Here is a 115,343-nt window from a genome sequence, read left to right as displayed (position 1 = left end):
TTCGTTGTGCACCACACTCGCCACTGGCGGCGAGCCGCAGCAGGGGCACAAGGCGCGCGCCTCGGCCAGCGGTTGCGCTGGCGGGCGTGGCAATCCAGCCGCGAGCCGTGCCCAGGCCACCTGCAACGCGGCGGCCACCAGCGGCATCAGGCCACGCGTGGCTTCGCTGCCGGGACGTTGCTCCAGCACATCGTCGGCGATCGCCTGCAGTGCCTCGGCATCCGCTTCACGCAGCGCTTGCAGCAACGGCCTCTGCCGCTCACCGACGTGTAATTCCAGGGCAGCGACGATCGCTAACAGGTCGCCCTGCCAGTCCAGATCGCGGCGCAACGCACGAAAGCCCAGGGGCGGCATGCGATGCGCGAATGCCTGGTCGAACGCATCCGGCGCGGGGTGCCAGGCCGGCTCGCGGCCGCTGAGTACCTGGTGCTGCGCTTGTGCCACACGGCCCATGAAGTCGAGAAACTCGTCCAGCGCCGGCACCATCACCATCAGCTCGCGCAGCCGCAGCGCGCGGCGGCTGAACAGCTGGTCGTCCGGCAGCACGACCTCGGGCGGTTCCATGATCGTGGTGGGTGCATAGCCGAATTCATGGGCTGCCGCTCCGCGTTTTCCTTTCATGCTCGATTCCCTTGCTGTTCAGTCATGTTCGATTTCTGCTGGCCGCGGCATCGCCGGGCTCTCGGTGGGGCAAGGCCGACTCGTCGCCGCGTTTCTCGCCGGCCATGACCTCGTCGTACCAGAGCTTGTGGTGATGCCGCGCCCAGGCCGGGCTGACCCGGCCTTGGGTCATCGCGCGGATCGAGCCTTTGACCCAGATGGCCGAGTAGACGTGGATGATCAGCGTGAGGATGGCCACGAAGGCCGTCAGCGCATGGATCAACGCCGCCCAGCGCAGCGCCCAGATCGGCATTTCGCTGGCTATCCAGGGCCGCCAGAGCACCACGCCGGTTACCAGCAGCACTGGCACCGTGGCCAGGAACACCCAGTACACCAGCTTCTGCCCAGCGTTGTTCTGGCCAACCGGCGGCAGGCGCTCGTCACGGTTGGACAGTACGTCGCCGATCTGCCGCGCCCACTGCACGTCGTAGCGGCGGAACAGGTTGGCGCGAAAGAAGCGCACCGCCTGGATCAGGAAGAACAGCGTCATGAACACGCCGATGTACGGGTGCACGATGCGCGTCGGCTCCGGCCCGCCGAACAGCGCGGTAAGGCCGAAGAACGCCGGATAGAACAACGCCAGCCCGCTCAGGGTGAGCAGCACAAAGCAGATCGCGACGATCCAGTGATTGGCCCGCGCCCAGGGGCCATAGCGCAGGATGCCCTTGCGTACGTTGGAATGACTCATGGCCGCCGCTCCTCGTCGCGCAGGTCCAGCTCACGCTCGGCGTTCGCCTTCACTGGATCGGGATCGTCCTCTGGTTCCTCCTTCGGTCCCCTGGTCATGTAGTGGAAGAACCCGGCCAGCACCGACACGCCCAGTACCGCGGACATGATCGGCTTGGTCACGCCTTTCCACAGCTCCACCGTCGGGCTGATATGCGGGTCCTTCGGCAGGCCGCTGTAGATCTCCGGCTTGTCGGCATGCTGCAGCACGTAGACCACGTGGGTGCCGCCGACGCCGGCCGGATCGTAGATGCCGGCATTCTCGTAGCCGCGCTCGTTGAGCTTGCCGACCCGATGCGCACCGTAGTCGAGCATCTGCTCCTTGGTGCCGAACTGGATAGCACCAGTCGGACAGCTCTTCACGCACGCCGGCTCCAGGCCGTGATAGACGCGGTCGGAGCAGAGCGTGCACTTGTAGGCCTTGTTGTCCTTCTTCGAGATACGCGGAATGTTGAACGGGCAACCGGCCACGCAGTAGCCGCAGCCAATGCAGTGCTCGGAGTTGAAGTCGACGATGCCGTTGGCGTACTGCACGATGGCGCCGGGCGACGGGCAAGCCTTCAGGCAGCCCGGCTCGGCGCAGTGCATGCAGTTGTCCTTGCGGATCAGCCACTCAAGGTCGCCCTCCTCGTTCTCGTACTCGGAAAAGCGCATGACCTCGAACGATGACGGCGTCAGGTCCTGCGGGGCGTTGTAGGTGCCGTCGCATTCCCCGACTTCGTCGCGCAGGTCGTTCCACTCCATGCACGCCACCTGGCAGGCCTTGCAGCCGATGCACACCGATACGTCGATCAGCTTGGTCACCTTCTCCACGCCGCCGGAGCGGATCTGCGGCGAAGGCTCGGTAGTCGCCGAACGCGCGATGATGTTCTGCAGGTTGATCTGGTCACCTCGCATCAGGCGTCTCCTATAGCTTCTCGACGTTCACCAGGAACGACTTGAATTCCGGGGTCTGGGTGTTGCCGTCGCCCACGAACGGCGTCAGCGTGTTGGTCAGGTGCGCCTTCCTGGCCACACCGGTGAAGCCCCAGTGAATCGGGATACCGACCTGATGCACAGTGCGCCCGTCCACCTGCAGCGGTCGCAGGCGCTTGGTCACCACCGCCACCGCATCGATATGCCCGCGCTTGGAGCGCACCCGCACCTTTTCGCCTGCCGCGATGCCCAGCTCCCCGGCCAGCACCTCACCGATCTCGACGAACTTTTCCGGCTGGACGATGGCGTTGAGCAACACGTGGGTCGTCCAGTAGTGGAAGTGTTCGGTGAGTCGGTAGGTGGTCGCCGCGTAGGGGAATTCCTCAAAGGTGCCGAAGGTGTCGCGATCCTCGGGGAAAATCCGCGCGACCGGGTTGTGGTAGGCCAGCGGATTGTTCGGGTGCAGCGGGTTGTTGGGGATCGGCGATTCCAGCGGCTCGTAGTGCTCGGGAAACGGCCCCTCGCCCAGCCATTCGCTGGCGAAGAAATGCCCGGTGCCGCTCTCGGTGAGGATGAACGGCTTGACGTCGTCCTCCGGTGGCGCGGCGATCGGATAATCCGGTACGTCGGCACCAACCCAGCGTTCGCCGTCCCACCACACCAGCGCGCGATTCGGGTCCCACGGCGTGCCATCGGGGCGTGCCGAGGCGCGGTTGTAGAGAATCCGCCGGTTCAGTGGCCAGGCCCAGGCCCAGCCGAGCGTTACGCCGATGTCGTAGGGGTCGGAATTGTCCCGTCGATCCATCATGTTGCCCTGCTCGGTCCAGGAGCCGGAGTAGATCCAGCAGCCGCAGGACGTCGAGCCATCGGCGCGCAGCTCGCCGAAGTCGTTGAGCAGTTCGCCCTTGCGCCGGATGATCCGGCCCTGGTCCTCGATTTCCGCCAGGGCGCGGCCGTTGTATTCCTGCGCCAGTTCCGCCGCGGCGGGATGGGCCGGGTCGCTGTAGTTCCAGGTAAGGTTGAGGATCGGCTCGGGGAAGGCGCCGCCCTCCTCTCGATAGAGCTTCTGCAGGCGATGGAACACGCCGGCGAGGATCGCCGTATCGGTTTTCGCCTCGCCGGGCGGCGGCGCGGCCTGGTGGTGCCACTGCAGCCAGCGCGAGCTGTTGGTAATCGAGCCATCGTCCTCGGCGAAGGTGGTGGTCGGCAGGCGGAACACCGCGGTCTGGATCTGGCTCGGGTCGACGTCGTTGAACTCGCCGTGGTTCTTCCAGAACTCGCCGGTCTCAGTGGCCAGCGGGTCCATGATCACCAGCCATTTGAGCTTTGACAGACCGTCAAGCACCTTGGCCTTGTTCGGGAATGCCGCGAGGATGTTGAAGCCCTGGCAGAAGGCGCCGGTCATCTTGCCCTTGGTCATGTCGTTGACCGCATAGAGCACGTCGTACAGCGGCTCCGACAGCTTGGGCAGCCAGTCGTAGCACCAGTTGTTCTCGGCGCTGGCGGCATCGCCGTAGAAGGCCTTCATCATGCTGACGAAGAAGCGCTCGTAGTGCTTCCAATACGACACCTGGTTGGGCAACAGCGGCTGGCGGATCTTCTGCTTGATGTAGGCGTCGTAGTTCTGCGCGCCGGCTGCAGGCAGCGTCATGTAGCCGGTCAGCAGGTTGGACAGCAGGCCGATGTCGGTCAGCCCCTGGATGTTGGAGTGCCCACGCAGCGCGTTGACTCCGCCGCCGGGCATGCCCATGTTGCCCAGCAGCAGCTGCACCATGGCGCCGGTGCGGATCATCTGCGCGCCGATGGAATGCTGCGTCCAGCCCAGGGCATAGAGGATGGTCATGGTCTTGTCGGGCGCCGCGCTCTGCGCCAGCAGCTCCCAGAGCTGCAAGACCTTGGCCTGCGGCATGCCGCAGACGCGCTCGACCATCTCCACCGTGTAGCGGCTGTAATGCTTGCGCATCATCTGGAACACGCAGCGTGGATGCTGCAGCGTTTCATCGCGACGGACGAAACCCTGCTCGTCCAGGTCGAAGTTCCAGGTGGCCTTGTCGTACTGGTGACGCTCCTCGTCGTAGCCGGTGAACAGCCCGTCGTTGAACTCGAAGCCTTCACGCACCAGGTGCGCCGCGTCGGTGTAATGCAGCACGTATTCGTGGGCGTAGCGGTCGTTCTCGATCAGGAAGCTGATCAGCCCACCGAGGAAGACGATATCGGTGCCGGTACGGATCCAGGCGTGATAGTCCGCCACCGCGGTGGTGCGGTTGTAGCGCGGGTCGATGGAGATCAGGATCGCATCGCTGCGCTCCTTGGCCTGCATGACCCAGCGGAAGCCCACCGGATGCGCTTCGGCCGAATTTCCGCCCATGGACAGGATGATGTTGGCATTGCGAATGTCGACCCAGCTGTTCGTCATGGCACCGCGACCAAATGAAGGGGCAAGACCTGCCACCGTCGGTCCGTGTCAGACGCGCGCCTGGTTGTCGAGTTTGAGGATGCCCAGCGCCCGGGTGATCTTCTGCGTGAGATAGGCCGTTTCGTTGGTGCACGCCGAAGCCGCCACCATCGACGTGGTCATCCAGCGGTTAACCAGCTGGCCCTCGTCATCATGGGTCTCGAAGTTGCGGTCACGATCATCCTTCATCAGGCGTGCGATGCGATCGAGGGCTTCGTCCCAGCTGATGCGCTTCCACTCATCGGTGCCCGGTTCGCGCACCTGCGGATAGCGCACCCGCGAATCGCTCTTGATGAAGTCGAGCACGCCGGCGCCGCGCGGGCAGAGCGAACCGCGACTGACCGGGTGATCCGGGTCACCCTCGACATGGAAGATGTGGTCATGGCTGTTGATCGCGCCGTCGCCACGCGCATAGAGCAACATGCCGCAGCCCACCGAACAGTAGGTGCAGATATTGCGGGTGACCTTGGCGCCGGTGAGCTTGAAATGCCGCACCGAGGCCAGCGCCTCCTCCGGGGCGAACCCCATCATCGCCATGCTGGAAGCACCCAATCCGGCCGCGCCGAACTTTAGGAACTGCCGCCGGGATACTCGTACCGTCATCGGTATCTCCTGTCATCAATGCTCGGCCAACTAGAAGGTCGACTTTGCCCGAGCGAGCGGGTTCCGATGGCATGACGGGCGGCTCTACCGCCGGGGATTTCGGCCTGGCATCAAGCTGTTTCACGACGGTGAAAGGCGGCGACGCTGACGGTGAAATGGCCGGTCCTCCCGCGGCCATTGGCGATCAGACCCCAGAGCGCAGGTCTAGCAACTGGATGCCAATCTCCTCGCCCTGATATGGGATCGAGCCTGGTTGCGATGGCGTGCCGCGGAAAGCCCGCCCATGAGCTCCCTCAGCCTTCTTTGCGCAACTTCTCGAGCAACGTGCTCGTCAGCCGCTGGCGGGTGCTGCCGTACTCGGCCCACGGATCGGCGCCGCGCTCGCTCAGGTACGCCCTGGCATTGCCCAGCCGCCACTGATCCGCTCCTTCCAGCTGACGCATCTCATCCAGGCTCACCGGCAGCGAAACGCCGAGCCCCGGCCGTGCGCGCACAGAGAACGCCGCCACCGTGCTGGCGCCACGCTGGTTGCGCAGGTAATCGACGAAGATGCGTCCGACCCGATTCTGTGCGCCCATCTTGCAGGCGATGCGCTCCGGGTGCTGACGGCCGAGCCTTTGAGTGACGCCCTGGGCGAAGCTGCGCACGCAATCCCAGTCGTGCCGTCGCTCGATAGGCACGACCACATGCATACCGCGGCCGCCGCTGGTCTTCAGAAATGCTCGCAGCCCGAGCTCGTCGAGCAGCGCCAACGTCAGTTCGGTGGCGTCGATCATTCGCGACCAGGGCAATGCGGGGTCGGGATCGAGATCGAAGATCACCCGGTCCGGCCGTTCGACACGATCGCTGCGGGCATTCCAGGTGTGGAACTCCACGCTGCCCATCTGTACCGCTTCGAGCACCGCCGTGATGTTGTCGGCCTGGATCAGCCGCGCATGCTCCGGGTCCAGATCCTTCGGCAGCGCGCGCATATGCGGCATCTTCAGCCGGCCGCAATGGCGCTGGAAGAAGCTCTCACCGCCGATGCCCTCCGGGGCGCGAACAATGGACAGCGGCCGCCCGGCAAGCTGTGGCACCAGCCAGTCGGCGACCGACAGGTAATATTCGGCGAGGGCGAACTTGGTGGTGCCGGTCGCCGCGTCGATCACCCGCTGCGGGTTGCTGATGCCGATGCCGCCAATCAGCGGCCGTTCGGTGCTTTTGCGCTTTGCTGGCATGGCGCCCTCGGTCAGCTGGCCTTCTTGCTGGATTTGCTATCGGTGGCCGGCGCCTTGCGCGCCCGCGTCGACGAGGATGCAGTCGATTTGGCTGCTTTGGCCTTGCTCGTGGTTTTCGGTTTGGCCGGCGCCTTTTTCGGCGCATCGTCCGCCTCGTCGTCTTCGCTGGCAGCGCGGGCCTTGCCAGGCTTGGCGGCAAGGCTCCGCTTGAGCAGCTCGGTAAGGTCGATGACATCGGCCGAACGCCGATCCACCGCCTCCTCCGGTCCGCCGACGGCTTCCAGCTTGCCTTCGCGGGCCTTTTTCTCCACCAGGTCCATGATCTGGTCCTGGAAGGTGTCCTTGTACTGCTCCGGCTTCCACTTCTCGGTCATGTCCTCGACCAGCCGCTTGGCCATGTCCAGCTCACGCTCGGCCAGATCCGGATCGAGCGCTTCATCCTTCAGTTCCAGGTACTCGACGCCGCGCACCTCGTCGGCCCAGCGCAGGGTGTTCATCACCAAGGCTTTGCCCAGCGGCATCACCACCGCCAGGTGCTGCTTGTTACGTAGCACGACGTTGGCGATGCCGACCTTGCCGGTCTGGATCAGCGTCTCGCGCAACAGCGCGTAGACCTTTTCCCCGCGGCGGTCCGGGGTCAGGTAGTACGGCGTGTCGATGTAGAGAAAGGAGATGTCCTTGGCATCGACAAAGGCAACGATGTCCACGGTCTGGGTCGCCTTGGGGTGCGCGCCTTTGATCTCGTCATCGCTGATCACCACGTAATGGCCCTTCTCGTACTCGACGCCCTTGACGATGTTCTCGCTGTCGATGTCCTCGCCGGTGGTCTTGTTGATGCGCTTGTAGCCGACCCGGTCCATGCTGCGTTTATCCAGCCAGTCGAAATCGATGCCCTGGCGGGTGGTGGCCGGCACCAGCGCCACCGGGATGTGTACCAGTCCGAAACTGACTGCGCCTTTCCAGATCGTGCGTGGCATGGTCGTTCTCCAAGCGTGGATGTGGCCGGGCCATTCGCTGGCCCGGCAATGGGTCAGCCGTTGACCACGGTGCCGCCGTTGACGTGGATGACCTGTCCACTGACGTAGGCTGCATCGCTGCTCGCCAGGTAGACGTAGGCGGGCGCCACTTCATCGGGCTGTCCGGGGCGCTTCATCGGCGTGTTGGAGCCGAATTCGGCGACCTCGTCGGCATCGAAGGTCGAGGGAATCAAGGGCGTCCAGATCGGCCCCGGCGCGACGCCGTTGACGCGAATGCCACGCTCGGCGAGGTTCATCGACAGCGAACGGGTGAAAGCGGTGATCGCGCCCTTGGTTGCCGAATAGTCCAGCAACTGCGGGCTGCCCTTGTAGGCCGTGACCGAGGTGGTATTGATGATCGAAGCGCCCTTGCCGAGGTGCGGCAGCGCCGCCTTGGTCATCTGGAACATGCCGAAGATGTTGGTGCGGAAGGTCTTCTCCCACTGCTCTTCGCTGATGTCCTCGAGCTTTTCCTGCGGGTGCTGCTCGGCGGCGTTGTTGATCAGGATGTCGAGCTTGCCGAACGCGGCGAGGGTTTCGTCGATGACCTTGCGGCAGACCTCGCGATCGGCCACGTCACCGGCGAAGGTCAGGCAGCGACGGCCGTACTGTTCGACCACAGTACGAGTTTCCTCAGCGTCCTGATGCTGGTCGAGGTAGAGGATCGCCACGTCGGCGCCCTCACGGGCGTAGAGCACGGCCACCGAGCGGCCGATGCCGCTGTCACCATCGGTGATGATCGCCACCTTGCCTTCGAGCTTGCCCGCCGCCTTGTAGTCTTCGCCGCGGTATTCCGGGCGCGGGTTCATCAGCCCTTCCTTGCCGGGCTCGGGCTGCTCCTGCGGCGGGAGGGTCTGATTGTCTTCAGCCATGGAAAATCCTCCGTCTAGGTTGTGAGCCTGTCTTCGGAGGACTGGAACGGCGCGATAAAAGTTTCTGCGGGGCGATGAGAGGGCCCTGTACAGGGCCCTTCAAGGCTCAGCCCAAGGTCAGCACGACACGACCGCGGGGGATGCCACTTTCAACATACCGATGGGCTTCGACGGCCTGTTCGAACGGAAACTGCCGATCGACCTGCGGGCGCAGCAGGCGGTCGGCGGTAAGCTGATTGATATGCTGCAGCGCGCGCTCGACAGCCTCGCGATTCTGCTCGATGCCCAGCTCCGGTTGCCCGGTGAAGTCGCACAGGCAGTGCAGGAAGAACTTGAAGTTCTTCTTGAACGCCGCGCAGACCGGCAGCGCGGTCTCGTTGCCACCGTTCATGCCGTAGAGAATCAGCTTGCCCAGCGGCGCCATGACATCGCCCAGCAGCTTCATCTGCGAGCCGCCGCAGGCATCCAGCACCACCTCGACGCCACGGCCTTCGGTCAGCTTCTGCAGGCGGCCGACCAGGTCTTCTTCCTCGGTGACGATCACCGTCTCGGCACCCAGTTCGCGCAGGTAGTCACGGTCCTCGCTGGTGTCACAGGTGGCGATCACCCGTCCGCCCAGCGCCTTGGCCAGCTGCACGGCCGCCGGGCCGGTGCAATGCGCGGCCTGATTGATCAGCACGTACTGGCCCGGCTCCAGCTGGGCCAGTTCGACCAGGGCGAAATAGCTCACCAGCATCGGCGTGTAGTGGATCGCCGCCTCGCTGGCGCTGAGCATGTCCGGGTAGTGCACCAGTGCCTGCTGCGGTAGCAGCGCGTGCTCGGCGTAGAGCGGATACTGATTGAGATCGTGGGCCGGGAAGCCGGCAACCTGATCGCCGACGCTGAAACCCTGGACGCCCTCACCCACCGCCAGCACCTCGCCTGCCACTTCGCTGCCGAGCCCGGCAGGCAGACGCGCGTGTCGTGGCGCAAGATCCTGGCGCCAGAGCACGTCATTCCAGCTGACGCCGATGGCACGAACGCCGATCAGCACCTCGCCGGGGCCGGCAACCGGCACCGCGCGCTCCTCGTGGCGCAACACGTCGGCCGGACCGAACTGATGAAAACGGATGATGCGGGACATTTCGACCCCTCACTTACTACTGTGCAAACGGACTCTATCGTCAGTATCGTCACAACTCCAGCGAACGGCGTGGATTCCCATTGATAGTCCCCATGCGCCGTAATGATGGAACTGCGTATGTATCCCTGCCAGGCATTGCAGCTTTGTGCATTTCGAAAGCGGGATCGGGCATGCCGCTGGCTACCGAAGCTGTCTAGAATGCATACCACCCTCCAGAGCCGGATGCCTCCTGGCCCGGCTGCAGGCTCGACGTGAACCAGGTATGAATCGCAACGACCTTCGCCGTGTTGACCTCAATCTGCTGATCGTTTTCGAAACGCTGATGCACGAGCGCAGCGTGACCCGCGCCGCAGAAAAGCTGTTTCTAGGCCAGCCGGCGATCAGCGCAGCGCTGGCACGCCTGCGCACCCTGTTCGACGACCCGCTGTTCGTGCGTACCGGCCGCAGCATGGAGCCTACGGCTCGCGCATTGGAGATCGCGAAGCTGCTATCGCCGGCACTGGATTCGATCTCTACTGCCGTCAGTCGTGCCTCGACCTTCGATCCGGCCACCAGCAGCCAGGTGTTTCGCATCGGCCTGACCGATGAAGTCGAGTTCGCCCTGCTGCCACCGCTGCTGCGCCGCCTGCGCGCCGAAGCGCCGGACGTGGTGCTGGTGGTACGCCGAGCCAACTACCTGCTGATGCCCGGCCTGCTGGCATCCGGCGAGATTTCCGTGGGCGTCTGTTACACCGAGGAACTGCCGGCCAACTCCAAACGCAAGGTGCTGCGCCGTCCCAAGCCGATGCTGTTGCGCGCCGACAGCATTCCCGGCCGGCTGAGCATGGAGGACTACTGCAGCCGCCCGCATGCGATGGTCTCCTTTGCCGGCGATCTCAACGGCTATATCGACGAGGAACTGGCGCTGCACGGCTGCAAGCGCAAGGTGGTCCTGGCGGTGCCGCAGTTCAATGGCCTGGCCAGCCTGCTCGCCGGAACCGACATCATCGCCACCGTTCCGGATTACGCCGCCGCCGCGCTGGCCGCCAACGGCGGCGTGCGCGCCGAACCGCTGCCGTTCCAGACCAGCCAGGACTTCGAGCTATCCATGGCCTGGCGCGGCGCCCAGGACAACGACCCCGCCGAACGCTGGCTGCGCTCGCGTATCCAGATGTTCGTTGGTGATCCGGACAGCCTTTAAAACCGCTTCATTTGCTTTTCACTTCTGTGTTTCGGTGTCCTGAACCGCTGGCGAGGCACTAGCCGGTGTTCCGCCAAAGCGGCGCCTGCCGCACAGCGCACCTCGCCCGGCGCTGATTCCGAATCGTTAACCATCACCGCCAATGATATTCACCTTCGCCTTGTTCGATTTCTGCTGAACGACTTGACCACGCAGACTCCTGCCATCAACAAATCCGACTTGCGGAGTCAAGCATGGAACGTTCGTTCAACGCCTTGCGTTTTCCCCTTATCGCCCTGACGGTGCTGATCACCGCCGCTTGTGGCAAGGCACCGGAGGCCACCCAGTCGGGCATGCCGCCGCCCGCCGTCAGCGTCGCGGAAGTCATCGAGCAGCAGGTGACCGAGTGGGACGAACTCACCGGCCGCCTGGAAGCGCCGGAATCGGTGGAGATCCGCCCGCGCGTGTCCGGCTTCATCGACAAGGTGGCCTTCGAGGAAGGTGCGCTGGTGAAGAAAGGCGACCTGTTGTTCCAGATCGATCCGCGGCCGTTCCAGGCCGAGGTCAAGCGCCTGCAGGCCCAGCTGCAACAGGCCCGTGCCATCCAGCAGCGCACTGTTGCCGAGGCCGAACGCGGCGAGCGCCTGCGGCAGAAGAATGCGATTTCCGCCGAGCTGGCCGATGCCCGCGTCAGTGCCGCCAGCGAAGCCCGTTCGGCGACGGCGGCGATTCAGGCACAACTGGATCACGCGCAACTGGATCTGTCCTTCACCCGCGTGACGGCGCCCATCGACGGTCGCGTCGGCCGCGCGCTGATCACTTCCGGCAATCTGGTCAACGCTGGCGAGGCGCTGCTGACCACGCTGGTCTCCACCGACAAGGTCTATGCCTATTTCGAGGCCGACGAGCGTACCTACCTCAAGTACCGCGAGCTGGCGCGCAATGGCGACCGTGGTGAGGCGACTCCGGTCTACCTCGGCCTGTCCAGCGAGGACGGCCACCCGCATCTGGGCCATATGGACTTCGTCGACAACCAGGTCGACCCGCGCACCGGCACCATCCGCGGCCGCGCTGTGTTCGACAACCGCAACGGCAGCTTCACCCCCGGCCTGTATGCACGGCTGAAGCTGGTCGGCAGCGCCACCTACGACGCCGTGCTGATCAAGGACGTCGCCGTTGGTACCGACCTCGGCAAGAAATTCGTCCTGGTGCTGGCCGAAGACGGCACCGTCGCCTACCGGCCGGTCGAGCTCGGCCCCAAGCTCGAAGGGCTGCGCATCGTCCGCAGCGGTCTGGCCAAAGGCGAGAGCATCGTGGTCAATGGCCTGCAGCGAGTGCGCCCGGGCAGCCCGGTGCAGCCGGAGTCGGTGCCCATGGCCGACGCCGAAACGCTGGCCACCCTGCGTCAACAGAACCGTGCGATCAGCGAGGCGATGAAGCCACAGGTCGTCGAACGCACCCTGGCGCAGCGCCCAAGCAGCTGAACACGGCCTCTCAACTGACCTGAACTCCGGCGCGCCTGCCGCGCCAATCCGATCGATCCGCCAGGGCGCCAACGCGCGCCCTACCCCGGAGTGCGCCATGAATTTCTCGCAATTCTTCATCAAGCGGCCAATCTTCGCCGCCGTGCTGTCGCTGGTGATCCTCATCGGCGGGGCCATCTCGCTGTTTCAGCTGCCGATCAGTGAGTACCCCGAAGTCGTTCCGCCCACCGTGGTGGTGCGGGCCAACTTCCCCGGCGCCAACCCCAAGGTGATCGGCGAAACCGTCGCCTCCCCGCTGGAACAGGCCATCACCGGCGTCGAGGGCATGCTCTACATGTCCTCCCAGGCGACCGCCGACGGCAAGCTGACCCTGACCATCACCTTCGGCCTGGGCACTGATCTCGACAACGCCCAGGTGCAGGTGCAGAACCGCGTCACGCGCACCATGCCGACCTTGCCCACCGAGGTGCAGCGCCTCGGCGTGACCGTGGACAAGGCCTCGCCGGACCTGACCATGGTGGTGCACCTGACTTCGCCGGATCAGCGCTACGACATGCTCTACCTGTCCAACTACGCCGCACTCAACGTCAAGGACGAGCTGGCCCGGCTGGATGGCATTGGCGATGTGCAGCTGTTCGGCATGGGCGATTACTCCCTGCGCGTCTGGCTCGACCCGGAGAAGGTCGCCTCGCGCAACCTCACCGCGTCTGACGTGGTCAACGCGATCCGCGAGCAGAACCGCCAGGTCGCCGCGGGCTCGTTGGGCGCACCGCCAGCACCGGGTGCCACCGATTTTCAGCTGTCGATCAACACCCAAGGCCGCCTGGTCACCGAGGAAGAATTTGAGAACATCATCATCCGCGCCGGTGAAGATGGCTCGATCACCCGCCTGCGGGATATCGCCCGTGTCGAGCTGGGCTCCAGCCAGTACGCGCTGCGTTCGCTGCTGAACAACCAGCCCGCGGTGGCCATTCCGGTATTCCAGCGCCCGGGTTCGAACGCCATCGAAATCTCCGATTCGGTACGCGCACGCATGGCCGAGCTGAAACGCGACTTCCCGGAAGGCGTGGACTACGAGATCGTCTACGACCCGACCATCTTCGTGCGCGGCTCCATCGAAGCGGTGGTGCATACCCTGCTTGAGGCCATCGTGCTGGTGGTGCTGGTGGTGATCCTGTTCCTGCAGACCTGGCGCGCCTCGATCATTCCACTGGCCGCCGTGCCGGTGTCGCTGATCGGCACCTTCGCGGTCATGCACCTGCTCGGTTTCTCGCTCAACGCGCTGTCGCTGTTCGGCCTGGTGCTGGCCATCGGCATCGTGGTGGACGACGCCATCGTCGTGGTGGAAAACGTCGAGCGCAACATCGGCCTCGGCAAGTCGCCGGAGGAAGCGACCCGTCAGGCCATGAAGGAAGTGACCGGGCCGATCATCGCCACGGCGCTGGTGCTCTGCGCGGTATTTATCCCGACTGCATTCATTTCCGGCCTCACCGGGCAGTTCTACCAGCAGTTCGCGCTGACCATCGCCATCTCCACGGTGATCTCGGCGTTCAACTCGCTGACCCTGTCGCCGGCACTGGCCGCTGCGCTCCTCAGGTCGCACGACGCGCCAAAGGACGGCTTCTCGCGGCTGCTCGATCGGATTTTTGGCGGCTGGCTGTTCGCCCCGTTCAACCGCATGTTCGACCGCGCCAGCCACGGCTACGTCGGTCTGGTGCGGCGCATCCTGCGCGGTAGCGGCATTGCACTGGTGGTCTATGTCGGACTGGTCGGCCTCGGCTACATGGGCTTCGCCAGCACGCCGACCGGTTTCGTGCCGCCGCAGGACAAGCAGTATCTGGTCGCCTTCGCCCAGCTGCCGGACGCCGCCACACTGGACCGCACCGAGGACGTGATCAAGCGCATGTCGGAAATTGCCGGCAAGCACCCGGGCGTGGAAAACACCGTGGCCTTCCCGGGCCTGTCGATCAACGGCTTCACCAACAGCCCGAACAGCGGCATCGTCTTCACTCCGCTCAAGCCGTTCGATGAGCGCAAGGACCCATCGCTCTCGGCCAACGCCATCGCGGCGGACCTGAACGGCCAGTTCGCGCAGATTCAGGATGCCTTTATCGCCATCTTCCCACCGCCACCGGTACAGGGGTTGGGCACCATCGGCGGTTTCCGTGTGCAGGTGCAGGACCGCGGCAACCTCGGCTACGAGGAGCTGTACACCCAGGTGCAGAACGTCATTGCCAAGAGCGCGGACTATCCGGAGCTGGCCGGCCTGTTCACCAGCTATCAGGTGAACGTGCCGCAGGTGGATGCCGACATCGACCGGGAAAAAGCCAAGACCCACGGTGTGCCGATCGACGAGATCTTCGACACCATGCAGGTCTACCTCGGCTCGCTGTATGCCAACGACTTCAATCGCTTCGGCCGTACCTATCAGGTCAACGTCCAGGCCGACCAGAAGTTTCGCCTGGCACCAGAGCAGATCGGTCAGCTGAAGGTGCGCAACAACCGCGGCGAGATGGTCCCGCTGTCGACCTTCGTCAACGTCACCGACAGCGCTGGCCCAGATCGGGTCATGCACTACAACGGCTTCCTCACCGCCGAGATCAACGGCGCGGCCGCGCCGGGCTACAGCTCCGGTCAGGCCGAGGCGGCCATGGAGCGACTGCTCAAGGCTGAACTGCCGAATGGCATGAGCTACGAATGGACCGAGCTGACCTATCAGCAGATCCTCGCTGGCAATACCGCAATCTTCGTCTTCCCGCTTTGCGTGCTGCTGGCCTTCCTAGTGCTGGCGGCGCAGTACGAGAGCTGGAGCCTGCCGCTGGCGGTGATCCTGATCGTGCCGATGACGCTGCTCTCGGCGATCACCGGGGTGATCCTCGCCGGTAGCGACAACAACGTGTTCACCCAGATCGGCCTGATCGTGCTGGTGGGCCTGGCATGCAAGAACGCGATCCTCATCGTCGAGTTCGCCAAGGACAAGCAGGAGGAAGGCATGGACCGGCTGGCCGCCATCCTCGAAGCCTGCCGCCTGCGTCTGCGGCCGATCCTGATGACCAGCTTCGCCTTCATCATGGGCGTGGTGCCGCTGGTGCTCTCCAGCGGGGCCGGTGCCGAGATGCGTCATGCCATGGGTGTCGCGGTGTTCAGCGGCATGCTCGGGGTGACCTTCTTCGGGCTCCTGCTGACCCCGGTGTTCTATCTGGTGATTCGCGCCTTCGTCGAGAAACGCGAAGCCCGCAAGGCGGTTTACAAGGAGGTTCAGGCATGAAGTTCTTCGCCCTTTCACTGCTCTCTCTGGCACTGAGCGCCTGCGCGGTCGGCCCGGATTACCGGGCACCGCAACCTGAACCGGCGCGCATCAGCCAAGCAGCGAGTGGCGATTACGACCGCTCGCGCTTCGAGGCAGCCTGGTGGCAACAGTTCGAAGACCCGACGCTGGATGCCCTGGTCGGCGAAGCGCTAGGCGAGAACCGCGAACTGCGCATCGCCTATGCCCGCCTGCGTGCCGCCCGGGCGATCCGCGATGACGTCAGCAATGATCGTCTGCCCACCGTCACTGCCGGTGCCAGCGCCGATATCGGCAAGGCCCAGCAGCCGGGCGTGACCGAGCAGCGCGTGAATGCCGAACGCTATGACCTGGGCCTGGACATGGCCTGGGAGCTGGACCTATTCGGCCGAATCCAGCGCCGTCTGGAATCCAGCGAGGCGCAGGCCGATGCCGTCGAAGCCGAGCTCTATCAGCTGCAGGTCAGCCTGATTGCCGAACTGGTGGATGCCTACGGCCAGTTGCGCGGTGCCCAGTTGCGCGAGCGCATCGCGCGCGACAACCTGGCGACTCAGCGCGACTCCCACGAGCTGACCGAGCAGCTTCGCGAAGCGGGTGTTGGCAGCGAGCTGGACGTGCTGCGCGCCGACGCGAGGCTGGCGGCGACCGAAGCCAGTCTGCCGCAGCTCAGGGCGCAACAGGCACGTGCGCGCAATCGCATCGCCACCCTGCTCGGCCAGCGCGCCGATCAGCTCAGCGTCGACCTCTCGCCCCGCGAGCTGCCGGCAATCGCCAAGGCGCTACCGATTGGCGATCCCGGCGAGCTGTTGCGTCGGCGGCCGGACATTCGTGCGGCCGAACGCCAGCTGGCGGCGGCTACTGCGGATGTCGGCGTCGCCACTGCTGATCTGTTTCCGAGGGTCAGCCTTTCCGGCTTCCTCGGCTTCATCGCCGGGCGCGGTTCGCAGATCGGTTCCAGCGCCGCTCAGGCCTGGGGGGTGGCACCGAGTATCAGCTGGGCGGCGTTCGATCTAGGCAGCGTGCGGGCGCGCCTGCGTGGTGCCGAAGCCGATGCCGACGCGGCGCTGGCCAGCTATGAGCACCAGGTCCTGCTGGCACTGGAAGAGTCGGAGAACGCCTTCAGTGATTACGCCAATGCCCAGCAGCGCCTGCTTTCTCTGCTGCGCCAGTCCACCGCCAGCCGTGCCGCTGCCCGGCAAGCGGAAATACGCTATCGCGAAGGTACGGCCGATTTTCTGGTGTTGCTGGATGCCGAACGCGAACGCCTGACGGCCGAGGATGCCCAGGCGCAGGCCGAAGTGGAGCTCTATCGCGGGGTGGTCGCGCTGTACAAGGCGCTTGGCGGCGGCTGGGAAGTGACCGATAAGTCACTGCGGACCAGCAACGCGTCGATGGCGCCAGCGGAGGGACACCAGGCAAAACTGTGACACGCTGCCACTCCCGTCGGGTTGGTTCGGGAAAGCGCTTTCAGTCGTCATCTATCTTTGGCATAAGGGGCGGCTGAAAGCCTAGACGTGTCCTAGCGGTCGGTCCGCATGGATGCACTGCCAACCAACCAGAATAAAGAGTCTTTCATGAAGCCGATCATTACTCTTGCCGGGGTCTTGCTGGCGCTCGCCAGCGCCTGTGCCCAGGCGGAGCCCATCGTCATCAAGTTCTCCCACGTAGTGGCCGACGACACCCCCAAAGGCAAGGGTGCATTGATGTTCAAGCGCCTCGCCGAAGAGCGCTTGGCCGGTCAGGTACGCGTCGAGGTCTATCCCAACTCGACGTTGTTTGGCGATGCCACCGAGCTCGAAGCGCTGCGCAACGACGAGGTCCAGTTGCTCGCGCCATCACTGGCCAAGTTCGAGCAGTACACCAAGCAGCTGCAGGTATTCGACCTGCCCTTCCTGTTCGACGACATCGAGGCAGTCAATCGCTTTCAGAAGCGCGCCAAGGGCAAACAACTGCTGCGTTCCATGGAAGACAAGAACATCACCGGTCTGGCCTATTGGCACAACGGCATGAAGCAGCTGTCGGCAACGCGCATGCTGCGCCAGCCGAGCGATGCTTCGGGCCTGAGTTTCCGAATCCAGCCGTCCGCCGTTCTGGAAGCGCAGTTCGGCACTGTTGGCGCATCTACCCAGAAGATTCCCTTCGCCGATGTCTACGACGCCCTACGCGCCGGTACCGTACAAGGCGCTGAAAATCCCTGGTCGAACATCTACAGCAAGAAAATGCACACCGTGCAGCCCTATATCATCGAGACCGATCACGGCGTGCTCGACTATATGGTGGTGAGCAACACGCGCTTCTGGATGGGCATGCCGCACAAGATCCGCTTCGAACTCGAAGCGATCCTCGATGAGGTCAGCTTCATGGTGAACCGTGAGGCCGACGAGCTGAACCGGGCCGACCGCGAGCGGATTCGCCAGGCCGGCACGTCGGAAATCGTCGCCCTGACCCCGGAAGAGCGTGAGCGCTGGCGTGAAGCGATGCGTCCGGTGTGGCAGCAGTTCGAGCCGGTGATCGGCGCGGACATCATCAAGGCTGCCGAAACGGTCAACCGCAAGCAGCGCAACTGACCGGACCTGCAATGCAAAAAGCCCTGCCTGTTGGCGGGGCTTTTTTATGCCCGTGCACTCAGCGTTCGGTGGTCGAAAGTACCGGCGCCTGCTCCAGTTGTTGAGCATCCCAGCCACCACCCAGCGCCGCGATCAGCAGCACACTGGCGGTCAGCCGGTCGCCAAGCAACGTCAGGTTGGTGCGCTGGTTGTTCAGCGCGGTGGTCTGCACCGTTGCAACGCTGAGGAAGTCCACCGTACCGGCGCGATACTGGTTCTCGATCAGCCGCAGGGATTCCTGTGCAGCCTCCAGCGCCTCACGCTGAACCACTGCCTCCTCTTCCAGCACGCGCAGCTGCACCAGGTAGTCCTCCACCTCGCGGAAGCTGTTCAGCACCGTCTGCCGGTAACTGGCCACGGTCTGATCGTAACTGGCCTCGGCCCGCTCCAGTTCGGCACGCCGTCCACCGAAGTCGAGCAGCGTCAGTGCCAGTTGCGGCCCCAGTGACCAGAACCGATTGGGCACGCTGAACAGGTCGCTGAAGCTGCTGTTGCGATAGCCGCCGCTGGCCGACAATGTCAGGTCCGGATACCAGGCGGCCTCCGCCACGCCGATGTTGGCATTGGCCGCCATCACCTGACGCTCGGCCGAGGCGATATCCGGACGACGCTCGAGCAACTGCGACGGCACGGCGAGCGGTATCGCCGGCAACGGCGGGATATCTTCGCGCACGGCGATGCCCAGTTCCGACGGCGCCACGCCCACCAGCACCGCGATTGCATGCTCCATCTGCGCCCGTTGCCACTTGAGGTCGATGGCCTGCGCCTGGGTGCTCTTGAGCTGCGTCTGCGCTTGGCTGACATCGGACCGGGGCACGATGCCGGCGCGATACTGGTTCTCGGTCAGGCGCAGCGAGCGCGCATAGGCTTCGACCGTCTGGTCGAGCAGCCGCTGGTGTTCGTCGATCACCCGCAGTTGCAGATAGGTCTGCACCAGTTCCGCCTGCAGACTGAGCCGAGCAGCAGCGAGGTCAGCGGCGCTGGCCTGCATATTGGCGCGATTGGCTTCCAGGTTGCGGCGCAAGCGGCCCCAGATATCGGCCTCCCAGGATGCGCTCAGGCCCGCTTCGTAGCTTTCACCCACCCCACCATTGAAAGTACTACCGGTGCTGCTGGTGCTACCGCTGCCTTGGGCCGAACGACTGACGCCAGCGCTGCCGGACAGGATCGGAAACAGCTGCGAGCGCGCGCCGCGAACCAGCGCTCGTGCCTGGCGGAACTGCGCCTCGGCAGCGGCAATGTTCTGGTTGGAGACATTCAGCCGGCTCACCAGTGCATCCAGCTCGGCATCGCCGTACAGCCGCCACCACTCGCCACGCTGCAGCGCATCGGCCGGCGTGGCGGGTTTCCAGCCTTCGGCCTGCTTGAATTCGCTGGCCAACGGCAGGTCCGGCCGTTGGTAGTCGGGCCCCAGCGTGCAGGCTCCCAATGACAGGGCGAGCACGGCAACCGCGAGGGGGCGCAGGGCATGCTTCAGCGATGAGGGGTTCAGCGACGGCGAATTCATAGCGAGTTTTCCAGGGCGGCATCGGTGCGAACACCGCGCCAGCTGTTGAAACGATGGCGCAGACGATCCAGGTACAGATAGACCACCGGCGTGGTGTAGAGCGTGAGGATCTGGCTCAGCAGCAGCCCACCAATGATGGTCAGACCCAGCGGCTGGCGCATTTCGGCCCCTTCCGCACCGCCGAGCAGCAGCGGCAGCGCACCGAGGATGGCCGCCATGGTGGTCATCAGGATCGGCCGGAAACGCAGCAGGCAAGCACGATGGATCGAGTCGGCGGGCGACAGCTTGTCCTGACGCTCGAACTGCAACGCCAGATCGATCATCAGGATGGCGTTCTTCTTCACCACGCCGATCAGCAGGAACAACCCGAGCAACGAGATCAGGCTGAACTGGTCGCCGGTGAGGATGATCGCCAGCAAGGCGCCCACACCCGCCGAGGGCAAGGTGGAAAGGATGGTCAGCGGGTGGATGTAGCTCTCGTAGAGAATGCCCAGCACGATATAGACCAGCAGCAAGGCGCCGAGAATCATCAGCGGCTGGCCTTCCTGGGTGGTCTGGAAGGCGCTGCCGGTGCCGCCGAGACGGCCCTGCACTTCACTAGGCATGCCGATGGCCGCCACCGCCCGCTCGATGGCCAGGGTCGCCTGGTCGAGACTAACGCCGGGGGCCAGGTCGAAGTCGATGTTCTCGGCGGCGAATTGGCCATCGTGGCTGACGCGATCTTCCTCCAGGCTGCGCTCGTAGCGGGCAAATGCGGCCAGCGGCACGCGGCGGCCGTCACTGGTCACCACGTGAATCTGCTCCAACACCTCCGGGTACTGCGCGTAGCTCGGATCGATCTCCATCACCACCTGGTACTGATTGAGCGATTCGTAAATGGTCGAGATCTGCCGCTGGCTGAAAGCATTGTTGAGCAGCGTGGTCACGGTGCTCATGTCGATGCCCAGACGCTTTGCCGCATCACGGTCGATCTTCAGGCTGATCTGCTGCGCACCCTCGCCGTCGTTGGCGTCGATGCTGGTGAGCTCCGGCAGGTCGGATAGCGCCCGGGTCACCTGTGGCACCCAGGTGCGCAGGTCGTTGAGGTCGCTCGCCAACAGCGTATAGGCATAGGCCGAGCTGCTCTGCCGGCCACCGCCGAATTGCAGGTCCTGGTCGGCCATGAGGAACATCCGTCCACCGGGCACCTTGGGCTGATTCTTGCGGATGCGCTCGATCACCTTTTGCGCCGAAATACCGCGCTCATTCAACGGTTTCAGCCGCACGATCATGAACGCGTTGTTGATGCCGCCCTGCCCGCCGATGAAGCCGGCCACGCTTTCCACCGCCGGGTCGGCGAGGACTGCCTTGCGGAAGATCTCCATCTTCGGTTGCATGACTTGGAACGACATGCCGTCGTCGCCGCGAATAAAGCCGGTGATCTGCCCAGTGTCCTGCTGCGGCAGAAATGTCTTGGGCACCTGCACGTAGAGCACCACGTTCAGCGCAATGGTCGCCAGCAGGCTGAGCAAGGTGATGCGCCGATGGCGTAGCGCCCAGCTCAGCGAACGATCGTAGTAGCGCAGCAGCCACTGATGAGCATCGTGGCTCCAGCGCTGCAGGCGCCCTTCCTTCTCCGGCTCATGCGGCTTGAGCCAGCGCGCGCAAAGCATTGGCGTCAGGGTCAGCGAGACCAGCAGCGACACCAGGATTGCCGCCGCCAGGGTGATGGAGAACTCGCGGAACAGCCGTTCGACGATGCCGCCCATATAGAGGATGGAGACGAACACCACCACCAGCGACAGGTTCATCGACAGCAGCGTGAAACCGACCTCGCGGGTGCCGACGTAGGCCGCCTTCAGCGGTGGCATGCCATCGTCGATATGCCGGGCGATGTTCTCCAGCACCACGATGGCGTCGTCCACCACCAGGCCGGCGGCGAGGATCAGTGCCATCAGCGACAGCACGTTGAGCGAGAAGCCGAACATGTACATCACGGCAAAGGTGCCGACCAGCGACACCGGCACCGCCAGTGCCGGGATCAGTGCGGTGCGCAGGCGGCCGAGGAACAGGAACACGAGCACGATGACCAGGCCTACCGCGATCAGCAGGGTGCGCTCGGCCTCGTGCAGCGTGGCGCGGATCACCGGTGAGCGGTCCATGGCGATGTTCAGGTCGACGCTGCCCGGCATGATCGCCTGCAGCGCCGGCAGCTCGCGGCGGATGCCCTCGATGGTCTCGATGATGTTGGCGCCGGCCTGGCGGTTGACGATCAGCAGCACGGCCTGTTCGTTATTGAAGAAGCCACTGTTGTAGCGGTCCTCCACCGAATCGCGCACTCGCGCCACGTCACCCAGGCGCAGTGCGGCGCCATCCTGATAGCGGATGATCAGTGGTGTGTAGTCGGCGGCCTGGTGCAGCTGGTCATTGGCGCGCACCTGCCAGTGCTGGTCGGCATCCTCGACCATGCCCTTGGGCCGGCGCACGTTGCCGTTGGCGATGGTCTGGCGCACTTCATCCAGCGACACACCGTACTGCTCCAGCTGCTGCGGCTGCAATTCGACACGCACCGCCGGCAGCGAGCTGCCGCCGACCTGGATCTCGCCAACGCCGGAGACCTGCGACAGCTTCTGCGCCAGGATGGTGGAGCCGATGTCGTACAGCTCGGCCTTGTCCAGTACCTCGGAAGTCAGCGAAAGCACCATGATCGGTGCCTGCGACGGATTGATCTTGCGGTAGGTGGGCAGGCTGCGCATGCCGCTGGGCAACAGGTTGCGCGAGGCATTGATGGCCGCCTGCACGTCGCGGGCAGCGCCATTGATGTCGCGATCCAGATCGAACTGGATGATGATCCGGGTCGAGCCCTGGCTGCTGCGGCTGGTCATCTGGCTGACCCCGGCGATACTGCCCAGCGAGCGTTCCAGCGGTGTCGCCACGCTGGAGGCCATGATTTCCGGGCTGGCGCCGGGCAGGCTGGCCTGCACGGTGATCACCGGGAAGTCCATGTTCGGCAGTGGCGATACCGGCAGCAGGCCGAAGCTGACCCCGCCGAGCAGCAGGATCGCCAGGCTGAGCAACATGGTCGCTACGGGGCGGGCAATAAAGGGCGCAGAAAGGTTCATGCCCGCCCCCGCACGATCGCAGGCCGGCTCACGCTTCGGCCTCCAGCAGCGGCTCGCGACGACGCCCGAAGCGCTGGCCGAGGCGGTCGAAGAACAGGTAGATCACCGGTGTGGTGAACAGCGTCAGCAGCTGGCTGAGCAGCAGACCGCCGACCAGCACCAGGCCCAGCGGCTGACGCAGTTCGGCGCCGGAGCCGGATGCCAGCATCAGCGGAATCGCACCGAACAGCGCCGCCAGCGTGGTCATCAGGATCGGTCGGAAACGCAGCAGCGCCGCCCGGTAGATCGCATCCTGCGGGCTCATGCCCTGGTGCCGTTCGGCCTCCAGGGCGAAGTCGATCATCATGATCGCGTTCTTCTTGACGATGCCGATCAGCAGGATGATGCCGATGATCGCGATCAGTCCAAGGTCGTTGCCAGTCAGCAGCAAGGCCAGCAGCGCCCCGACCGCTGCCGAAGGCAGCGTGGAAAGGATTGTGATCGGATGGATGTAGCTCTCGTAGAGCACACCAAGCACGATGTACATAGTCACCACTGCCGCCAGGATCAGAAGTAGCGTGCTCGACAGCGAGGCGCGGAAGGCCTCTGCGGCCCCTTGGAAGCGCGTCTGGATGCCAGCCGGCAGGCCGATTTCCTGCTCGACCGCCTCGATCACCCCGACCGCCTTGCCCAGCGACACGCCGGAGGCCAGGTTGAACGACAGCGTTACCGCGGGGAACTGGCCGATATGGTTGATCAGCAGCGGCGCGTTGCGCTGCTCAAAGGTTGCCAGGCTCGAAAGGCGCACCGGTGTGCCTCCTTCGCTCTGCACGAACAGCTGCTCCAGCGCCTGCGGGCCGAGGCGATTGCCCGCCTCCGCCTCCAGCACCACGCGATACTGGCTGGCCTGGGTGAAGATGGTGGATATCTGCCGTTGGCCGAAGGCGTCGTACAGCGCATCGGTGATGTCCGCCACCTGAATGCCCAATCGCGCCGCCGCGTCGCGATCGATATCCAGGTAGATCTGCAGGCCACTGCTCTGCAGGTCGCTGGCCACATCGGTCAGTTCCGGCCGCTCACGCAGGGCCTCGACCAGCCGCGGCGTCCACTCCTGCAGCAGCTCGCTGTCCGGCGTTTCCAGGCTGAACTGGAACTGCGTGCGGCTAACGCGATCCTCGATGGATAGATCCTGTACCGGCTGCAGATACAGCTCGATGCCCGGCACCTTGGCCAGCTCCGGTCGCAGCCGATCGATGATCTGGCTGGCGGTCAGGTCGCGCTCGCCGTGGGGCTTGAGGTTGATCAGCAGACGGCCGCTGTTGAGCGTGACGTTGTCGCCGTCCACCCCTATATAGGAGGACAGGCTGTCCACCGCCGGATCGGCCAGGATCACCCGGGCCAGCGCCTGCTGACGCTCGCTCATGGCGCGGAAGGAAATCGACTGCGGCGCTTCGCTGATGCCCTGAATGACACCGGTGTCCTGCACCGGGAAGAAGCCCTTGGGCACAGCGAGATAGAGCACAACGGTCAGGCCGAGCGTGGCCACCGCCACCAGCAGGGTCAGCGTCTGGTGGCGCAGCACCCAGGTCAGCCAGCGCGAGTAGCCGCCGATCAACCGCTCGACCCAGTCGGGTTTCGCCTCCGCGAGGCTGTGCGGCTTGAGCAATTTGGCGCACATCATCGGCGTCAGCGTCAGCGAGACCACCAGCGAGATCAGAATCGCCACGGCGAGGGTAATGGCGAATTCGCGGAACAGCCGGCCGACGACGTCCTGCATGAATAGCAGCGGAATCAGCACGGCGATCAGCGAGAAGGTCAGCGAGATCAGCGTAAAACCAATCTGCCGTGCGCCCTTGAGCGCCGCATTGAGCGGTGTCTCGCCCTCCTCCAGATGCCGCGCGATGTTCTCCAGCATGACGATGGCGTCGTCCACCACGAAGCCGGTGGCGATGGTCAGCGCCATTAATGTCAGGTTGTTCAGGGAGAAGCCGCAGACGTACATCACCGCAAAGGTGCCGACCAGCGACAGCGGCACGGCAATCGATGGAATCACCGTGGCCGAGAGCTTCTTGAGGAAGACGAAGGTCACCATCACCACCAGGAAGGTGGCGAGCATCAGCTCATGCTGTACATCGGTAACCGCGGCACGGATGGTCTGGGTGCGGTCGGTGAGGACAACCACATCGAGCCCGGCCGGCATGCTGGCGGTCACTTCCGGTAGCAGCGCCTGGATGCGTTCGACCACATCGATGACATTGGCGCCCGGCTGACGCTGGACATTCAGCAGCACCGCCTGGCTCTCGTTGGCCCAGGCCGCGAGGCGCTCGTTTTCGGCGCCGTCGACGATATCGGCGACATCCTTCAGCCGCAGGGCTGCGCCATCCTGGTAGGTCAGGATCAGTTCGGCGTATTCCTCCGGCGTCTTCAGCTGGTCATTGGCATCGAGCATCGACACCCGGGTCGGACCGTCGAAGTTGCCCTTGGGCTGGTTGACGTTGGAGCTGGTGATCAGCGAACGCACGTCGGCCAGCGACAGGCCGTAGGCGGCAAGTGCTTCGGGATTGGTGCGGATACGCACTGCCGGGCGCTGGCCACCAGCGATGCTGACCATGCCGACGCCGTTGATCTGCGCCAGTTTCTGCGCCATCCGTGTATCGACCAGATCGTGCAGCTTGGGCAACGGCAGCGATTCGGAGGTCACCGCCAGGGTCAGTACCGGCGTGTCGGCCGGGTTGACCTTGTTGTACACCGGCGGTGCCGGCAGGTCGTTGGGCAACAGGTTGTTCGCCCCGTTGATCGCCGCCTGCACCTCCTGCTCAGCCACATCCAGGGCGACGTCCAGCGAAAAGCGCAGGGTGATCACCGAGGCGCCGCCGGAACTGGTCGACGACATCTGCGCCAGGCCCGGCATCTGCCCGAACTGACGCTCCAGCGGTGCGGTCACCGCGCTGGTCATCACTTCCGGGCTGGCGCCTGGATAGAGTGTCATCACGCGGATGGTCGGGTAATCCACCTGTGGCAGCGCAGCCACCGGCAGCAGCTTGTAGGCGATCAAGCCGGCCAGCAGGATCGCGACCATGCTCAGCGTGGTCGCGACCGGGCGCAGGATGAACAGGCGGGAGATGTTCATTGCGCCTCGCGCTCCGCGGCCTCGCCACCCCCGAGCACGGGATTCTCGGCGGCCTCTTCGGCCATGCGGCGACTGCCGACCACTTCCACCTCGGCACCGTCGCGCAGTCGGTCGGTACCTTCCATCACCACGCGTTCACCGACCTCCAACCCCTCCAGCACCACGGTCGTTTCGCCATTGCTCGGCCCGGCCTTGAGCAGGCGCAGCTGCACCTTGTTGTCCTCGCCAACGACATAAGCGAATGTGCCGCGCGAGCCGAACTGCAACGCAGCCGAGGGAATCAGTACCGCATCGCTCAGGGTTTCCACGCGCAGGCGAACATTGACGAACTGGTTGGGGATGAGCAGTTCCTGCTCATTGTCAAAACGCGCCTTCAGCCGCAGGGTGCCAGTGGTGGCGTCGATCTGGTTGTCGATGCTTTCCAGCAAGCCTTCACCGAACATGAGCTTTTCACCGCGATCCCAGATCTGCACGGCCAGCTTGTCACCCTGACGGTAGCGGGTCAGCACCGGCAACAGATCGCCTTCAGGGAGCGTGAAGCTGATCGACATCGGCTGGGTCTGGGTGATCACCACCAGCGGCGTGGTGTCATTGGCCGCGACCAGGTTGCCAACATCGAGCTGGCGCAGGCCGACGCGGCCATCGATGGGTGAGCGAATCTGGGTGAACTCCAGGTTCAGCCGTGCCTCGTTGACCGATGCCTGGTTGGCTGCCAGCGTGCCCTGATACTGGCTGACCAGCGCTTCCTGGGTATCCAGGGTCTGCTTGGCGATGCTGTCATCGGCGAAGAGCCCGCGGTAGCGCTCGAAGTCGACCTGGGCGTTCTTCAGCTGGGCACGGTTCTGCTGCAAGGTCCCCTCGGCCTGCTGCAACGCCACCTTGTAAGGGCGTGGATCGATCACCGCCAGCAAGTCGCCCTTCTTCACGCGTTGACCTTCCTCGAAACGCAGTTCAACCAGTTCCCCGCCTACGCGGCTGCGCAGATTCACGGTATTGAGCGGCGTTACGCTGCCAAGCGCCTTGTTGAACACCTCGAACTCGCCCTGCTCCACCTTGGCGACGCGCACGGGAACCGGTCCGCCAAACGCACCAAAGCCTGGCCGGCCGCCGGGACGCTGCGGCGTTTCCTGCGGCGCCGGCCATAGCCACCAGACCAGCAGGCCGATGGCGGCCACGGCAAGGATGAGGAGCAGCCAGCGAGGGCTGAAACGAGCGGGATTGGAGTGAGCCTCGGACATGAACGGCGTTCGCTTGAAAAGGAGCGTGAACCATAAGCAGTCGCGAACCGCTCGCAAAGTGCCTTTACGGCATTTTTACGTATCGACATGTATGTCAGCCCGGTTTGACAGCGTTGCCCCGGAACCATGCAGCAGGTCTTAAGTCTATTTACCGTTCTTCTCGCTGCACCGGGTTTGCACGTGAAGAAAAGCTGTGAGCAGGCCAGGCGTCTGCCAGCACGTCGAATCGGACATTGTCGTGTCGTTAACGGGCCATCGCATCGATGGCCGCAAAGGATCAAGGAATGAATGTATCGCTGGTCATCCTGGCGCTCACTGTCGCCAGTTTTCTTCTCGGTTTCCTGCGCGATCTGTTCATCGCCCGCTCCTTCGGCCTCAGCTGGGAAGCGGATCTCATCTTCGTAGCGCTGATACTTCCGCTCTTCTTCGAAAATTTCCTTGGCCTGGCGTTGCGCGACGCCTTGATCCCGTACCTGCAAAAGCTGCGCAGCCAGTCGCAATCGCTGTTCGAGGCGGTGGCGCGCTGGCTTTACTGGCGCATCATGCTGCTCGGTGGCGCAGTCTGCCTCGTGATATTGCTGACCAGCTATTGGGTGCTGAATGCACTCGCGCCGGGCTGGACCCCGGAACAGGTCGCCAACGGCCAACTGGTCTTCTGCGTCGGCGCACTGCTGATCGGGGTGCAGGCAGCGCTGTACTGCCAGGGCGCATTGTTGAACATGGACAACGTGTTCATCCTGCCGATGACCCGGACGCTGCTGCTCAATGCCGGAGCGATCATCGGCATCCTCCTGTTCGAACCCAGCGGCATGGCGATCTTCCTTGGCATGCTGTTGCCTCAGCTCGTCCTGATCGTTGTGCAGCACCGCCGCATTCGCTACCTGAGAGGAGAAGCACAAGCACTGGAGAAAGGCCACGGCAGCCAGTTCGGCCTGGCCTTCGCCCCCGTGCTGCTGGCCGCCGGCGCACAGCAGGCCTGCATACTGGCAGAGCGGATGTTCGCCTCGTTTCTTGAGGAAGGCAGCATTACCATGCTGTCGTTTGCGTTCCGCATCGTAACCATACCGCTGACGCTGTATGCGATGTCGGTGCTGTCAGTGCTGTTCCCGCAGTTCTCGGCCAGCTGGAACGACCAGGATCACACCGGCCATGCCGCAGTGATCCGCAAGGGCCTGCTGGCAACGCTTCTGTTCCTGGTCCCGGCGACCGTGGTGCTTTGCTCCTTTCCGGAAGCCGTGGTTTCGGTGCTGCTGGAGCGTGGCGAGTTCGGCGCCGCCCAGACCCAGGCCACGGCATCGTTGATGGTCATCTACGCGCTTGGCCTGCCGGCGATGGGTCTCGCCCTGCTCTGGGGGCGCGCATTGCTCGCTCAGCATCAGGTCCGCCTGTTTCTGGTGATCACGCTGATCAGCTCAGCCATGACGATCGGTCTGGATGCTGCGCTTTACCGGCATTACGGGGCCGCCGGCCTGGCATTGGCCTTCTCCAGTGGCGCAGCATTGCAGGCGATGTTCATGGGACTGTTCGTCTATCGCGCCTCGCCGAAAGGGGCTGGCGTCGCGGTACTGGCCCGCTGGCTGGCGACAGCAGTCGTGGTGGCCGCTGCGCTGCATTTCGTGCCGCAGCCACATGGGCTGATTGAGCTGTGCCTGTATATCGGGCTGGTGCTCGCAGCATTCGCCGCCGGCGTGACACTGCTTGGCGAGCGTGACCTGTTCCGGCTTCGTTACTGGTCCATGCACAAGGCCTGAGTGCCGCTGCATTGCAGCTCATCGTTTCGTCGAGGTCACGCAGAGAAGTCACGCAGAAACAAAAAGGCCGCTGTCGGATGACAGCGGCCTTTTTCTCGAAAGGGTAACGCTCAGCCACCGAAGGCCAGCATACCCATCGTGTTGATGCTCGGTGTAGTCCAGGCGTCGGCCTTGCTCTCGACTTCCACCAGACGCGGTTTGCGCTGTTCCATGACGATATCCAGCGCACGACTCGGCAGGATGTCGATGTCGTCGAAGGTGATGATCTGGCCCGGCTCGACGGCGCGCTTGAGAGCAGTCTTGCGCAGCAGGCCGATCGGTACGTGGTCCGGATGCTGAGCCAGCTTGATGGCCTCGCCACGGAACTGGAAACCACCGATACCGCGTTCGATCAACTCGCCCGGTTTCATCGCACGCTTGGCGATCGCGGCAACGCCCAGGGTCGGCTCAGTGGAATTATTGAGCAGCACGCCGCCTCCATTCAGCACGCGGCGCACGGTCTTGCCGACTTCCAGTGAACACAGGTGGAACGGACGCACCAGGGTGTAGAACGGCCCACGACCTAGCTTGAAGTACTCGATGGCGCGCGCCTGATCCTCGTCGTGCTTGCCGACCAGAAACACGCCACCGGCCGGATAGCCGGAAGGAATGACGTAATCGACGATCGGCTGCCCTACTCGCTCGGCCATCATGCCTAGCAGACTGGCGCTATCGTCCAGATTGGTCGAAGCCAGCCCTTCCATGCCCTGACGGGTGATGGTCGCGCCGAGACCGTTGCCGATGATCACCTGCTCGATCTGCACCTTGGTGCCGTCGGTAAACGAAGTGGTCTGGTCGATGCTGATTCCCTGGCGATTGGCCCAGTAAGCCATGTCCTCGGGCGAAGGATCATGGTTCAGGTAGCCTTTCATATTGCCGTAGACCAGCGGCTCGAAACCCATCTGCAGAGCATCTTCGCGCAACGCAGCAAGAGAGCCTGGCTGGTCGCCCTCCGCTTCGGTCAGGAAGCCTTTACCTGCCAGATAGGAACCGGTGGTTACCTGCAGCTCGGCATTGACGGTAACCACTTTCAGCCCGGCCTCGAATGCACGTTCGATGACCGACGTTCCGTGGAACACGTCACCGCTGCACTCGACGACCAGATCGGAATGGTCGATCAGCTCGTCCAGTGAATTGGTGAGTGCATCCGCTAGCGGAAAGTCAGCCATCGAGGAAAGCGGGCGGCGTGTCAGAACGCGGGAGATTTGCATGTCCGGATAGTGATTTCTGATCAACCGGACAAAGCCGCGGGCGATCATTCCGGTTCCGGAAACACCGATTCTCTTGATCTCTGAAGTAGGCATAAATGAATCCATTCAATGGGCATCAGCGCTATGACAGCAGCCGAGCGAAAAGATTTTTGAAAAGCTGCCTATTTGCGACTTTTGCAGACTTCTCCACACCCGGAACTCCTGAGCCGGGTGGCGTGAGAGAAATTAGTAGCCCGTGGACGTTTGCGCTAATTGACGACGACAAGCGGTTCGGCATCCGGCGATGGTTTTCCGCCGTCAGAAACGAAACGGCGAGGCCTCGTAGTAGAGCGCCTCGCCGTTTGCGTGTCGCTAAGCGACGAAATCAGGCGAGCGAAGCGATGGCCGCCTCGTAGTTCGGCTCGCTGCCGATCTCGCCGACCAGTTCGCTATGCAGCACGCGATCCTGCTCGTCCAACACGACAACTGCCCGCGCTGCAACGCCCGCCAGAGGCCCACTGGCAATCGCCACGCCATAGTTCACGAGAAACTCGGCGCCACGCATGGTCGACAGGTTGACCACATTTTCCAGCCCCTCAGCGCCGCAGAAGCGCTTCTGCGCGAACGGCAGATCTGCGGAGATACAGAGCACCACGGTATTCGCCAGCGCATTGGCCTGCGTATTGAACTTGCGCACCGAAGTGGCACAGGTCGGGGTATCAACGCTCGGGAAAATATTGAGGATCTTGCGCTTGCCGGCGAACGCCGAGAGTTCGACATTGGCGAGATCAGCACCAACCAGGCTGAATGCCTTGGCCTGCTGACCGACTTGCGGGAATTCACCGGCTACCTGGACGGGCGCGCCTTTCAGAGTGATTTCAGACATTGCTTGGCTCCTTGATGCACAGAGGCAGAAAAAAGCCGTGGAACCTCAGTCAGCCCCACGGCTTTGAAAGATGGCCGATATCGGACATCAACTACGTGCGAAATATTCCTTGGTCAGCTTGACCACCACCGGACTCAGCAGCAGCAGCGAGATCAGGTTGGGGATCGCCATCAGACCGTTGAGCGTATCGGCCAGCAGCCAGGCGAAGTCGAGCTGGGCGATCGCACCGAACGGCACGGCCAGTACCCAGATCACCCGGAACGGCCAGATGGCCCGGGTGCCGACCAGGAACTCCCAGCACTTCTCGCCGAAATAGCTCCAGCCGAGGATGGTAGTGAAGGCGAAGACCACCAGGGCGATGGTCAGGATGATGCCGCCGATACCTGGCATGGCTGATTCGAAGGCCGCTGCGGACAGTGCCGCACCACTTTCGCCGCTGGTCCAGACGCCAGTGCAGATGATCGCCAGACCGGTCATCGAGCAGACGATGATGGTGTCGATGAACGTCCCCAGCATGCCGATCATGCCCGAGCGTACCGAACTGGTGGTGGTGCCGGCTGCCTGGGCGATACCGGCGGTGCCAAGGCCCGCCTCGTTGGAGAAGATGCCGCGGGCGACACCAAAGCGAATTGCCGCCATGACCGCAGCGCCGGCAAAGCCACCGGTGGCAGCGATCGGGGTGAAGGCGTGGGTGAAGATCAGGTCGAATGCTGCCGGAATCGCCGAGACATTGACTACCAGTACCACCGCAGCGGCAATCAGGTAGGCCAGGCACATGAACGGAACGAGCGATGCAGCCACCACCCCGATGCGGCGGATACCACCAAGGATCACCAGCCCGACGATCACCATGGTGACCAGGCCGGTTGCCCACAACGGTACCGCGAAGGTGGTTTCCAGGGCATGGGCCATGCTGTTGACCTGCACCATGTTGCCGATGCCGAAGCCCGCCAGGCCGCCGAAGATGGCGAAGGCTGTTCCCAGCCAGATCCACTTCTTGCCCAGACCGTTCTTGATGGCATACATCGGACCGCCGACATGCTCGCCTCGGTCGTCCTTCTCGCGGTAGTGGACTGCCAGTACGACTTCGCAATACTTGGTGGCCATACCGACCAACGCAGTGCACCACATCCAGAACAACGCACCCGGGCCGCCGAGGAAGATGGCGGTGGCCACACCGGCAATGTTGCCGGTACCCACGGTTGCCGCCAGCGAGGTCATCAGTGCCTGAAACGGACTGATCTCGCCCGTCGCTTCGTCACCCTTGGTACGTCCACGCCACATCAGCGCAAAGCCGGTCGGGATGCGTGTCAATGGCATGAACTTGAGGAAGATCATCAGGAACAGACCGGTACCAAGGATCAGCACCAGCATGGGCGGGCCCCAGACGAGGCCATTGACGCTATTTACGAGGTTGTTCAGAAATTCCATTCGAGCACCTTATTTCTTATAAGCGAGTTCCCTCGCGTTAGGGTCGCGCTACCGTGGAGCCGTTGAAAAACATGACGCTTGTGGCGGTGGTTTTTCAGCGACCAGGTAACGACGATTCCGGTCCGCCTCTGGAGCTTGTAAGCGCTGAGGCGGCAGGCGCTTTGCAAGACTCGTGCTAGAGCGTCGCGCGGTTATAACCGCGACGGTCGGAAGCGTGGATGCTACCACTGCATTCGCTCGTTGGGCTTGGGGCAATCGCGCCAGATTAGGTGATCGAATCGACCTGCAAAGCAGACCGACCGGTCAAGATCCGCACGATTCCGTCCAGCAAGTACGAATGGCACGGAAAGCGAAAATCAGCGTAGCCCACTCTGGTGCGCCTGCCAGTCGTGTTTGATGCGCTTTGGTGCGACTCACGCTGCTGCAGGAGTTACCTGCGTCGGGGTGGTGCATCCATGCGCGGCGCAGCAGCTGATCAGAAATCGCGGCGATAGAACACGTCCAGCGAGCTGGCCAGACCGCTGGCAGCTTCGAGGAAGATTCGGCGAGTCAGTTGGTAGCGCAGCGCGATGGTATTGGTTGGCTCGAATACGCCGACGCCGTAGCGCAACGCCAGCCGTTCGGTCAGACGTCCGGTGGCGACCACGCTGGTACCGGCTCCGGTGCCCTCGGTGTCCAGCTGGAAATCCTGGATCCCCAGGCGTTGCGCCAGCCCACCGGTTATGGATGAACTGCCGGCGAGGCCGAGACCCAGCGCCGCCTGCGCCAACAGATTGCTATCGCCAGTGTCCGCACCCAACGGCCTGCCTAGCACCAGATAGGCCAGCGCCTGCTCCTGACTCATGGCCGGCTCGGAAAACACATCGATCCGCGGCTGCTCGGCACTGCCGGTAATGCGCAGGCCGGCGACGACGTTCTCCGCCTCGATTCGACGTATCGCTTCGATATTGAGGAACGGCTGGCTGATCAGACCGGTGAACAGCAGCTCGGCACGGCGGATGGTCAGCCGCTGGCCATAGGCGCGGTAGCGGCCGTTCTTCAGCTGCAGCTCGCCCCGTGCATCGAGGTTGTCGCCGATGTGCAGATATCCGGCGAGATCGGCAGTCAGGCCGAAACCGGTGAAGCGCAGACGATCCTGCCCCACCTCGACATCGATATCCATTTTCACCGCCAGCGGCGTAGCCGGTTCTTCAGCCTCGCGGCCAACGATGACCGTGTCTTCGGAGACCCTGACCGTCGTCGGCGGCAGCTCGCGGACCGTGATTGCACCCCGCGGCACCGCAACCCGTCCACTGACGGCGAGGTCCTGGCCGCTCAGCACGATACGCAGATCGGGCTCGACTTCGAGATCCGCGTAGGGCTCGACCACCACGGGCAAGCGACTGCCTTTTATGGCCAGGTCCAGGTCCAGTGCATCGCGCCAATCCAGCGTGCCGCTCAGATTGCCGCGCCCTTGATCGCCGGCCCGCCAATCGCCATCGATGCTCAGCCGCTCGCCCTCGATCAGCATGCGAACGCGCAGATCCTCGAACGTGGTAGGCAGCTCGCTACCGGCTATTTCGCCACCGCTGAGCAGCAGTTGCCCATTGAGCGTGGGTTGCCGAAGGCTGCCGGAGAGCTGTCCACTGCCGTTCAGCTGACCGCGCAAGCGCTCGACCATCGGCACGAACGGACGCGCCACCGCAAGATCGAGACCGCTCAGACGAAACTCGCCATCGATTGGCTTGTTCTCCGGGCGCGGATCGATGCGGACCTGTACATCGAGTTCGCCAAGTTCTCCGCCCTGGAAGCGCAGCTCGCTGTCGATCCGCTCGGGCAACAGCCGGCTGTTGAGCACAAGAGTCTGGTAGGGAAAGTCGTGCCATTCATCCGCATCACGAATCCGCAGCACGCCCGGGCCGGCATCGACCTGAACCCGTCCATTGGGGCCACTGGCAGGCAAGTCCAGTTCGATATCGGCATTCAGTTCGCCTTGCCAGCGAAAGTCCTCGGGCAGGTACTCGGCCAGGGACTGCAAGGCGAAGTCGCGCAGCCGGTAACGAATCCGTGGATCAGGCATGATGCGCTGATATTCGGCGCAAAGACTGGCAGGACCGGAGAGCCAGCAATGCGCGCCGAGCTCTAGTCGGCCGTCGGCGAAGCGCTGCAACGTGGCTGGCCGTTGCAATGCCCAGTTCTGCTGTTCGGCACTGAGTTCGCCGCGTGTCAGCCGCCCCAGCCAGTCCTCGCCACGTAGCCCGCCGTCGACGGCCAGCGCCAAGTCAAGCAATGGGCCCTGCAAGCGCAGGTCTGCCTGATGCTTGTCTGCGCTGCCTTCGGCACTGACCTGTAGCGCGCCGAGATCGGTTTCACCTGCTCGAATCCTTTCGGCGTTGAGCACCAGTCGGCCACGCTCGCCGTCCGATAGCTGACCCTGAAGGTTGAGCCGGCGCAATCGATTGTCCTGATAGGCGAGATTGCGACCGCTGAGCTCAATCTTTCCGCTCGGCGCCGCGGCGGTGCCACCCAACGTCACCTCACCGTTCAGTTGCCCGCGAAGATCCGGCCAAAGCTGCGCCAGGCGACGCAGTTCCAGCTGCACGCGCCCGTCCAGTGTTTGCGCCCAGGCGCCCTCACCGTGCACCCGGTTGTCGCCCATGCGCAGATCAATGACGGGCAGATTCCAGCGCTCGTCCTCGCCGCTGGCCTGCAGCTGAAGGCTGGTGTTCTGCCCACGCAACCGTCCGTTGATATCCAGGCTGGCCTCGGCCTGCAGGCGCTCATCACGCAAGGCGCCCTGGCTTTGCAAGGTGCCGCCGAGGTTGCCCGGCAATTCTGCCAGCCAGTACGCCGGATCAAGATCGCTCAGGGCCAGATCGGCTTTCCAGTCGATGCCATCGGCGAAGCCGACACTGACCGACCCCGTCGCACTTCCCTGCCCGGCTCGCAGTTCCAGTTGCGGCAGGTGCACCGCCTCGAGATTACCGCTGAGCGGGCTGTTCAGCGTGAAGTCCCCAGCCGGACCGGTCATGGCTGATTCGAAGTTACCGAGGTAGTTGCCATCCTGGTACTGAATTTGTGCCTTGAGTTCGCGCAGCGTTACCGGTGGCTCTTCGATTTCTGGATACAGTCGCCGCCAGGGAAAATCACGCCAGAGCAGATCGGCGTTCGCGGCCAAGCCGTCCTGCCAGTCGACATCTCCACTCAGGCGTACGTGACGCTGTTGGCCGGCGTCCAGTTCCAGCATGGCGATCTGCGCGCCGGTGGTACTGACGACACCGTCCAGCGCGACCCGCACGGCGCCGCCCTCTCCCGGTAACTGGGTGGTGCCGAGCAGACGATAGCCGTCCTGCATATTGCCGCTTGCCGTCAGCTCCAGATCATCCAGGCGCAAGGTCTCCGGCAGGTCAGGCAACGCCTTGAAACCGTCAGCATTCAGCCTGACGGTCGCAGGCAGCTGCTCGTCCAGCGCACGCACATGACCGCTGAGGCTGCCCTGCAGGTAGCCCTGACTCTCGACCTGCAACTGCAGCTGTTCGCGCAGATCCCCTTCGATGGCGATCATCAGCGCCCAGGGCTGTTCATCCGGGGACTGCAGCGCAGCCTGCCCTTGCAGCTGCAACGGCCAGTTGCCGCTGGGCTGCAGACGGCCGGTCAGCGTCAGATCGAGATCATCCCGGCGCACATCCAGGCGCTGTATATCCAGGCCGTCAGCACGCCAGTTCGCCTGCAGCTGCAGGCGCCGCAATTGCTCGGCGTCATTGAGCGTCACCTGCCCGATCTCGATGCGCTCTACCTGCAAAGCCAACGGCAGGTTGATATCCGGCAGGCTGAAAGGCTCGGCGTTGGGGTCCGGTTCGCTCGGCGGAAAATTGAGCTCGATACTTCCCGTCACCAGCTCATCGATACACAGGGTGCGCTTGAGCAGGCAAGCCGGCGACCAGGCGAGTCGGGGCTGCTGAACCTCCACGCGGCTGCCATCCTGTTCCCAAATCAGTCGATCGGCCTGCCAGCGTTGGCCGAGGCGCCCTTCGAACGCCTCGACCGTCAGACCAGATACCTGCGTCAGCAACCAGCGACTGCCGGCTGACGTACCAAGCAACGTGCCGAGCGCGATGGCCAGCAACAAGACCAGCCCAAGCAATGTCCAGCCTAGGCCACGCAATATCCGCCTCACAGCTCAGGCCCCATGGAAAAGTGCAGGCGGACGCCGCCTTCGCTGTCCAGCGGATGAGCGAGGTCGACGCGAATCGGACCGACCGGTGAAACCCAGCGCACACCAACACCGACGGCACTTTTGAGGGTGGGAATCTCCAGCGAGTTGAAGGCGTTGCCCTGGTCGACGAAGGTCGCGACGCGCCATTTTTCGGCGATCGAATACTGGTATTCCGCGCTCACGGCGAACTGGTAGCGGCCGCCGATCTTGTCGCCGTCGGAGTTGGTTGGCGACAGGCTCTGATAGTCGTAGCCACGCACGCTCTGATCGCCACCGGCGAAATAGCGCAGCGATGGCGGCACGTTGACGTATTCATCGGTCCAGTTGCCACCAAGCTGCACCCTGCCGAGGAAACGATGGCGCTGGCCGAGCGTAGTGAGTCCGCGCAGCAGCACGTTGGCGTGAACCAGATCAGCATCGGACAGCACGCCGGATTTGGCCGCCGCCACTTCGAATTGCAGGCGGTAGCCATTGCTTGGATCGATGCGATTGTCACTGCGCAGATAGCTGTAAGCGATGCCAGGCATCAGCAAGGTACTGATCCCCGAGTCATCGCCCAGCTTGTATTCCTCGTGCTGCCACTTCAGCGAAACCACGCGCAGCCAACCGCTGGGCAGCCGACTGTGCCATTCCGGGCCGACCTTGAGCAGACGGCTCAGCGTATCGGTACCGGCAATTTCCTCGTACTGGTAGCCGCCAACGAAACGCAGCTTGTCGGTCAGCGGCGGGTCGAGCGGAATGTCGTACCAGAGTCCGACGTTCTGCCGCGGCGCGGACAGCTCGGTTTCGGCGCCATAGCTGTGGCCCTGGGGATTGACCCAGTGGCGCGTCCAGTTCAGCCGAACCCTTGGCCCGACATCGGTGGAATAGCCCAGACCAAGACCGAACGTACGCGGCTTGCGCGTTGTGAGCGCTACCGCTACGGGAATGCGCTGCTCACTGGCGCTGGTCGGGTTGGCATCGACGCGCACACCTTCGAAATAGCCACTCGACTGCAATGCCTGGCTAAGCTCGGCGATCAGTTCGGAGTCATAGGGGGTATCGGCGTCGAACGGCACCATGCGCCTGAGCAGGTCGTCATCGAACGGCGCATCGCCTTCGAATCGCACGTCACCCAGGCGGTAGCGTGGCCCACTGTCGAAAACCAGTTCGACATCTGCAGTGTTTTCCCGCGGGTCGACCGCGAGCCGCTGGCGAGTGAAGCGGCCATCGAAATAGCCATAGCGCGAAGCCTGGTTGAGAAATTGCTGCTTCACGTCCTCGTAACGGCCGTGATTGAGCACATCGCCCTGGCGCAGGGTGCGCTGAGCGACCCGAAAGCCCGAGAACTCCGCTGCCGGTCCGTCCAGGCGGACCGTGATGTTGCGCAGGCGCACCGGCTCACCAGTCTGGACGCGCAGCACCAGAGTCGGCTCATCACCTTCACGCACATCGGTTCGGATTCGGCTGCGATAGTAGCCCAGCGCTTGCAGGGCTTTTTCGGCTTGGCGCTGCGCGACCCGGCTGTAGCGCAGCAGCTCGTTGGCATCGCGATCGCCCAGGTCGCCTATGTAGTTCTCGATATTCTCGCGAAGCGCCCGGTTCTGTGGCTCGATACGAACGTCCAGTTCGGCGGCGCCGGCAGAGATGCCGCTCAACATCAGGACTGCGGCTACCAGCGGGCCGATTCGGTTCGATTTGCACATGGCGCGCAATGCTAACACGGGCTCGCGGGGATGCCGGAACCCGCTGGTTAGACAGTCTGTAAGGTGGCTTTGCGGGGGGATGGGCATCGGCTGACATCGCGTGGCTTCAGACCAGTCAGACTGACCCGCCCGGATAAAATTCGCCCACACCTAACGCGCCGCTTCCATCCGCCTTGGCGCAGGATGGAAAAAGATATGTTCCACCACCGGCCCGACAGCAATCTGGCCGATCTCCTCGTAACCCTGTCGCTGGTAGAAGTTCAGGTAACGCGGGTTGCCGGTATCGATTACCAGGCCCTGGGAGGTTTCATCCTCGGCACACCATTCGTGGACGGCCTGGAGCAGCTGCTCGCCGTAATGCTGCCCCTGGAACTGCGGATGTACACCCAGCAGCGGTAGCAGATGCACCGCGCCAGAGGGCAGGCAGGCCAGCACCGCAGCGTGATAATCCAGATAACGGCGCGTGCAACGGAACCCCGCAGTCAGCAGCATGCGCGCGCGCCAGGCCCAGCTTTCGGTGATATCCAGCCGGCGTTGCGGTGGCGCGATCAGGGCGACGGCGATCAATCGATCATCCAGCAGCAGGCCGAGCGCTGGCTGTTGTTGCAAAAAATGCTGATTAACCAGTTCCCGCACGGTGGCACGCACACGCTGCTGGTAGCCGGGACGGTCGGCTTCGAACAGGTAGGCGAAGGTCGGTTCGTGGCGGTAGGCGTGATACAGCAGCGAGCGTGTTTCGCGGTCATAACCACTATCGAGCGTGCGAACCTCGGCAGACATCGGCATGGCAACTTCTCGGCTTTTTTCAGGAAGAGTGATTGCAACTTAGCAGCGCTTCGTCCGCCCCGCCACGCGGTGGACGTCTAGCAGTTGGTAAGCCTGACGGCAGCTCTCTAGAATCAGCGTTTTCCGCCCACGACAGATTGGCTTGTCAGCAGCGCTGATGCTTGCACTGACCTGCAGCCAATTACAGCCTTCACGGACTCTCATGAAAATCGTTTCTTTCAATATCAACGGGTTGCGCGCAAGACCTCATCAACTTTCTGCAATTATTGAAAAGCACCAGCCGGACGTCATCGGCCTGCAGGAAACCAAGGTTTCTGACGAACAGTTTCCCCAGGCGGATATCGAGGCGCTCGGCTATCACGTCCACTATCACGGGCAGAAAGGTCACTACGGGGTCGCCCTGCTCTCGCACCAGGCACCGCTGGAGATTCACAAGGGCTTTCCCAGCGATGGCGAGGAGTCGCAGAAGCGTTTCATCTGGGGTCGTTTTGCCGATGCAAATGGGCAGCCGGTCACCGTCATGAATGGCTACTTCCCTCAGGGCGAAAGCCGCGCGCATCCGGTGAAGTTCCCCGCCAAGACCAAGTTCTACGCCGATCTGCAGGCCTTGCTCGAACAGCGCTTCAGCCCGGACGAAACGCTGGCGCTGATGGGTGACTTCAACATTTCCCCGCAGGACTGCGACATCGGCATCGGCGAGGTGAACGCCAAGCGCTGGCTGCGTACCGGCAAGTGCAGCTTCCTGCCAGAGGAGCGCGAGTGGCTCGAGCGGATCAAACGCTGGGGCCTGCAGGACAGCTTCCGCACCCTCAACCCTGAGGTCGTCGATCGCTTCAGCTGGTTCGACTATCGCAGCCGCGGCTTCGAGGACGACCCACGCCGAGGGCTGCGTATCGACTACATCCTCACCACTCATGCGCTGCATGAACGCGTGACCGACTGCGGCGTGGATTACGACATCCGCGCGATGGAAAAGCCATCCGACCACTGCCCGGTCTGGATCGAGCTGCATTGAAGGCGTCTACCCTGCCTACTCCCGGCGTTTCGCCTGTCATCTTTCGGTAACCGAATCGTCTTAATCTCGCGGCCTTCCACAAGGAGGTCGCAAGATGAAGCCAGGCTTGATTGGACGGTTAAGGAAACGGGCGCTGCCCCTGCTGCTGCTCGCTGCGGCCAACGGCAGTTTCGCTGCCCTGCCGGTTCCCACAGACGGTGCTGCCGTATTGCGCGTCCATGGCTCCAATACCGTCGGCGCCAAGCTGGCGCCGATGCTCATCGCTGGGCTGTTCGAGGCCGAAGGCTTTCAGGACATCGGCATTCACCCGACCGAGGTGGAGAACGAACAACGCGTCAGTGCCCGCACGCCTCAGGGCAAGCAGGTGTATGCCACGGTGGCTGCACACGGAACCGGCACCGGCTTCGCCGGCCTGAAGAACGGCCAGGGCGACCTGGCTGCAGCCTCCCGGCCGATCAAGACCGGCGAGCGCGCCGAGTTGGTCGATCTTGGCGACATGCGCAGTGCCAAGGCGGAACAGGTCATTGCCATCGACGGCCTGGCCATCGTCGTGCACCCGAACAACCCTGTCGATTCGTTGACCACCGCACAACTGGCCGGGCTGTTCGCGGGTGAAATCCGCAACTGGCGCGAACTGGGCGGTCCGGACCTGCCGGTGCGGCTGCACGCGCGCGATGATCGCTCGGGCACCTATGACACCTTCAACGAGCTGGTATTGGCGCGTCAGGGCAAAACGCTCTGGAGCGACGCACGTCGCTATGAGTCCAACGACGAGCTGTCCCGCGCGGTCACCCTCGATGCAGGTGCCATCGGCTTCACCGGCCTGGCCTCGCTGGGCAAGGCCAAGGCGCTGGCCATCGCCGACGGCGACTCGCAACCGATGCTGCCCTCCCGCGCCCTGGTCGCGACCGAGGACTATCCGCTATCGCGCCGACTGTTCCTCTATGCCCATCCGCGCAAGCAGTCGCCCTGGACCGAGGCCTACATCGAGTTCATCCATAGCAGGGCTGGCCAAAGCATCGTCGAGCGATCCGGCTACGTCGCCCAGCACGTCGAGGCGATTCGGCAAACGGCACTCGTCGACATGCCCGTTTTCTATCAGCAGCTCGCGAGCGAAGCCCAGCGCCTGACGGTCAACTTCCGCTTCGAGGAAGGCAGCGCCCAGCTGGACAACAAGGCCCGGCGTGACCTCGAGCGGGTGGCTGAATACCTGCGCGCCAATGGCAAGCTCACCGACAGCGCCGCGCTGGTGGGCTTCGGCGACGCGACGGGCGATCCGGCACGTGCCGCACTCCTCTCCAAGCTGCGCGCGATGACGGTACGTCGCGAGCTCAATAAACGTGGCGTGTTCCTCAAGGAAATCAATGGAATGGGTTCCGAACTTCCAGTCGCCTCTAACGATGCGGGCAGCGGCCGAGTTAAGAACCGTCGGGTGGAAGTCTGGGTGTACTGAAGCGATAAAAAAAGGCAAAGCCACTGTGTGACTTTGCCTTTGGTCCTGCGCGCGCCAGCGTCTGGGGCAACGCCTTAGCGGCTGCGCAGCGCCTCGCGCGGCACGTATTTGCCCAGCTCGTGGCGAGCAATCGCCACCCGATGCACCTCGTCCGGGCCATCGGCCAGGCGCAGCGTGCGCTGCATTGCCCACCAGTGCGCCAGCGGGAAGTCTTCGGAAACGCCGGCGCCGCCGTGAATCTGAATGGCGCGGTCGATGACCTTCAGCGCGACGTTAGGCGCCACTACCTTGATCTGCGCGATCTCGCTGGCAGCGATCTTGTTGCCGACGGTGTCCATCATGTACGCCGCGTTCAGCGTCAACAGGCGCGCCATGTTGATCTCGATGCGGCACTCGGCGATGTAATCGAAGTTGGCACCCAGGCGAGCCAGCGGCTTGCCAAAGGCAGTACGGCTAACGGCGCGTTCACACATCAGTTTCAGTGCACGTTCGGCAACGCCGATCGAACGCATGCAATGGTGAATGCGACCCGGGCCAAGACGGCCCTGGGCGATCTCGAAACCACGGCCCTCGCCGAGAATGACGTTGTCATACGGCACCCGCACGTTTTCCAGCAGCACTTCCGCGTGGCCGTGCGGCGCGTCGTCGTAGCCGAACACCGGCAGCGGGCGCAGCACCTTCACGCCGGGGGTATCCATCGGCACCAGGATCATCGAGTGCTGGGCATGCCGCGGCGCATCCGGGTTGGTCAGACCCATGAAGATCATGATCTTGCAGCGCGGATCGCAGGCACCGGAGGTCCACCACTTGCGACCGTTGATGACCCACTCGTCGCCCTCGCGCACCGCCCGGGCTTCCATGTTGGTGGCGTCGGACGAGGCCACACCTGGCTCGGTCATGCCGAAGGCCGAACGGATTTCGCCGCGCAGCAGCGGTGCCAGCCACTCGCGCTTCTGCGCCTCGCTGCCGTAGCGCACCAGCACTTCCATGTTGCCGGTATCCGGCGCCGAGCAGTTGAACGCTTCCGGGCCGAGGCCAGAGCTGCCCATGATTTCGGCCAGCGGCGCGTATTCGGTGTTGGTCAGGCCGGCGCCCAGTTCCGATTCCGGCAGGAACAGATTCCACAGCCCCTCCGCCTTGGCCTTGGCCTTGAGCTCCTCGACGATGGCGGTCGGCTGCCAACGATCGCCCTCGGCGACCTGCTGGTAGAACACCTTTTCGGCGGGATAGACGTGAGCATCCATGAACGCTTGCACGCGCTCTCTCAGCTCTTGAACCTTCGGGGAGTAGACGAAATTCATGGGCGACAACCTTCTGGCAGGTAATGTTTTGTAGTTTTGAATGCTAGAGGAGGCCTGGTGATTTATCTAAGCTATTTTCCTCGTGTATAAACATTCATCACCGATATATGATCGGCGAATTCCGATACACGCCGGAGAGCACAACAATGAACCTGAACAAGGTCGATCTGAATCTATTCATCGTCTTCGACGCCATCTACACCGAGGCCAACCTGACCCGTGCCGGGCAGATCGTCGGCATCACTCAGCCCGCCGTTTCCAACGCCCTCGCCCGGCTGCGCGAAACCTTCAACGATCCGTTGTTCGTGCGCACCGCGCAGGGCATGGTGCCGACGCCGATGGCGCAGAACATCATCGGCCCGGTGCGTAATGCGTTGCAGCTGTTACGGGTTTCGGTGCAGGAAAGCCGGACGTTCAGCCCGGCGCAGGCGAACAAGACCTTCCGCATCAGCATGACCGACCTCACCGAAGCGGTGATGCTGCCGCCGCTGTTCCAGCGCCTACGTCGCCTGGCACCGAACGTGAAGATCGAGAGCATGCTGGCCAAGCGCCGCGAGACGACCAAGGAGCTGGCCGCCGGCCGCCTGGACTTCGCCATGGATGCACCGCTCAACACCGATCCGCAGGTGCGTCACGTCAAGCTGCTGGAGGATCGCTACATCTGCGCCATGCGCCGTGGCCATCCGCTGGCGAAGGACAAGCTGACCCTGGAGCAGTACCTGTCGCTGTCGCACATCCATATTTCCAGCCGCCGCAGCGGGCTCGGTCTGGTGGACCTGGCACTGGGCAAGATGGGCCTGCAGCGCAAGATCGCCCTGCGTTCACAGCACTATCTGATGGCGACCCAGGTGATCGACCAGACCGACATGGCGGTGACTGTCCCCGAGCGTTTCGCCCGCCGGCATAACTTGCATCAGGTGGACCTACCGGTGGATATCCAGCCGCTGGAAACCCACATCTATTGGCATGAAAGCACCGATCAGGACCCGGCCAACCGCTGGATGCGCGAGCAGATGATCGAGATCGCCCAGCAGGTCACCGCCCAGCAGGACCTCTGATGCCCTGGCGGGTGAAAGCCCGCCTCAGGCGCTGTCGCGCATCACCACTTCAAAGCCCACGTCGATACAGCGCTCGGCAGGCTGCTGACCCCGCATCAGGCTCAGCAGCATCTGCGCCGCCAGTTCGCCGATCTCGCCACGCCGAGTGCGCACGGTGCTCAGCGCCGGGTGCATCCAGGCTGCGGCCGGCAGGTCGTTGAAACCGGCGATCGCCAGCCGTCCCGGTACATCCAGACCCAGCTGATGGGCGCGGAACAGGGCGCCGAGGGCCAGGTCGTCGTTGTTGAAGAACACCGCGTCGATCTGCGAGTGCTGCGCCAGCAGCCGATCCAGCAACTCTGCGCCAAGACCGATGGACGACAGCTGCGGCGTCAGCAACTCCAGTGTTGGCTCATAGCGTCCGGCCTGGCGCATGGCCTGGCGATAGCCTTCGGCGCGTTGCAAGGTCCGTGGATCGAGCTGCGCCGCGGCGAAGGCGACGTGACGATAGCCACGCTCGAGCAGCGTGCGGGTCATGGCCACGCCGGCTTCCAGTTGCGAGAAACCGACGCAGTAGTCGTCCGGCCGCTCGCTCAGCTCCATCAGAGTGACCATCGGTGCGGTGTAGTTGGCCAGCACCGCACGCGCGGCGTCGCTGCGCTCGAACCCGGTAAGCAGCAGCCCGGCCGGCTGGTGCGCCAGGTAGGCGCGCAGCAATCGCTCGTCTTCTTCGGGGCGATAGTGGCTGACGCCGATCATCATTTCGTAGCCCGCCGGCATCAGCACGCGCTGGATGGCCTCGACCGTGTCGACGAACACCGCGTTGGACAGCGAAGGGATGATCACCGCGACCAGATTGGAGCGCGAACTGGCCAGGCTGCGCGCCGCGGGATGCGGCACGTAGCCGAGCGCCTTGACCGCCTGCTCGACACGCTCACGCAATGCATCGGAAACGAGATCCGGTTGCGACAGCGCGCGCGAGGCCGACATCAGCGAGCAGCCGGCACTGCGTGCGACATCCGAGAGGGTTACCCGCTCGGCAGAGCGGCGTCGGCGTGTGGTCATGCGCGTTCCATTGGTCGAAAGCGGCGGATTCTAGCAGCGGGCATTCCTGGGGCGCCTCCTAAGGTGCGGCCTTTTCCACTTCGGCCTGCACCTGGTCGAACAGCTCCTGGCCGACCGCATCGATCACCGTCTGGATCGCCGGCTGCGCCTTCTCGCGCATGCGCTGGATCTCATCGGCATTGACCTCGTTGATCTGCATGCCGCGCTCCTTCAATGCTGCCAACGCCTGGCTGGCCTCGCGACGGGTGTCCTCGCGCTCGGCATCGCGTGCCTTTTCCGCGGCTTGCATGAGGATGCCCTGCTCGGTCGCGGACAGCCCGTCCCACCAGCGCTTGGAAACCGTGACGATCCAGGGGCTGTAGACGTGATTGGTCACGCTCAGGTACTTCTGCACTTCATAGAACTTGGACGAGAGGATGGTATTGAACGGGTTTTCCTGGCCGTCCACCGCCTTGGTTTCCAGCGCCGTGAACAGCTCGGAGAACGGCAGCGGCACCGCGTTGGCGCCCATGCGCTTGAAGGTGTCGATGAACACCGGATTGGGCATCACGCGCAGCTTGACGCCATTGAAGTCCTCGAGCTTCTCGATCGGCCGGGCGCTATTGGTCACGTTGCGAAAACCGTTCTCCCAATACACCAGCCCGACCAGGCCTTTTTCCTCGAGCTTGTCCATCACCTGCCGACCTACCGGGCCGTCCAGTACCTGATCGGCCTGGCGCGGGTCGGTGAACAGGAACGGCGTATCCCACACTGCCATCTCCTTGCTGATGCCGACCAGCGTCGCGGTCGAGCCGACCATCATCTCCTGCGCGCCGCCGATAAGGGCGTTCTGCATCTGGTCGTCCGAGCCGAGGCTGGCGGAGGCGAAGGTACGAACCTTCAACTTGCCGCCCGAGGCCTTGGCCACTTCCTCGGCCAGCAGCTTTGCCGCCCTGCCCTGGTTGCTGTCTTCGTTGAGGCCGTAACCGAAGCGGATCATGCGTGGGCGAATGTCGTCCGCCGCCTGCGCGTAACCGAGGCTGAGTGTGCTGCCGAGCAAGGCGGCAGCCAGGGTGCTGATGAGAAGTCGTTTCATGTCGCGTTACCTTCTTGTTGTTGGACGTTGGGTTGTTGAACGCTGGGGTTGCACGACTGGCGTTACCGCAGCCAGGCCAGGGGTACGGTGATGATCGAGGGCACGGCGATAAGCAACCCGACGATCACCAGATAGATAAGGAAGAACGGCATGACGCCGCGCACCAGGGTTTCCATGCGCAGTCGGCCGATGCCGCCGACCACGTTGAGCACGGTGCCCACCGGCGGCGTGATCAGCCCGATGGAGCCGATCAGCACGAACATCACTCCGAAGTACACCGGGTCGATGCCGGCCTTGATCGCGATCGGCGCCAGCATCGGACCGAGGATCAGGATGGTCGGCGTCAGGTCGAGCACCATGCCGACGGCGATCATCAGCAGCATGATGGCGACCATCAGCAGCTTCGGATCCTGCGCCAGCGGGCCGAGCATCGCGGCGATCTCGTCGGGCAGTTGCGCCAGGGTGATCATGTACGCCGATACCGTCGCCGCAGCGCAGAGGAACATCACCGAGGCCGTGGTGCGGCTGGCACGGGTAAGCACCTCGACCAGCCCGGCCCAGTTCAGCTCGCGGTAGAGCAATGTCGAAACGGCCAGGGCGTAGACGGCGGCGACCACCGCCGCTTCGGTCGGGGTGAACAGGCCGCCACGCAGCCCGCCAACGATGATCACCGGCAGCATCAGCGCGGCGGCACCGTCGACCAGCACACGACGGCGCTCTGCAGCGCTGGCCTTTTCCTGTTTCGGTTCGTCGATCCGCCGGGCGATCAGCGTCCAGGCAACGATCAGGCCCATGCCCATGATCAGCCCCGGCACCATGCCGGCGAGAAACAGCTGGCTGATCGAAGTGCCGGTCACCACGCCGTAGATCACGAACGGCATCGACGGCGGGATGATCGGCGCGATGATTCCGCCCGCCGCCACCAGGCCCGACGACGAACTCAACGGATAACCGCGCTCGCGCATCATCGGCAGCAGCAGCGTCGCCAGCGCGGCGGTATCGGCCAGGGCCGAGCCGGACATGCTCGCCAGCAGCACCGAGGCGGCAATCGCCACGTAACCCAGGCCGCCACGCTTGTGACCGAAATAGGCCTGTGCCATGGCGATGATGCGCCGCGAGATGCCGCCGGCGTTCATCAGCTCGCCGGCAAGAATGAAGAACGGCACCGCCAGCAGCGGGAAGCTGTCAGCGCCGGCCTGAAGGTTCTGCGCCAGCAGTTGCACGTCCCAGAAATCCAGGTACCACATCAACACCGAGCCGGTGAGCAGCAGCGCGAAGGCGATGGGCATGCCAAGGGTCATGAAGCCCAGCAGCGATGAAAGGAAGACGACGACGGTCATACAAGGTCCTCGGTTGGGCAGTGCCCGTATTCTTCTGAATGCGGCGTCGCTTCAGTCCGCGGTGACATTCGCTGCGGCGGTGGCCGATGGCTGGTCGCGCCGCCAGACATTGACCAGCTGCAGCAGCGCCAATACCGCCAGCGCGACCATGCTGGCCGCCACGGGCAACATCGCCAGGCCGAGCGGATAGCCGACTACCGGGCTGTTGATGGTCCAGCCGAACTGCATCTGGTTCCAGCCGCCCCAGGCCGCCAGGCAGCTAGCTCCAGCCACCAGCAGCCAGCTGATGGAGTCGACGACGCGGCGAAACAGCCGAGGAAAACGGTCGCGCAGCATGGAAAAGCTCATCAGCTCGCCGCGCCGCATGCTCGAAGCGACGCCGACGAACACCAGCCAGACGAACGCCAGCCGGGACAGCTCCTCGGCGCCGGTCCAACCGGTACCGAAGGCGTAACGCAGCACCACGCTGGAAAACACCACGATGACCATGAAGGCCATCAGTGCGGCCATCAGCCAGTCGGTCAGGCGGTCGAAGTGCTGCGCGACCGTGCCGCTGTAGATCGGCTCGTTGGTCAGTGGCGGCGCCGTGGTAGCGCTATCAAACGGGCGCGAAGAAAGATCAACCCGGGTTTCGATCAGCTCATCCAGTCCGCTGCCCTGCATCCATTCGACAATCTGGCGCAAGACGACTTCGCGCGGTTGACTGGCATCCACCGTCAATACGCCGGGTTCGCCCCCGGGGGATTCGAGGGTGGCGAATTGGCTGTCGACCAGGGAAATCGGCATGAAATGCCCCGCCCTGCCGCCGACGCGCTGCACGGCGGTTTCGTAATCGATGGCCAGATGGGCAAAACGCAGCTCCGGAACCGCACTGCGCAGCAACTCCCGGTAGCTGCGCTTGAGCGCCGAGCAAGCCAGCACGAAGCCGCTGCCAGCTGCCAGGGTCCGCTGCATTTCGGCGATCAGCGCGTGCAGCCACTCCACGCGGTCGGCGTCGGACAGCGGAGTGCCGGCACGCATGCGCGCCACGTTGTCCGCCGGGTGAAAGTTGTCCGCTTCGATGTGCGGCAAGCCGAGCGCGTCGGCTACGGCGTGGCTGGTCTCCGTCTTGCCGGAACCGCTGACGCCCATGACGACCAGCACCGGAAGCGCGGAAGCCTTTGAGGTATGCACTGAAGGCATGCGAGGAATCCATTGTTTTGCTTGTTTGGCCGGATGTTAGCGCTATCAAGCGACGCGATAAAACTACCGCTCGTCGACCGATCAGTCACAAATCGGCTGCATCGAAGCGCTATCCCGTTCGACATTCGCCGCGGCACGACTACAATCGCGCCCCTGTGCAATCAAGGACACCGAGCATGCCCAAAGCCATGTGCCGCCACATTCTGGTCAAGACCGAGGCCGAAGCCGCGCAGCTGAAAAAGCGCATCGCCAACGGCGAAGCCTTCGACGTGCTGGCGCGCAAATACTCGACCTGCCCGTCCGGCAAGAAAGGTGGCGACCTCGGCGAAGTGCGCCCCGGGCAGATGGTGCGCAGCATCGATCAGGTGATCTTCAAGAAGCCGCTGCGCGAAGTGCACGGCCCGGTGAAAAGCCAGTTCGGCTATCACCTGGTGCAGGTGTTCTACCGCGACTGAGCCAGCGCTCAGCCAAAGCGCTGCAGCTGCATTTCCCGCAGACGACTGAGCGTGCGGCGGAACGGGAATGCCAGATAGCCCTCGGTGTACAGCTCATCCAGCGCCACTTGTGCCTCGATATAGAGCGGAATCCGCCGGTCATAGCACTCGTCCACCAGCGCGATAAAGCGGCGCACGGCATCATCCCGCGCGGCGAGCCTGGGCAGCTGGCGGTCGCCCGCCTCGACCCGCGCGGCTCCATCCTCGGTGCCGCGGGCAATGCGCCCATCGCGCTGCGTGCCGCCCAGCCTGGGCAGGTCACCAATCAGGATCGCCGTGAAACGGTCGCACAGCTCGATGAAGTCCAGCGCTGAAAACGGCCGCTCGCAGAGATCGGCGAAACGGCACCAGAGCACCAATTCGCTACGCCGCACGACGTCGAGCTGGCGGCGGCTGAGGGCCAGCGGCTCGGTACTGGCCGATCCAGCGGCGAGCGCCTCGAACGTCGCCTCCAGTGCGCTGCTGTTGTCGGGCTGGGCGATCCAGTAGCGCTGCAGCGCAGCGCCGGGACGCAGGCGGTGATCGGCGCCACCATCCACATCCACCACATGCATGTGCTCCACGATGGCGTCGATGGCCGGCAGAAAGCGCTCGCGATTGAAGCCGTCGGCATACAACTGCTCCGGCGGCTGGTTGGAGGTAGCGACGATCACCACGCCGTGCTCGAAGAGCACCTGGAACAGGCGGCCCAGGATGATCGCGTCGCCGATGTCGCCGACGAACAGCTCGTCGAAGCAGAGCACGCGAATCTCTTCAGATAGTTCTTTGGCCAACGCCTGCAACGGATCGGCCGTGCCGTTGAGCTGGAACAGTCGGATATGCACCCAGCGCATGAAATGATGGAAATGCTGCCGCCGCGACGGAACCGTCAGGCTTGCGTGAAACAGGTCCATCAGCCAGGTCTTGCCACGCCCGACCGGGCCCCAGAGATAGACACCAAGCGGCAGGTCCGCACCTGAAACCAGTGCCTCATGACAGGCCTGGAGCCGCGCGACAGCGCGCTGTTGAGCCGCATCGGGTACGAACCCGTCTTGCGCAATGGCCTGCTGATAACGTTCAAGGGGCGAGTCGGCGTGCATGATCGTCCGGCGCAAAAGCCGCCATGGTAGCGCACGCCTGCGCGCGACCGCTCAGTTGTGCCCGTCCTGCAGCAGTCGCTCAGCCTGGGCGCCGAGCTGCTCAAGCAGCATCGCCTGCGCCGGCAGCGGCTGCTCGTGAACACGGGTCACTGCGTAGACCGGAACGCTGATGGCCGGCTCGAGCAGACGGGTCTGCACCTCGCCGCCAGTAGCCGCCAGCGCGGTGAACGGATCGACCAGCGCCACGCCCTGCCCCGCGGACACCAGCTGACGCGCCAGCTGATAGGTCTGCACCCAGGTAACGACGCGCGGCGGCGGATCGAGCTCCTCGATGTGGCCGCGCAACAGGCTGCCCAGGGCATCGCGCGCGTCGATACCGATCAGCGCTTTACCCGCTAACGCCTGCAGCCGCAGCGGACGATGCAGTTCATCCGGCTGCCACCAGCCAGGCGGCGCGATCACACGCATGCGGCCCTCGGTCAACAATTGGCTGCGCAGTCCCGGATGCTCCACGGCCTGTGACGTCAGCCCGAGATCGGCTTCACGCAGCAACAGCGCCTCGACGATTTCCGCCGTGTGCTGCGTGGCGAGCTGACAGACTGTACGTGGAAATCGCTCGCGCCAGGCGCGCAGCGCCTGTGGCAGCAGCGCCTGAGCCAACGCCGGGGTGCAGATCAGGCGCAATGCGCACTCCTCGCCCCGGCCGAGGCTGTCTGCAAGGCGCCGCAGACTCTGCAGGTCGATGGCCAGGCGTTCGGTCTGCTGCTGCAACACGCGTGCCTCGGCGGTGGGCTGCAGCTTGCCGCGCACTCGGTCGAACAGTGCAAAGCCCAGTTGCTGCTCGGCATGCTTGAGAATCTTGCTCGCCGCCGGCTGGGAGATATGCAGCAGCTCGGCCGCGGCCGTCAGGCTGCCGGTTTGCAGGATCGCCTGGAACAGTTCGATATGACGCAGCCGCATGCATGTCCCTCCTTCAGTCGATCGAGCATAACCGCAGGTTATGGGAGCGCTCCATCCTTTCATTGGCCGCCCCGCTGGCCGACGTCTTAGGCTGCGCTGATCGAGTCGGAGGAGCGGTTGCATGCGGGTAGCAGTCATCGGCGCAGGGGTCATCGGGCTTGCCACGGCCTATTCATTGGTGCGCCAGGGGCACAGCGTGGAGCTGATCGAACGGCGCGACGATGTCGCCCTGGAGACCAGTTTCGCCAATGGTGGGCAGCTCAGCTACCGCTATGTTTCACCCCTGGCCGATGCCGGCGTGCCGCTGCAGGCGATTGGCTGGATGCTGCGCGGAGCCGATGCCCCGCTGCGCTTCCGACCGCAGGCGAGTCTGCACCAGTGGCGCTGGTGTTTGCAGTTCCTGCTGGCTTGCCGGCGTTCGGTCAACCGGCGCAACGCGGCTCACCTGCTGCGGCTCGCCCTGCACAGCCAGCAGATCCTGTGCAGCTGGCGCGAGCAGGACCAGCTGGACGGCTTCGCCTGGCGCGCCAACGGCAAACTGGTGATCTATCGCGATCAACACAGCCTGCACAAGGGCGCGGCGGCCATCGACGACGATTCCGGGCAGCGGCTGCTGGACGCCGCGCAATGCGTCGACGTCGAGCCGGCGCTGGCACCATTGGCGGCATCGCTGCACGGCGGCATCTATTCGCCCGGCGACGAGGTTGCCGACTGCCATCTGTTCTGCACCGAACTGCTGCGGCGACTACGCGCATCACCTCGGTTTCGTCTGCATACCGGGCAATCGGTGAGCGCATTGCGCAGCGAAGGCAAGCACGTTCGCGCGGTCGTATTCGGGCGCGATGAGATCGCCATTGACCATCTGGTAGTCGCGGCCGGCACCGGCAGCGTCGGACTGCTTCGACCATTGGGAATCGACCTGCCGATTTACCCGCTCAAGGGCTACAGCCTGACCGTTGGGCTGGCCGACCAGGACCGCGTGCCGCAAACCAACGTCACCGACTACGACAACAAGGTTGTCTACGCCCGCCTCGATGACCAGCTGCGCGTCGCGGCGATGGTGGATATCGCCGGCTGGGATGCCGGGCTCGACCAGCAGCGCATCGCCACCCTGCAACGTCTGGCCGGTGCGACCTTCCCCGGCGCCGGCGACTACCAACGCGCGCGGCAATGGGCGGGGCTGCGCCCGGCGACGCCCCAAGGTACGCCACTGCTTGGCCGCAGCGGCTTCGACAATCTCTGGCTGAACGTCGGCCACGGCAGCCTCGGCTTCACCCTGGCCTGTGGCAGCGCCGACCTGCTCACCAGCGTCATCGGCGGATCACCACCCGCTGTTTCCCTGGACGGCTTGAGCCTGCCCGCCTGACCACTCCAAAGAGGAAACCGATATGCCCTTGCACCGCATCGAGAGCAATCCGCGCATGTCCGCCGCGGTCATTCATGCAGACCTTGTGTTCCTCGCCGGCCAGGTGCCGGACGACCGCAGCCTGGATACCGCCGGACAGACCCGCGAGGTGCTGGCGAAGATCGACCGGCTGTTGACCGCCGCCGGCTCCAGTCGCGAGTACCTGCTCAGCGCGCAGATCTGCCTGAAGGACATCGACGCCGACTTCGCCGCCATGAATGAGGTCTGGAGCGACTGGCTGCCAGCAGGCTGCGCACCGGCACGGGCGACGGTACAGGCACGTCTGGCCTCGCCCGAGGTGCTGGTCGAGATCATGGTGATCGCCGCACGCGCCTGACCACAGCGGTCTATCGTTCCTGCGCCGGCCACACCGCAGTTGCAACCACCCACAATACAAACAAGAGGGAACCGCAATGAACCATCAGATTCGTAACGGCCTGTTCGGCATCACCCTGGCCAGCGCACTCGCCAGCGTCTTGGCCAGCACCAGCGTGCTGGCGCAGGAGCGCTTCATCACCATCGGCACCGGTGGGCAGACCGGCGTGTACTACACCGCAGGCCAGTCGGTGTGCCGCTTCCTCAATCGTGCCGAGGTGAAGCCCGCCATCAAATGCAACGCACCCTCCACCGCGGGCAGCGTGACCAACATCGTGTCGTTGCACAAAGGCGAGTACGACTTCGGCTTTATCCAGTCCGACCATCAGCACAAGGCGCTGCAGGGCCTGGCGCCCTTCGACAAGGAAGGCGCCGTCGAACTGCGCACTGTGTTCTCACTGCAATCGGAGATTCTCACCGTGGTCGTTCGCAACGACAGCGGCATCACCGATCTGGCTGGACTCGCAGGCAAGCGGGTGAACATCGGCGTGCCCGGCTCGGGCAGTCGCGACACCTTCGAGGAAGTCATGCAGGCCAAGGGCTGGACGAACGCCAGCTTCGCCCTGGCCGCGGAACTCAAACCGGCGGAAATGGCTTCAGCCCTGGGTGACAACAACCTGGACGCCATCACCTATGTGGTCGGCCATCCGAGCGGTGCGATTCAGGAAGCGTTGACCAATGTGAAGGCCAGGATCATTCCGGTGCAGGGCGCCGAGATCGACAGTTTGCTCGCCAAGGCCGATTACTACAGCGCCGTGGAAATCCCCGCCGGACTCTACCCGGGCGTGAACGGCGCCATTCCGTCGATCGGCGGCAAGGCCGTGCTGGCAACCACCAGCAAGACCGATCCGGAGGTGGTCTATCAGCTGGTCAAGTCGGTGTTCGACAACCTCGACCGGTTCAAGCGCCTGCATCCGGCCTTTGCCGATCTCAAGGCCGAAGACATGATTCGCGTCGGCCTGACTGCGCCGCTGCACGAGGGCGCCGAGCGCTATTACAAGGAGAAGGGCTGGCTGTAGGACAACGAGATCAGCGGGCGTCACCGCCCGCTGAGTACAGGCTCAGAGTTCCACGGACAGGCTAACGCTCAGGTTGCGCGGCTCACCCGGCATGACCCAGACATTGCTGTAGGAACGCTCGTAGTAGGTCCGGTCGAAGGCGTTGTTCAGGTTCATGCCGAGGGTCAGCTTTTCCGTCGCCTTGTAGCGCGCCAGCAGATCCACGGTGGTGTACGACGGCAGCTCGAAGTCGCTATCGGCCTGCCCTGCCCGATCACCCACGTAGTTCACAGCGCCGCCGAGGGAGAGCCCGCTGAGATCGCCATCGAGGAATTCGTAGGTAGTCAGCAGGCTGCCGCTGTGGCGTGGCACGTTGAGCAGCCGGCTGCCGCTAGCCAAGTTGTTGTCGCGAGTCACTTCGGCATCCACGTAGGCATAGCCTCCGATCACGCGAATCGCGTCGGTCAGCTGCCCGGCCAGCTGCAGGTCAATCCCGCGGCTGCGCACCTCACCCGCTGCTATCTGAAAACCGTCGTGCGCCGGATCGCTGGTCAGTACGTTTTCCTTGGTCAGATGGAAGGCGGCGGCGGTGAGCCCGAGTCGTCCATGGAACAGGTCGAGCTTGACCCCAGCCTCATAACCCACGCCCTCTTCTGGATCGAACGTCGCGCCGCTGAAGTCCGCACCATTGTTCGGCTTGAACGACTGCGAGGCGTTGGCAAACACACCGACCTCCGGAACCAGCTGATAGAGCACGCCAACACGCGGCGTAACCTTTTCATGGGTCTGCTCGGTGCGCCGGCCGGCAACCTCATTGTCCAGGCGTTGTTCGTAGTGGTCATAACGGGCGCCGATGACGCCAAAGAGCTTGTCGGTAAAGCGAATCTGGTCCTGCAGGTTCAGTGCGCGGCTGTGCACCAGCTCATTACGGTCGACCGTACGGGCGGGATTGAAAGCCGGACGCGGCGCGCCGTAGACCGGGTTATAGAGATCGATGTTGCGCAGGTTGTTGGAGCGCAGCATGAATTCGCTCAGGGCGTAGCGCTCGTACTCGGTGCCGATCAACAGCTGATGCTCGATCGAGCCGGTATCGAAGCGCCCGCGCAGCTCCAGCTGGGTGATTGCGTCCTGCCAATCGTAGTCGCGATAGCGCAGGTTGCGTGTCAGGGTGCGGTCATCGTCGGCAACCGCAGCCGCTTCGGTGGCGTAACCGTCCATCCGGCCCTGCTTGTAGTGGCTGGCCAGACGCAGGGTCCAGACCTCGTTCAGGTCGTGTTCGAGTTCGGCCTGCAGCGTTTCGTTGTCGTTGCTGATCGGCCCATCCGACGGCTCGCCATAGAACGCTGAGCGGGACACCTTGCCCAGGTCGCCGCCCGGTGCGACTACACCGCGATCGAAGGTCTGGCGGTTGCGCACCACCTCAGCCTGCACCAGTAATCGCGTGTCCGGGCTTAATTCCCAGCTGAAGGACGGCGCGACGAACTGGCGCTCAGCCTCGCGATGATCGCGGAAGCTATTGCCATCTTCGACGGCGATATTCATGCGATAGAGCATGTTGCCGTCTTCATCGAGCGGGGTGTTCACGTCCAGCGCAGTGCGATAGCGATCCCAGCGACCGGCGCTGAGATCGAGACGGGCAAAGCTGTCCAGTTGCGGCCGCTTGCTGACGATATTGATGGTGCCGCCGGGGTCGCCACGTCCGTAGAGGCTGGCGGAAGGCCCCTTGAGCACTTCGACCCGCTCGATATTGGAAGCGTCCGGCGGGTTCATGAAGCCACGGTTGACGCTGAAACCGTCCTTGTAGAACTCTCCGGTGGTCAGCCCGCGCACGCTGTACTCGTACATCGTCAAGCCGCCAAAGTCATTCTTCCTGGCGACGCCGCCGGCGAAATCCAGCGCCTTCTCTACACGCGGGCTGTCCAGATCCTGCAATACGGATGCTGGAATCACGCTGATCGACTGGGGTATTTCCTCGATGGGTGCGTCGGTCTTGGTCGCACTGCGCGTGCGTTTGGCGCGATATCCCTGAACCGGTCCATCGGCGCGTTCCTGGTCCGCCGTGATGGTGACCGAATCGAGTACCGCCGCCTCCTTTGCTATAGCCAGCGGCGCACCAGCCAAGATCAACGCCGCTCCGCAACCCACCCATTTCAATACCGCACTTGCGTTATTCATGCTTTAACTCAGATGCCGATGTTATATCATAACAATGCTGTCGGTTTGGCACACGCCTGTCAATGAAACGATTCGCATCCGCGCGCACTCATAGGGCCTACCGGGCGTTTCCTGGTTGCCTCGTCAGGGCGTCCTTACGCCGGCAGGTGTAGCTATGCGACAATGCGCGGCTGAACTCGGTAGCCACCCCGCATTCATCCGGCAGCAGGCGCAAACGCCCACCGTTGTCATTCACCTCAAAAATCGCTGGATCGACCAGCTCCCTGTCGGAGCGAGCTGGACCGCTGAGTATTGGTATCGGATCGGTATCAGCCTGATTCACGCAGCCACACGTCATTGATAGGTAAGCCCTTGATCTCCACCGCCAACATCACCATGCAGTTCGGTGCCAAGCCGCTGTTCGAAAACGTTTCCGTCAAATTCGGCGGTGGCAACCGCTATGGCCTGATCGGCGCCAATGGCTGCGGCAAGTCGACCTTCATGAAGATTCTCGGCGGCGATCTGGAGCCGTCCGCCGGCCAGGTGATGCTCGAGCCGAACGTGCGCCTGGGCAAGCTGCGCCAGGATCAGTTCGCCTACGAAGAATTCAATGTCATCGACACGGTGATCATGGGTCATGAGGACCTGTGGAAGGTCAAGGCTGAGCGCGACCGCATCTACTCGCTGCCGGAAATGAGCGAAGAGGACGGCATGAAGGTCGGCGAGCTCGAAGGTGAATTCGCCGAAATGGACGGCTACACCGCCGAATCCCGTGCCGGTGAACTGCTGCTTGGCCTGGGTATTCCGCTGGAGCAGCATTTCGGCCCGATGAGCGAAGTCGCTCCCGGCTGGAAGCTGCGTGTGCTGCTGGCCCAGGCGCTGTTTTCCGATCCGGATGTGCTGCTGCTGGATGAACCGACCAACCACCTGGACATCAACACCATCCGCTGGCTGGAAACGATCCTCACGGCGCGTAACAGCACCATGATCATCATTTCCCACGACCGCCACTTCCTGAACTCGGTCTGCACCCACATGGCCGACCTCGACTACGGCGAGCTGCGCCTGTTCCCGGGCAACTACGACGAGTACATGACCGCCGCCACCCAGTCGCGCGAGCAGTTGCTGTCGGACAACGCCAAGAAAAAGGCACAGATCGCCGAACTGCAGACCTTCGTCAGCCGCTTCTCGGCGAACGCCTCCAAGGCCAAGCAGGCCACCAGCCGCGCCAAGCAGATCGACAAGATCCAGCTGGCCGAGGTCAAGCCGTCGAGCCGTATCAGCCCGTTCATCCGCTTCGAGCAGACCAAGAAGCTGCACCGCCAGGCGGTGACCGTGGAGCGCCTGTCCAAGGCGTTCGACGACAAGGAGCTGTTCAAGAACTTCAGCTTCACCGTCGAAGCCGGCGAGCGTGTGGCGATCATCGGCCCCAACGGTATCGGCAAGACCACCCTGCTGCGCACCCTGGTCGGCGAGCTGACCCCGGACAGTGGCAGCGTCAAGTGGACCGAAAGCGCAGACTACGGCTATTACGCTCAGGACCATGCCCACGACTTCGAGGACGATGTCAGCCTGTTCGACTGGATGGGTCAGTGGACTCAGGGCGGCGAGCAGCTGGTGCGCGGCACTCTAGGCCGCATGCTGTTCTCCAACGACGAGATCCTCAAGTCGGTGAAGGTCATCTCCGGTGGCGAGCAGGGTCGCATGCTGTTCGGCAAACTGATCCTGCAGAAGCCCAACGTGCTGGTCATGGACGAACCGACCAACCACCTCGACATGGAATCCATCGAGGCACTCAACCTGGCGCTGGAGAACTACCCGGGCACGCTGATCTTCGTCAGCCACGACCGCGAGTTCGTCAGCTCGCTGGCAACGCGAATCATCGAACTGTCCGCGAATGGCGTGACCGACTTCAGCGGTAGCTACGATGATTACCTGCGAAGCCAGGGCGTGATTGTCTGATCATCAGGCGACCCTGACCGTCGCAGCGCCCTCACCCGCTGCGACGTATCGGCAACGGCAGTCTTCGACGGGGACCCGCACCGTCGCAGACCGCAAAGGTGCGCCTTCACAACGCATCAGCCAGGATAACGCCGCGCTAGAAAGCCCAACAGCAGCTCGTTTACCCTCCCTGCCTGCTCGTTCTGAATCCAGTGACCGCACGGCGCCAGTACGTGCTGCTCCAGGTCCGATACCCACTCCGGCATCTTCTTCAGCGTGTAAGCCTCCAGTTCGGCCACCGGGTCATGATTGCCGATCAGGAACATCGTCGGCTGGACGATCTTCTGTCCCTGCAGCGGCTCGGTCAGCTGCCAGTTGCGCTCGAAGTTGCGGTACCAGTTCAGCGCACCGCGAAAGCCGTGCCCGGCGAAGGTCCGCCGGTATATGGACAGATCCTCTTCCGTACACCATTGCGGCAGCGGCCCCGCCTGCATGTCGTCTTCGAATAGCGTGCCGTCGGCAGGCTTGTCCTGCAGCAGCAGGTTTCGCCCCTGGTAGTACATGAGCAGGCGCAGCGTCCGATCGACGTCCGCATCCAACTCCCGCTCAGCGCTCCCAGGCTCCTGGAAATAGAGGATGTAGTTGAATCGGCCAGCGCTGGTTTCGCGCATGATCTCGATGGCGGGCCGTCGCGGCCGGCCGGCAAAAGGCACCGACATGGTGACCAGCACGGCGACTCGTTCGGGCTCGAGCAATGCCAGATACCAAGAGACCATCGCCCCCCAGTCGTGGCCGACCACCGCCACCTGCCCGTGACCGAAGTGATCCATGGCCGCTCGAATATCACCACACAGCGTCAGCACGTCATAGGCCGTCACCTCAGCCGGTGCGCTGCTATTCCCGTAGCCGCGCATCTCGGGAACGAACACGCGGTACCCAGCCGCCACCAGAGGATCGATCTGATTACGCCAGGAATGCCAGCACTCGGGAAACCCGTGCAGCAGCCATACCGGCCGGCCCTCTTCGCGGCCGAAGCAATACAGGCTGAGGGAAATGCCGTTGAGGTCGAGCTGGAAATGGTCGGCGGTCGCGGTCATAGGGCCTCCTGATGGAGAGCCCACTATGGCAAAGCCAGCCGCACTTGTACGCGTTATCAGCCGAACGAAGGCCAGGCCATCGAGCTGACGGATCAGGCCTGGACGCTGGTCCAGTCAATCAGCCCGAGCTGCCAGGTGGCCAGAATCAGCAGGCCGAAGCCGATCCGGTACCAGGCAAATGCCGCGTAGCTGTGGTTGCCGATGAACTTGAGCAACGCCCGCACCGCGAGCATCGCGAAGATGAACGAAGTCACGAAGCCGATGGCGAACACGGCGAAGTTGCCGGGCTGGAACAGATCGCGGTACTTGTAACCGGAATAGACCGCAGCGCCGACCATGGTGGGCATCGCCAGGAAGAAGGAGAACTCGGTGGCGGCCTTGCGCGACAGCCCGAACAGCAGCCCGCCGATGATGGTCGAGCCCGACCGCGAGGTGCCTGGCACCAGCGCCAGACACTGGGCGAAGCCCACCTTCAAGGCCAGCGTCCAGCTCATGTCATCGACAGTCTCGGCGCGAATCGCATGATCGCGGCGCTCGGCCCAGAGCATCACGATGCCACCGATGACCAGTGCGGTCGCCACGGTGATCGGATTGAATAGATACTCGTGAATCAGATCGGCAAAGGCGACGCCGAGCACCACGGCTGGAAGGAAGGCAATCAGCAAGTTGGCGGTGAACTTCTGCGCCTGACGTTCCTTAGGCAGGCCTACTACCACATCGATGATCTTGCCCCGGTACTCCCAGATCACCGCGAGAATCGCACCCAGCTGGATGATGATGTTAAAGGCCAGCGCCCGCTCGCCGCCGAAACCAATCAGATCCGCCACGATGATCTGGTGGCCCGTGCTGGATACCGGCAGAAACTCGGTTATACCCTCAACCACACCCAGAATCAGCGCCTGAATCGCAACCCAAAGATCCATCTATTCCCCTAAAGCGATGCAGTCCATCGCGACTCAATGCAACCAAGGTATATGTCGGACAGCCATCTGGCCGGCTGTTCTGACTCGCCCCGGAGAATTAAATTCCTCGGCAGGACGACGAGGGGGCTCATTTTTAGCCACGCGCGGCCGAAAAGCTACTCAGAGTGCCACGGCACGACCGGTGCGGTCGGGTGAAGCGCTTACCACCGACCAACCAGTAAAGAACGATAAGAAAAGTAACCTCAGGAGCCGTACTCATGAATCTGCTGCGCAATGTTCCCATAAGCAAGCGCCTCTGGCTGATCCCCGTGGTCGCCGTGGTCATGCTGTTCATCCTTGGCCTGCTGATGATCCAGCAGGTGCGCTCCGACTTGTATCGTGGCAAGCAGGAGTCCACAAGGCATGTGGTGGAAGCGGCCTCCGGCGTGTTCGAGCACTACCGCAAGCTCGAACTGAGTGGGGCCATGACGACTGCCGAAGCTCAAAAGGCAGCCATCGAACAGATCCGCCTGCTGCGCTACGACGGCCAGGACTACTATTGGATCAACGATCTCGGCCCGACCATGATCATGCACCCGATGCAGCCGAAGCTCGATGGACAGGATCTGTCGAAGATCAAGGACCCCGAAGGCAAGGAGCTCTTCAACGAGATGGTCCGGATCGCCCAGCGCGACGGCGCCGGACTGGTCGATTACATGTGGGCCAAGCCCGGCGAAGAAAACCCGGTCCCGAAGATCTCCTATGTGCAGCTGTTCAAGCCGTGGGGCTGGATCATCGGTTCGGGCATCTATGTGGATGATGTCGAGCAGGAATTCTGGAACTACCTGACCCGCTTCTCCCTGATCGGCCTGCTGATCTCGGCAATCATGGCCGTCCTGGTGGCGATTCTGATCCGCAGCATTGTCCGTCCGCTTCGTCACACAATGGCGGCCATGGCCAATATCGCCAGCGGTGAAGCCGACCTGACCCGCACCCTGGACGTTTCCGGCAACGACGAGCTGACCACCCTTGGTCGTGATTTCAATCGATTCACGCAGAAGCTGCGCACCGTAGTCGGCCAGCTGTTCGAGACTGCAGGCGCACTGGACCAATCCTCCCGTTCGCTCAGCCAGCTGTCCGGTCAGGCGCACGAGCAGAGTCAGCAGCAGATGCTGCAAATGGAGCAGGTGGCTACAGCGATCAATGAAGTTACCTACGCCGTACAGGAAGTGGCGAAGAATGCGGAACATGCCTCCAGCGAAGTAGGCAGCGCCGAGAATCAGGCGGGCCACGGCCAGCGCAACATCGAGACAAGCCTGCAGCAGATCGATGAGCTTTCGGCAACCATCGGCCAGGCAGTTGACGTCATCCAGTCGCTGGCTGACGAAACGACCAAGATCGGCTCGGTACTCGAGGTCATCGGCTCGATCGCGGAACAGACGAACCTGCTGGCGCTCAACGCCGCGATCGAAGCCGCCCGCGCTGGCGAGCAGGGCCGTGGTTTCGCCGTCGTCGCCGACGAAGTCCGCCTGCTTGCCCAGCGTACCCAGCAATCGACCGCCGAGATCCACGGCATGATCGAGCGCCTGCAGAAGAACTCGGGGGCTGCGGTCAATGTGATCATGGAAAGCAATCGCGCTTCGCAGCTGACTGTCGAGCAGGCGAGCCAGGCGGGCGAGAGCCTTGGTGAAATTGCTCAGGCCCTGCGCAACCTCTCCGGCTTGAACGCTTCGATTGCCAGTGCAACGCTGCAGCAATCCCACGTGGTTGAAGACATCAACCAGAACGTCACGCAGGCGGCAGGGCTGGCCCAGGAAAGCACGCTGGCTGCCGAGCAATCCAGTGAAGCCGGCAAGCAGCTTGGCGAGCTTGCCGGTCAGCTGAACCGGCTGCTGAGCCAGTTCCGCGTTTGATCGCCTCTGCGACTCGCCCGGCATGGGCGAGTCGCAAGGCGCCATTAACAGGCACTACTCTCCTACATCGGCACCATGGTGAAGCCGAGGCGCTCGGCAGACGGCGGTTTCAGCTCGCGACAGGTTGTCGCACCGAAAAATTTTCGTGACTCGCCGGCGGTCAGCTAACCCGTCCGACCTAAACCGATTTTTCCAATATTTCCAGCGACTTAAGTAGGCCTACGGAGCCACTGCCGGAGAACCGCCAGCCTTATACTTTTGGCTAATTGCAAAGGCCTTCAAATTTTTTCGAACTCGCATGTGACTTGCCAGTCCTCTGGGTACATCAACTGCAATGTAAGGCCAACGCCAACGAGCTTGGCTGCAGGTATTTTGGGTATCACACAGAGAGCATGCCCCATGCACACCCCGCTGCGTATCAATGAAGCCCTTCTGATCACCGATCGCGCATTTAAACCCTTCCAGTGCGTCGCCTGGACCCTTCCCGAAGGGAATGGCGAAGTCAGCATCACCGTCGTCGATCGCGACGAAGCCCGTCTGCTCGGCCGCTGCAAGATGTCCAGCAGCGTGTTCACCGACCCGGTGAAGCTTGGCGAAACCCTGGAACAAACCCGCGAACAACTGAGCCGCAACGGCGCTCATTTCTCACCGTGGCACATGCCCGAGTAAGCATGAGTTGCTCGAACCAAGGCCTGCAGCGGCGTGCTCCAGGCCTTTTTTCTTGCTCGACGTTCTCTATGCAGCCCGAAGCTGACTGATCCAATCGCCTGTTTGAAGGTCACAACATCAACAAGCGAAACAGGAGAAGCTCATGAAAGGCGCAGAAGCGTACGTCAACGATCAATGGCACAGCTGTGGTCTCGCCGACCTTCCACAGGGGCCTGGTGCCCATGCAGTCAAGCTGCATTTCATCGTGCCGCGAGACACCCAGATGCCCGGCCTGATCAACCACATCAACGAAGTCGCACTGCGACATCTGAGTGAGTTCTATGAAGGACGCACCGTCACGCACAAACCCGTGGTCGGCTCGGTGGTAGGCGACGGCAGCGGTGACGGAATTGACTTGGAGTTCGACGTAGCGCCAGCAAGCTGAACCGGCTGGCAACCTGCCTTGTGTAGCGAAGCGCTCTAGAATGAGCCGGGAGAGGCGCTTTGCTGCGTCTGCGCCCGCTCTATCGGAAGGATGAACCGCAATGACCCCCTTTGACCTGCAGCGCATGCTTCTGCACGAATTTCCGCTGATGTTCGTTGCGGAGGTCTCGCTAAGGGCGCTATTGGCGTTCATCGCGGTTTTCGTCTTCCTCAAGGTCAGCGGACGGCGCGGGATTCGCCAGCTATCCGTGTTCGAACTAGTGATCATCCTGACCCTCGGCTCGGCTGCGGGCGACGTCTCCTTCTACGACGATGTTCCGCTGCTGCCGGTGGCGGCAGTATTCGCCACGTTACTGGCGCTGTATCGCCTGACCGTGTTCTTCATGAACCGCAGCCCGCGCTTCGGCGTCTGGCTGGAAGGCAAGCCGGTCACCATCATTCGCGACGGCATCTATGAATTGCGCAGCCTGGATGGCCTGAACATTTCTGCCGACGAGTTCTTCATGGAGCTGCGCCAACAGGGCGTCGAACATCTCGGGCAGGTCAGGCTCGGCATTCTGGAGAACGATGGCAACGTCAGCCTGTTCTTCCATGAGCCGGAAGCGGTGCGCCCCGGACTATCTGTGCTGCCACCTGAGTACCGTCCGGTTTTCCATCAGGTCCCCGCGGCCGGAATGTATGCCTGTAGCCGCTGTGGCTTTCCGCAGGCACTCGAAAGCCAGCAAGCACAGTCATGCCCACGCTGCTCCAATCCCACCTGGTCGAAGGCGCTTTCTACGCTCAGGTCGCGCTGATACACGGTACGAACCGCCACGACTGTCGCCGGTCAGTTGTTACAAGGCCGCCGAAACAAGCATTTCGAGCGCCCTTTCCTTCCGATCCAGCAGCAGGAGCAAACCATGCTTGGCGACTACTCATCGATCAATGACCACCTCGAAACAGCGCGCAAGCACGCCGACCAGGCGGAAACCGAAGCCAAACCGGAGCTTTATCGTGAAGCCGTGGATGAGCTGGTTGCAGCCATCCGCTTGCTGATGCGCAACAGCGACGAAAAGGATAACTAGCCCATCCAGGCGCCTTGCCGGCGCGCTGCCGGCAAGGCCATAGCGGAAAATCGCCGACATGCGCAATGACACCGTGCTGGACGAGCCTCCGCGACTGGCCGAAGGTACCCGCCCTGTTCCCGCCGACGAAAGCAGCGACACCGGCACCCTGCTCTGCCCTGACCTGCCGGATGACCTGCATTACGTCGATGATTCACAGCCGGGCATCAGGCGCAAATTGCAGCGCGGCAAGTTCGTTTACTTCGGGCCGAACGGCGAGCGCATCCGCGACGACGCCGCGATACAACGGATCAACAAGCTGGTGATACCACCGGCCTATCGTGACGTATGGATCTGTCCTGATCCCCAAGGACATTTGCAGGCCACCGGACGTGACGCACGCGGCCGAAAACAGTATCGCTACCACAGCCGCTGGCGGGAAATCCGTGACGGCAACAAGTACGATCGCATGCTCCAGTTCGGCGAGGCGCTACCGAAACTGCGCCAGAAGCTGGAAAAGCACCTGGCCGCCCCGGAGCTTTCGTGTGAGAAGGTCATGGCGCTGGTGGTAACGCTGCTCGAATCCACCCTGATCCGAATCGGCAACTCCCGCTACGCCCGGGACAACCGCTCCTATGGGCTGACGACCTTGCGTACACGGCACGTCGATATCAGCGGCACCTCGATCCGTTTTCATTTTCGCGGCAAGAGCGGCGTTGAGCATGAAGTGACTCTGCGCGACCGCCGCTTGGCCAGGCTGATGCGCCGCTGCATGGAGCTGCCAGGTCAGCAGCTGTTTCAATATCTGGACGAAGATGGCCAACGGCGTGCCGTCAGTTCCAACGATGTGAATCTCTATCTGCGAGAAATGACCGGCAGCGACTTTACCGCCAAGGACTACCGCACCTGGGCCGGCAGCGCGCTGGCGTTGGAAAGGCTGCGCAAATTGGATAGCGCGCCTGAGAGTGTTGCGAAGCAAAACCTCGTGGAGACGGTCAAGCAGGTCGCCAGCCAGCTGGGAAACACCCCTGCGGTCTGCCGCCAGTGCTATATCCATCCGGCAATCCTGGACGCCTTCAGCGCAGGCGATCTGGCCAAGCCAAGAGCTGCGCGCAAGCGCAAATGGCTCAGTGCCGAAGAAGTCGCATTGCTCAACTTTCTGCAGCAACAACGAACCGCTTAGCGCGCCGAGCGATTCCGCGCAGGACGTTAATGCTCATGCAGCGTAACGCGATTGCGCCCGCAGGCTTTCGAGACATACAGCGCCGAATCGGCCCATTCGATCAACTGGGCATGGCTGGTGGTTGGCATGCTGAGATCGGCCACCCCCAGACTGATGGTAAAGCGAATGCGGTACTGCTCATGGCGAATTTCGCGCGCCTCGACCGCCTGCCGGAGCCGTTCGGCGAAGATCAGCGCGCCTTGCTTGTCAGTATCTGGCAACAGCACCACGAACTCTTCACCGCCGTAACGCCCGGCGACATCCGAGTCGCGCAGATTCTCCCGGATCAGATCCGCGACCTGCTGAATGACGCTATCGCCCACCTGATGACCATAGCTGTCATTGATTGCCTTGAAATGGTCGATATCGAACATGACCAAAGCCGCCTGGCTGTCATAGCGGCGATGCCGAGCGTAATCCAGGCGCAGCATTTCTTCCCAGTGCCCGCGGTTGTAGAGGCCCGTCAGGCGATCGGTGCTGGACAGGCGCTGCAACTCGGCATTGGCCGCCTGCAACTGCCGCCGGTTCACCGCTACGTCGGTGACGTCGTAGATGATCAGGCATACCTGATCGATGCTGCCGTTGATGCCCTTGAGCGGCAGCAGCGTGGTGTTCTGATACATGAAGTCTTCCAGCCCGGTGATCGGCTGGTAGTTCTTGAAGCGCAGCAGGTACGGCCGCTGCTCCCAGATGGTGAATGACGGCGTGCCCAGGGTCATCACGCTCTCGACCTTGCGGCGGAACCAATCCTCATCCACCTCGGGGAAAAGCGTAAAGAAACTCTGGTTGCGCGCAGTCTCCGGCTGCAGCCCGGAGCGGTTTTCCATGAAGGTGTTCCAGACTTCGACGCGGTAGTCGCGGTCCAGCACCACCACCCCCACATCGATGCTCTGGACGATCGCCAGCAACCAGTGAAGCTCGTTCAACTCGTGGGTATCGCTCATGCTCAATCCATTAGGTGGGCGAGCTTGCGGGTCAGCAGCTCGACCGAATCTTCCGTGAACAACAGCAGCAGGTCGAAATGGATATCGTGACCTTCCAGGCTGTAGCTGATCTCCACCGCCAGCGTCTTCTTCCACCGACCGCTGTTGATCCTTATCAGTTCTTCGATCGAGGCGTGCTGACCGAGTACCTGTGGGTGCCCCTGGGAAAAAACCACCTCGATCTGCTCAGCGATGCCGCTCAGGCAGGCGCTGATCAGCAGGCTCGAGAGATCCAGCAGCATTTCCATCTCAAGGTAATCCTGACGGCGCATAAGACGCGCCATGTCGGCTACTTCCGAATCATGGAACAGCAGCAGTGCTTCGCCGGCGATCCCGCCGCCGATGTAACCCTGGCAGACGGCAGTAAGCTTTTCGCCGCGCGCTGCATCGGCCAACGCCATGTGCAGCTCGCCGACCTCGAGGATGTTGACGTTGGGAATCGGCAGCTGGATGAACACGCCGAGCACTCTGGCCAGCAGAGCCGCGGCGCGGCCCATGGCGATATTGACGACTTCGCGGAAGGTGTCGCGAAAGCTGATACGTTCGCCGTCGACCCGGGTGATCAATGCGGATACATCGTCCAGCAACCCGAGGCTGGCCAGCGTCTGCCGCAGGTGGACCGGATCGGCCGGCTTCTTGATGAAGGCGCGTGCGCCAAGCGCCAGCACGCGGCGTACGGCCTCTTCCTGGATATCGGCGGATATCACGATGGTCTTGCAATCGAGCTGCTCTTCGCGCAGCTGAGCGAGGACCTGATATCCGTCCATTTCCGGCATGGTCAGATCGAGCAACAGGACATCGATATCGCCCTGACGGATCCGGTCCAACGCTTCGACGCCAGTAGCAGCCTGGCTGACCGTAACCGGCCAGCCAGCAGGCAGCGCATGCAGTAGCTGCTTGCGCGCCAGGCTGGAATCATCACAGATCAGCAGGGAAATGGCAGACATCTGGTGCGAGCTCTCGTTGCCCGATCAACCGAAGGGCGAGAGCTTATCGCAGGACAGAGCTGCTGTGTGCACCATGCAGGCAAAATAGTGGCATTTCGTCCGAAATGCCACCGGAGGGCCCGGCGAGCCGGGTTCGACGGCTCGCTGGATCAGTAGTAAGCGTTTTCGCGATTGGTATGGTCGGTCACGTCGCGCACACCCTTGAGCTCCGGAATACGGGCCAGCAGGGTCTTCTCGATGCCTTCCTTGAGGGTAACGTCGGCTTGGCCACAGCCCTGGCAACCACCGCCGAACTGCAGCACCGCGATGCCTTCGTCAACCACATCGATCAGAGTGACCTGCCCGCCATGGCTGGCCAGGCCGGGATTGATTTCGGTCTGCAGGTAATAGTTGATGCGCTCGTTCAACGGACTGTCTTCACTGACCATCGGCACTTTGGCGTTCGGCGCCTTGATCGTCAGCTGGCCACCCATGCGGTCGGTCGCATAGTCGACCAGTGCATCTTCCAGAAACGGCTCGCTGGTGCCATCGATCCAGGCGGTGAAGCTCTTCAGAGCCAACGCAGTGTCGTCCGGCTTCTCTTCGCCCGGCTTGCAGTAGGCAATGCAGGTTTCGGCATAAGGAGTGCCCGGCTGGGTGATAAAGATGCGAATGCCGATGCCCGTGGTGTTCTGCTTCTCGAGCAGGTCAGCCAGATAATCGTGTGCAGCTTCGGTAATAGTGATCGCGCTCATGAGAACTCCTCGCAGACATGCGCCGCAGTGTACGCCAAACCACTGCCGCGGTTAAGTCCTAGTATTTTAGTCGGACTATCGATTTTCAAGTTCCCTGCGCCATCCGAACGGTCCGCAATCCGGAAATCACAGATTCTCGTAGCGGTTCATATCGAGCACGCCTGCTTCAACTGGCTCGGTTTCTTCAAGGTAGCGAGTCAGATCGGTGAAGTAGTCCCAGAAACGCGGATGGCTGCGGCGTACGCCCCAGCGCTCGACCAGGCGCTCGAAGTCACGGTTATCCCGGACCTGCTCAAGCGCGGAGACAAAGGCCGGCACATCCGCCGCAGGCATGTTGAACAGGAAGTTCGGGTAACTGCTGAGGATGCCGGGATATACCGTCAGGGTGTCCAGTCTCGGCTGCCAACGCAGCGACTCGCCATACATGAAGGCCACATTACTGTGGGCACGATTGCGCAACAGGCTGTAGAGCTCACGCCGGCCGTCACCAGCCTCGACGCGCAGCAGCGTGGCTTCTGGCAAATACTGGATGGCGGGCAACCCGGCAGCCAGCCGGTTGGTAAGGCGGCTGAGCGCCTGCTCGGCTCGCTGCAGCAGCGCTGGCTGACCCGCGCGGAAGCAATGGCTGCCCTGGCAACGGTTAATCGGATCCGGCGTTGCATTGATGCCGGCATAGCGCGCGAGCAGCTGACGGGCAAACGCTCGCTTGGCGTCGGCCTTGCCCAGATCGAGCAGCGACGGCGTTGTAGCGTCGATCGAGGTATAGGCCAGTAGCAGCTTCAACTGCCCGCCTTTCTCGTACCAGCCATTCAGAATCCCCTGGCGGGACGAAGCCGGCAGCAGGCGAAGGAAATTCAGCTCCGCGCCATTGCGGATCAGATCGAAGTACAACCGTGTCTGCCCTTGATGGGAAACGTTGCCGAACACGTCGAAGTTGACCACAAGCTGGTAATAGGTGCGCTCGAGCAGCGGATAGTCCATCCACCAGAGTGTTTGCGGGATTTCTCCGATCAGCCCTTTGCGCACCGAGGCGCTGTCATGCTGGCGGAAGATGCTCAACAAGGCGTTGTCATTGCCGGACCAGATATGCGCCCAGTCTGCTGGCTTGTTGGCATAAGCCTGCGTGCGTAGGTGCTCGTACTGGTTTCGCTTGACGCGGTAGGTCTTCCAGAATGCCAGCAGGTTGCCCATCTCATCGAACTGCCCCGGCATTGCCAGCAGCGGTGTGGTCTGCTCACGGTAGCGGCGGTCCGTCAGATACAGATCGTGCTGCGGATCCTGGAAGAAAACCCAGAAGTTGTCGCGAATCACGTCGGTTGCGATCTGCCCGCGACATACGGGCCCCCTGATGAACGTACGCACGAAGTACTCGGCGTTATCCAGCATGAACTGATAGCGCGCCTGGGCCGGAATCGCCTGGAAGGTCTTGAATGGATTGGCCCGATGAGCGGCGCCGTAGCCAGGAATGCTATCGACGGGCCAATCATCCTCGAAAAACAGCGCCGTGACTCGCGCCAGCTTCTGAGCACTCAACGGATAGGTAATGTGCGTCTTGTTCACGATCACATCTGGAATTGGTCGCAGCCGATAACTGAAGCGGGTGCCCGGATCATCGTTGGGCCGACGTGTCGCGATAGGGTCGACGGGCTCGCCGCTAGGGGTGCGCGAACGCACCAGCTGGTAGAAGTGACCGCCCTCCCCCCCTTCGAAATACAGATGCGCAATAAAAAGGTGCTCATACAGCCAGCGGCCAACCAGATTGCCCCGAGCGCCGGGAGTGTTGAATAAGCGCTCCCACTGCTCAATCTGCGACGCTTCCGCAGGTTTCGGCTTCAGCTGCCGATGCTCGACCGGCGCGCCCTGCTCGAGCCAGCGCTGAACGACTGTGTACTCTTCGTCGCTAAGACCGGTTACGGCAAACGGCATGCCGCCATGGGCGTTCTTGCGCGCATAGCCGTCGAATTCACCGGGTAATGGGCAACTGTTCTCCCGGCCGATGCCAATATCCAGCCCCGGCGGCAGCTTGGCATTCGGTACCAACGGTTGGCTGCGCCCCAGTTCCAGCATGCGCGCCATCAGCGCTGCCTGATTTCCCTCGGCATCCAGCACCGAGTGAAAGCCCTTGCGTCGCCACGCCGCTTCCCCTTCGGCGTCGAGAAATAGCCGGGTCGGCTGTTGCGCCTTGACCCGAACACCGTTGTAGACCGGGAGCTTGTGGCCACCTCTTGACGCCCCCTCGCCGCTGCCCAGATTGAGCTGGCAAGGCGAGTCATAACAGGCATGGCAGGCGACACACTTGGCGGTAAAGATCGGCTGGATATCGCGCTGATAGGAAACAGCTTCGGCCTGCACAGCGCTGCCAATCAGGAGCAGCAGGCAGCCGAGCCACAAACGGAGGGACATGAAACGAATACCTTGGAGTGAACCTGCATTCTATTCGCCTCAGGCGACAGCCGCTTGTCCGCTCAACCTGAATAATCTTCATGCAAAAGCGCGGAAGCTAAAAAAGCATGCAGCTTTGCTATCATTCGCGCTCTTTTGTCTCAGCTTTTCAGGTAGTTCCCATGTCCACTCGCAGCTCCCGTCTTCAGGCTCTCCAGCAAGCGCTCAAAGAGCGCATTCTGATTCTGGATGGTGGCATGGGAACGATGATCCAGAGCTACAAGCTGGAAGAAGAGGACTACCGTGGCACGCGCTTCGCCGACTGGCCGCAGGACGTCAAAGGCAATAACGACCTGCTGCTGCTGAGCCGCCCGGATATCATTCAGGCCATCGAGAAGGCCTATCTCGACGCTGGCGCCGACATTCTCGAGACCAACACCTTCAACGCGACCCGCGTCTCCCAGGCCGACTACGGTATGGAAGAGCTGGTTTACGAACTGAACGTCGAAGGCGCACGCCTGGCGCGTGAAGTGGCGGACGCCAAGACCGCCGAAACGCCGGACCGTCCGCGCTTCGTCGCCGGCGTACTCGGCCCGACCAGCCGCACCTGCTCGATCTCCCCGGACGTCAACAACCCCGGCTATCGCAACGTCACCTTCGACCTGCTGGTGGAGAACTACGTAGAGGCCACCCGCGGCCTGATCGAGGGCGGTGCCGACCTGATTTTGATCGAAACGATCTTCGACACGCTGAACGCCAAGGCGGCGATCTTCGCCGTGCAGCAGGTGTTCGAGGACGAAGGCGTCGAGCTGCCGATCATGATCTCCGGCACCATTACCGATGCATCCGGCCGCACCCTGTCCGGGCAGACCACCGAGGCGTTCTGGAACTCGGTGCGCCACGCCAAGCCGATCTCCGTTGGCCTGAACTGCGCCCTCGGCGCCAAGGATCTGCGTCCGTATCTGGAAGAACTCTCCAGCAAGGCCGAGACATTCGTCTCCGCGCACCCCAATGCGGGCCTGCCGAACGCCTTCGGCGAATACGACGAAAGCCCGGCAGAAATGGCCGCGGTGGTCGAAGAGTTCGCCGCCTCGGGCTTTCTCAACATCATCGGCGGCTGCTGCGGCACCACGCCGGCGCATATCCAGGCGATTGCCGAGGCGGTCAGCAAATACCCGCCGCGCGCCATTCCGGACATTCCCAAGGCCTGCCGCCTGTCGGGCCTGGAGCCGTTCACCATCGACCGCAGCTCGCTGTTCGTCAACGTCGGTGAGCGCACCAACATCACCGGTTCCGCCAAGTTCGCCCGCCTGATCCGCGAAGAAAACTACACCGAGGCTTTGGAAGTCGCCCTGCAGCAGGTCGAAGCCGGCGCCCAGGTGATCGACATCAACATGGACGAGGGCATGCTGGATTCGAAGGCGGCCATGGTCACCTTCCTCAACCTGATCGCCGGCGAGCCGGATATTTCCCGCGTGCCGATCATGATCGACTCGTCGAAGTGGGAAGTGATCGAGGCAGGCCTCAAGTGCATCCAGGGCAAGGGCATCGTCAACTCGATCTCGATGAAGGAAGGCGTCGAGCAGTTCAAGCACCACGCCCACCTGTGCAAACGCTATGGCGCCGCCGTGGTGGTGATGGCGTTCGACGAAGCCGGCCAGGCCGATACCGCCGCACGCAAGCGCGAAATCTGCCAGCGCAGCTACGACATCCTGGTCAACGAAGTGGACTTTCCGCCGGAAGACATCATCTTCGACCCGAACATCTTCGCCATCGCCACCGGCATCGAGGAGCACAACAACTACGCGGTCGACTTCATCGAAGCCTGCGCCTTCATTCGCGACAACCTGCCCTACGCGCTGACCTCCGGCGGCGTATCCAACGTGTCGTTCTCCTTCCGTGGCAACAATCCGGTGCGCGAAGCGATCCACTCGGTATTCCTGTTCCATGCGATCAAGGCGGGCCTGACCATGGGCATCGTCAACGCCGGCCAGCTGGAGATCTACGACGAGATTCCCAAGGAGCTGCGCGACGCGGTCGAGGACGTGGTACTCAACCGCAGCGCCAACGGCACCGAAGGCTTGCTGGAGCTCGCTGACAAGTACAAGGGCGACGGCTCGGTCAAGGAGGCCGAAACCGAAGAATGGCGCAGCCTGCCGGTGGACAAGCGCCTCGAGCACGCACTGGTCAAGGGCATCACCGCCTTTATCGTCGAAGACACCGAGGAATGCCGCCAGCAGTGCAAGCGACCCATCGAGGTGATCGAAGGCCCGCTGATGAGCGGCATGAACGTGGTTGGCGACCTGTTCGGCGCCGGCAAGATGTTCCTGCCACAGGTGGTCAAGTCGGCGCGCGTGATGAAGCAGGCCGTCGCGCACCTGATCCCGTTCATCGAGGCGGAAAAAGGCGACAAGCCGGAAGCCAAGGGCAAGATCCTCATGGCCACGGTGAAAGGCGACGTGCACGACATCGGCAAGAACATCGTCGGCGTGGTGCTCGGCTGTAACGGTTACGACGTTGTCGACATGGGCGTGATGGTGCCGGCGGAGAAGATTCTGCAGACCGCCATCGCCGAGAAGTGCGACATCATCGGCCTCTCCGGCCTGATCACGCCTTCGCTGGACGAGATGGTCCACGTTGCCAAGGAAATGCAGCGCCAGGGCTTCAGCCTGCCGCTGATGATCGGCGGCGCCACCACGTCCAAGGCACACACCGCGGTGAAGATCGACCCGCAATACCACAACGATGCGGTGGTCTACGTCACCGACGCCTCGCGCGCGGTGGGTGTCGCTACTACCCTGCTCTCCAAGGAACTCAAGCCGGCCTTCGTAGAGAAGACCCGCGAAGAGTACGCCATGATCCGCGAGCGCACCGCCAACCGCAGTGCGCGCACCGAGCGCCTGAGCTATGCCCAGGCCGTCGCCAACAAGCCGCAATTCGACTGGGCCAGCTACACGCCGGTCAAGCCGAGCTTTACCGGCCGCCAGCTGCTGGAAGATATCGACCTGCGCACGCTGGCCGAGTACATCGACTGGACGCCGTTTTTCATCGCCTGGGACCTGGCCGGCAAGTACCCGCGCATCCTCGAGGACGAAGTGGTCGGCGAAGCAGCCACCGCGCTGTTCAGCGATGCCCAGGCCATGCTGAACAAGCTGATCGACGAGAAGCTGATCCGCGCGCGCGCCGTGTTCGGTTTCTGGCCGGCCAACCAGGTGCAGGACGATGACCTGGAAGTCTATGGCGACAATGGCGAGAAGCTCGCGACCCTGCATCACCTGCGCCAGCAGATCATCAAGCCGGACGCCAAACCGAACCTTTCCCTGGCCGACTTCGTCGCGCCGAAGGACAGCGGCATCACCGACTACGTGGGCGGTTTCATCTGCACCGCCGGCATCGGCGCCGAGGAGTTGGCCAAGGCCTACCAGGACAAGGGCGACGACTACAACTCGATCATGGTCAAGGCGCTCGCCGATCGTCTCGCCGAGGCCTGCGCCGAATGGCTGCACGAACAGGTGCGCAAGCAGTACTGGGGCTACGCCAAGGATGAGCAACTGAGCAACGAGGAGCTGATCCGCGAGCAGTACAAGGGCATCCGCCCTGCCCCCGGCTACCCGGCTTGCCCGGACCATACCGAGAAAGGCACGCTGTTCCAGCTGCTGGATGCCGACGGCATCAGCCAGGTCACGCTCACCGAGCACTACGCCATGCTGCCGACCGCAGCCGTCAGCGGCTGGTACTTCGCCCATCCCGAGGCGCAGTATTTCGCCGTCGGCAAGATCGACAAGGATCAGGTGGAAAGCTACAGCCAGCGCAAGGGCGAAGACATCGCCGTCAGCGAACGCTGGCTGATGCCGAACCTGGGTTACGACAACTGATCCCGCGGCGGGCGCCTGTGAGCGCCCGCCGTCGTTCCGCTCAATGGAGCTTGCACCATGTCATCCGAAACACCGCTGCTGATCGACGAACTCGAAACGGCCGACATGCTGATCATCGACGACCTGCATGCCTGGCAGTTCGCACTGAACGAGGCGCTGCTCGATGATGCAGACGCCGCCGCGGAGGCCAATCAGCCATTCGCCAGTGAAGACATCCTGCTGACCATCGATCTGGTCGACGGCCGCACGCGTCGCCAGTGGCAGTTCAGCTACAACCAGATCATGGAAGGCCAGCGCCAACCCGACGGCGAAAGCTGGCTGCTGGAAGGCCCGCACCGCCTGCAGTGCCTCAGCGCCATCGGCGGCGAGGACGAGGACGAGTAACGCGTCTCTAGCCGCCTCGCCCTGCGCGGGCGACGGCTATTGAACTCGTAGTCGTCCCCTCTCCGGCGGCTGCCGCTGACTTCGCACCCTCCATCAGCGGTCGTTCGATATAGCGATAGCTCAGGCCAGCAACGATCAGCGACATGGTTACGCAAAGCGCCACGCGCGGCAGCAGCGGCTGGTCATCGAGCCAACTCATGCACAGCAGCCAAACCGGGATATGGCACAGGTACAGGGAGAACGACAGCCGCCCGATTGTCTCCAACGGGCGCGACAAGGCGCCGAAGATCGCCTCGCTGGAACAGACCGCCAGCATGAATGGCACGGCCAGCACCAGCGTCGCCGCCGCCCAGCGAAACGAGGCGAGCGGTTCCAGGGCGATGGCCAGAATGCTCGCCGAGACCACCGCCAGACCGGTCACCAGCACTTTGGTGGTGGCGGTCATCGCCGCGATGTCGCGCTCGACGACGCGAAACTGATCCAGCGACGACAGCTTCCATAGCAGCAACCCCATGAACAAACCGTTCACCCGGAACAGCCACTCTGGCGCGAGCGGGTTGGCGAAGCTGAACCACAGCACGATGCCTATCACCGCCGGCCAGAACGCCCGGCGTAGCAGGAGCAGCAGCGGAAACAGCAGATAGAACTGCACCTCAAGAGCGATTGACCAGAAATAGCCAACATCCGTCTCGTGCAGGCCGTTGAAGACGTTGGCGAGAAAGAACGCCGCGCTCGCCGTCACGCCGAGCAGCGTGTCCAGCGAGTAAGCCGGCGCCCCACGCGGCGGCTCGACGACGCTGAACAGCAACACCACGGCCGCCCAGAACCAGGTCGGCAGCAACACACGGCGAATGCGTTTCTTGTAGAAGGCATACACCGCCTCAGCTTCGAAGCCCTGCTGCTTGCGCAGAAAGGTCGCGCCCATCAGGTAGCCGGAAATGAGAAAAAACAGATCGACGCCAATACCCGGCAGAAAGCGCTGCAGCAAGCCGTCCCACCAGTCCGCCTCCGCGCCGACCAGCATCACCGAGGCATGGGCCAGCAGCACCAGCATGATCGCTAGCCCGCGAAGAAATTGAATATTGCGATTCTTGCCGTGCCGCGCTCCGGCATCACTCATAAGCAGTCCGATATTCGCCAGCCGCCGCGACTTCCAGCCATTGCCTGGGTCATTCAGGATCGATTCCCTCTCCTCGGGGCCTGGTTCAGGTCTGGCCGGCCTCCCGCCGCACCTTGCCTCTAGCAAGACCAGTCGATACCCGTGTTGTTCAATCGCGAGCGCTTTGCAGCCTGCAGCAACGGGCTTCGACGTCCGCTATGATCGCGCCCCTCGTTTGGCCCAACCGGTAACGCCATGTCGTCGCTTGAACTGATCGCCTCGCTGCTCGGCCTGATCGCCGTATGGCTGACAGTACGTCAGAACCCATGGTGCTGGCCCATCGGCCTGGGCATGGTGTCGCTGTACGCCTGGTTCTTCTTCGACGCCAGGCTGTATTCACAGGTGCTGCTGCACAGTGTTTTCGCCGCCATGCAACTTTACGGATGGTGGACCTGGACACGCGGAGCGACTGGCGAGGGAGGCCGGCCCGTAACACGGGCAAGCAGTCGCGAAGCGTCCATTGGCATTGCCGGTGCAATACTCGTCAGTCTGCTGCTTGGCAGCGCCATGGCGAACTTCACCGCGGCTGCCTTCCCCTGGATCGACGCCACCCTGACTGCATTTAGCCTGCTCGCACAGCTGTGGATGGCACTCAAGCGCCTACAGTGCTGGGTTTTGTGGATCGTCCTGGATGTGCTGTTCATTGGCTTCTTCAGCTATCAGGGCTACTGGCTGACTGCCAGCCTCTACGCGCTGTTCACCGGGCTTGCCGTCATGGGGCTGCGGGAGTGGCGAACGGCGCAGGTGGCCACTCGATGAAGGTCTTGGTGCTTACCGGCCCGGAGTCCACCGGCAAAAGCTGGCTTGCCGAAAGGCTGCTGCGCACGTTCGGCGGTGTGCTAGTCGGCGAATACGTGCGTGACTACATCGAGCAGACGCAACGCGACACGACGTTTGCCGATATTCCGGCCATCGCCCGTGGTCAGCTGGCCCGCGAAGACACCGCGAGAACTCAGGCACCGCACCTGCTGATTCTCGACACGCACCTGCTGAGCAACATGCTCTGGAGTCATACGCTGTTCGGCGACTGCCCCGCCTGGCTCGAGGAGGAGCTACTGGCGAGGGATTACCACCAGCATCTGCTGCTCTCGCCGGAAAAGATCGAGTGGCACGCCGACGGCCAGCGCTGCCAGCCAGATATCAGCGAACGACTGGACTTCTTCGAGGCATGTCGCAGCTGGCTGGTGCAGCGGGATCAGCCCTTCGTCGAGATCGGCGGCAGCTGGACCGAGCGCGAGCGCCAAGCGATTGCACACACCCGCGCGCTGCTAGGCGAAAAGCCCTAGGACTGACGGTCGCGACGTAACAGCAGGCCGATGGCAAGCACAACCAGCAAGCTGCCGGGCAACCAGTGCACACCCATGCGTGCCGGCTGATCGAAGAACAGCAGCAACATCGAGACGAAGGGCACCAGGTAGCTGTAGGCCGTAACCGCACCGGGCGTGAGAACAGACGTCGCTCGCTGTTGCAGGAAAAAGGTCATGGCGCTGGAAAAAACGCCAAGGTAGGACACCAGCAGCAGATCGAGCAGGTTCATGCGCAGCAGCGACGCCGGTCGCTCCCAGATAAAGCCCATCAGGCCGATCAGCAGTGCGCCGGCGATCAAGCTCCAGAAGGTGCGCAAACCCGCCTGCCGGGGCAAAGTGCCGTTCGCCAGTCCCCATTTGCTGAGCACCGGATACAACGCCGAAGCGACACAGCCGAAGAAGAAACCCAACTCGCCCAGGCCAAACTGCATGCCGGAGAAATCGCCACCGTTCTCGGCCCATGCCAGCCCGAGCGCCCCGCTCGCACCAAGCGCCAGGACGGCCAACAGACGCCCGGCAGGCCGCTCGACACCCAGCCCACGGCCCAGGCAGTAAGCCAGCAGCGGCACGCTGACGAACAGCGTCGCCATCGACAGTGCACTGACCCGATGGGCCGCCCAGAACATGGTTCCGAAAAAGCCCGCCAGACATAGCCCCATGCCAGCGTAGAGCAGCATCGTGCGCCAACCCGGCCGCCCTTCGCTCTGGCTCCAGGCCAGCGGTGCCAAGACCAGCGCGGCGATGGCGAAGCGCATGGCGGTCAACAGCAGCGGCGGCAAGTCATCACTGAGCAAGCCCACCGCCGGAAACGACAACCCGACAAAAAGCGCCCAGAGCAGCATGCCAAGATGCGCGCGGGTGGTTCCGCCGCTTTCACCCTTGTGTGTTTCGGCTGCGCGGTTATCGAGACTGGTGTTGGCGGCATGAACATGAGGGTGATGGCTGCGGTTCAAAACGTCGCTTCCTGTTCGTTGTCCTCGCAGTCCAGTTTGGCGATTACAGACGCGAGGGGGACCGTCGAATGACCCTGATCGAGTGGCTGAGGTTCGGTTTGCGCGTCACGCTGATCGGCCGCCGGGTAACCGTATCGATGGTGATGTTCCAGAAGCCGGTGCTCGGCACCACGATCTTCGCCGGGAATTTATCGAACGCCCCACCGTGGTAGGTGTGGCGCCCGCCGTTCTTGAAACTGCGGAAATTCGCATCGTTCATCAGGCGGATGTTGCAGGTCTGCGAGCATTCGATGACGACGATATCGTCCTCGTTGAGGTGCTCGCGCTGGTGTATGAACTTCATCGACTGCTCCGACAGCGCACATGGCAACAAAGCGGACAACGATAGCATGCGCATCCCGCGAATCGGCCCGATGAAGTCGGAGCGGCATGCTGATGGTGCTCTTGCGGGCGGGTTGTGCCGCAGGCTGGCTTGTGTATCCTCTGCCCCATCTGCTCAATAACTGCCTCGTCCATGCCCAGCACGTCATTTCCCTGCTCTTCATGCCTGCCCGCGGGAAGCCGACTGCTGTTTCTCTTCGATACCGGATTGCTGGCCCTGTGGTGATACGCAGCTCGTCGCGCTGCTATCCACGCTGTCAATCCAGTCAATCGAGGAATGCCGCCCATGTCTGCGGTCCGTAACACCGTTCAGATCGATACCCCCATCGTGCGCAACGCGACCCGTTGCGGTTTCTTCATGGCCGGCTTCGGCCTTTCCGTATGGGCGCCACTGGTGCCCTATGTGCGCGAACGCATCGAGATGACCGATGCGGTGTTCGGCCTTTTGCTGCTCTGCATTGGCGTCGGCTCGCTGACCTGGATGCCACTGTCCGGCGTATTGGTAGGCCGCTGGGGCATCCGTCCAGTGCAGCTGTGTAGCGTCGTGCTGCTGGCGTTGGCCCTGGCCGGGATGGCGCTGACCGAATCGATGTGGCTGCTGGCCCTTGCACTGTTCTGCTTCGGCGGCAGCCTGGGCGTCATCGATGTGATCATGAACATTCAGGCGGTGCTGGTGGAAACCGCCGTCGGTCGCCGGCTGATGTCGAACTTCCATGGCATGTACAGCCTTGGGGCCATCAGTGGCGCGCTGATATTCACTGGTCTGCTGACCCTCGGCCTGGCGCCGGAGATTGGCAGCTTTCTGATGATCGGGCTGATCGTTGTGGCGAATCTTGGGCTGGCCCGCGGCTTTCTGCCGAATCGTGCGCCGGGGGGCGGCTTTGCGTTCGTGCGGCCCACAGGCGTGGTGCTGCTTGTAGGCCTGATGTGCTTCGTCGTGTATCTGGCCGAAGGCGCCGTACTGGACTGGAGCGCGCTTTACCTGACCGGAGAGAAAGGCCTCGAAGTGGCCAAGGGCGGCCTGGGTTACGCAGCCTTCGCCCTCATGGTGACCATCGCGCGTTTCGCTGGCGGCCCGCTGGTAAATGCACTCGGCACGGCGCGCGTCATCGCCTTTGGTGGTCTGCTCGCTGCCTTCGGCATCGTCCTGAGCCTTGCTGCCGAGCACTGGGCCGTGGCACTGATCGGCTACGGCTTGTGCGGGCTGGGTTGCGCCAACGTCTCGCCGGTGCTGATTTCCTCCTTGAGCCGGCAGGACGGCATGCCGGTGCAACTGGCCGTCACCGTGGCGACCACCATCGGTTTCGCCGGCGTCCTCGCCGGTCCGGCCATGATGGGCGTGGTCGCGCATTTCAGCTCGCTGGGCATGGCCTTCGCGCTGCTCGCCGTCCTGCTGGTCGGCATCGTGCCGTTCTGCCGTCGCTTCACCGCGTGACCCCGGATAGAATGCGCGCCCTATGCGAATCCCAGACCTGCAGCAACGCCTCGCCGACATCGGCGCCAAGCCCCGTCATATCGGGCGAATGACCCGTGCCTGGCTCAAGGGCCTGCCGCTCGATGTGGGCCGGCGCCAGCAACAGGCCGAGGACTTCCTGCCGCTGAGCGTGCGCGAAGGCCTGCCAGCACTTAACGCCGAAATTGATGGTCTGGCGCGGCTGCGCTCCGAACACCCAGCGGCCGACGGCTCGGCACGCCTGCTGGTGGAGCTGGCCGACGGACAGATGGTGGAAAGCGTGCTGCTGCCGCGTGACGGCCTGTGCGTTTCCAGCCAGGTCGGCTGCGCGGTGGGCTGCGTGTTCTGCATGACCGGCAAGAGCGGCCTGCTACGTCAGCTGGGCAGCGCCGAGATCGTCGCCCAGGTCGCCCTCGCCCGACGCTTCCGCCCGGTGAAGAAGGTGGTGTTCATGGGCATGGGTGAGCCCGCCCACAATCTCGACAACGTGCTCGATGCCATCGACCTGCTCGGCACGGACGGCGGCATCGGCCACAAGAATCTGGTGTTCTCCACCGTCGGCGATATACGCGTGTTCGAGCGTCTGCCGCAGCAGCGGGTCAAACCGGCGCTGGCCCTGTCGCTGCACAGCACCGATGCGGCGTTGCGTCAGGCGCTGCTGCCGCGGGCGCCGCAGATCGCTCCCGACGAACTGGTCGACCTCGGCGAAGCCTACGCCCGCGCGACCGGATTCCCGATCCAGTACCAGTGGACCCTGCTCAAGGGCATCAACGACAACCAGGATGAGATGGATGGCATCCTGCGCCTGCTCAAGGGCAAGTACGCGGTGATGAACCTGATCCCCTACAACAGCCTGGAAGACGATGAATACCAGCGTCCTGATGGCGAGCGCATCGTGCAGATCGTACGTTACCTGCACAGCCGCGGCGTATTGACCAAGGTTCGCAATTCGGCCGGCCAGGACATCGATGGCGGTTGCGGCCAGCTCCGTGCCCGCGCCGAGCAAGCGCTAGATCGCAAGCGGCGCGTTGATCGCGGCGCCTGAACCCGCAGGCCCGAGCCAGTGTCCCAGCGCAATACGATCGACGCCCCGCTCGGCCTCATACAGCAAGGAAAGCGCAAATCCGCATGCATACATTGGAACAACTGGAACGCGGCGAGCTGGCCGGAATCCGCCGTCTCGATCTCTCGGCCGGCCTGCAGAGCTTTCCGGAGGCGATCTTCGATCTCGCCGATACGCTGGAAGTACTCAATCTCTCCGGCAACCAACTCAAGAGCCTGCCGTCCGACCTGTCTCGCCTGCGCAAGCTGCGCATCCTGTTCTGCTCGGACAACCTCTTCACCGAGGTGCCGGATTGCCTCGGCGACTGCGAGCAGCTCGAGATGATTGGCTTCAAGGCCAACCAGATCCGCCATCTGCCCGCCGCCGCGTTGCCGCCGGCGTTGCGCTGGCTGATCCTCACCGACAACCAGCTGCAAGCGTTGCCTGACGAGATCGGCACCTGCCGACGCTTGCAAAAACTGATGCTCGCTGGCAATCAGCTGTCTTCGCTGCCGGATACGCTGGCCAATTGCGTCAACCTGGAATTGCTGCGCATCGCCGCCAACCGCCTGCCAGCGCTGCCCGCCTGGCTGCTGACGCTGCCACGACTCAGCTGGCTGGCCGCTGCGGGCAACTCTTTCAGCGATGCGAACGAAGCGATCAGCCTCGCTCGCCACTCACTACCGGCGATCCCGCGCGAGCAGGTCGTCCTGCATGAGCAGCTGGGCCAGGGCGCATCCGGCATCATATATCGTGCCGAGTGGCAGCAGAGCGGACAGCCGCCCAAGCAGATGGCTGCCAAACAGTTCAAGGGCCACGTCACCAGTGATGGCCTACCCCATAGCGAGATGGCCGCCTGCGTGGCCGCCGGCGCCCATCCAAACCTGATCGATGTTGCCGGGCCGCTGGCTGATCAGTCGGGTCAAACGCCCGGGCTACTGATGGATCTGGTCGAACCGGCCTTCCAGCCACTGGCTGGTCCGCCTGACCTGGCCAGCTGCACGCGTGACTGCTATGCCGATGATCTTACGTTCAGCCTCGATCAGGCGTTGCGCATCGCCCGCGGAGCGGCATCCGCAGTGGCACACCTGCACCAGCGCGGCATCCTGCACGGCGACCTTTACGCCCACAACCTGCTGGTCGATGCACGGGGCAACAGCCTGCTTAGCGATTTCGGGGCGGCATCCTTCTTCGAGCCGGAAAGCACCACCGGACGCGCACTGCAGCGCATCGAATCCCGCGCCTTCGGTTGCCTGCTGGAGGAACTGCTGCAACGCTGCCCTGGCTTCGATGGCGACCCACGCCATGGCACCCTGCTCGAGCTGCAGAACCAATGCTTATCCGAGCAACCGGAACACCGCCCCCATTTCCGCCAGCTGGCCACCACACTCGCCGCGCTCTGACGCGCCTTACCGGAGCGACCTCGCAATGCCGTCACCCGAAGAAGAACACACGCCCTACCCCAAGCCTTATTCGGATCTGCCCGTTGATCAGGACCCGTTCATTCGGGGGCTGCAACAGCGCCTGCCGGAACATCTGCGTGAATCCTTCAGCGAAGAGCAGCTCGACGCACTACGCAGCGTATTTGGCGCGCGCTCCTGGGTCAGGCATCGGGTCGATCTGCGCGGCACCATACGGTTGTGGAGCGATCGCTACTACTTCGCGATCGTTGCCGGCCGCAACAAGCGAAACCTGACGCGCCCGCAACAAAACCTCTCGCTGATCGCCAAGGCTGCGTTGGCTACCGTATTCCTGTTGTTCTCCGGCCTGGTCGGCCTGGTGATTCTTTATCTGCTCAAGTCCGCTCTGGGCATCAATCTGTTCCCAGGCTTCTCGCTGGGGCTGTGGGACTGGTTCAAGCAGAGCCTTTGAGCAAAGGTGCCTGGGAGTCCTTGCCGCTTGCCCGGCATCGCCAAATTAGTGGGGCCGCGGTTGATCAGAATCAAACCGGGTTCTGTACAGCGGGTGAAAACTGAATGCGCTGTTAACTTCACGAGCTTCCCAGGAGTTTGCGAAATGAACGACGCTTCGAACAAACAGCCCGTATCAACGGACGAAAAGAAGATCACGTCTGCGCCCCAGGAGCCCTGGCGCCCTTTGACTCCCTGCGCCGACAGGTAGACCGTCTTTTCGATGACTTCGAACGGCCCTGGCATCTGCCTTTCAGCCGCCATGGCATGGAGACTACACCGCTGTGGCAAGGCGGTCCCAGCCGCATGCCGGTGGTGGATGTTGTCGAGAAGGAAAACGCCTTCGAGATCACTGCGGAACTACCCGGCCTGGATGAGAAGGACGTCGAGGTAAAACTGGTCGGCAACAGCTTGGTCATCAAGGGCGAAAAGCGCCAGGAACACAAGGAAGAGAAGGACGGCTATCACCTTTCCGAACGATCCTACGGCAGCTTCCAGCGCAGCTTCGCGCTGCCTGAAGGCGTAGACCGCGACAAGATCGATGCGAAATTCGGCAAGGGCGTGTTGCGCCTTTCGTTACCCAAGCAGCCGGGCTCTGCCGATGGTGCGAAAACCATCGCTGTTCAGGCCGAGTAACGATAGCGGGGCCGGACACGACAGGCCGGTCCCGGCTTTTCGCCAAGCGCGACTCTTCGCGCCCCCTCTCTTTCACTTCCGCCCGATCACCTTTGCCACGCTCGGCTAGACTTCGAAAAAGTCCCCATCCGAGGCAGCCATGAAAGATGAGCAGGAAAAAAGCCTGACGCTACGTGAGATGCTTGGCAGCGTACTGGCCGCTGCGCTGGGCGTGCAGAGCGGCAAGAACAGGGCTCGCGATTTCAGCCACGGCAAACCCAGCCACTTCATCATTCTTGGCGTAGGCTTCACCGCGCTGTTCGTGCTGCTGATCCTCGGATTGGTCAAACTGGTGCTGTACCTGGTCGGCTGATGGTCGCTACTGATGGCTGACCCAGAATATCGCGGTCCCTACCGCAAGCATGATCAAGCTGAAGATCGCCGCAGCGTCCACTACACTGTCGCGCTGGTCGTTTCTCACGGGACTTCTCCTCTGACAGTTCGATGACATCGAAAGCCTGCATTTACCGAGTGAAGACCACGTATCGCGGTTGCTCAAGGGCACAAGGCTATAAGCCAATTTCGACTGGTTTAGTTCTAAACATATTCCCAAACATCACTTTTGCGCATAACCACGAGCTGGTATCGTGCCGCCCTCCCTAATTGGGTGCGCGGCCGTGCGCGCGAATGCTGTAGACAGCCTGAAAACAGGACATTTATGTACGTTTACGATCAGTACGACCAACACATCATCGAGGACCGGGTCCGGCAGTTCCGCGACCAGACCCGCCGCTTCCTGGCTGGCGAACTCGCTGATGAAGAATTCCGCCCGCTGCGTCTGCAGAATGGCCTGTACATCCAGCGCTACGCGCCCATGCTGCGCGTTGCCGTGCCCTATGGCCTGCTCTCCTCCACCCAGGTACGCAAGCTGGCCGAGATCGCGCGTCATTACGACAAGGGCTACGCGCACATCAGCACCCGGACCAACGTGCAGTTCAACTGGCCTGAGTTGGAAGACGTGCCGGAGATTCTCGCCGAGCTGGCCACCGTGCAGATGCACGCCATCCAGACCAGCGGCAACTGCATCCGCAACACCACCACCGACCAGTTCGCCGGTGTCGCCAAGGACGAACTGATCGATCCACGACCATGGTGCGAGATCATCCGCCAGTGGTCGACCTTCCACCCCGAATTCGCCTTCCTGCCGCGCAAGTTCAAGATCGCCGTCAACGGTGCGGTCAGCGACCGCGCCGCCATCGAAGTACACGACATCGGCCTGGAAGCAGTGAAGAACGAGGCTGGCGAACTCGGCTTCCGCGTCTCGGTTGGTGGCGGCCTCGGCCGGACCCCGATTGTCGGCAGTTTCATCAACGAGTTCCTGCCTTGGCAGCACCTGCTGAGTTACCTAGACGCCATTCTGCGGGTTTATAACCGCTATGGCCGTCGTGACAACAAGTTCAAGGCCCGCATCAAGATCCTGGTGAAGGCACTGACCCCGGAAGTGTTCGCCGAGCGCGTCGATGCCGAATGGGCGCACCTGAAGGACGGTCCGACAACACTGACCGAAGCTGAAGTTCAGCGAGTCAGCAAGTTCTTCGTCGATCCGGCATACAAGGCGCTGGAAGATCAGGACGCGGCCCTCGCCCAACTGGGCGTCGAGCATCCGGGCTTCGCCCGCTGGCGCCAGCGCAACGTGGTCGCGCACAAGAAGCCCGGTTACGCGGCAGTCACCCTCTCGCTGAAGAGCACTGGCGTGGCACCTGGCGACGTCACCGACAAGCAGCTCGACGCCATCGCCGACCTGGCCGATCGCTACAGCTTCGGTGAGGTGCGCAACTCCCACGAGCAGAACATGATCCTGGCCGACGTCGAGCAGGCCAAGCTGTTCGAGCTCTGGCACGAACTGCGCGAGCTGGGTCTGGCTACGCCGAACATCGGCCTGCTGACCGACATCATCTGCTGCCCTGGCGGCGACTTCTGCTCGCTGGCCAATGCCAAGTCGATTCCGATCGCCGAATCCATCCAGCGCCGCTTCGATAACCTCGACTACCTGTTCGACCTGGGCAACATCGACCTGAACATCTCAGGCTGCATGAACGCCTGTGGCCACCACCATGTCGGCCATATCGGCATCCTCGGTGTGGACAAGAAGGGCGCGGAGTTCTACCAGGTCTCGTTGGGCGGCAGTTCCGGCCGTGAGGCGAGCCTCGGCCAGATCCTCGGCCCATCCTTCGCCCAGGACTCGATGCCCGACGTGATCGAAAAGATCATCAACGTTTACGTGGAGCAGCGTACCGAAGATGAACAGTTCATCGACACTTACCGCCGCATCGGCATTGATCCCTTCAAGGAGCGCGTCTATGCAGCGAATCATTAAGAACGATCAACTGGTCGATGAAACCTGGCACCTGCTGCCCAAGGAACAAACGCTCGACGACCTGTGCAATAGCGACGACCTGATCGTTCCGCTGCATCTGTGGCTAGATCACGCCCATGCGTTGAAAGCCCGTGATGGCGGCCTCGGCGTATGGCTCGATGCGCATGAGCAGGTCGAAGAAATCGCCGACGACCTGCAGCATTTTCAGGTCATCGCCCTGAATTTTCCGAGCTTCACCGATGGCCGCCACTACTCCAGTGCCCGCCTGCTGCGTGAGCGCTATGGCTATAAAGGCGAGATTCGCGCCATCGGTGACGTGCTGCGAGACCAGCTGTTCTACATGCGTCGCTGCGGCTTCGATGCCTTTGCCATTCGTGCCGACCGCGATCCGGTCGACGCGCTGGAAGGGTTGAAGGACTTTTCAGTGACCTATCAGGCTGCGGCGGATGACGAGCGCCCGCTGTTCCGTCGCCGTCAGGGCTGATACCAGCCCAGTCGAACCTGCAAATAAAAAGCCCGCCAATAGGCGGGCTTTTTATTGCTTCATTGATACATCCAGAAATTAGGGTGTTCGACCGGAGCGGTAGCCTCTACGGCCTTTTTTCCGGAAGCGATCTGTTTGATTTTCTCGGCAAGCTTCTTCATGAACGATTTCCTCGGTTGCGAACAGCACTGGCACTAGGTTCCGCCAATTGCCGCTTCCGAGGAAATTCATTGCCACTATCGCGTCGATAAACCGCTTAGCAGGCGCAACTCAATCGACACGTACCAATATCCGACCTACCTGGCCCCCGGCCAAGATGCGCTCGATCGCCTCTGGCAACTGCTCAAGAGCGATCTCGTGCGTCAGATCCTCGAGATTGACCAACTTCCATTGCAGCGACAGCTTGTCCCACATGGAAGCCTTGACCACCAGAGGGATCTCCACCGAGTCCACACCCAGCAGATTGACCCCACGCAAGATAAAGGGCAGAACGCTGGCCTGGAAATGAGTACCCGCAGTGAGCCCGCAACAGGCTACGCTGGCACCACGCTGCAGCGACTTGACCACGTTGAACAGGATGTCTCCACCGACGGTATCAACCGCCCCGCCCCACTGCTCCTTGAGCAAAGCCTTCTCCACACCTGCCTGCAATGCGGAGCGCTCGACGATCTGACTGGCACCCAGGCGAGTGAGGAAAGCAGCCTGATCAGCCTTGCCGGTTACCGCCGCGACCTTATAACCAAGACTGGCCAGCAGCGCGACCGCAATACTGCCAACTCCCCCCGTGGCTCCGGTCACGAGCACGGGCGCATCACCCGGCTCCAAACCGGCCTGTTCGAGCTTGTCGATACAAAGCGCCGCGGTCAGTCCGGCTGTGCCTAGGATCATCGCATCGCGCAGTGGCAGGCCCTGAGGCCGCTTGATCACCCAGGCAGCCGGAACGCGGATGTACTGACCGAAACCACCAGCGGTGTTCATGCCCAGGTCGTAGCCGGTGACGATCACCTCATCGCCTTCGGCGAATTCGCCCACACTTGACGAAGCCACGACGCCGGCCGCATCGATCCCCGGCGTATGGGGGTAGGACCGCGTCACGCCGCGGTTGCCGCTCGCAGATAGAGCGTCCTTGAAGTTCAGTGAGGAATAACGCACCCGGATGAGCACCTCACCGGCTGGCAGCTCATCGATACCACGCTCGACGACTTTGGATTCGAAACGGCCGTCGGCCACCTCGCTGACTTGTAGCGCCTTGAAGCTGCTCATCGCGGTCCCCTTGTCATTGCCAAAAACGTTGTTCGTTCAGCCGGCTCCAGCCTTTCAGCAAGCCGTGCTCCATGACCGTACTGGCCGCCATGCCGAAACGCTCCGGCAGGCTCTTCTTCTGTATGTAATGCAGCTGGAACAGTTCCGCTTCCTGGGCCCGTTCGGCAAGGTACTGATCACTGGTCTTCAGCTCGTCCGCCAGGTGCTTGCCCAACGCAGCGATGCCGAGCCAGACCTCCCCAGTTGCAACATCGTCTATCGAGAGGTTCTGCCGATAGCGGGCGACGAAGTTCTTGAACAGCTCATGGGTAGTTTCCAGGTCTTCCTGGAACTTCTCCCGCCCCTTTTCGGTGTTCTCACCGAAAACGGTCAAAGTCCGCTTGTACTCGCCCGCGGTGAGCACTTCGAAATCCACGTCATGCTTCTTCAACAGCCGATGAACGTTCGGCAACTGGGCTACCACACCAATGGAACCGAGAATGGCGAACGGCGCAGTAAGAATGCGGTTGCCGATGCACGCCATCATGTAGCCGCCGCTCGCCGCCACCTTGTCGACACAGACTGTCAGCGGTACGCCGGCATCGCGGATGCGCACCAGCTGTGACGCGGCCAGGCCATAGCCGTGCACCATGCCGCCACCGCTCTCCAGGCGCAGGACCACTTCGTCCTGCGGCGTTGCCATCGTCAGCAGCGCGGTGATCTCGTGGCGCAGGTTGTCGACGGCCGAAGCGCGGATGTCGCCATCAAAATCGAGGACGAACACGCGCGCGGGCGTTTCCGGCTTCTTGTTCTGCTTGGCAGCCTTGGCTTCGCGCTTGCGCAATGCCTTGAACGCATCCTTCTCCAGCACGGCCTGCTCCAAGCGCTCGCGCATCGATTTGTAGAACTCGTTGAGCTTGTGCACTTCGAGATGACCACCGCCCTGCTTGCTGCGCCCCCGGCGCATCGAAGCGAGAGCGATCAGCACGATCACGATTGCGACCACCAGCGTGACGGTCTTGGCCAGGAAGCTGGCGTAATCGACAAGAAATTCCACGTATTACCTCTCGGTGTGTTCCGGTTGCCGACAGACACCCTTCGGCAGCAAGCCGCCAGCATACCGATGGGCCTTGGGCTGGGCTAGCGCATGCAATTCAAACAAACGTTCGAATTATCGTTGACACTCCGGAACGATGTCCCTACCCTCGCGAAAAACAGTGCCGGCCGGAGCAGCATGCATGGGCAGTATCTACCTGATCAGACATGGTCAGGCGTCATTCGGCGCAGAAAACTACGACGTGCTCTCTCCTCTCGGTTATCGTCAGTCCGAAGCGCTTGGTGACTACCTGGCGCAACTTGATGTGACCTTCGATCGCTGTCTGAGTGGCGAACTTGAGCGTCAACAGGACACCGCACGCACCACGATTGCCAGACTGAGCACCCAGCCGGAACTCGAAATCGACGCGGCCTTCAACGAATTTCATGCCGATGCGGTTATCCGCGCCCACCTGCCCGACCTGCTCAAGGTCGAGCCAAACGCGATGCATATCCTGCGCAACGCCGCAGACCATCGGGCCGAGTTTCAGCGGTTGTTCAACTATATCGTGCATCGCTGGATTTCCGGTGAACATGAAAAGGAAGAACTCGAGAGCTGGCAGCACTTTCTCGACCGCGTGCGCGGCGGCCTGGAGCGTGTACTCGAGCACGCCGGCAAGCGGGATCGCATTGCCATCTTCACATCCGGCGGAACCATCACCGCGCTGCTACAGCTGATCATCGGCGTACCGCCGGTCAAGGCGTTCGAGATGAACTGGCAGATCGTCAACACTTCACTCAGTCTGCTGAAGTTTCGTGATCGCGATGTCGCGCTCGCCTCCTTCAATAGTCATGCGCACCTGCAACTTCTGAAGAATCCGGAGCTCGTCACCCATAGATGAGCCCAGCCCCAAGCGGCCTCGAGCTGCGTACCCATAACGACCAAAAAAGGAAACCCTCATGAGCAACGTCGCCGAGACTTTCAAAGGCATGCAGTCGAAGTTCAACCCCAGTGCCGCTGCCGGCCTGGACTTGGTGTTTCAGTTCAACATCACCGATGCCGAGAACTACTACCTGGTAGTCAAGGATGGCACTTGCGATCTGCAGCAAGGCGAATCCAGCGACGCCAATGTCACCCTAATCATGGACAGCGAAACCATGCAGGGCATCGTCAGCGGTGAAACCGATGGCATGCAGGCCTTCATGGGCGGCAAGCTGCGCGCTGAAGGCGACATGATGCTGGCCCTGAAGCTCAGCGAACTGTTCCCAGCCTGAGCCGCAGGCGAGCCTGCCAGGTGACACCAGAAACCGAAGTCTCAGACTTCGGTTTTTTTATGCAGACGAACTTTCCGCGAGCGAATCAGGCACTTTGATTGACCGGCAACACTCAGGCCAATAACGGCCAGCGCCGCTTGGTCTGAGGAACTGCGAGCATTAGATTACTGAATCATCTTGGGCACCGAACATAAGCAGAAGGGATAACAATGGCGCTTACAGATCAAACCACGCGAGTCCGAGAAGGCGAAGAACTGCCGGTCGATGTGATCGACACTTACCTCAAGGCGCACATTCCTGGGCTGGAGGGTACGCCGCAGATTTCGCAGTTTCCCGGTGGTGCCTCCAATCTGACCTATCTGCTGAAGTACCCTGAGCTGGATCTGGTTTTGCGCCGCCCGCCCTTTGGCCACAAGGCGAAGTCCGCCCACGACATGGGCCGTGAATTCCGCATCCTCAACCAGCTCAACGACGGTTTCCCCTACTGCCCGAAGGCCTACGTGTACTGCACCGACGAGTCGGTGATAGGTGCCGAGTTCTACGTAATGGAGCGGGTCAACGGCATCATCCTGCGCTCGGAACTACCTGCAGAGTTGAAGTTCGATGTGGCGCAGACGCGCGCGCTCTGCGAGAGCTTTATCGATAAATTTGTCGATTTGCACAATGTTGACTACCAGGCCTGTGGCCTCGGCGATCTGGGCAAACCGGACGGTTATGTGAAGCGCCAGATCGAAGGCTGGAGCGAGCGTTACGAGCGTGCGCTGACCGCCGATGCGCCCGCCTGGGAGCCAGTCAAGGCCTGGCTGAAGGACAAGATGCCAGCCGATCACCCCAAGCCCGGAATCATTCACAACGATTACCGCTTCGACAACGTGATCCTGAACCCGGACAACCCGATGGAAATCATTGGCGTACTGGACTGGGAGATGACCACGATTGGTGATCCGCTGATGGATTTGGGCAACACCCTCGCCTACTGGATCGAGGCCGATGATCCACAGCCCATGCAGGCGATGCGTCGGCAGCCGAGCCACCTGCCTGGCATGCACACCCGCCAGGGCTTCGTCGATTACTACGCACAGCGCGCCGGTATCGAGATTCCCTGCATCGACTTTTACTACACCTACGGCCTGTTCCGGCTGGCCGGAATCGTCCAGCAGATTTACTACCGCTTTTATCATGGCCAGACGCAGGACAAGCGTTTTGCCCAGTTCATCCACATGAACAAGCTGCTCGAGCAAAAGGCACTGCAAGTGATCGGGCAATCGAAGCTCTGAAGCCAACCCAAAGCCCCGTGCTCCACCACGGGAACGAACAAGAAAAGAGGAACGACCATGTCCAAGACCACCCTGTTCGACCTAGACGGCAAGATCGCCTTCGTTTCCGGCGCCAGCCGCGGTATCGGCGAGGCCATCGCCAAGCTGCTCGCGCAGCAAGGGGCCCACGTGATCGTATCCAGCCGCAAGATCGAGGGCTGCCAGGCAGTTGCAGATGCGATTGTTGCTGAAGGCGGCAAGGCCACTCCGGTAGCCTGCCATATCGGCGAGATGGAACAGATTCAGGCGGTATTCGCGCAAATCCGCGAGCAGTTCGGCCGACTCGACATCCTGGTCAACAATGCCGCAACCAATCCGCAGTTCTGCCACGTCCTGGATACCGACGTCTCGGCCTTTCAGAAGACTGTCGACGTGAATATCCGCGGCTATTTCTATATGTCTATCGAGGCCGGCAAGCTGATGCGCGAAAACGGTGGTGGCAGCATCATCAACGTCGCTTCCATCAATGGCGTCACACCGGGCAACTTCCAGGGTATCTACTCGATCACCAAGGGCGCCGTGATCAACATGACCAAGGCCTTCGCCAAGGAATGCGCGCAGTTCGGCATTCGCTGCAATGCGCTGCTACCGGGCCTGACGGATACCAAGTTCGCCTCGGCGCTGGTCAAGAACGACTCGATTCTGCAAATGGCACTTCAGCATATTCCGCTGAGCCGTGTCGCCCAACCGAGCGAAATGGCCGGTGCAGTTCTCTACCTGGCCAGCGACGCGTCTAGCTATACGACGGGAATCTCGCTCAACGTCGATGGCGGTTATCTGGCCTGACAGGCTCTGCGACAAAAGAAAGATGCAGCGAAAAAAGGGAGCCGTAAGGCTCCCTTCTTGTTCACCAGTTCTTCAGCGCCTCGGTCGCCGCTGCGTTTGCCGGCTTCGCGATCAGTCCGGTCGGCGCAAGCTCTACAATGTAAGCGGCGCCATCGGCAATCGGCATGTAATCCACGCGGAGCATCTGCGCATCGACCAGGTGCATGTCACGCTGTCCGAGTTCCAGCGATTGCCAGATATCCACGCCCAAGGGCTTCTCGCTCAGCTCAACGCGACCATAACGCGCGAGATTCTGCTGCTCGACTGCGAGATAGCGTCCGGATAGCCGCTCCAGTCGATAGCCTGATTCAAGGCCGATCAGTTCGGCCAGGCTTTTCCAGCGCAACATATGCAGGTCGAGCTGCCAGAGGTCGCCTTCCAGAATCGCCGTGCGCGTCTCCTTGCCCTGATCCAAACGGACTTCGTAGCGCTGCGGCCCCTGCGCCTGGAACGTCAGCGTAACCAACGGTTGCTCACTCGGCAGCGAGGCATAGGTACTGATGTCGTAGCCAATCAGGCCGATCAGCCCGGCCAGCGCGAGAACCGCGAAGCCACAGGTGCCGCGCAACCAGCCCATCAGCCAACTCCCCCCTAGCAGCAAGCGCAGCGCCACCAGCAGGACAATCACAGCCAGTAGCGCGATCACGATCGCGAGCCCGAGATATTGCATAGCCAAGCATCCTTTTCATTGGGTGCGACATTATCCGCAGCTGCCATCAGCACAGCCAGGGCCGGCATGGGACGGGGGTCACGGGTTGACGTTGTTCTTCTCGCAGAGCTGGATGCCAGTCATTCAATCTTCCCTTCCGCCAGCGTAATAGCCGCATTATCCTCCGCTGTCACTCAGCCCACCGAGACCCGCATGCCCTTCGCGCTTGAGCTCGCGCTCGACCCTTCCACTCTGGTGATTCTGTTCGCCGTAGCCTTCACTGCCGGATTCATCGATGCCATTGCCGGTGGCGGCGGGTTGCTGACCATCCCGGCCTTGCTGACTGCCGGACTGCCTCCGCACCTGGTGCTGGGTACCAACAAGCTATGCGCCACCTTCGGTTCAGCCACCGCCAGCTATACGTTTTATCGACGTCGCCTATTCGAGCCTGAGATATGGCGCCGCGCGCTTGTGGGCACTGCAATTGGAGCGGCGTTAGGTGCAGCACTCGCCCAATTCATGCCCGCAAGCTGGCTCAACCAGCTGCTGCCCTTGGTGGTTTCTGCCTGCGGTATCTATCTGCTGTTCAGCCACATGCCCGCAAAACCCAGTAGCGATGCGTTGGTCATCGGACGCAAGCGCCAGTGGCCTCAGAGTCTCTCGCTAGGCTTCTACGATGGAGTGGCGGGCCCCGGGACTGGCGCCTTCTGGACCGTCAGCAGCATGCTGCTCTACCCGCTCGACCTGCTCAGGGCCAGCGGCGTTGCGCGGACGATGAACTTCGTCAGCAATGCAGTGGCTTTGAGCGTGTTCGTGATCGGCGGGCACGTAGCATGGGTACTTGGCATCGGTATGGGCCTGGCACTGATGGCCGGCGCCTATTTCGGCGCGCGCACAGCGATCCGTGGCGGCTCTCGGTTCATCCGCCCGATATTCATTCTGGTGGTTCTGGCGATGAGCCTGCGTCTAGCCTGGCAGCACTGGGTCGGGACGGCCTAACCGACGAGCCAGATACAGCTCTATCAGGTAGCGGGCTATGGATTGGCGAGCGGGTAACGCCGGCAGGTTATCGATGGGAAACCAGCGCGCATCTTCGATCTCCTCGGGCTGAGGCACGATTTCGCCGCCGGCATATTCGGCATGGAACCCCAGCATCAGCGAATGCGGAAACGGCCAGCCCTGGCTCGCGACATACTGTGGCGGGTGAATGGATACACCGACTTCCTCACGCACCTCGCGCGCGACGCACTGCTCCACCGACTCGCCAGGTTCCACGTAGCCTGCCAGGGTGCTGTAGACGCCTGGAGCGAAACGCGGTGAACGCGCCAGCAGCAGCTCATCGCCGCGCGTGACCAGTACGATCATGCTCGGAGACAGTCTTGGATAGTGTTGAACGCCGCAAGCCGGGCAGTACATCGCTCGCTCGCCGGCTCGCGCCTGCATTGGCGAACCGCAGCTGCCGCAAAAACGATGCTGACTCGCCCATGTACCTATCTGCGTGGCGTATCCAAGGAGCTGAAACAGGTCCCGATCGTCGCCCTGCATGAACTGGCGCAGGCCCTGCCAGCGTGCGCCGGGCACATCGGCTTGGAATTCAAGCTCGAACAGAAAAACCGGTTGCCCGTCAAAATGCCCCAGCCCCTGCTCGCTCAGCACGGGAAGCTCCAGGCGCTTGAGCCAGTCCCGTGGAAACAGCGCGCCATTATCGTCGAGCAGGAACTGCTGCCGGCAGTGCACTACCACCCAACCCCCAGGGAGAGTGGGGTCGAGCAGCGCCGCCTGCCAGCGCAGACTCATCAGGCCGCTACCGGCATGCCCAGCGCGCGTACGCTCTCGCTGGCCAGATCAAGCACGCTTACGCGCGAATCGTCGCGCCGCAATACCGCCCCGCCTTCGAGGTAGTACTCCAGGCTGGTCAGGGCGTCGGCAAGGGTTTCCAGCAGCTGCTCGGGGGGCATCTGATTCGATTCGAGCATGTGCTTTTGAATGAAATCAGCGCAGGCGCCAATCAGCTCCGCCGCACGCTCCTGCTCGAGGAAGCGTAATCCACCTCGCACGGCCTGGAGGCTGAACGGCACGTTAGCCAAGTGCAGCTTTTCACCGTTGGATTCCAGATAGGCAGTAATCGCGCGCTTGGCCAGGGCCAGCCCGGCGGTCGCTTCGTCGATCACCACGATACGCGCCTCGGTCAGCTGATGATTGGCGAAGGCTTCCGCCTCCATTCCGGGACGCGCAACCTGAGGCTTGCTTTCACGTCGATCGCCACGTTCGAGGCTGGCTACCATGCTCTCGACGTAGAGCACCGCGTCGGCGAGACGTTGGATAACCTGCGGCTCGGGCGCATGCGCCAGGCTCCAGCCCGACACATCGCCCAGCTGCGCCTGCAAAGTGCTGGCCGCAGACGAAAGACCAACCATGCCAAGGGTTTTGGCCATCTTGCCGAGCAGGTTATGCAGGTTCGAATAGGCTTCCGCCTGCGCAGTACCACGCTCGATCAGATCCAGGAGGTCCTTCAGGCTAGCCAGCTCCTCGCGAATTGCCGAAGACAGCGAACGCATGACTGCCTGGCCAGGACCAGCCAGCCGCTGGGATTCCTCTTCGAGCAGATGGTCAGTGAATGGCAGCGGGCTTAACGAGAAAACCTGGCGAACCTGGCTGGCGATCGGTCCTTGGGTATCCGCCAGAGCGACAACATAGAGCAGCTCTTTGAGCAGGCTGCGCGGGGCTTCATATGCAGGATTGCCAAGCACCTGCTTGAGTTCGCGATCGAGCCGCGAAAACAGCTGCTTGCGCGACTTGCGCGGCAGCAGCTGGCCGTCGAGCTGGGACTCGAGAGCAGCGCTGCCGATCCAGCACAGCCGGCTTGCCGGTGATTCGATGAACAGGTGATCCAGGCGCGTCAGTGCACGCCCCATGAGCTTCAGGCTGGCAGGCAGATTGTCTTCACGGATGAACCCCAGTAATCCAACCTGATACATCTGACGCAAGCGCCGTGCCTCGGCAACTGGCGCAGCACCGGACCGGGCCGGTACATCCACTGCAGGACGAGCATGATCAAGACGAACGCTGAAGAAGAAACTCTCCGGCAAGGCGGGCTGTGCACAAGCCTGTCGCAGCGCGTTGATGGCTGGAAGCAGCAGCTCGGGAATTTCTTGCCGGCTGGCGTCGACGCTTTCCAGATAGCGTCGCAGGACATAGAGCGCGTTGCTCAGCGCGGCCAACTGCACGTCGCGATCTTCCCCGGCACCAACGGGGATATCGGTCGCCAGCTGCAGAATCTCCTGCGCCAGCAACTCGGCTCCGGTCAGCTCGATGAGGTTGAGCGTGCCGCGCACCTGCTTGAGGTTTTCCACGGCCTGCTGCAGCAGGCCACCGTTATTGCGATCGATGATGAAGTGTTCAAGGCTCTGCTCGGCCTCTTCCATGGTGGCGAACAGTTCGTCACGTACCAGACCGAGTGAAGTAGCTCCAGTAACCATGCCTAGTGCGCCTCCCGCGCAAACGTGTGATGGCGCATCAGTCGGCAAAGTCCGGCTTTTGTTTGCTCATATGGGCAGCGATGGCGACCTTGATATCCGCCGACTGCAGCATGGCCGCATTCCAGGTGGCGATGTACTCGAGGCCGTCGTCGACACGATGATCACGCATATAGCGGATCATTTCCTTGGTGCCGCGAATCGCGACAGGTGATTTGCGGGCGATGTCGCGGGCCAGCTCCAAAACGCCGTCCATCAGCGCCTGCTGGTCGGCATAGGTGCGATTGACCAGACCGATGCTGCGTGCCTCTTCACCGTCGATTGTGCGCCCTGTAAAGGCAAGTTCACGCATCATGCCATCGCCGATGATGCGCGGCAGACGCTGCAAGGTCCCGACATCGGCGGCCATGCCCATGTCGATTTCCTTGATCGAGAATTTCGCGCTTGCAGTGCTGTAACGCATGTCGCAGGCCGAGATCAGATCAATGGCGCCGCCCAGACAGTAGCCCTGGATGGCCGCGATGACCGGCTTGCGGCAGTGATCGACTGCGTTGAACGAGGCCTGCAGAGAAAGGATCTTGCGGCGCAGCCGCTCGGCGTTGCGCCCGACATCGTTGCCCAGCTGGCTGCCGACAGAAGCCAGCAGTTGCAGATCGATGCCAGAAGAGAAATGCTCACCGGCCCCGCTGAGGACCACGACGCGCACCTCGTCGGTGGCATCGACCCAGTTGAAGATATCGATGATCTCCGACCAGAACGCGGCGTCCATCGCATTGATCTTCTCGGGTCGGTTGATCACGACGCGGGCAATCTTGTCTGCCAACTCTACACGGAAGGCTTTGTATTCGGTCACGCTATCATCCTCGACAGCAAGGGCGCATGGGGGGCGTCATGGCGGACAGGCCGCACGACGGTGGGCAACTATAACAACTGGCACCAGAACGAGTGAATGTCGATGCAGACGATGTGATACAGACCACGCCGGCAGTCGACCCGTTCATGCCGCGGTAGAGGGCCGCGTCGCTGACCCAACGCTCATTCACGGATGCAGTCAACGGTGTACGAACTACCACCAGCCCCGACTTCGTGTTGCAGGCCGTGCACATCGGCATCGAATCCAGGAAAGCGTTCGGCGAAATCACGGGCGAAGCGAAGGTAATCGAGAATCGAGCGGGTCTCCCCGGTAAAGCGCTCACCCGGCATGATCAGCGGGATACCCGGCGGATACGGCACCAGCATGACCGCCGCTATGCGCCCTTCCAGCGCTTCGATCGGCACCGCCTCCACCTCGCCGCGAACCAGCTTGTCGTAGGCCTGTGCCGGGGTTATCGCGGGCTCTGGCAATGCGGTGTACATCCTGCGCATGGCTCGCGCCGTGGCGTTCTCGCAATAGCAGGCATGCAGGGCATCGCAGAGGTCGCGCAGGCCCATTCCGGCGTAGGTTGCCGCACCCTTACGGGCAATCGAAGGCAGAGCCTCTACCAACGGTATGTTCGCGTCATAGTGGCGCTTGAACTCCAGCAGCTCGGTAAGCAGCGTGCTCCATTTGCCCTTGGTGATGCCCATGGAAAACAGTACGAGCATCGAGTACAGCCCGGTCTTCTCCACCACCAGACCGCGCTCCCAGAGAAACTTACTGACTACCGCCGCCGGAATGCCACTTTTGCCCAGCGCGCCGGATGCGGTGAGGCCGGGCGTGACGAGCGTGACCTTGATTGGATCGAGCAGCACGTAATCGTCGGCGATTTCGCCGAATCCGTGCCAGTCGGCCGTCGGCTCCAACAGCCAGTCCGGAGTCACCAACGCCTCAGCGCCGTCGACCAGTGGCGGCTGCCAGATGCTGAACCACCAGTCGTCCGCATCGATGTGCTGGCGCAGATTGGCCAGCGCCCGGCGAAAGCTCAGCGCCTCATCGAACGTCTCCTGAATCAACGAGCGGCCGGCCGGACCTTCCATCATCGCCGACGCTACGTCCAGCGACGCGAGGATTCCGTACTGCGGCGACGTGGAGATGTGCATCATGAAGGCTTCATTGAAGCGGTCGCGATCGAGCTGGCGTGTCTGGCTGTCGAGCACATGAATCATCGACGCCTGGCTGAACGCCGCCAGCAGTTTGTGCGTGGAATGCGTGGTGAAGACCAGCGGCCCCTGCTCGCGGGTATCCATGCCGTAACGACCATCGTAGAACTCGTGAAACGCCGCGTAGGCATACCAGGCCTCGTCGAAATGCAGTACCTCGACATTGTCGGCGAGGGTGCGCTTGATCAGGTTGGCGTTGTAGCAAAGCCCGTCGTAGGTCGAGTTCGTCACCACCGCGAGCTTGACCTTCGGCGGCCGGCCTCGCGCCAGCGGGTTGGCGGCGATCTTGGCCTGGATCGACTCGCGGGTGAACTCCTCCAGCGGAATCGGGCCGATGATGCCTAGCTCATTGCGCGTCGGGCTCATGTAAAGCGGTATCGCTCCGGTCATGATGATCGCGTGCAGGATCGATTTGTGGCAGTTGCGATCGACCAGTACCAGATCGTCCCGGGCGACCATCGAATGCCAGACGATCTTGTTCGCCGTCGAGGTGCCGTTGATCACGAAGAAGGTGTGGTCAGCACCAAAATTGCGTGCCGCACGGGCTTCTGCCGCCGCCACCGGCCCGGTGTGATCAAGCAACGAACCGAGCTCGGGCACCGAAACCGAGAGGTCCGAGCGCAGCGTGTTTTCCCCAAAGAACTGATGAAAGGCCTGGCCAACCGGACTCTTGCGGTAGGCAACACCGCCACCGTGACCGGGGGTATGCCAGGAGTAATTCGACTCACCGGTATGCCGGACCAACGCGCTGAAGAATGGTGGCAGCAGATCATCCAGGTAACTGCGCGCGGCGCGCGCGACCTGGCGCGCGAGGAACGGCACGGTGTCTTCATACAGGTACAGCAGACCGCGCAACTCGTTGAGGTCGGCCATCGCTTCGGCCGGCGCGTTTTCGATGGTGACCTGCTCGCCCAGCGCAAAGATCGGCAGGCGCGGGGCGCGGCGACGGGCGACGCGGATCAATTCCACCACGTCATGCAGCAGACGCTGGTTGTCCCCAGCGCCCTCCGCCGCGACCAGGATGCAGGCCAGCCCGTGGTGCGTCGAGGCGACGATGCGCCCCTCGTTCGAACTGGCTGTGGGCAGGATATTGAAGCCGTCGCGTTCCAGCTCGGAAGCGATACCACGTACTCGCTCACCGGCGACGGTGTCAGCCTTTATGTCACGGTGAACGATGAGGATGGGGAATTTCAGGTCTTTATACATGCGCACTCTCTGCGGACGATCCATCTACAGGGTAGAAGGGTCCGCAGCAAAGCAACAGCGCATAAAGAAGACGGGACTCCGGATCAGCCTTCCAGCTGAACCCACAACGGGGCCGCACCCGCTGCTTTTTCGATGGCAGCCATGCGCGCAACGTGCGCAGCAAGCTCCTCGTCGCTGGCACGCAGGACCCTGGTGCGCGGCCGATCCGCCGGCAGCCGACGAATCGGAGTGGGTTGTTGCCGTCCACCATCGGAGCTTTCGCCGTCGCCGGCAAGAGACAGATTCGTCTGCCCGCCGGTCATGGTCAGCCAGACGTCGGCCAGAATCTCGGCATCGAGCAGAGCGCCGTGCAGATCCCGGCCGGAGTTGTCCACGCCGTAGCGCTTGCACAGCGCATCGAGGCTGTTGCGCTGGCCAGGGTGCCGCTCGCGCGCCATCAACAGGGTATCGAGTACCGAGCAATGCTCGGCAATGTCCGCACGCTCCTGCTGACCGAGCAGAGCAAACTCATTGTTGATGAAGCCAAGGTCGAACGCCGCGTTATGGATGACCAGCTGTGCGCCCTTGATGAATTCGAAGAACTCATCAGCGACATCACGGAAACGCGGTTTGTCGACGAGAAACTCGTTGGTGATGCCGTGAACGGCGATCGCCCCCTCGTCCACTTCGCGGTCAGGCTGCAGATAGACGTGGTAATGCCGTCCAGTCAGGCGACGGCCAATCACTTCGACACAGCCAATCTCGATGATCCGGTGGCCATCGGCCACCGGCATGCCGGTCGTTTCGGTATCCAGCACTACGCTGCGCATGTTGCTTCGCTCACTTACACAATCGGTTGACGTTTTGCCTGCACTACACCGCGGTTGGCCAGCAGGTCGGCGTGCTCGTTACCGGGGTGCCCGGTATGACCGCGAACCCACTCCCAGCTCACCTGATGGCGGTTGACCTGCTCGTCGAGCTGCTGCCATAGATCGGCATTCTTGACTGGCTGCTTGCTTGCCGTTTTCCAGCCGCGCTTCTTCCAGTTGGGCATCCAGTCATTGATGCCCTGCATCACATACTGCGAGTCGGTTACCAGGCGCACCTTGCACGAACGCTTCAGCTCGGCGAGCGCGCTAATGGCGGCCATGAGCTCCATGCGATTGTTGGTAGTCTCCGGCTCGCCGCCCCAGAGCTCGCGCTTGACGCCTTTATAGATAAGCAGCGCGCCCCAGCCGCCGGGGCCAGGATTGCCCTTGCAGGCGCCGTCGGTATAGATCTCGACCCAGTCGTCACTCATTTCGATCGCTTACTCGGTTTGCCGGCAGAGTTAATCTTCAAGGCAGCCGGTGCTGTTCGGCGTCGCGGCGACTGATCTTGGCCACTGGCATCGGCAACAACTTGCCCATCCGCTCGCGGCGCTCCTGGCGCAAGGGCCGCAGGCCGATCATCAGCTTGCGCGCCACCAGTAAATAGAAGCCGCCAGTAGGCGCCTGCAACTGCTGTCCAATCGACTCCAGCCGCGACAAACGCGCCTGCCAGTCGCTCGAAGAAAGCGGCGGACAATAGCATCCGAACCGGCGTTTCTCCAGCGCGAATCCCAGCAGGTTCAGCCAGTCACCAACCCGCGATGGGCGAATACAACGGGCTTCGCGAAATACCTCGCGTGACAGCAGATGGCGCACCCCCCAGGCACTCCAGGGATTGATCCCGACGATCAACAGATGCCCGCCTGGGCGCACTCCGCGCGCCGCTTCACGCAGCAGCCCGTGGGGAGAAAGACTGAAGTCCAGGGCATGCTGCAACACCACGACATCGGCGGCATGCTCGCCGAGCGGCCAGGCCTGCTCCTCACAATGAATTTCCACCCCGGGTAAAGGCGCACCCAGGCGGACGCTGCGTTTGATGCTCTCTGGCTGCACCGGCTCCCCGCTGAATGGGCCGTTATGCACCAGATAACTGCCGAAACAACGCGCCAGCTCTTCGGTCAGCACATGCTTTTCCTGAGCCAGCAGCTGCTGGCCCAGCGGTCCTGCAAACCAGTCGGATGCCTGATTGATCATGGACAGCCAATGGTCGCTGGCCTGGGTGGACGGTTGATCGTTCATCGCTCGGCTCCGTTCGCGGCGCGGTTCTGCGCGGCGCAGCGTTCGCTCGGGTTCAACTTTTTCATCGGACTGCTAGGATGCGCCTTTGTCCCTCGCTTGGCGACCCGCCCCATGTTGAAGATCGAAGCACTCCCCGCCTTCACCGACAACTACATCTGGTTGCTGCAGGACGATGCAACGCAACGATGTGCCGCCGTAGACCCAGGTGATGCCGCACCGGTACTGAGCTGGCTGCAGGATCACCCGGACTGGCGACTCAGCGATATCCTGATCACCCACCACCATCACGACCACGTTGGCGGTGTCGAACGACTCAAGACGCAGACAGGTGCCCGCGTTTATGGGCCGGCAGCCGAGAACATTCCCGCACGCGATGAAGCACTGAGCGATGGCCAGCGCATCCGCGTGCTGGATAAGGATTTGGAGGTGATCGCGGTTCCGGGGCATACCCTCGGGCATATCGCTTACGTTCACAGCGATGCCGAGCAGCCCTGGCTACTGAGTGGCGACACGCTGTTCGCGGCGGGATGTGGCCGACTTTTCGAAGGCACACCCGAGCAAATGTTCGCATCGCTGCAACGTCTGGCCAGTCTGCCGGACGACACCCTTGTTTACTGCACCCATGAATACACCCTGAGCAATCTGCGCTTCGCCCAAGCGGTGGAGCCATATAACCAGGAGATCCAGCAGCGCGTGCGCGAGGTAACCGTTCTGCGTGAAGAGAACCACTTCAGCCTACCCACTCGAATGAACATCGAGCGCGCTACCAACCCTTTTCTGCGCAGCAGCGTTGAGGCTGTCCAGCAGGCCGCAAGCGAGCACTGCGGCCGTAGATTAGAGGATAACGTCGCGGTTTTCGCGGCTTTGCGGGCGTGGAAAGACCGTTTCTGACAAGCTCGACAGGTTCCCGAAACGGAGCCTGCAAACTTGACCCCACCAGGGTGCGTTCCTAGAATCCCCCGAATTTTTGTTTCCCGGGAAGATTCCAGCCAATGCCGCCAGCTCCCAAGAAACGCCACGAAACGGACGCCTTGGCAGCCTCTGGTCGGGCGTTGGCTCTCGCCATATGCGTCGCCCTAGCGGGCTGTCAGAGCAATGCCGTGCGCGATGAGGCCCGCGAGCAGACAAGGCGCGCAACCACACCTGTGGCACAAGAACCCATCTGGCTGAACGACACCACCGCCATCACCGAACACGAAGATATCTGGGAGCGAATCCGCGAGGGCTACAAGCTGCAGGAGCACCTGGACAGCAACCCACGCATCGAGCAACAGCGCCTGCTGCTCTCCAGCCGTCCAAAGTCCATCGAAGTTGTCAGCGAGCGTAGCAGTCCGTTTATCCACTACATCGTCGAGCGTCTTGAAGAGCGCGACATGCCGCTGGAGCTGGCGCTGCTACCAATCATCGAAAGCTCCTACGATCCCTTCGCCTACTCCCCTGCCCATGCGGTCGGGCTCTGGCAATTCATCCCCTCGACAGGTCGGCATTTCAACCTTCGTCAAACCAGCTGGTATGACGGCCGCCGCGATATCACTGCGTCGACCAATGCTGCGCTACGCTACCTGAGCTACCTGCATGGCCTGTTCAACGGCGACTGGCTGCTAGCCCTGGCGGCTTATAACGCAGGCGAAGGCACGGTCAGCCGAGCGATCGAGCGCAATCAGAAGCTGGGACTGCCAACCGATTACTGGAACCTCCCACTGCCACGCGAGACCCGCGACTATGTGCCCAAGTTGCTGGCGCTGTCGCAGTTGATCCAGGCGCCCGAGGCTTACGGCATCAACCTCAACCCGATCGCCAACGAACCCTACTTCGAGGTGATCGCGCTCAAGCAGCGCATGGATCTGGCGCGGGTGGCCAAGCTCGCCGACCTGGACGAGGACGAGCTGTATCAACTGAATCCCGCCTTCACCCGACGCATCACGCTAGACGGCCCGCAACAGCTTCTGGTGCCGATGGAAAAGGCCGAGATGCTGGCAGCCAACCTGGCACTGATGAAACCGCAGGACCTGGTCGACTGGCAGCAGTATCAGGTGCGTTCAGGGGACACGCTGGGTGTCATCGCCAACCGGCATCACCTGACGGTCAACATCATTCGCGACGTCAACCGCTTGAAGAGCGATACGCTACGCGTCGGCCAGGTCCTCAGCCTGCCGACCAGCAGCGACGCGAAAGCCTCGCGCGAGCTGCTGCACGCCGTCGCGCGACAGCCCGCGTCGACACCGCGCACCTACCGAGTCAAGACGGGTGACAACCTCTGGGATATCGCCAAGGCGCAACGGGTGTCGGTACGCGATCTGCAACGCTGGAACAGGCTTTCCGGGAGCCAGCTGAAGGTTGGCCAGGCGTTGTTCCTGCAAGGTCCGGCAACCAGTACGCCGGCGAAGAAAGACAACTCGCCGACCTATTACAAGGTCCAGAAAGGCGATTCGCTTTACCAGATCGCCAAGCGCTTCAACGTGCAACTGACCAACCTGAAGACTTGGAACCCCAAAGGCACCGAAGTGCTGCGACCTGGCCAGCTGCTGACGCTCTATCTTCCGAACTGAACAACGAAACTCAGTTGACCGGCCGTTTGCTCAGCGACCCCAGGCAGCGACCAGTCAACTGGGTAAAGCGCTGGAACGCAACGAATTGTTCGTGTTTCAGCGCTCGCCCGGAAAGCCTGCAGTCGCCATAGATCACGCCGATTTCGCGAGGCCCGGCCATCAACGGCGCGATGAAGAACATGCCACTGCCGAAGCACTGACGCAGCGGCTGGGTCACCAGATCTGCCAAGTTGTAACTGGCCGGCACGCCCATCCACAGCGCCTGTCTATGGCGCAACGCATAGCTGAATATATGCGGCTGCTCGGGCTGTTCAGCTGGCATCACGAACTCCTGCAACCAGGCCTCAGTGCCTTCGCCTATGGCACAGCGAGCCTTGAAACGTGTCTGCTGATCAGCCAGCACGGCCACCATGACTCGCTCCAGCCCGACGCCGTGGTGCAAGCCGCTGAGCAGCGTATCCAGAATTATCCCGGCATCGCCTCCGCCCATCGCCATCAGGCCAAGATCCTGCAACGATTGCTGCAGCAGTAGCAGATTCGGCTGCAACAAGGCTGCCTGACGCTGAGCCTGCTGCAAGCGAATCTGCTCCGGGTCGGTACTGGGAATGAGCCTGCCCAGACGACTAGCCCCGAAGGTCGTGGCTACCTCCACGGTTTCATCGGCGCTGGCGAGAATCTGCTGCAGCGCGTCAGCCTCCTCTACCCCAGTGAAGTCAGCGACGGCCTTGGTCAGTGCCGCCATCCGCTCGCACTCCCAACCGCCCAGCGCGGCTTCACTGATCTGCACGCCCAACGCTACCGCGCGCGCCGCCGGATCGCTGCTGGCCACCTGGCTATGAGCGAGACTGGTCAGCTCGCCCAGATTCCAACTCCGAACCAGGCCAAGACTGAGCTGCCGAAAACTCGTACCCAGGACCGCCTGAACCGCCTCATCAGCCTTGACGCCCAGTTGCGCCAGCTGGACGGCCAGCTCATCGACCTGCTCGCCCCCGCAGCCCCAGAACGCCAACTCACCAATGTTGTAAAGCAGCGCAGCGATGAACACTTCTTCATCATGGCGGGACAGCACGTAGCCGGCGATATTGCGCGCCTGCACCGCCGCGTGAAACGAGCGGGCGAGCAGCTCCAGCAACTGCTCCCGCGGGGCGCGCTCGAGCAGGCTGTCGATCAGCGTCACCGACAGGCTGATCAGGCGCACATTCTCGAAGCCGATCATCACGATCGCCCGGGAAATCGTCTTGATGGTTTCCTGCGAGGGGTTGTAGTAGCTACTGTTGCCGACTCTGAGCACTTTGGAAGTCAGCGCGGCATCACGCAGTAGAACGTCGGCGAGCTGCTGTACCGAGGCGTGCTCATGTACGGCAAGGCGTTGCAGATCCTTGACCACGGACGCCAACGCCGGCAGTTCCGATTGATTGAGGCGGTCGACCCACGCCTGCAGACCCTGGGCACGTACATCCAAGAGGTCGTCGCTCCACAATGCCATTACGGGAAATGACCCGCAGTTTGCCCGAGGTGCCCGGCCTTTTTCCAGCGCATACAAGCTGTTACTGTACCGGCCCGAGAAGCCCGTAAGCGCCAAGGATCGGATCCCCCGTCTGATGCGAGCCCTGCTACTGTTACTGACCTGCCTGGCCTTGAGCTTTCCCGCCCTCGCCACCATCAGCGAAAGCCATGGTTATGCGCAGTTCGGCACTCTTAAGTACCCAGCCTCGTTCACCCACTTCGATTGGGTGAACCCGCGCGCGCCCAAGGGCGGCCGGATCAAACTGATGGCATCGGGCACCTTCGACACGCTCAATCCCTATACCTTCAAGGGCACCAGCCCAAGCGCAACACCGGGCTTTCTGCAGTACGGCATCAGCGAGCTGAACGAGCCGCTGATGGTCGGTACCGGTATCTACGATCCGTCCGGAGACGAGCCCGCCTCGAGCTACGGGCTGATCGCCGAATCCGTTGAGTACAGCGACAACAACAGCTGGGTGGTCTTCAACCTGCGCAAGCAAGCCCGCTTCCATGACGGCAAGCCGATCACCGCCTACGATGTCGCCTTTTCCTACCGCCTGCTGGTCAAGGACGGTCACCCTCAGTACCGCACCAATCTGCAAGGCGTGAAGCGCGTCGACATCCTCAATCGCCATCGCATCCGCTTCGTCTTCGAGCAGCCGAACAATCCTTTGCTGGTCATGCGTCTCGGCGAATTGCCGGTACTGCCGCAGCATTACTGGAAGAACCGCGACTTCAAGGCCACCACCTTCGAACCGCCGCTGGGCAGCGGCCCCTATCGCATCACCCATGTACAGCCCGGACGTCAGGTGGTGTTCGAGCGGGTGCGCAACTGGTGGGGCGCCAAGCTTCCGGTCAACCAGGGCAAGTACAATTTCAACCGTGTCGACGTGGAGTTCTATCGCGACAGCGTGGTGGCATTCGAAGCCTTCAAGGTCGCTGAATTCGATTTCTACATCGAGCACCAGGCGAAGAACTGGGCCAACGGGTACGAGTTTCCCGCCATGCTGCGAGGCGACATCATCCGCGCCGAGATTCCCCACCAGATTCCCACCCAGACCCAGGCGCTGTTCATGAACAGCCGCCGCGCGACGTTCGCCGACCAGCGCGTGCGCGAGGCCCTGGGCCTGATGTTCGATTTCGAGTGGACCAACCGCGCGCTGTTCTATGGCGCCTACCGCCGCAGCGAAAGCTACTACCCCAACAGCGACTTCACCGCGACCGGCAAACCTGAGGGGGGCGAGTGGCTACTGCTCTCCCCCTATCGCAAACAGCTCCCGGCCAAGCTGTTTACCGAGCCGTTCGAACTGCCGCGAACCGACGGTCGCGGCATCCCGCGGGAAACGCTGCGTCGTGCGCTGGGCCTGCTCGCCGAAGCGGGCTGGAAAGCCTCGGACGCCGGCCTGCTCAATGGTGCCGGGCAGCCACTGCGCTTCGAGATCCTGCTGGTCAACCCGCGGCTCGAGCGCGTCCTTCAGCCCTACGTCGAGAATCTCGCGCGCATCGGCATCCAGGCCAACCTGCGCACGGTCGACAGCGCGCAGTACAAGCAACGGCTGGATCACTACGACTACGACATGATCCTGATGACGCTGGTGCAGAGCCTGAGCCCAGGCATCGAGCAGCACCTGTATTTCCATTCCAGTCAGGTCGACGTCAAAGGCGGCCGCAACTATGCCGGTGTCGCCAACCCGATCATCGACGACCTGATTGCCAAACTGCTGGCCGCGCAAACACGCGACGAGCAGGTCGCAGCCGCCCGCGCAATCGACCGGGTGCTGCTGTGGAACCACTACACCATTCCGAACTGGTTCATCAGTAACCACCGCCTGGCGTACCGCAATCGGTTCGCCCATGTCACCACGCCGCCCTATACCCTGGGTCTGCGCGCCTGGTGGCTGAAGAGCCTGGAGAAGACCAAATGAACAATCGCGTGCGCTTTCCGCTGCTTCGCGCCGGCCTGCTGAGCCTGCTCTGCATGGCGACCCTCGCCGAGGCTGCGCCCCGCCATGCCCTGACGCTGTATGACGAGAAGCCCAAGTACCCGGCCGACTTCCAGCATTTCGAGTACGTCAATCCCGACGCGCCGAAAGGCGGCACGCTGCGACAGGCCGGTTTCGGCAGTTTCGACTCGCTCAATCCCTTCATCAACAAGGGCGTCGCCGCTGACGACATCAGCCTGATCTATGACACCCTGACCACCAACAGCCTGGACGAGCCGTTTACCGTCTACGGCCTGCTAGCCGAGAAGATCGAAAAAGGCCCGAACAATAGCTGGGTGCGTTTCCATCTCCGGCCGCAAGCCCGTTTTCACGATGGCGAACCGGTGAAGGCCGAGGACGTGGTGTTCACCTTCGAAACCCTGATGAGCAAGGGCGCACCGCACTACCGGGGCTATTACGCCGACGTGGAGAAGGTCGTCGCCGAAAGCCCGCGACGGGTTCGCTTTGATTTCAAGCACGCCGGCAATCGTGAACTGCCGATGATCCTCGGGCAATTGCCGGTGTTACCCAAACACTGGTGGGAGGATCGTGATTTCAGCTCCGGCAGCCTGGAGGTCCCATTGGGAAGCGGCCCCTACCGGGTCGATAAAATCCAGGCTGGGCGTTCGATCCGCTACGCCCGGGTCGAGGACTACTGGGGCAAGGATCTGCCGGTGAATCGCGGGTTCTATAACTTCGACCGTATCAACTTCGATTACTACCGCGACAACACCGTCGCACTGCAGGCCTTCAAGGCCGGCCATTTCGACTACTGGTTCGAAACCAGTGCGAAGAACTGGGCCACCGCCTACGACATCGCCGCGGTCCGGGACGGACGCATCGTCAAGGACGAGATCCGCAACTACAACCCGACCGGGATGCAGGGCTTCATCTTCAATATCCGCCGCCCGCAACTGGAGGACCGCCGCGTACGTGAAGCTCTCGGGCTGCTGTTCGATTACGAATGGACCAATCGACAGCTGTTCAACGGTGCCTATACCCGCACCCGCAGCTATTTCGACAACTCCGAGCTGGCCTCATCCGGCCTGCCGGACGCGGAGGAGCTGAAGGTGCTCGAGCCGCTGCGCGGCAAGATTCCGGACGAGGTGTTCGACAAGGCATTCGAACTGCCGCATACCGAGGGCAACGGTGTGATCCGTGAACAACAGCGCCAGGCGTACCGACTGCTGACCGAAGCAGGCTGGAAGGTTGAGAACGACCGAATGCTGGATGCCCAGGGTAAGCCGGTAAAGCTGGAATTCCTGCTGGTGCAGGCGGAGTTCGAACGGGTTCTGCTGCCCTACAAGCGCAACCTGGCTGATCTCGGCATCGAACTGGAAATTCGTCGGGTCGACGTGTCGCAATACATCAACCGCCTCCGTTCGCGCGACTACGACATGATCGTCAGCGGCTTCGGCCAGTCCAATTCACCCGGCAACGAGCAGCGCGAATACTGGCACTCGGCGAGTGCGGACAACCCGGGCAGCCGCAACTTCATTGGCCTCAAGGACCCGGCAATCGACAGCCTCGTGGAAGGCCTGATCGGTGCCGACTCACGCAAGGAACTGGTTACCCATACCCGCGCGCTGGATCGCGCGCTGCTCTGGGGCCACTACGTGGTACCGAACTGGCATATCAAGACTTGGCGCGTGGCCTACTGGAACCACCTGGCGCATCCGCAGGTAACCCCCAAGCAGGACATCGGCCTGATGACCTGGTGGCGCAAGCCCGATGCGAAGGCTCCGGTCGCCGATCCGGTGGAAGCGAAGAAAGCCGAGGAAGCTGGCGCGAGTGCGCCAGCCAATAACGGCGAGGCGGAGCGCTAAGCATGCTGGCTTATATTTTTCGCCGCCTGCTGCTGATCATCCCAACGCTGTTCGGCATTCTGCTGATCAACTTCATCATTATCCAGGCCGCACCAGGCGGCCCGGTTGAACAGGCAATCGCCAAGCTGGAAGGCTTCGAAGGCGCCACCAGCCGCATCGCTGGCGGCGGTTCGGAAGTTGCCGTCGCCGGCACCAGCTACCGCGGTGCGCAGGGCCTGGACCCCGAGCTGGTGGCCGAGATCGAACGTCTGTATGGCTTCGACAAGCCGCCGGTGGAACGCTTCTGGATCATGCTCAGCAACTACCTGCGGCTGGATTTCGGCGAAAGCTTTTTCCGCGATGCCAAGGTGACCGACCTGATCATCGAGAAGATGCCGGTCTCGATCTCGCTTGGCCTGTGGAGCACGCTGATCATGTACCTGGCGTCGATCCCGCTGGGTATCGCCAAGGCTACGCGGCATGGCAGCAAGTTCGACGTCTGGACCAGTTCGGCGATCATCGTTGGCTACGCCATCCCGGCGTTCCTCTTCGCCATCCTGCTGATCGTGCTGTTCGCTGGCGGCAGCTACTGGAACTGGTTCCCGCTGCGCGGGCTGACCTCGGCCAACTTCGACGACCTGACCCTCGGCGGCAAGATCATCGACTATTTCTGGCACCTGGCCCTGCCCGTCACCGCGCTGGTGATCGGCAACTTCGCCACGCTGACGCTGCTGACCAAGAACAGCTTCCTCGATGAGATCAACAAGCAATACGTGATCACGGCACGGGCCAAAGGCTTGAGCAAGAATCGCGTGCTTTATGGCCATGTGTTCCGCAATGCGATGCTGATCATCATCGCCGGCTTTCCGGCTGCCTTCATCGGCATGTTCTTTACCGGTTCGCTGCTGATCGAAGTAATTTTCTCCCTCGACGGGCTTGGGCTGCTCAGCTTCGAGGCGGCAATCAACCGCGACTATCCGGTGGTGTTCGGCACCCTCTTCCTCTTCACCCTGCTCGGCCTGGTGGTGAAGCTGATCGGTGACCTGACCTACACCCTGGTCGACCCGCGCATCGATTTCGAAAGCAGGGAGGCCTGAGATGCAGTTGTCCCCCCTCAACCAGCGCCGACTGGCACTGTTCAAGGCGCACAAGCGTGGCTGGTGGTCGCTGTGGATTTTCCTCGCGCTGTTCGTACTCAGCCTTGGCGCGGAGATCATCGCCAACGACAAGCCGATTGTGGTGCGTTATGACGGCGAATGGTTTGTCCCGGTGTTCAAGCGTTATCCGGAAACGGCCTTCGGCGGCGAGTTTCCGCTGCAGGCAAACTACAAAAGCCCGTACATCCAGGAACTGATCGCCGAAAAGGACGGCTGGATGATCTGGCCGGTCATTCCGTTCAACTACTCGAGCATCAACTACGAGCTTCAGGTGCCCGCGCCCGCGCCGCCGTCGCTAGAGAACTGGCTAGGCACCGATGACCAGGGTCGCGACGTACTCGCCCGGGTGATCTACGGCTTTCGCATCTCGGTGCTGTTCGCCTTGACGCTGACCCTGATCAGCTCGGTGATCGGCGTCATCGCCGGCGCCCTGCAGGGCTTCTACGGCGGCTGGGTCGATCTGGTCGGGCAGCGCCTGCTGGAAATCTGGTCCGGCCTGCCGGTGCTCTATCTACTGATCATTCTCGCCAGCTTCGTGCAGCCGAACTTCTGGTGGTTGCTGGGGATCATGCTGCTGTTCTCCTGGATGAGCCTGGTGGATGTGGTACGCGCCGAATTCCTCCGCGGGCGCAACCTCGAATACGTGCGCGCTGCCCGTGCGCTGGGCATGCAGAACGGCGCGATCATGTTCCGCCACATCCTGCCCAATGCCATGGTCTCCACCATGACTTTCATGCCGTTCATCCTCACCGGCGCCATCGGCACGCTCACCGCGCTGGACTTTCTCGGTTTCGGTCTGCCGGCCGGTTCGCCGTCGCTGGGGGAACTGGTCGCCCAGGGCAAGGCCAATCTGCAGGCGCCCTGGCTGGGCATCAGCGCCTTCATGGTGCTGGCAATCATGCTGACCTTGCTGGTGTTTATCGGGGAGGCGGCGCGTGATGCCTTCGACCCAAGGAAATAACATGGCCGAACAACCGATAGCCGAGAATCTGGTCGAGGTCCGCGACCTGGCCGTCGAGTTCGTCACCGGCGAACAGGTACAACGTGTCGTCGAAGGCGTGACGTTTGACATTCGCAAGGGCGAAACGCTGGCCCTGGTCGGGGAAAGCGGCTCGGGCAAGTCCGTGACGGCTCATTCCATCCTGCGCCTGCTGCCCTACCCGCTCGCCCGGCATCCGCAGGGGCAGATCCTGTTCCATGGCCAGGATCTGCTCAAAGCCGACGAAAAGGCCATGCGTAAGATCCGCGGCAATCGCATCGCCATGGTCTTCCAGGAGCCGATGACCTCGCTCAACCCGCTGCACACCGTGGGCAAGCAGATCAACGAGGTATTGGAGATTCACAAGGGTCTGCGTGGCAAGGCGGCGACCGCCCGCACGCTGGAGTTGCTGGAACTGGTTGGCATCCCCGAGCCGCGCAAGCGCATCCGGGCCTACCCGCACGAGTTGTCGGGCGGGCAACGTCAGCGAGTGGTGATTGCCATGGCGCTGGCCAACGAGCCGGAGCTGCTGATCGCCGACGAGCCGACCACCGCGCTGGACGTCACCGTGCAGCTGAAAATCCTCGAACTGCTGAAGGAGTTGCAGGCCCGGCTGGGCATGGCGCTGCTGCTGATCAGCCACGATCTCAACCTGGTTCGACGCATTGCCCATCGCGTATGTGTCATGCAGCGCGGTCGCGTCGTCGAACAGGCGTTGTGTGAAGATCTGTTCCGTGCGCCTCAGCATCCGTACACCCAGGAGTTGCTCGCGGCCGAGCCCAGCGGCGGCCCGGTGGCAGTCGAGGAAGCGCCGCCATTGCTTGAGGTCGACGACCTGCGCGTGTGGTTCCCGATCAAGAAGGGCCTGCTGCGACGCACCGTCGATCACATCAAGGCAGTCGATGGTGTGAACTTCAGCCTGCCCAAGGGGCAGACGCTGGGCATCGTTGGCGAAAGCGGTTCCGGCAAGTCCACCCTGGGTTTGGCTATCCTTCGATTGTTGGGTAGTCGCGGCGAGATACGCTTCCAGGGCCAGCACCTGCAAAGCATGTCGCAGCGCCAGGTACGGCCGTTGCGCCGGCAGATGCAGGTGGTCTTTCAGGACCCCTTCGGCAGCCTGAGCCCGCGTATGTCGGTTGGGCAGATCGTTGGCGAGGGGTTGCACATCCACCGGATGGGCACTGCCAAGGAGCAGGAACAGGCAATCATTGAGGCGCTCGTGGAGGTTGGTCTCGATCCGGAAACCCGGCATCGCTACCCCCATGAGTTTTCCGGCGGACAACGGCAACGCATTGCCATTGCCCGGGCTCTGGTGTTGAAGCCGGCGCTGATACTGCTCGACGAGCCGACTTCGGCGCTCGATCGCACGGTGCAGCGCCAGGTGGTGGAGCTTCTGCGCTCGTTGCAGGCCAAGTACAACCTGACCTATCTGTTCATCAGCCATGACCTGGCGGTGGTCAGGGCGCTGAGCCACCAGATGATGGTGGTCAAGCAGGGCCAGGTGGTGGAACAAGGGGCGGCCGCTGACATCTTTGCGGCACCGCAACATCCGTATACACAGCAGCTGCTGGAATCCGCCTTTATGGCGCCCGGCACTGCCGAACAACCAGAAGAGGGACAAGCACATGGGTTTTCTCACCGGTAAGCGCGTACTGATCGTCGGCGTTGCCAGCAAACTGTCGATTGCCTCGGGCATCGCCGCGGCCATGCATCGCGAAGGTGCAGAACTGGCTTTCACCTACCAGGGCGACAAGCTCAAGGGTCGCGTCGAGGAATTCGCTTCCGGTTGGGGCTCGAGCCCTGAGCTGTGCTTCCCCTGCGACGTTGCCAACGATGAAGAGATCGCGCGCGTATTCGAAGAACTGAGCAAGAAATGGGACGGCCTGGATTGCATCGTGCACTCCGTCGGCTTTGCTCCGGGCGACCAGCTGAACGGCGACTTCACCGAAGTCACCACCCGTGAAGGCTTCAAGATCGCCCACGACATCAGCGCCTACAGCTTCGTTGCTCTGGCCAAAGCCGGTCGCGAAATGATGAAGGGCCGCAACGGCAGCCTGCTGACCCTCTCCTATCTGGGCGCCGAGCGCACCATGCCGAACTACAACGTCATGGGCATGGCCAAGGCCAGCCTGGAAGCCGGCGTTCGCTACCTGGCCGGCAGCCTCGGCCCGGAAGGCACCCGCGTGAACTGCATCTCTGCCGGCCCGATCCGTACCCTCGCCGCCTCCGGCATCGCCAGCTTCCGCAAGATGCTGGCTGCCAACGAGAAGCAGACCCCGATGCGCCGCAACGTCACCATCGACGAAGTCGGCAATGCCGGCGCCTTCCTCTGCTCGGACCTGGCTTCCGGCATCAGCGGTGAGATCCTCTACGTCGACGGCGGCTTCAACACCACCGCAATGGGCTCGCTGGAAGACTGATCCCGCGCCCGTCTACGTAAAGCACCGAACCCCGCCTACTGGCGGGGTTCGTATTTCTGCACAGCGGCCTCAGCCGGCCGTGACCGTCATGCCGCCGTCGGCCATGACCACCGAGCCCACCATGAAGCTGGCCCGTTCCGAGGCGAGAAAGGCGACGATCTCGGCGATCTCCTCCGGTTGCGCCGCGCGCCCGATGGGTGCGGCTTGCCCATGCTGCGCGAGAAAGCCTGGGCCGTCCTCGACCACATCGTTGAGGATGTTGGTCAGCACGTCACCCACGCCGATGGCATTGACCCGAATGCCATGCTCGATCGCCTCCAGTGCCAGCGTGCGGGTCAGCTGCGCCAGCGCACCCTTCGAAGCCGTATAGGCGGCGATGGTCGGAAAGGCGAAGTACGACGCATAGGAGGCAATATTGACGATCGCCCCCGAGCGGTTGGGCATCATTGCCTTGACCGCTTCGCGGCAATGCAGGAAGGCCGCGGTGGCGTTGACCGCCTGGATGCGTTCCCAATCGTGGCGTGTCATGTCCACCACCAGTTTGTTGATGATGATGCCCGCATTGTTGACCAGGATATCCAGACGCCCGAAGCGTTCCACGGCCATTCCGACCGCATGCTCGGCGGCGCCGTCTTCGGTGATATCCGCCCGCAGCGGCAGCAGCCCCGGCCGCGCGAGCTCCCCGACCGCCGGATTGATGTCTTCAGCGACAACTTTTGCGCCGCGCTCGTGCAGCAGCAAGGCGATGGCCCTGCCAATGCCGCTGGCTGCGCCAGTGACCAGCGCAACCTTGCCTTCGACTTCCTGGATAACTGGGTGCTTGGAATCGGTCATGGTGCTTCTCCCGTTACGGTGACGCCTGGGGCGCCTTCGTTATTGACGGGTTCAGTCTCCCTCAGTGCTGCAGGCCCGGCTTTCGCACGCTTGCGCTGGCTGTCGGAGTTTTGCGCGCAGCATTGCCCGCCACTGGCGGTGGCCTGCGCTAACCTATCGACGCCGACTTGTTATCCAGGGAGCACGCCGTGCCTCGGTCATCCGAAGCCCCACCAGTGCCTGATACGTGGCGCGCCACCGCTCAGTCGATGCGCGATCACCTGCCCGGAGATGCTGATTTGACCGCGCTGCCGCCGTTGCAGGATGTGGTCGTGCAGCTCTTCAGCCATCGCACCATCACCGAGCCTATTCGGGTACCCGCGGTGGTAGAGCCGCTACTGGTGCTGGTACTGGCCGGTACGGCCCGCGTCGAGGAACGCGTATTGGATGGCCCCTGGAGCGCGGCAACCGTGAAAGCCGGCGACTTCTTTCTGACCGATACCCAAGAGCCATACGAGATGCGCTGGCAGACGCTTGAAGGGGAGCGCTTCGAGGTGATGCACCTGTATCTAGGCCTACCGTTAATTGAGCAGGCCGCACGGGAGTTGCTCGGACCACAGAGCTCAGCGGTCGCGCTGCTGGATGTTTCCGGCGCAAGGGACGAAACGGTTCACTGGCTGATGGAGAGCATGCGCCGTGAGTTGCTCGATCAACGCACGCCCAGCCAACTTTGCCTGCGTGGCCTGGCTCAAACGCTGGCCGTGCATCTGCTG

Annotated in this window: 92 protein-coding genes and 2 pseudogenes (2 of these 94 cut by a window edge); 47 read left to right on the top strand and 47 right to left on the bottom strand. The window is 62.5% G+C overall.

Features of this window, described 5'->3' with window-relative positions; genetic code table 11:
* The 8 genes from fdhE to BHD08_RS19135 all read right to left on the bottom strand — a co-directional run.
* On the bottom strand, positions 1-621 hold the 5' portion of the coding sequence (gene fdhE / locus BHD08_RS19175; protein ID WP_125024308.1) for a formate dehydrogenase accessory protein FdhE. It extends 327 nt beyond the left edge of the window; only the first 621 of its 948 coding nucleotides appear in the window; its start codon is at positions 619-621; its stop codon lies off the left edge, out of view.
* Positions 622-643: 22 nt separating this feature from the next.
* Positions 644-1,348 carry a formate dehydrogenase subunit gamma gene (locus BHD08_RS19170; RefSeq protein ID WP_125024305.1) on the bottom strand — a complete coding sequence of 235 codons (705 nt, stop codon included), beginning with the start codon at positions 1,346-1,348 and terminating at the stop codon, positions 644-646.
* Entirely contained in the window at positions 1,345-2,283 is a 939-nt protein-coding gene (gene fdxH / locus BHD08_RS19165; protein WP_125024303.1) for a formate dehydrogenase subunit beta, read from the bottom strand. The genes BHD08_RS19170 and fdxH overlap by 4 nt, the downstream gene beginning before the upstream one ends.
* Before the next feature lie 10 nt (positions 2,284-2,293).
* Entirely contained in the window at positions 2,294-5,359 is a 3,066-nt protein-coding gene (gene fdnG / locus BHD08_RS19160) for a formate dehydrogenase-N subunit alpha (RefSeq protein WP_148098509.1), read from the bottom strand.
* Between the two features lie 293 nt (positions 5,360-5,652).
* A complete protein-coding gene (gene ligD, locus BHD08_RS19150; RefSeq protein ID WP_125024297.1) occupies positions 5,653-6,576 on the bottom strand; it encodes a non-homologous end-joining DNA ligase in 924 nt (307 codons plus the stop codon).
* 11 nt (positions 6,577-6,587) lie between these two features.
* Entirely contained in the window at positions 6,588-7,553 is a 966-nt protein-coding gene (locus BHD08_RS19145; RefSeq protein WP_125024294.1) for a Ku protein, read from the bottom strand.
* Between the two features lie 53 nt (positions 7,554-7,606).
* Positions 7,607-8,464 carry an SDR family oxidoreductase gene (locus BHD08_RS19140; RefSeq protein ID WP_125024291.1) on the bottom strand — a complete coding sequence of 286 codons (858 nt, stop codon included), beginning with the start codon at positions 8,462-8,464 and terminating at the stop codon, positions 7,607-7,609.
* 106 nt (positions 8,465-8,570) lie between these two features.
* Positions 8,571-9,587, bottom strand: coding sequence for a zinc-dependent alcohol dehydrogenase family protein (locus tag BHD08_RS19135; protein ID WP_125024287.1), 1,017 nt, complete (start codon positions 9,585-9,587; stop codon positions 8,571-8,573).
* Positions 9,588-9,849: 262 nt separating this feature from the next.
* Here BHD08_RS19135 and BHD08_RS19130 point away from each other — a divergent pair, with 262 nt between their 5' ends.
* From BHD08_RS19130 to BHD08_RS19110, 5 genes are all read left to right on the top strand, one after another.
* Positions 9,850-10,767 (top strand): LysR substrate-binding domain-containing protein, encoded by a 918-nt coding sequence (locus tag BHD08_RS19130; protein ID WP_125024284.1) that lies wholly within the window; start codon positions 9,850-9,852, stop codon positions 10,765-10,767.
* A 233-nt stretch (positions 10,768-11,000) separates the two neighbouring features.
* Positions 11,001-12,230 carry a multidrug efflux RND transporter periplasmic adaptor subunit MexE gene (gene mexE / locus BHD08_RS19125; RefSeq protein WP_125024281.1) on the top strand — a complete coding sequence of 410 codons (1,230 nt, stop codon included), beginning with the start codon at positions 11,001-11,003 and terminating at the stop codon, positions 12,228-12,230.
* Between the two features lie 97 nt (positions 12,231-12,327).
* Positions 12,328-15,498 carry an efflux RND transporter permease subunit gene (locus tag BHD08_RS19120; protein ID WP_125024278.1) on the top strand — a complete coding sequence of 1,057 codons (3,171 nt, stop codon included), beginning with the start codon at positions 12,328-12,330 and terminating at the stop codon, positions 15,496-15,498.
* On the top strand, positions 15,495-16,943 hold the full coding sequence (locus tag BHD08_RS19115; RefSeq protein WP_125024276.1) for an efflux transporter outer membrane subunit: 1,449 nt from the start codon (positions 15,495-15,497) through the stop codon (positions 16,941-16,943). The genes BHD08_RS19120 and BHD08_RS19115 overlap by 4 nt, the downstream gene beginning before the upstream one ends.
* Before the next feature lie 147 nt (positions 16,944-17,090).
* Complete coding sequence (locus tag BHD08_RS19110) at positions 17,091-18,083, top strand: TRAP transporter substrate-binding protein (RefSeq protein WP_125024273.1); 993 nt, start codon at positions 17,091-17,093, stop codon at positions 18,081-18,083.
* Between the two features lie 58 nt (positions 18,084-18,141).
* On the opposite strand, the gene BHD08_RS19105 is transcribed toward BHD08_RS19110, so the two are convergent.
* The 4 genes from BHD08_RS19105 to BHD08_RS19090 are packed head-to-tail and all read right to left on the bottom strand — an operon-like array spanning position 18,142 to position 27,077.
* Positions 18,142-19,629 (bottom strand): efflux transporter outer membrane subunit, encoded by a 1,488-nt coding sequence (locus BHD08_RS19105; RefSeq protein ID WP_125024270.1) that lies wholly within the window; start codon positions 19,627-19,629, stop codon positions 18,142-18,144.
* Complete coding sequence (locus BHD08_RS19100) at positions 19,626-22,730, bottom strand: efflux RND transporter permease subunit (RefSeq protein WP_125024267.1); 3,105 nt, start codon at positions 22,728-22,730, stop codon at positions 19,626-19,628. Before BHD08_RS19100 ends, BHD08_RS19105 begins: the two co-directional genes overlap by 4 nt.
* Positions 22,731-22,758: 28 nt before the next feature.
* Positions 22,759-25,839, bottom strand: a complete 3,081-nt coding sequence (locus BHD08_RS19095; RefSeq protein ID WP_125024264.1) for an MdtB/MuxB family multidrug efflux RND transporter permease subunit — start codon at positions 25,837-25,839, stop codon at positions 22,759-22,761.
* The gene (locus BHD08_RS19090; RefSeq protein WP_125024261.1) at positions 25,836-27,077 is read right to left on the bottom strand and encodes an MdtA/MuxA family multidrug efflux RND transporter periplasmic adaptor subunit; all 1,242 of its coding nucleotides are present in this window, start codon (positions 27,075-27,077) and stop codon (positions 25,836-25,838) included. Before BHD08_RS19090 ends, BHD08_RS19095 begins: the two co-directional genes overlap by 4 nt.
* A 284-nt stretch (positions 27,078-27,361) precedes the next feature.
* On the opposite strand from BHD08_RS19090, the gene BHD08_RS19085 reads away from it, so the two are divergent.
* Positions 27,362-28,828: a lipid II flippase MurJ gene (locus BHD08_RS19085; protein WP_015276955.1), complete on the top strand. Its 1,467-nt coding sequence runs from the start codon at positions 27,362-27,364 to the stop codon at positions 28,826-28,828.
* A gap of 110 nt (positions 28,829-28,938) precedes the next feature.
* Here BHD08_RS19085 and BHD08_RS19080 read toward each other — a convergent pair whose 3' ends face one another.
* The 6 genes from BHD08_RS19080 to BHD08_RS19055 form a co-directional block, all read right to left on the bottom strand.
* On the bottom strand, positions 28,939-30,126 hold the full coding sequence (locus tag BHD08_RS19080) for an NAD(P)-dependent oxidoreductase (RefSeq protein WP_125024378.1): 1,188 nt from the start codon (positions 30,124-30,126) through the stop codon (positions 28,939-28,941).
* Positions 30,127-30,442: 316 nt separating this feature from the next.
* Positions 30,443-30,943 carry a thiol peroxidase gene (gene tpx, locus BHD08_RS19075; RefSeq protein WP_015276953.1) on the bottom strand — a complete coding sequence of 167 codons (501 nt, stop codon included), beginning with the start codon at positions 30,941-30,943 and terminating at the stop codon, positions 30,443-30,445.
* A gap of 87 nt (positions 30,944-31,030) precedes the next feature.
* The gene (locus BHD08_RS19070) at positions 31,031-32,374 is read right to left on the bottom strand and encodes a sodium:alanine symporter family protein (protein WP_015276952.1); all 1,344 of its coding nucleotides are present in this window, start codon (positions 32,372-32,374) and stop codon (positions 31,031-31,033) included.
* Between the two features lie 475 nt (positions 32,375-32,849).
* A complete protein-coding gene (locus tag BHD08_RS19065; protein WP_125024258.1) occupies positions 32,850-36,530 on the bottom strand; it encodes a translocation/assembly module TamB domain-containing protein in 3,681 nt (1,226 codons plus the stop codon).
* Positions 36,527-38,209: an autotransporter assembly complex family protein gene (locus BHD08_RS19060; RefSeq protein WP_256678734.1), complete on the bottom strand. Its 1,683-nt coding sequence runs from the start codon at positions 38,207-38,209 to the stop codon at positions 36,527-36,529. The genes BHD08_RS19065 and BHD08_RS19060 overlap by 4 nt, the downstream gene beginning before the upstream one ends.
* A gap of 195 nt (positions 38,210-38,404) precedes the next feature.
* The gene (locus BHD08_RS19055; protein ID WP_122099797.1) at positions 38,405-39,040 is read right to left on the bottom strand and encodes an N-acetyltransferase; all 636 of its coding nucleotides are present in this window, start codon (positions 39,038-39,040) and stop codon (positions 38,405-38,407) included.
* Between the two features lie 202 nt (positions 39,041-39,242).
* Between BHD08_RS19055 and xthA the strand changes: the two genes are divergently transcribed.
* Positions 39,243-40,055: an exodeoxyribonuclease III gene (gene xthA / locus BHD08_RS19050; RefSeq protein WP_125024253.1), complete on the top strand. Its 813-nt coding sequence runs from the start codon at positions 39,243-39,245 to the stop codon at positions 40,053-40,055.
* Positions 40,056-40,149: 94 nt separating this feature from the next.
* Complete coding sequence (locus BHD08_RS19045; RefSeq protein ID WP_125024250.1) at positions 40,150-41,508, top strand: substrate-binding domain-containing protein; 1,359 nt, start codon at positions 40,150-40,152, stop codon at positions 41,506-41,508.
* Positions 41,509-41,582: 74 nt separating this feature from the next.
* On the opposite strand, the gene BHD08_RS19040 is transcribed toward BHD08_RS19045, so the two are convergent.
* Positions 41,583-42,809 carry an acyl-CoA dehydrogenase gene (locus BHD08_RS19040; RefSeq protein WP_125024247.1) on the bottom strand — a complete coding sequence of 409 codons (1,227 nt, stop codon included), beginning with the start codon at positions 42,807-42,809 and terminating at the stop codon, positions 41,583-41,585.
* Positions 42,810-42,955: 146 nt separating this feature from the next.
* On the opposite strand from BHD08_RS19040, the gene BHD08_RS19035 reads away from it, so the two are divergent.
* Positions 42,956-43,867 carry a LysR family transcriptional regulator gene (locus tag BHD08_RS19035; protein ID WP_015276945.1) on the top strand — a complete coding sequence of 304 codons (912 nt, stop codon included), beginning with the start codon at positions 42,956-42,958 and terminating at the stop codon, positions 43,865-43,867.
* 24 nt (positions 43,868-43,891) lie between these two features.
* Here the strand turns inward: BHD08_RS19035 and BHD08_RS19030 are convergent, their stop codons facing one another.
* The 4 genes from BHD08_RS19030 to BHD08_RS19015 all read right to left on the bottom strand — a co-directional run bounded on the left by BHD08_RS19030 (position 43,892) and on the right by BHD08_RS19015 (position 48,508).
* A complete protein-coding gene (locus BHD08_RS19030) occupies positions 43,892-44,911 on the bottom strand; it encodes a LacI family DNA-binding transcriptional regulator (protein ID WP_125024244.1) in 1,020 nt (339 codons plus the stop codon).
* A gap of 58 nt (positions 44,912-44,969) precedes the next feature.
* Positions 44,970-45,986, bottom strand: coding sequence for a TRAP transporter substrate-binding protein (locus tag BHD08_RS19025; RefSeq protein WP_125024241.1), 1,017 nt, complete (start codon positions 45,984-45,986; stop codon positions 44,970-44,972).
* Positions 45,987-46,048: 62 nt separating this feature from the next.
* Entirely contained in the window at positions 46,049-47,326 is a 1,278-nt protein-coding gene (locus BHD08_RS19020; RefSeq protein WP_125024238.1) for a TRAP transporter large permease, read from the bottom strand.
* Between the two features lie 51 nt (positions 47,327-47,377).
* A complete protein-coding gene (locus BHD08_RS19015; RefSeq protein WP_125024235.1) occupies positions 47,378-48,508 on the bottom strand; it encodes a gluconokinase, GntK/IdnK-type in 1,131 nt (376 codons plus the stop codon).
* A gap of 176 nt (positions 48,509-48,684) precedes the next feature.
* Here BHD08_RS19015 and BHD08_RS19010 point away from each other — a divergent pair, with 176 nt between their 5' ends.
* Positions 48,685-48,963: a peptidylprolyl isomerase gene (locus BHD08_RS19010; protein WP_003285081.1), complete on the top strand. Its 279-nt coding sequence runs from the start codon at positions 48,685-48,687 to the stop codon at positions 48,961-48,963.
* 8 nt (positions 48,964-48,971) lie between these two features.
* Here BHD08_RS19010 and zapE read toward each other — a convergent pair whose 3' ends face one another.
* Together zapE and BHD08_RS19000 are read right to left on the bottom strand one after the other, a co-directional pair.
* Positions 48,972-50,081, bottom strand: coding sequence for a cell division protein ZapE (gene zapE / locus BHD08_RS19005; protein ID WP_125024231.1), 1,110 nt, complete (start codon positions 50,079-50,081; stop codon positions 48,972-48,974).
* Positions 50,082-50,132: 51 nt separating this feature from the next.
* Complete coding sequence (locus BHD08_RS19000; protein WP_125024228.1) at positions 50,133-51,041, bottom strand: LysR family transcriptional regulator; 909 nt, start codon at positions 51,039-51,041, stop codon at positions 50,133-50,135.
* 121 nt (positions 51,042-51,162) lie between these two features.
* Here BHD08_RS19000 and BHD08_RS18995 point away from each other — a divergent pair, with 121 nt between their 5' ends.
* From BHD08_RS18995 to BHD08_RS18985, 3 genes are all read left to right on the top strand, one after another.
* A complete protein-coding gene (locus BHD08_RS18995) occupies positions 51,163-52,407 on the top strand; it encodes a D-amino acid dehydrogenase (protein ID WP_125024225.1) in 1,245 nt (414 codons plus the stop codon).
* A 22-nt stretch (positions 52,408-52,429) separates the two neighbouring features.
* A complete protein-coding gene (locus BHD08_RS18990; protein WP_125024223.1) occupies positions 52,430-52,783 on the top strand; it encodes a RidA family protein in 354 nt (117 codons plus the stop codon).
* 76 nt (positions 52,784-52,859) lie between these two features.
* A complete protein-coding gene (locus BHD08_RS18985) occupies positions 52,860-53,840 on the top strand; it encodes a TAXI family TRAP transporter solute-binding subunit (RefSeq protein ID WP_125024220.1) in 981 nt (326 codons plus the stop codon).
* Between the two features lie 42 nt (positions 53,841-53,882).
* Here the strand turns inward: BHD08_RS18985 and BHD08_RS18980 are convergent, their stop codons facing one another.
* Positions 53,883-55,994, bottom strand: coding sequence for a TonB-dependent siderophore receptor (locus tag BHD08_RS18980; RefSeq protein ID WP_125024217.1), 2,112 nt, complete (start codon positions 55,992-55,994; stop codon positions 53,883-53,885).
* A 351-nt stretch (positions 55,995-56,345) separates the two neighbouring features.
* Here BHD08_RS18980 and BHD08_RS18975 point away from each other — a divergent pair, with 351 nt between their 5' ends.
* Complete coding sequence (locus tag BHD08_RS18975; RefSeq protein ID WP_015276935.1) at positions 56,346-57,935, top strand: ABC-F family ATPase; 1,590 nt, start codon at positions 56,346-56,348, stop codon at positions 57,933-57,935.
* Positions 57,936-58,051: 116 nt separating this feature from the next.
* On the opposite strand, the gene BHD08_RS18970 is transcribed toward BHD08_RS18975, so the two are convergent.
* Entirely contained in the window at positions 58,052-59,011 is a 960-nt protein-coding gene (locus BHD08_RS18970) for an alpha/beta fold hydrolase (protein WP_125024216.1), read from the bottom strand.
* 92 nt (positions 59,012-59,103) lie between these two features.
* Positions 59,104-59,934 (bottom strand): undecaprenyl-diphosphate phosphatase, encoded by an 831-nt coding sequence (locus tag BHD08_RS18965; RefSeq protein WP_125024213.1) that lies wholly within the window; start codon positions 59,932-59,934, stop codon positions 59,104-59,106.
* A 257-nt stretch (positions 59,935-60,191) separates the two neighbouring features.
* Between BHD08_RS18965 and BHD08_RS23580 the strand changes: the two are divergent.
* The 7 genes and pseudogenes from BHD08_RS23580 to BHD08_RS18940 all read left to right on the top strand — a co-directional run.
* Positions 60,192-60,968, top strand: a pseudogene (locus tag BHD08_RS23580) (cache domain-containing protein); the annotation flags it as partial.
* A gap of 114 nt (positions 60,969-61,082) precedes the next feature.
* On the top strand, positions 61,083-61,826 hold the full coding sequence (locus BHD08_RS23575; protein WP_375708263.1) for a methyl-accepting chemotaxis protein: 744 nt from the start codon (positions 61,083-61,085) through the stop codon (positions 61,824-61,826).
* 399 nt (positions 61,827-62,225) lie between these two features.
* Complete coding sequence (locus tag BHD08_RS18955; protein WP_015276931.1) at positions 62,226-62,495, top strand: hypothetical protein; 270 nt, start codon at positions 62,226-62,228, stop codon at positions 62,493-62,495.
* A gap of 142 nt (positions 62,496-62,637) precedes the next feature.
* Positions 62,638-62,919: a hypothetical protein gene (locus tag BHD08_RS18950; RefSeq protein ID WP_125024208.1), complete on the top strand. Its 282-nt coding sequence runs from the start codon at positions 62,638-62,640 to the stop codon at positions 62,917-62,919.
* 100 nt (positions 62,920-63,019) lie between these two features.
* A complete protein-coding gene (locus BHD08_RS18945; protein WP_125024205.1) occupies positions 63,020-63,712 on the top strand; it encodes a DUF421 domain-containing protein in 693 nt (230 codons plus the stop codon).
* Between the two features lie 105 nt (positions 63,713-63,817).
* Positions 63,818-63,982, top strand: coding sequence for a hypothetical protein (locus BHD08_RS23085; RefSeq protein WP_165362478.1), 165 nt, complete (start codon positions 63,818-63,820; stop codon positions 63,980-63,982).
* A gap of 58 nt (positions 63,983-64,040) precedes the next feature.
* Complete coding sequence (locus BHD08_RS18940) at positions 64,041-65,144, top strand: DNA topoisomerase IB (protein ID WP_125024202.1); 1,104 nt, start codon at positions 64,041-64,043, stop codon at positions 65,142-65,144.
* A 26-nt stretch (positions 65,145-65,170) separates the two neighbouring features.
* On the opposite strand, the gene BHD08_RS18935 is transcribed toward BHD08_RS18940, so the two are convergent.
* From BHD08_RS18935 to BHD08_RS18920, 4 genes are all read right to left on the bottom strand, one after another.
* On the bottom strand, positions 65,171-66,127 hold the full coding sequence (locus BHD08_RS18935; RefSeq protein ID WP_125024200.1) for a sensor domain-containing diguanylate cyclase: 957 nt from the start codon (positions 66,125-66,127) through the stop codon (positions 65,171-65,173).
* A 2-nt stretch (positions 66,128-66,129) separates the two neighbouring features.
* Positions 66,130-67,113 carry a response regulator gene (locus BHD08_RS18930; RefSeq protein WP_125024196.1) on the bottom strand — a complete coding sequence of 328 codons (984 nt, stop codon included), beginning with the start codon at positions 67,111-67,113 and terminating at the stop codon, positions 66,130-66,132.
* Between the two features lie 149 nt (positions 67,114-67,262).
* Complete coding sequence (gene nfuA, locus BHD08_RS18925) at positions 67,263-67,847, bottom strand: Fe-S biogenesis protein NfuA (RefSeq protein ID WP_015276924.1); 585 nt, start codon at positions 67,845-67,847, stop codon at positions 67,263-67,265.
* Positions 67,848-67,973: 126 nt separating this feature from the next.
* Positions 67,974-70,250 (bottom strand): fatty acid cis/trans isomerase, encoded by a 2,277-nt coding sequence (locus tag BHD08_RS18920; protein WP_125024193.1) that lies wholly within the window; start codon positions 70,248-70,250, stop codon positions 67,974-67,976.
* 161 nt (positions 70,251-70,411) lie between these two features.
* Between BHD08_RS18920 and metH the strand changes: the two genes are divergently transcribed.
* Both metH and BHD08_RS18910 read left to right on the top strand, forming a co-directional pair.
* Entirely contained in the window at positions 70,412-74,104 is a 3,693-nt protein-coding gene (gene metH, locus BHD08_RS18915) for a methionine synthase (RefSeq protein ID WP_125024190.1), read from the top strand.
* 57 nt (positions 74,105-74,161) lie between these two features.
* The gene (locus BHD08_RS18910) at positions 74,162-74,488 is read left to right on the top strand and encodes a DUF5629 family protein (RefSeq protein WP_125024187.1); all 327 of its coding nucleotides are present in this window, start codon (positions 74,162-74,164) and stop codon (positions 74,486-74,488) included.
* 7 nt (positions 74,489-74,495) lie between these two features.
* On the opposite strand, the gene BHD08_RS18905 is transcribed toward BHD08_RS18910, so the two are convergent.
* A complete protein-coding gene (locus tag BHD08_RS18905) occupies positions 74,496-75,608 on the bottom strand; it encodes an acyltransferase (RefSeq protein WP_125024184.1) in 1,113 nt (370 codons plus the stop codon).
* 234 nt (positions 75,609-75,842) lie between these two features.
* Here BHD08_RS18905 and pnuC point away from each other — a divergent pair, with 234 nt between their 5' ends.
* Both pnuC and BHD08_RS18895 read left to right on the top strand, forming a co-directional pair.
* Entirely contained in the window at positions 75,843-76,406 is a 564-nt protein-coding gene (gene pnuC, locus BHD08_RS18900; RefSeq protein ID WP_125024181.1) for a nicotinamide riboside transporter PnuC, read from the top strand.
* Complete coding sequence (locus BHD08_RS18895) at positions 76,403-76,933, top strand: AAA family ATPase (protein WP_125024179.1); 531 nt, start codon at positions 76,403-76,405, stop codon at positions 76,931-76,933. The genes pnuC and BHD08_RS18895 overlap by 4 nt, the downstream gene beginning before the upstream one ends.
* Here BHD08_RS18895 and BHD08_RS18890 read toward each other — a convergent pair.
* Complete coding sequence (locus BHD08_RS18890; protein ID WP_125024176.1) at positions 76,930-77,907, bottom strand: DMT family transporter; 978 nt, start codon at positions 77,905-77,907, stop codon at positions 76,930-76,932. The genes BHD08_RS18895 and BHD08_RS18890 overlap by 4 nt on opposite strands.
* A 43-nt stretch (positions 77,908-77,950) precedes the next feature.
* Positions 77,951-78,250, bottom strand: a complete 300-nt coding sequence (locus BHD08_RS18885) for a DUF1883 domain-containing protein (RefSeq protein WP_003279791.1) — start codon at positions 78,248-78,250, stop codon at positions 77,951-77,953.
* A 324-nt stretch (positions 78,251-78,574) separates the two neighbouring features.
* Between BHD08_RS18885 and BHD08_RS18880 the strand changes: the two genes are divergently transcribed.
* The 8 genes and pseudogenes from BHD08_RS18880 (at position 78,575) to BHD08_RS18845 (ending at position 86,169) form a co-directional block, all read left to right on the top strand.
* Positions 78,575-79,723, top strand: a complete 1,149-nt coding sequence (locus BHD08_RS18880) for an MFS transporter (protein ID WP_125024173.1) — start codon at positions 78,575-78,577, stop codon at positions 79,721-79,723.
* 22 nt (positions 79,724-79,745) lie between these two features.
* The gene (locus BHD08_RS18875; protein ID WP_125024171.1) at positions 79,746-80,786 is read left to right on the top strand and encodes an RNA methyltransferase; all 1,041 of its coding nucleotides are present in this window, start codon (positions 79,746-79,748) and stop codon (positions 80,784-80,786) included.
* Positions 80,787-80,869: 83 nt separating this feature from the next.
* Complete coding sequence (locus tag BHD08_RS18870; RefSeq protein WP_125024169.1) at positions 80,870-82,186, top strand: leucine-rich repeat-containing protein kinase family protein; 1,317 nt, start codon at positions 80,870-80,872, stop codon at positions 82,184-82,186.
* Between the two features lie 25 nt (positions 82,187-82,211).
* On the top strand, positions 82,212-82,655 hold the full coding sequence (locus BHD08_RS18865; protein ID WP_125024168.1) for a 3-phosphoshikimate 1-carboxyvinyltransferase: 444 nt from the start codon (positions 82,212-82,214) through the stop codon (positions 82,653-82,655).
* A gap of 144 nt (positions 82,656-82,799) precedes the next feature.
* Positions 82,800-83,329: pseudogene (locus tag BHD08_RS18860) on the top strand (Hsp20/alpha crystallin family protein).
* Positions 83,330-83,468: 139 nt separating this feature from the next.
* A complete protein-coding gene (locus BHD08_RS18855) occupies positions 83,469-83,681 on the top strand; it encodes a DUF2970 domain-containing protein (protein WP_015276911.1) in 213 nt (70 codons plus the stop codon).
* Positions 83,682-84,026: 345 nt separating this feature from the next.
* The gene (locus BHD08_RS18850) at positions 84,027-85,685 is read left to right on the top strand and encodes a nitrite/sulfite reductase (RefSeq protein WP_125024166.1); all 1,659 of its coding nucleotides are present in this window, start codon (positions 84,027-84,029) and stop codon (positions 85,683-85,685) included.
* The gene (locus BHD08_RS18845; RefSeq protein WP_015276909.1) at positions 85,669-86,169 is read left to right on the top strand and encodes a DUF934 domain-containing protein; all 501 of its coding nucleotides are present in this window, start codon (positions 85,669-85,671) and stop codon (positions 86,167-86,169) included. Before BHD08_RS18850 ends, BHD08_RS18845 begins: the two co-directional genes overlap by 17 nt.
* A 270-nt stretch (positions 86,170-86,439) precedes the next feature.
* On the opposite strand, the gene BHD08_RS18840 is transcribed toward BHD08_RS18845, so the two are convergent.
* Both BHD08_RS18840 and sohB read right to left on the bottom strand, forming a co-directional pair.
* The gene (locus BHD08_RS18840; RefSeq protein WP_125024163.1) at positions 86,440-87,432 is read right to left on the bottom strand and encodes a YhdH/YhfP family quinone oxidoreductase; all 993 of its coding nucleotides are present in this window, start codon (positions 87,430-87,432) and stop codon (positions 86,440-86,442) included.
* Between the two features lie 13 nt (positions 87,433-87,445).
* On the bottom strand, positions 87,446-88,468 hold the full coding sequence (gene sohB / locus BHD08_RS18835; protein ID WP_015276906.1) for a protease SohB: 1,023 nt from the start codon (positions 88,466-88,468) through the stop codon (positions 87,446-87,448).
* 181 nt (positions 88,469-88,649) lie between these two features.
* On the opposite strand from sohB, the gene BHD08_RS18830 reads away from it, so the two are divergent.
* The 4 genes from BHD08_RS18830 to BHD08_RS18815 all read left to right on the top strand — a co-directional run bounded on the left by BHD08_RS18830 (position 88,650) and on the right by BHD08_RS18815 (position 91,823).
* Positions 88,650-89,348, top strand: a complete 699-nt coding sequence (locus BHD08_RS18830) for a histidine phosphatase family protein (RefSeq protein WP_125024161.1) — start codon at positions 88,650-88,652, stop codon at positions 89,346-89,348.
* 58 nt (positions 89,349-89,406) lie between these two features.
* Positions 89,407-89,721 (top strand): SCP2 sterol-binding domain-containing protein, encoded by a 315-nt coding sequence (locus tag BHD08_RS18825; protein ID WP_003296758.1) that lies wholly within the window; start codon positions 89,407-89,409, stop codon positions 89,719-89,721.
* A 209-nt stretch (positions 89,722-89,930) separates the two neighbouring features.
* A complete protein-coding gene (locus BHD08_RS18820) occupies positions 89,931-90,998 on the top strand; it encodes a phosphotransferase family protein (protein ID WP_125024159.1) in 1,068 nt (355 codons plus the stop codon).
* Positions 90,999-91,055: 57 nt separating this feature from the next.
* A complete protein-coding gene (locus BHD08_RS18815; protein ID WP_015276903.1) occupies positions 91,056-91,823 on the top strand; it encodes an SDR family oxidoreductase in 768 nt (255 codons plus the stop codon).
* Between the two features lie 61 nt (positions 91,824-91,884).
* Here BHD08_RS18815 and BHD08_RS18810 read toward each other — a convergent pair whose 3' ends face one another.
* On the bottom strand, positions 91,885-92,532 hold the full coding sequence (locus tag BHD08_RS18810) for a hypothetical protein (protein ID WP_015276902.1): 648 nt from the start codon (positions 92,530-92,532) through the stop codon (positions 91,885-91,887).
* Positions 92,533-92,724: 192 nt separating this feature from the next.
* Between BHD08_RS18810 and BHD08_RS18805 the strand changes: the two genes are divergently transcribed.
* Positions 92,725-93,510 carry a TSUP family transporter gene (locus BHD08_RS18805; protein WP_125024157.1) on the top strand — a complete coding sequence of 262 codons (786 nt, stop codon included), beginning with the start codon at positions 92,725-92,727 and terminating at the stop codon, positions 93,508-93,510.
* Here BHD08_RS18805 and nudC read toward each other — a convergent pair.
* From nudC to BHD08_RS18770, 7 genes are all read right to left on the bottom strand, one after another.
* Positions 93,478-94,308 (bottom strand): NAD(+) diphosphatase, encoded by an 831-nt coding sequence (gene nudC, locus BHD08_RS18800; protein ID WP_125024155.1) that lies wholly within the window; start codon positions 94,306-94,308, stop codon positions 93,478-93,480. The two genes, BHD08_RS18805 and nudC, sit on opposite strands and share 33 nt — an antisense overlap.
* Positions 94,308-95,990 carry a ferrous iron transporter B gene (locus BHD08_RS18795; RefSeq protein ID WP_125024153.1) on the bottom strand — a complete coding sequence of 561 codons (1,683 nt, stop codon included), beginning with the start codon at positions 95,988-95,990 and terminating at the stop codon, positions 94,308-94,310. The genes nudC and BHD08_RS18795 overlap by 1 nt, the downstream gene beginning before the upstream one ends.
* A gap of 37 nt (positions 95,991-96,027) precedes the next feature.
* Positions 96,028-96,840 carry a crotonase/enoyl-CoA hydratase family protein gene (locus BHD08_RS18790; protein WP_015276898.1) on the bottom strand — a complete coding sequence of 271 codons (813 nt, stop codon included), beginning with the start codon at positions 96,838-96,840 and terminating at the stop codon, positions 96,028-96,030.
* Between the two features lie 182 nt (positions 96,841-97,022).
* A complete protein-coding gene (locus BHD08_RS18785) occupies positions 97,023-99,272 on the bottom strand; it encodes an Orn/Lys/Arg decarboxylase N-terminal domain-containing protein (protein ID WP_125024151.1) in 2,250 nt (749 codons plus the stop codon).
* 83 nt (positions 99,273-99,355) lie between these two features.
* Positions 99,356-100,081 carry a DNA polymerase III subunit epsilon gene (dnaQ, locus tag BHD08_RS18780; RefSeq protein WP_125024149.1) on the bottom strand — a complete coding sequence of 242 codons (726 nt, stop codon included), beginning with the start codon at positions 100,079-100,081 and terminating at the stop codon, positions 99,356-99,358.
* A 14-nt stretch (positions 100,082-100,095) separates the two neighbouring features.
* The gene (gene rnhA / locus BHD08_RS18775; protein WP_125024147.1) at positions 100,096-100,551 is read right to left on the bottom strand and encodes a ribonuclease HI; all 456 of its coding nucleotides are present in this window, start codon (positions 100,549-100,551) and stop codon (positions 100,096-100,098) included.
* A 37-nt stretch (positions 100,552-100,588) separates the two neighbouring features.
* Positions 100,589-101,359 (bottom strand): class I SAM-dependent methyltransferase, encoded by a 771-nt coding sequence (locus BHD08_RS18770; RefSeq protein ID WP_125024145.1) that lies wholly within the window; start codon positions 101,357-101,359, stop codon positions 100,589-100,591.
* A 111-nt stretch (positions 101,360-101,470) separates the two neighbouring features.
* Between BHD08_RS18770 and gloB the strand changes: the two genes are divergently transcribed.
* Together gloB and BHD08_RS18760 are read left to right on the top strand one after the other, a co-directional pair.
* Positions 101,471-102,250 (top strand): hydroxyacylglutathione hydrolase, encoded by a 780-nt coding sequence (gloB, locus tag BHD08_RS18765; protein WP_125024143.1) that lies wholly within the window; start codon positions 101,471-101,473, stop codon positions 102,248-102,250.
* A gap of 101 nt (positions 102,251-102,351) precedes the next feature.
* Positions 102,352-103,908: a lytic transglycosylase domain-containing protein gene (locus tag BHD08_RS18760; RefSeq protein WP_177412700.1), complete on the top strand. Its 1,557-nt coding sequence runs from the start codon at positions 102,352-102,354 to the stop codon at positions 103,906-103,908.
* A gap of 10 nt (positions 103,909-103,918) precedes the next feature.
* On the opposite strand, the gene BHD08_RS18755 is transcribed toward BHD08_RS18760, so the two are convergent.
* Complete coding sequence (locus BHD08_RS18755) at positions 103,919-105,370, bottom strand: HDOD domain-containing protein (protein ID WP_125024139.1); 1,452 nt, start codon at positions 105,368-105,370, stop codon at positions 103,919-103,921.
* A gap of 139 nt (positions 105,371-105,509) precedes the next feature.
* Between BHD08_RS18755 and BHD08_RS18750 the strand changes: the two genes are divergently transcribed.
* Genes BHD08_RS18750 through fabI form a run of 6 tightly spaced genes read left to right on the top strand, consistent with a single transcriptional unit; the run spans position 105,510 to position 113,757 of the window.
* Entirely contained in the window at positions 105,510-107,339 is a 1,830-nt protein-coding gene (locus BHD08_RS18750) for an extracellular solute-binding protein (protein WP_125024137.1), read from the top strand.
* Positions 107,336-109,222 carry an extracellular solute-binding protein gene (locus BHD08_RS18745; protein WP_125024135.1) on the top strand — a complete coding sequence of 629 codons (1,887 nt, stop codon included), beginning with the start codon at positions 107,336-107,338 and terminating at the stop codon, positions 109,220-109,222. Before BHD08_RS18750 ends, BHD08_RS18745 begins: the two co-directional genes overlap by 4 nt.
* Positions 109,223-109,224: 2 nt before the next feature.
* Positions 109,225-110,298: a microcin C ABC transporter permease YejB gene (locus tag BHD08_RS18740; protein ID WP_038659852.1), complete on the top strand. Its 1,074-nt coding sequence runs from the start codon at positions 109,225-109,227 to the stop codon at positions 110,296-110,298.
* Between the two features lies 1 nt (position 110,299).
* On the top strand, positions 110,300-111,319 hold the full coding sequence (locus BHD08_RS18735) for an ABC transporter permease (RefSeq protein WP_125024133.1): 1,020 nt from the start codon (positions 110,300-110,302) through the stop codon (positions 111,317-111,319).
* A 16-nt stretch (positions 111,320-111,335) separates the two neighbouring features.
* On the top strand, positions 111,336-112,982 hold the full coding sequence (locus BHD08_RS18730) for an ABC transporter ATP-binding protein (protein WP_177412702.1): 1,647 nt from the start codon (positions 111,336-111,338) through the stop codon (positions 112,980-112,982).
* Complete coding sequence (gene fabI, locus BHD08_RS18725; RefSeq protein WP_003282073.1) at positions 112,963-113,757, top strand: enoyl-ACP reductase FabI; 795 nt, start codon at positions 112,963-112,965, stop codon at positions 113,755-113,757. The genes BHD08_RS18730 and fabI overlap by 20 nt, the downstream gene beginning before the upstream one ends.
* Before the next feature lie 69 nt (positions 113,758-113,826).
* On the opposite strand, the gene BHD08_RS18720 is transcribed toward fabI, so the two are convergent.
* Entirely contained in the window at positions 113,827-114,591 is a 765-nt protein-coding gene (locus tag BHD08_RS18720) for an SDR family NAD(P)-dependent oxidoreductase (RefSeq protein WP_125024129.1), read from the bottom strand.
* 248 nt (positions 114,592-114,839) lie between these two features.
* Here BHD08_RS18720 and BHD08_RS18715 point away from each other — a divergent pair, with 248 nt between their 5' ends.
* Positions 114,840-115,343, top strand: the 5' portion of a protein-coding gene (locus BHD08_RS18715) for a helix-turn-helix domain-containing protein (protein ID WP_125024376.1). The gene runs 363 nt beyond the window's last position; 504 of the gene's 867 nt are visible here — the first part of the coding sequence; the start codon lies at positions 114,840-114,842; the stop codon falls past the right edge of the window.

It is taken from the genome of Pseudomonas sp. SCT (assembly GCF_003864275.1).
In the GTDB taxonomy this organism is placed as follows: domain Bacteria; phylum Pseudomonadota; class Gammaproteobacteria; order Pseudomonadales; family Pseudomonadaceae; genus Stutzerimonas; species Stutzerimonas stutzeri_AE.
Note: the sequence above shows the minus strand (reverse complement) of the source record. Positions and strands in the feature narration are given on the sequence as shown.

Bases quoted from the DNA above. Each gene is read 5' to 3' on its own strand.
- BHD08_RS23575 (WP_375708263.1), top strand. From the start codon at position 61,083: ATGCTGCAAATGGAGCAGGTGGCTACAGCGATCAATGAAGTTACCTAC.
- BHD08_RS23085 (WP_165362478.1), top strand. From the start codon at position 63,818: ATGCTTGGCGACTACTCATCGATCAATGACCACCTCGAAACAGCGCGC.
- BHD08_RS18850 (WP_125024166.1), top strand. From the start codon at position 84,027: ATGTACGTTTACGATCAGTACGACCAACACATCATCGAGGACCGGGTC.
- BHD08_RS19055 (WP_122099797.1), bottom strand. From the start codon at position 39,040: ATGCCGATGTCTGCCGAGGTTCGCACGCTCGATAGTGGTTATGACCGC.
- BHD08_RS19135 (WP_125024287.1), bottom strand. From the start codon at position 9,587: ATGTCCCGCATCATCCGTTTTCATCAGTTCGGTCCGGCCGACGTGTTG.
- dnaQ (WP_125024149.1), bottom strand. From the start codon at position 100,081: ATGCGCAGCGTAGTGCTGGATACCGAAACGACCGGCATGCCGGTGGCC.
- BHD08_RS19120 (WP_125024278.1), top strand. From the start codon at position 12,328: ATGAATTTCTCGCAATTCTTCATCAAGCGGCCAATCTTCGCCGCCGTG.
- BHD08_RS18745 (WP_125024135.1), top strand. From the start codon at position 107,336: ATGAACAATCGCGTGCGCTTTCCGCTGCTTCGCGCCGGCCTGCTGAGC.
- BHD08_RS18880 (WP_125024173.1), top strand. From the start codon at position 78,575: ATGTCTGCGGTCCGTAACACCGTTCAGATCGATACCCCCATCGTGCGC.
- BHD08_RS19095 (WP_125024264.1), bottom strand. From the start codon at position 25,839: ATGAACATCTCCCGCCTGTTCATCCTGCGCCCGGTCGCGACCACGCTG.
- BHD08_RS19130 (WP_125024284.1), top strand. From the start codon at position 9,850: ATGAATCGCAACGACCTTCGCCGTGTTGACCTCAATCTGCTGATCGTT.
- BHD08_RS19115 (WP_125024276.1), top strand. From the start codon at position 15,495: ATGAAGTTCTTCGCCCTTTCACTGCTCTCTCTGGCACTGAGCGCCTGC.
- BHD08_RS19030 (WP_125024244.1), bottom strand. From the start codon at position 44,911: ATGACCACACGCCGACGCCGCTCTGCCGAGCGGGTAACCCTCTCGGAT.
- BHD08_RS18815 (WP_015276903.1), top strand. From the start codon at position 91,056: ATGTCCAAGACCACCCTGTTCGACCTAGACGGCAAGATCGCCTTCGTT.
- tpx (WP_015276953.1), bottom strand. From the start codon at position 30,943: ATGTCTGAAATCACTCTGAAAGGCGCGCCCGTCCAGGTAGCCGGTGAA.
- pnuC (WP_125024181.1), top strand. From the start codon at position 75,843: ATGTCGTCGCTTGAACTGATCGCCTCGCTGCTCGGCCTGATCGCCGTA.
- BHD08_RS18865 (WP_125024168.1), top strand. From the start codon at position 82,212: ATGCCGTCACCCGAAGAAGAACACACGCCCTACCCCAAGCCTTATTCG.
- BHD08_RS18940 (WP_125024202.1), top strand. From the start codon at position 64,041: ATGCGCAATGACACCGTGCTGGACGAGCCTCCGCGACTGGCCGAAGGT.
- BHD08_RS18935 (WP_125024200.1), bottom strand. From the start codon at position 66,127: ATGAGCGATACCCACGAGTTGAACGAGCTTCACTGGTTGCTGGCGATC.
- BHD08_RS18735 (WP_125024133.1), top strand. From the start codon at position 110,300: ATGCAGTTGTCCCCCCTCAACCAGCGCCGACTGGCACTGTTCAAGGCG.
- BHD08_RS18855 (WP_015276911.1), top strand. From the start codon at position 83,469: ATGAAAGATGAGCAGGAAAAAAGCCTGACGCTACGTGAGATGCTTGGC.
- BHD08_RS18820 (WP_125024159.1), top strand. From the start codon at position 89,931: ATGGCGCTTACAGATCAAACCACGCGAGTCCGAGAAGGCGAAGAACTG.
- BHD08_RS19145 (WP_125024294.1), bottom strand. From the start codon at position 7,553: ATGCCACGCACGATCTGGAAAGGCGCAGTCAGTTTCGGACTGGTACAC.
- BHD08_RS18785 (WP_125024151.1), bottom strand. From the start codon at position 99,272: ATGTATAAAGACCTGAAATTCCCCATCCTCATCGTTCACCGTGACATA.
- rnhA (WP_125024147.1), bottom strand. From the start codon at position 100,551: ATGAGTGACGACTGGGTCGAGATCTATACCGACGGCGCCTGCAAGGGC.
- BHD08_RS19170 (WP_125024305.1), bottom strand. From the start codon at position 1,348: ATGAGTCATTCCAACGTACGCAAGGGCATCCTGCGCTATGGCCCCTGG.
- BHD08_RS18760 (WP_177412700.1), top strand. From the start codon at position 102,352: ATGCCGCCAGCTCCCAAGAAACGCCACGAAACGGACGCCTTGGCAGCC.
- BHD08_RS18795 (WP_125024153.1), bottom strand. From the start codon at position 95,990: ATGGTTACTGGAGCTACTTCACTCGGTCTGGTACGTGACGAACTGTTC.
- BHD08_RS18840 (WP_125024163.1), bottom strand. From the start codon at position 87,432: ATGAGCAGCTTCAAGGCGCTACAAGTCAGCGAGGTGGCCGACGGCCGT.
- BHD08_RS19100 (WP_125024267.1), bottom strand. From the start codon at position 22,730: ATGAACCTTTCTGCGCCCTTTATTGCCCGCCCCGTAGCGACCATGTTG.
- nudC (WP_125024155.1), bottom strand. From the start codon at position 94,308: ATGAGTCTGCGCTGGCAGGCGGCGCTGCTCGACCCCACTCTCCCTGGG.
- fdxH (WP_125024303.1), bottom strand. From the start codon at position 2,283: ATGCGAGGTGACCAGATCAACCTGCAGAACATCATCGCGCGTTCGGCG.
- BHD08_RS18830 (WP_125024161.1), top strand. From the start codon at position 88,650: ATGGGCAGTATCTACCTGATCAGACATGGTCAGGCGTCATTCGGCGCA.
- BHD08_RS18955 (WP_015276931.1), top strand. From the start codon at position 62,226: ATGCACACCCCGCTGCGTATCAATGAAGCCCTTCTGATCACCGATCGC.
- BHD08_RS19015 (WP_125024235.1), bottom strand. From the start codon at position 48,508: ATGCCTTCAGTGCATACCTCAAAGGCTTCCGCGCTTCCGGTGCTGGTC.
- BHD08_RS18720 (WP_125024129.1), bottom strand. From the start codon at position 114,591: ATGACCGATTCCAAGCACCCAGTTATCCAGGAAGTCGAAGGCAAGGTT.
- xthA (WP_125024253.1), top strand. From the start codon at position 39,243: ATGAAAATCGTTTCTTTCAATATCAACGGGTTGCGCGCAAGACCTCAT.
- BHD08_RS18905 (WP_125024184.1), bottom strand. From the start codon at position 75,608: ATGAGTGATGCCGGAGCGCGGCACGGCAAGAATCGCAATATTCAATTT.
- BHD08_RS19070 (WP_015276952.1), bottom strand. From the start codon at position 32,374: ATGGAATTTCTGAACAACCTCGTAAATAGCGTCAATGGCCTCGTCTGG.
- BHD08_RS19080 (WP_125024378.1), bottom strand. From the start codon at position 30,126: ATGATCGCCCGCGGCTTTGTCCGGTTGATCAGAAATCACTATCCGGAC.
- BHD08_RS18930 (WP_125024196.1), bottom strand. From the start codon at position 67,113: ATGTCTGCCATTTCCCTGCTGATCTGTGATGATTCCAGCCTGGCGCGC.
- BHD08_RS19035 (WP_015276945.1), top strand. From the start codon at position 42,956: ATGAACCTGAACAAGGTCGATCTGAATCTATTCATCGTCTTCGACGCC.
- BHD08_RS18985 (WP_125024220.1), top strand. From the start codon at position 52,860: ATGAACCATCAGATTCGTAACGGCCTGTTCGGCATCACCCTGGCCAGC.
- BHD08_RS18825 (WP_003296758.1), top strand. From the start codon at position 89,407: ATGAGCAACGTCGCCGAGACTTTCAAAGGCATGCAGTCGAAGTTCAAC.
- BHD08_RS19025 (WP_125024241.1), bottom strand. From the start codon at position 45,986: ATGAAACGACTTCTCATCAGCACCCTGGCTGCCGCCTTGCTCGGCAGC.
- BHD08_RS19090 (WP_125024261.1), bottom strand. From the start codon at position 27,077: ATGTCCGAGGCTCACTCCAATCCCGCTCGTTTCAGCCCTCGCTGGCTG.
- BHD08_RS18950 (WP_125024208.1), top strand. From the start codon at position 62,638: ATGAAAGGCGCAGAAGCGTACGTCAACGATCAATGGCACAGCTGTGGT.
- BHD08_RS18870 (WP_125024169.1), top strand. From the start codon at position 80,870: ATGCATACATTGGAACAACTGGAACGCGGCGAGCTGGCCGGAATCCGC.
- BHD08_RS18895 (WP_125024179.1), top strand. From the start codon at position 76,403: ATGAAGGTCTTGGTGCTTACCGGCCCGGAGTCCACCGGCAAAAGCTGG.
- BHD08_RS18740 (WP_038659852.1), top strand. From the start codon at position 109,225: ATGCTGGCTTATATTTTTCGCCGCCTGCTGCTGATCATCCCAACGCTG.
- BHD08_RS19010 (WP_003285081.1), top strand. From the start codon at position 48,685: ATGCCCAAAGCCATGTGCCGCCACATTCTGGTCAAGACCGAGGCCGAA.
- BHD08_RS18805 (WP_125024157.1), top strand. From the start codon at position 92,725: ATGCCCTTCGCGCTTGAGCTCGCGCTCGACCCTTCCACTCTGGTGATT.
- BHD08_RS19040 (WP_125024247.1), bottom strand. From the start codon at position 42,809: ATGAATTTCGTCTACTCCCCGAAGGTTCAAGAGCTGAGAGAGCGCGTG.
- BHD08_RS18875 (WP_125024171.1), top strand. From the start codon at position 79,746: ATGCGAATCCCAGACCTGCAGCAACGCCTCGCCGACATCGGCGCCAAG.
- BHD08_RS19000 (WP_125024228.1), bottom strand. From the start codon at position 51,041: ATGCGGCTGCGTCATATCGAACTGTTCCAGGCGATCCTGCAAACCGGC.
- BHD08_RS18970 (WP_125024216.1), bottom strand. From the start codon at position 59,011: ATGACCGCGACCGCCGACCATTTCCAGCTCGACCTCAACGGCATTTCC.
- BHD08_RS19020 (WP_125024238.1), bottom strand. From the start codon at position 47,326: ATGACCGTCGTCGTCTTCCTTTCATCGCTGCTGGGCTTCATGACCCTT.
- fabI (WP_003282073.1), top strand. From the start codon at position 112,963: ATGGGTTTTCTCACCGGTAAGCGCGTACTGATCGTCGGCGTTGCCAGC.
- BHD08_RS19110 (WP_125024273.1), top strand. From the start codon at position 17,091: ATGAAGCCGATCATTACTCTTGCCGGGGTCTTGCTGGCGCTCGCCAGC.
- zapE (WP_125024231.1), bottom strand. From the start codon at position 50,081: ATGCACGCCGACTCGCCCCTTGAACGTTATCAGCAGGCCATTGCGCAA.
- metH (WP_125024190.1), top strand. From the start codon at position 70,412: ATGTCCACTCGCAGCTCCCGTCTTCAGGCTCTCCAGCAAGCGCTCAAA.
- BHD08_RS19060 (WP_256678734.1), bottom strand. From the start codon at position 38,209: ATGTTGAGCGGCATCTCTGCCGGCGCCGCCGAACTGGACGTTCGTATC.
- gloB (WP_125024143.1), top strand. From the start codon at position 101,471: ATGTTGAAGATCGAAGCACTCCCCGCCTTCACCGACAACTACATCTGG.
- BHD08_RS18965 (WP_125024213.1), bottom strand. From the start codon at position 59,934: ATGGATCTTTGGGTTGCGATTCAGGCGCTGATTCTGGGTGTGGTTGAG.
- BHD08_RS19085 (WP_015276955.1), top strand. From the start codon at position 27,362: ATGAATGTATCGCTGGTCATCCTGGCGCTCACTGTCGCCAGTTTTCTT.
- BHD08_RS18810 (WP_015276902.1), bottom strand. From the start codon at position 92,532: ATGCAATATCTCGGGCTCGCGATCGTGATCGCGCTACTGGCTGTGATT.
- BHD08_RS18770 (WP_125024145.1), bottom strand. From the start codon at position 101,359: ATGAACGATCAACCGTCCACCCAGGCCAGCGACCATTGGCTGTCCATG.
- BHD08_RS19045 (WP_125024250.1), top strand. From the start codon at position 40,150: ATGAAGCCAGGCTTGATTGGACGGTTAAGGAAACGGGCGCTGCCCCTG.
- BHD08_RS19140 (WP_125024291.1), bottom strand. From the start codon at position 8,464: ATGGCTGAAGACAATCAGACCCTCCCGCCGCAGGAGCAGCCCGAGCCC.
- BHD08_RS18885 (WP_003279791.1), bottom strand. From the start codon at position 78,250: ATGAAGTTCATACACCAGCGCGAGCACCTCAACGAGGACGATATCGTC.
- BHD08_RS18990 (WP_125024223.1), top strand. From the start codon at position 52,430: ATGCCCTTGCACCGCATCGAGAGCAATCCGCGCATGTCCGCCGCGGTC.
- ligD (WP_125024297.1), bottom strand. From the start codon at position 6,576: ATGCCAGCAAAGCGCAAAAGCACCGAACGGCCGCTGATTGGCGGCATC.
- BHD08_RS18845 (WP_015276909.1), top strand. From the start codon at position 85,669: ATGCAGCGAATCATTAAGAACGATCAACTGGTCGATGAAACCTGGCAC.
- nfuA (WP_015276924.1), bottom strand. From the start codon at position 67,847: ATGAGCGCGATCACTATTACCGAAGCTGCACACGATTATCTGGCTGAC.
- BHD08_RS18910 (WP_125024187.1), top strand. From the start codon at position 74,162: ATGTCATCCGAAACACCGCTGCTGATCGACGAACTCGAAACGGCCGAC.
- BHD08_RS18945 (WP_125024205.1), top strand. From the start codon at position 63,020: ATGACCCCCTTTGACCTGCAGCGCATGCTTCTGCACGAATTTCCGCTG.
- BHD08_RS18980 (WP_125024217.1), bottom strand. From the start codon at position 55,994: ATGAATAACGCAAGTGCGGTATTGAAATGGGTGGGTTGCGGAGCGGCG.
- mexE (WP_125024281.1), top strand. From the start codon at position 11,001: ATGGAACGTTCGTTCAACGCCTTGCGTTTTCCCCTTATCGCCCTGACG.
- BHD08_RS19105 (WP_125024270.1), bottom strand. From the start codon at position 19,629: ATGAATTCGCCGTCGCTGAACCCCTCATCGCTGAAGCATGCCCTGCGC.
- BHD08_RS18995 (WP_125024225.1), top strand. From the start codon at position 51,163: ATGCGGGTAGCAGTCATCGGCGCAGGGGTCATCGGGCTTGCCACGGCC.
- BHD08_RS18920 (WP_125024193.1), bottom strand. From the start codon at position 70,250: ATGTCCCTCCGTTTGTGGCTCGGCTGCCTGCTGCTCCTGATTGGCAGC.
- BHD08_RS18750 (WP_125024137.1), top strand. From the start codon at position 105,510: ATGCGAGCCCTGCTACTGTTACTGACCTGCCTGGCCTTGAGCTTTCCC.